The 109,269-nt window shown below is 71.7% G+C and carries 80 protein-coding genes, 2 tRNA genes and 10 pseudogenes; 48 read left to right on the top strand and 44 right to left on the bottom strand.

Features of this window, described 5'->3' with window-relative positions:
- Positions 1 to 64 precede the first annotated feature (64 nt).
- Entirely contained in the window at positions 65 to 604 is a 540-nt protein-coding gene (locus tag R2S09_RS27745; RefSeq protein WP_306188981.1) for a DUF309 domain-containing protein, read from the bottom strand.
- Positions 605 to 705: 101 nt separating this feature from the next.
- On the opposite strand from R2S09_RS27745, the gene R2S09_RS27740 reads away from it, so the two are divergent.
- Positions 706 to 779, top strand: a tRNA-Pro gene (locus R2S09_RS27740).
- An 84-nt stretch (positions 780 to 863) separates the two neighbouring features.
- Here R2S09_RS27740 and R2S09_RS27735 read toward each other — a convergent pair.
- The 6 genes from R2S09_RS27735 to R2S09_RS27710 all read right to left on the bottom strand — a co-directional run bounded on the left by R2S09_RS27735 (position 864) and on the right by R2S09_RS27710 (position 8,215).
- A complete protein-coding gene (locus tag R2S09_RS27735; RefSeq protein ID WP_316743958.1) occupies positions 864 to 1,904 on the bottom strand; it encodes an MASE1 domain-containing protein in 1,041 nt (346 codons plus the stop codon).
- A gap of 149 nt (positions 1,905 to 2,053) precedes the next feature.
- The gene (locus tag R2S09_RS27730) at positions 2,054 to 3,388 is read right to left on the bottom strand and encodes a PP2C family protein-serine/threonine phosphatase (protein WP_399144807.1); all 1,335 of its coding nucleotides are present in this window, start codon (positions 3,386 to 3,388) and stop codon (positions 2,054 to 2,056) included.
- 235 nt (positions 3,389 to 3,623) lie between these two features.
- Positions 3,624 to 4,409: a GntR family transcriptional regulator gene (locus tag R2S09_RS27725; RefSeq protein WP_316743955.1), complete on the bottom strand. Its 786-nt coding sequence runs from the start codon at positions 4,407 to 4,409 to the stop codon at positions 3,624 to 3,626.
- Positions 4,410 to 4,465: 56 nt separating this feature from the next.
- A complete protein-coding gene (gene iolD, locus R2S09_RS27720) occupies positions 4,466 to 6,337 on the bottom strand; it encodes a 3D-(3,5/4)-trihydroxycyclohexane-1,2-dione acylhydrolase (decyclizing) (RefSeq protein WP_316743954.1) in 1,872 nt (623 codons plus the stop codon).
- Positions 6,337 to 7,242, bottom strand: a complete 906-nt coding sequence (iolB, locus tag R2S09_RS27715) for a 5-deoxy-glucuronate isomerase (protein WP_316743952.1) — start codon at positions 7,240 to 7,242, stop codon at positions 6,337 to 6,339. The genes iolD and iolB overlap by 1 nt, the downstream gene beginning before the upstream one ends.
- A 94-nt stretch (positions 7,243 to 7,336) precedes the next feature.
- On the bottom strand, positions 7,337 to 8,215 hold the full coding sequence (locus R2S09_RS27710; RefSeq protein WP_316743950.1) for a deoxyribose-phosphate aldolase: 879 nt from the start codon (positions 8,213 to 8,215) through the stop codon (positions 7,337 to 7,339).
- A 488-nt stretch (positions 8,216 to 8,703) separates the two neighbouring features.
- Between R2S09_RS27710 and R2S09_RS27705 the strand changes: the two genes are divergently transcribed.
- The 6 genes from R2S09_RS27705 to R2S09_RS27680 all read left to right on the top strand — a co-directional run bounded on the left by R2S09_RS27705 (position 8,704) and on the right by R2S09_RS27680 (position 15,129).
- Positions 8,704 to 9,717, top strand: a complete 1,014-nt coding sequence (locus tag R2S09_RS27705; protein ID WP_316743949.1) for a sugar ABC transporter substrate-binding protein — start codon at positions 8,704 to 8,706, stop codon at positions 9,715 to 9,717.
- Positions 9,717 to 10,793, top strand: a complete 1,077-nt coding sequence (locus R2S09_RS27700) for an ABC transporter permease (RefSeq protein WP_306189055.1) — start codon at positions 9,717 to 9,719, stop codon at positions 10,791 to 10,793. Before R2S09_RS27705 ends, R2S09_RS27700 begins: the two co-directional genes overlap by 1 nt.
- A gap of 5 nt (positions 10,794 to 10,798) precedes the next feature.
- Positions 10,799 to 11,713, top strand: coding sequence for an ATP-binding cassette domain-containing protein (locus tag R2S09_RS27695; RefSeq protein ID WP_316743948.1), 915 nt, complete (start codon positions 10,799 to 10,801; stop codon positions 11,711 to 11,713).
- Between the two features lies 1 nt (position 11,714).
- Positions 11,715 to 12,617 carry a sugar phosphate isomerase/epimerase gene (locus tag R2S09_RS27690; protein ID WP_316743946.1) on the top strand — a complete coding sequence of 301 codons (903 nt, stop codon included), beginning with the start codon at positions 11,715 to 11,717 and terminating at the stop codon, positions 12,615 to 12,617.
- A 212-nt stretch (positions 12,618 to 12,829) separates the two neighbouring features.
- Positions 12,830 to 13,435 (top strand): GPP34 family phosphoprotein, encoded by a 606-nt coding sequence (locus tag R2S09_RS27685; RefSeq protein WP_316743945.1) that lies wholly within the window; start codon positions 12,830 to 12,832, stop codon positions 13,433 to 13,435.
- Between the two features lie 395 nt (positions 13,436 to 13,830).
- Positions 13,831 to 15,129, top strand: a complete 1,299-nt coding sequence (locus R2S09_RS27680; RefSeq protein WP_316743943.1) for a serine hydrolase domain-containing protein — start codon at positions 13,831 to 13,833, stop codon at positions 15,127 to 15,129.
- 6 nt (positions 15,130 to 15,135) lie between these two features.
- On the opposite strand, the gene R2S09_RS27675 is transcribed toward R2S09_RS27680, so the two are convergent.
- The 3 genes from R2S09_RS27675 to R2S09_RS27665 all read right to left on the bottom strand — a co-directional run bounded on the left by R2S09_RS27675 (position 15,136) and on the right by R2S09_RS27665 (position 18,195).
- Complete coding sequence (locus tag R2S09_RS27675; protein ID WP_306188963.1) at positions 15,136 to 16,140, bottom strand: Gfo/Idh/MocA family oxidoreductase; 1,005 nt, start codon at positions 16,138 to 16,140, stop codon at positions 15,136 to 15,138.
- 69 nt (positions 16,141 to 16,209) lie between these two features.
- Positions 16,210 to 16,995: an SDR family oxidoreductase gene (locus R2S09_RS27670; RefSeq protein WP_306188961.1), complete on the bottom strand. Its 786-nt coding sequence runs from the start codon at positions 16,993 to 16,995 to the stop codon at positions 16,210 to 16,212.
- 9 nt (positions 16,996 to 17,004) lie between these two features.
- Positions 17,005 to 18,195: a phytanoyl-CoA dioxygenase family protein gene (locus tag R2S09_RS27665; RefSeq protein ID WP_316743940.1), complete on the bottom strand. Its 1,191-nt coding sequence runs from the start codon at positions 18,193 to 18,195 to the stop codon at positions 17,005 to 17,007.
- Positions 18,196 to 18,311: 116 nt separating this feature from the next.
- Between R2S09_RS27665 and R2S09_RS27660 the strand changes: the two genes are divergently transcribed.
- On the top strand, positions 18,312 to 19,361 hold the full coding sequence (locus R2S09_RS27660) for a LacI family DNA-binding transcriptional regulator (protein ID WP_316743938.1): 1,050 nt from the start codon (positions 18,312 to 18,314) through the stop codon (positions 19,359 to 19,361).
- An 81-nt stretch (positions 19,362 to 19,442) separates the two neighbouring features.
- Positions 19,443 to 19,955: a hypothetical protein gene (locus tag R2S09_RS27655; RefSeq protein WP_316743936.1), complete on the top strand. Its 513-nt coding sequence runs from the start codon at positions 19,443 to 19,445 to the stop codon at positions 19,953 to 19,955.
- 52 nt (positions 19,956 to 20,007) lie between these two features.
- Here the strand turns inward: R2S09_RS27655 and R2S09_RS27650 are convergent, their stop codons facing one another.
- Both R2S09_RS27650 and R2S09_RS27645 read right to left on the bottom strand, forming a co-directional pair.
- Positions 20,008 to 20,817 (bottom strand): DUF2690 domain-containing protein, encoded by an 810-nt coding sequence (locus R2S09_RS27650; RefSeq protein ID WP_316743934.1) that lies wholly within the window; start codon positions 20,815 to 20,817, stop codon positions 20,008 to 20,010.
- Between the two features lie 235 nt (positions 20,818 to 21,052).
- Entirely contained in the window at positions 21,053 to 21,499 is a 447-nt protein-coding gene (locus R2S09_RS27645) for an SH3 domain-containing protein (protein ID WP_316743933.1), read from the bottom strand.
- Between the two features lie 238 nt (positions 21,500 to 21,737).
- Here R2S09_RS27645 and R2S09_RS27640 point away from each other — a divergent pair, with 238 nt between their 5' ends.
- Together R2S09_RS27640 and R2S09_RS27635 are read left to right on the top strand one after the other, a co-directional pair.
- A complete protein-coding gene (locus tag R2S09_RS27640) occupies positions 21,738 to 22,268 on the top strand; it encodes a MarR family transcriptional regulator (protein WP_316743932.1) in 531 nt (176 codons plus the stop codon).
- Positions 22,269 to 22,369: 101 nt separating this feature from the next.
- Positions 22,370 to 22,443, top strand: a tRNA-Pro gene (locus tag R2S09_RS27635).
- Here R2S09_RS27635 and R2S09_RS27630 read toward each other — a convergent pair.
- Both R2S09_RS27630 and R2S09_RS27625 read right to left on the bottom strand, forming a co-directional pair.
- Positions 22,409 to 22,687, bottom strand: coding sequence for an alpha/beta fold hydrolase (locus R2S09_RS27630; RefSeq protein WP_399144805.1), 279 nt, complete (start codon positions 22,685 to 22,687; stop codon positions 22,409 to 22,411). The two genes, R2S09_RS27635 and R2S09_RS27630, sit on opposite strands and share 35 nt — an antisense overlap.
- A 97-nt stretch (positions 22,688 to 22,784) precedes the next feature.
- The gene (locus R2S09_RS27625) at positions 22,785 to 22,970 is read right to left on the bottom strand and encodes a hypothetical protein (RefSeq protein ID WP_316743929.1); all 186 of its coding nucleotides are present in this window, start codon (positions 22,968 to 22,970) and stop codon (positions 22,785 to 22,787) included.
- A 401-nt stretch (positions 22,971 to 23,371) separates the two neighbouring features.
- Between R2S09_RS27625 and R2S09_RS27620 the strand changes: the two genes are divergently transcribed.
- Positions 23,372 to 24,187: an alpha/beta hydrolase gene (locus R2S09_RS27620; RefSeq protein WP_316743927.1), complete on the top strand. Its 816-nt coding sequence runs from the start codon at positions 23,372 to 23,374 to the stop codon at positions 24,185 to 24,187.
- Positions 24,188 to 24,206: 19 nt separating this feature from the next.
- Here R2S09_RS27620 and R2S09_RS27615 read toward each other — a convergent pair whose 3' ends face one another.
- The gene (locus R2S09_RS27615) at positions 24,207 to 26,981 is read right to left on the bottom strand and encodes an AAA family ATPase (RefSeq protein ID WP_316743925.1); all 2,775 of its coding nucleotides are present in this window, start codon (positions 26,979 to 26,981) and stop codon (positions 24,207 to 24,209) included.
- Between the two features lie 226 nt (positions 26,982 to 27,207).
- Entirely contained in the window at positions 27,208 to 27,696 is a 489-nt protein-coding gene (locus R2S09_RS27610; RefSeq protein ID WP_306189054.1) for a TetR/AcrR family transcriptional regulator, read from the bottom strand.
- 197 nt (positions 27,697 to 27,893) lie between these two features.
- On the opposite strand from R2S09_RS27610, the gene R2S09_RS27605 reads away from it, so the two are divergent.
- A complete protein-coding gene (locus R2S09_RS27605; RefSeq protein ID WP_316743923.1) occupies positions 27,894 to 29,456 on the top strand; it encodes an MDR family MFS transporter in 1,563 nt (520 codons plus the stop codon).
- Between the two features lie 154 nt (positions 29,457 to 29,610).
- On the opposite strand, the gene R2S09_RS27600 is transcribed toward R2S09_RS27605, so the two are convergent.
- Positions 29,611 to 30,489: a helix-turn-helix domain-containing protein gene (locus R2S09_RS27600; RefSeq protein ID WP_306188938.1), complete on the bottom strand. Its 879-nt coding sequence runs from the start codon at positions 30,487 to 30,489 to the stop codon at positions 29,611 to 29,613.
- 248 nt (positions 30,490 to 30,737) lie between these two features.
- Between R2S09_RS27600 and R2S09_RS27595 the strand changes: the two genes are divergently transcribed.
- Positions 30,738 to 32,180, top strand: coding sequence for an aldehyde dehydrogenase (locus R2S09_RS27595; protein WP_316743921.1), 1,443 nt, complete (start codon positions 30,738 to 30,740; stop codon positions 32,178 to 32,180).
- Positions 32,181 to 32,561: 381 nt separating this feature from the next.
- Here the strand turns inward: R2S09_RS27595 and R2S09_RS27590 are convergent.
- The 3 genes and pseudogenes from R2S09_RS27590 to abc-f all read right to left on the bottom strand — a co-directional run bounded on the left by R2S09_RS27590 (position 32,562) and on the right by abc-f (position 36,457).
- Positions 32,562 to 33,067 (bottom strand): annotated as a pseudogene (locus tag R2S09_RS27590) (CGNR zinc finger domain-containing protein).
- 71 nt (positions 33,068 to 33,138) lie between these two features.
- Positions 33,139 to 34,746 (bottom strand): ABC-F family ATP-binding cassette domain-containing protein, encoded by a 1,608-nt coding sequence (locus tag R2S09_RS27585; RefSeq protein WP_316743971.1) that lies wholly within the window; start codon positions 34,744 to 34,746, stop codon positions 33,139 to 33,141.
- A 76-nt stretch (positions 34,747 to 34,822) separates the two neighbouring features.
- A complete protein-coding gene (abc-f, locus tag R2S09_RS27580; RefSeq protein WP_316743920.1) occupies positions 34,823 to 36,457 on the bottom strand; it encodes a ribosomal protection-like ABC-F family protein in 1,635 nt (544 codons plus the stop codon).
- A gap of 230 nt (positions 36,458 to 36,687) precedes the next feature.
- Between abc-f and R2S09_RS27575 the strand changes: the two are divergent.
- From R2S09_RS27575 to R2S09_RS27560, 4 genes and pseudogenes are all read left to right on the top strand, one after another.
- Positions 36,688 to 36,831 (top strand): annotated as a pseudogene (locus R2S09_RS27575) (formate dehydrogenase); the annotation flags it as partial.
- A 170-nt stretch (positions 36,832 to 37,001) separates the two neighbouring features.
- Complete coding sequence (locus R2S09_RS27570; RefSeq protein WP_316743918.1) at positions 37,002 to 38,498, top strand: tannase/feruloyl esterase family alpha/beta hydrolase; 1,497 nt, start codon at positions 37,002 to 37,004, stop codon at positions 38,496 to 38,498.
- A gap of 44 nt (positions 38,499 to 38,542) precedes the next feature.
- On the top strand, positions 38,543 to 39,136 hold the full coding sequence (locus tag R2S09_RS27565; protein WP_316743917.1) for a DUF308 domain-containing protein: 594 nt from the start codon (positions 38,543 to 38,545) through the stop codon (positions 39,134 to 39,136).
- A 295-nt stretch (positions 39,137 to 39,431) separates the two neighbouring features.
- A pseudogene (locus R2S09_RS27560) lies at positions 39,432 to 40,271 on the top strand (alpha/beta hydrolase); the annotation flags it as partial.
- A gap of 298 nt (positions 40,272 to 40,569) precedes the next feature.
- On the opposite strand, the gene R2S09_RS27555 reads toward R2S09_RS27560, so the two are convergent.
- Positions 40,570 to 43,134 carry a CHAT domain-containing protein gene (locus tag R2S09_RS27555; RefSeq protein WP_316743969.1) on the bottom strand — a complete coding sequence of 855 codons (2,565 nt, stop codon included), beginning with the start codon at positions 43,132 to 43,134 and terminating at the stop codon, positions 40,570 to 40,572.
- Positions 43,135 to 43,298: 164 nt separating this feature from the next.
- Here R2S09_RS27555 and R2S09_RS27550 point away from each other — a divergent pair, with 164 nt between their 5' ends.
- The 3 genes from R2S09_RS27550 to R2S09_RS27540 are packed head-to-tail and all read left to right on the top strand — an operon-like array spanning position 43,299 to position 45,852.
- Entirely contained in the window at positions 43,299 to 44,735 is a 1,437-nt protein-coding gene (locus tag R2S09_RS27550) for a S8/S53 family peptidase (protein ID WP_316743915.1), read from the top strand.
- The gene (locus R2S09_RS27545; protein ID WP_078916997.1) at positions 44,732 to 45,370 is read left to right on the top strand and encodes an RNA polymerase sigma factor; all 639 of its coding nucleotides are present in this window, start codon (positions 44,732 to 44,734) and stop codon (positions 45,368 to 45,370) included. The genes R2S09_RS27550 and R2S09_RS27545 overlap by 4 nt, the downstream gene beginning before the upstream one ends.
- 20 nt (positions 45,371 to 45,390) lie before the next feature.
- The gene (locus R2S09_RS27540) at positions 45,391 to 45,852 is read left to right on the top strand and encodes a hypothetical protein (RefSeq protein WP_306189051.1); all 462 of its coding nucleotides are present in this window, start codon (positions 45,391 to 45,393) and stop codon (positions 45,850 to 45,852) included.
- 21 nt (positions 45,853 to 45,873) lie between these two features.
- Here the strand turns inward: R2S09_RS27540 and R2S09_RS27535 are convergent, their stop codons facing one another.
- The 6 genes from R2S09_RS27535 to R2S09_RS27510 all read right to left on the bottom strand — a co-directional run bounded on the left by R2S09_RS27535 (position 45,874) and on the right by R2S09_RS27510 (position 55,224).
- Positions 45,874 to 47,151, bottom strand: a complete 1,278-nt coding sequence (locus tag R2S09_RS27535; protein WP_316743912.1) for a cytochrome P450 — start codon at positions 47,149 to 47,151, stop codon at positions 45,874 to 45,876.
- Positions 47,152 to 47,208: 57 nt separating this feature from the next.
- Positions 47,209 to 48,015 (bottom strand): N-formylglutamate amidohydrolase, encoded by an 807-nt coding sequence (locus tag R2S09_RS27530; RefSeq protein WP_316743910.1) that lies wholly within the window; start codon positions 48,013 to 48,015, stop codon positions 47,209 to 47,211.
- A gap of 704 nt (positions 48,016 to 48,719) precedes the next feature.
- Positions 48,720 to 50,939 (bottom strand): NADP-dependent isocitrate dehydrogenase, encoded by a 2,220-nt coding sequence (locus R2S09_RS27525; protein ID WP_316743908.1) that lies wholly within the window; start codon positions 50,937 to 50,939, stop codon positions 48,720 to 48,722.
- 419 nt (positions 50,940 to 51,358) lie between these two features.
- Positions 51,359 to 52,450 (bottom strand): mechanosensitive ion channel family protein, encoded by a 1,092-nt coding sequence (locus R2S09_RS27520; RefSeq protein ID WP_316743906.1) that lies wholly within the window; start codon positions 52,448 to 52,450, stop codon positions 51,359 to 51,361.
- A gap of 199 nt (positions 52,451 to 52,649) precedes the next feature.
- Positions 52,650 to 54,179: an amino acid permease gene (locus R2S09_RS27515; RefSeq protein WP_316743904.1), complete on the bottom strand. Its 1,530-nt coding sequence runs from the start codon at positions 54,177 to 54,179 to the stop codon at positions 52,650 to 52,652.
- A gap of 37 nt (positions 54,180 to 54,216) precedes the next feature.
- Positions 54,217 to 55,224: a hypothetical protein gene (locus R2S09_RS27510; protein ID WP_316743903.1), complete on the bottom strand. Its 1,008-nt coding sequence runs from the start codon at positions 55,222 to 55,224 to the stop codon at positions 54,217 to 54,219.
- Between the two features lie 389 nt (positions 55,225 to 55,613).
- On the opposite strand from R2S09_RS27510, the gene R2S09_RS27505 reads away from it, so the two are divergent.
- The 3 genes from R2S09_RS27505 to R2S09_RS27495 are packed head-to-tail and all read left to right on the top strand — an operon-like array spanning position 55,614 to position 59,708.
- The gene (locus R2S09_RS27505; RefSeq protein WP_316743901.1) at positions 55,614 to 57,044 is read left to right on the top strand and encodes an FGGY family carbohydrate kinase; all 1,431 of its coding nucleotides are present in this window, start codon (positions 55,614 to 55,616) and stop codon (positions 57,042 to 57,044) included.
- Positions 57,041 to 58,444 (top strand): FAD-dependent oxidoreductase, encoded by a 1,404-nt coding sequence (locus R2S09_RS27500; RefSeq protein WP_316743899.1) that lies wholly within the window; start codon positions 57,041 to 57,043, stop codon positions 58,442 to 58,444. Before R2S09_RS27505 ends, R2S09_RS27500 begins: the two co-directional genes overlap by 4 nt.
- Before the next feature lie 25 nt (positions 58,445 to 58,469).
- A complete protein-coding gene (locus R2S09_RS27495) occupies positions 58,470 to 59,708 on the top strand; it encodes an FAD-dependent oxidoreductase (protein ID WP_316743898.1) in 1,239 nt (412 codons plus the stop codon).
- A gap of 19 nt (positions 59,709 to 59,727) precedes the next feature.
- On the opposite strand, the gene R2S09_RS27490 is transcribed toward R2S09_RS27495, so the two are convergent.
- The gene (locus tag R2S09_RS27490; RefSeq protein ID WP_316743897.1) at positions 59,728 to 60,492 is read right to left on the bottom strand and encodes a crotonase/enoyl-CoA hydratase family protein; all 765 of its coding nucleotides are present in this window, start codon (positions 60,490 to 60,492) and stop codon (positions 59,728 to 59,730) included.
- A 503-nt stretch (positions 60,493 to 60,995) separates the two neighbouring features.
- Between R2S09_RS27490 and R2S09_RS27485 the strand changes: the two genes are divergently transcribed.
- Positions 60,996 to 62,906, top strand: a complete 1,911-nt coding sequence (locus tag R2S09_RS27485) for an ABC transporter ATP-binding protein (RefSeq protein WP_306189050.1) — start codon at positions 60,996 to 60,998, stop codon at positions 62,904 to 62,906.
- Positions 62,907 to 62,942: 36 nt separating this feature from the next.
- Here R2S09_RS27485 and R2S09_RS27480 read toward each other — a convergent pair whose 3' ends face one another.
- The 3 genes from R2S09_RS27480 to R2S09_RS27470 all read right to left on the bottom strand — a co-directional run bounded on the left by R2S09_RS27480 (position 62,943) and on the right by R2S09_RS27470 (position 67,003).
- The gene (locus R2S09_RS27480; RefSeq protein ID WP_316743966.1) at positions 62,943 to 64,244 is read right to left on the bottom strand and encodes a phosphatase PAP2 family protein; all 1,302 of its coding nucleotides are present in this window, start codon (positions 64,242 to 64,244) and stop codon (positions 62,943 to 62,945) included.
- A 274-nt stretch (positions 64,245 to 64,518) separates the two neighbouring features.
- Positions 64,519 to 65,790, bottom strand: a complete 1,272-nt coding sequence (locus tag R2S09_RS27475) for a MalY/PatB family protein (protein ID WP_316743895.1) — start codon at positions 65,788 to 65,790, stop codon at positions 64,519 to 64,521.
- Between the two features lie 61 nt (positions 65,791 to 65,851).
- Complete coding sequence (locus R2S09_RS27470) at positions 65,852 to 67,003, bottom strand: YeiH family protein (protein WP_306188908.1); 1,152 nt, start codon at positions 67,001 to 67,003, stop codon at positions 65,852 to 65,854.
- Positions 67,004 to 67,074: 71 nt separating this feature from the next.
- On the opposite strand from R2S09_RS27470, the gene R2S09_RS27465 reads away from it, so the two are divergent.
- The 6 genes and pseudogenes from R2S09_RS27465 (at position 67,075) to putP (ending at position 76,195) form a co-directional block, all read left to right on the top strand.
- Positions 67,075 to 68,064 carry a LysR family transcriptional regulator gene (locus R2S09_RS27465; RefSeq protein ID WP_399144784.1) on the top strand — a complete coding sequence of 330 codons (990 nt, stop codon included), beginning with the start codon at positions 67,075 to 67,077 and terminating at the stop codon, positions 68,062 to 68,064.
- A 112-nt stretch (positions 68,065 to 68,176) separates the two neighbouring features.
- A pseudogene (locus tag R2S09_RS27460) lies at positions 68,177 to 68,509 on the top strand (zinc ribbon domain-containing protein); the annotation flags it as partial.
- Positions 68,510 to 68,833: 324 nt separating this feature from the next.
- Positions 68,834 to 69,202 (top strand): protease inhibitor I42 family protein, encoded by a 369-nt coding sequence (locus tag R2S09_RS27455; protein ID WP_306188904.1) that lies wholly within the window; start codon positions 68,834 to 68,836, stop codon positions 69,200 to 69,202.
- 57 nt (positions 69,203 to 69,259) lie between these two features.
- Positions 69,260 to 69,685 carry a hypothetical protein gene (locus R2S09_RS27450; protein ID WP_306188902.1) on the top strand — a complete coding sequence of 142 codons (426 nt, stop codon included), beginning with the start codon at positions 69,260 to 69,262 and terminating at the stop codon, positions 69,683 to 69,685.
- 361 nt (positions 69,686 to 70,046) lie between these two features.
- The gene (locus tag R2S09_RS27445; RefSeq protein ID WP_316743892.1) at positions 70,047 to 72,434 is read left to right on the top strand and encodes a SpoIIE family protein phosphatase; all 2,388 of its coding nucleotides are present in this window, start codon (positions 70,047 to 70,049) and stop codon (positions 72,432 to 72,434) included.
- Positions 72,435 to 72,610: 176 nt separating this feature from the next.
- Entirely contained in the window at positions 72,611 to 76,195 is a 3,585-nt protein-coding gene (gene putP, locus R2S09_RS27440; protein WP_316743890.1) for a sodium/proline symporter PutP, read from the top strand.
- Between the two features lie 166 nt (positions 76,196 to 76,361).
- On the opposite strand, the gene R2S09_RS27435 is transcribed toward putP, so the two are convergent.
- From R2S09_RS27435 to R2S09_RS27420, 4 genes are all read right to left on the bottom strand, one after another.
- Positions 76,362 to 76,799, bottom strand: a complete 438-nt coding sequence (locus R2S09_RS27435) for a glutaredoxin domain-containing protein (RefSeq protein WP_316743889.1) — start codon at positions 76,797 to 76,799, stop codon at positions 76,362 to 76,364.
- Positions 76,800 to 76,810: 11 nt separating this feature from the next.
- The gene (locus R2S09_RS27430; RefSeq protein WP_316743887.1) at positions 76,811 to 77,098 is read right to left on the bottom strand and encodes a hypothetical protein; all 288 of its coding nucleotides are present in this window, start codon (positions 77,096 to 77,098) and stop codon (positions 76,811 to 76,813) included.
- Between the two features lie 11 nt (positions 77,099 to 77,109).
- Positions 77,110 to 78,249, bottom strand: coding sequence for an ABC transporter substrate-binding protein (locus R2S09_RS27425; protein ID WP_372337716.1), 1,140 nt, complete (start codon positions 78,247 to 78,249; stop codon positions 77,110 to 77,112).
- A 300-nt stretch (positions 78,250 to 78,549) separates the two neighbouring features.
- Complete coding sequence (locus R2S09_RS27420; protein ID WP_316743965.1) at positions 78,550 to 81,216, bottom strand: SpoIIE family protein phosphatase; 2,667 nt, start codon at positions 81,214 to 81,216, stop codon at positions 78,550 to 78,552.
- A gap of 971 nt (positions 81,217 to 82,187) precedes the next feature.
- Between R2S09_RS27420 and R2S09_RS27415 the strand changes: the two genes are divergently transcribed.
- Positions 82,188 to 82,937 (top strand): phosphate-starvation-inducible PsiE family protein, encoded by a 750-nt coding sequence (locus R2S09_RS27415; protein ID WP_316743885.1) that lies wholly within the window; start codon positions 82,188 to 82,190, stop codon positions 82,935 to 82,937.
- Here the strand turns inward: R2S09_RS27415 and R2S09_RS27410 are convergent.
- From R2S09_RS27410 to R2S09_RS27400, 3 genes and pseudogenes are all read right to left on the bottom strand, one after another.
- Complete coding sequence (locus tag R2S09_RS27410) at positions 82,911 to 85,085, bottom strand: FUSC family protein (RefSeq protein ID WP_316743963.1); 2,175 nt, start codon at positions 85,083 to 85,085, stop codon at positions 82,911 to 82,913. The two genes, R2S09_RS27415 and R2S09_RS27410, sit on opposite strands and share 27 nt — an antisense overlap.
- Positions 85,086 to 85,401: 316 nt before the next feature.
- Positions 85,402 to 86,577 carry a glutathione-independent formaldehyde dehydrogenase gene (locus tag R2S09_RS27405; RefSeq protein ID WP_316743883.1) on the bottom strand — a complete coding sequence of 392 codons (1,176 nt, stop codon included), beginning with the start codon at positions 86,575 to 86,577 and terminating at the stop codon, positions 85,402 to 85,404.
- Between the two features lie 324 nt (positions 86,578 to 86,901).
- Positions 86,902 to 87,117 (bottom strand): annotated as a pseudogene (locus tag R2S09_RS27400) (hypothetical protein); the annotation flags it as partial.
- A gap of 34 nt (positions 87,118 to 87,151) precedes the next feature.
- Between R2S09_RS27400 and R2S09_RS27395 the strand changes: the two are divergent.
- Positions 87,152 to 87,259 (top strand): annotated as a pseudogene (locus tag R2S09_RS27395) (IS5/IS1182 family transposase); the annotation flags it as partial.
- A gap of 1 nt (position 87,260) precedes the next feature.
- Positions 87,261 to 88,342: pseudogene (locus R2S09_RS27390) on the top strand (ABC transporter); the annotation flags it as partial.
- A gap of 25 nt (positions 88,343 to 88,367) precedes the next feature.
- Here R2S09_RS27390 and R2S09_RS27385 read toward each other — a convergent pair.
- Positions 88,368 to 88,934 (bottom strand): type 1 glutamine amidotransferase domain-containing protein, encoded by a 567-nt coding sequence (locus tag R2S09_RS27385; protein ID WP_306188889.1) that lies wholly within the window; start codon positions 88,932 to 88,934, stop codon positions 88,368 to 88,370.
- 406 nt (positions 88,935 to 89,340) lie between these two features.
- Positions 89,341 to 89,790 (bottom strand): DUF1931 family protein, encoded by a 450-nt coding sequence (locus R2S09_RS27380; protein ID WP_306188887.1) that lies wholly within the window; start codon positions 89,788 to 89,790, stop codon positions 89,341 to 89,343.
- A gap of 319 nt (positions 89,791 to 90,109) precedes the next feature.
- On the opposite strand from R2S09_RS27380, the pseudogene R2S09_RS27375 reads away from it, so the two are divergent.
- A pseudogene (locus R2S09_RS27375) lies at positions 90,110 to 90,440 on the top strand (transposase); the annotation flags it as partial.
- 65 nt (positions 90,441 to 90,505) lie between these two features.
- Here the strand turns inward: R2S09_RS27375 and R2S09_RS27370 are convergent.
- Both R2S09_RS27370 and R2S09_RS27365 read right to left on the bottom strand, forming a co-directional pair.
- Positions 90,506 to 91,350, bottom strand: a pseudogene (locus R2S09_RS27370) (aldo/keto reductase).
- Between the two features lie 102 nt (positions 91,351 to 91,452).
- Positions 91,453 to 92,640: an MFS transporter gene (locus tag R2S09_RS27365; RefSeq protein WP_316743879.1), complete on the bottom strand. Its 1,188-nt coding sequence runs from the start codon at positions 92,638 to 92,640 to the stop codon at positions 91,453 to 91,455.
- A gap of 266 nt (positions 92,641 to 92,906) precedes the next feature.
- Between R2S09_RS27365 and R2S09_RS27360 the strand changes: the two genes are divergently transcribed.
- Entirely contained in the window at positions 92,907 to 93,797 is an 891-nt protein-coding gene (locus R2S09_RS27360; RefSeq protein ID WP_316743878.1) for a LysR family transcriptional regulator, read from the top strand.
- A gap of 330 nt (positions 93,798 to 94,127) precedes the next feature.
- Here R2S09_RS27360 and R2S09_RS27355 read toward each other — a convergent pair whose 3' ends face one another.
- Positions 94,128 to 95,909 (bottom strand): helix-turn-helix domain-containing protein, encoded by a 1,782-nt coding sequence (locus tag R2S09_RS27355; protein WP_316743876.1) that lies wholly within the window; start codon positions 95,907 to 95,909, stop codon positions 94,128 to 94,130.
- Between the two features lie 279 nt (positions 95,910 to 96,188).
- Between R2S09_RS27355 and dnaK the strand changes: the two genes are divergently transcribed.
- From dnaK to R2S09_RS27305, 10 genes are all read left to right on the top strand, one after another.
- A complete protein-coding gene (gene dnaK, locus R2S09_RS27350; RefSeq protein WP_316743874.1) occupies positions 96,189 to 98,087 on the top strand; it encodes a molecular chaperone DnaK in 1,899 nt (632 codons plus the stop codon).
- 8 nt (positions 98,088 to 98,095) lie between these two features.
- A complete protein-coding gene (grpE, locus tag R2S09_RS27345) occupies positions 98,096 to 98,704 on the top strand; it encodes a nucleotide exchange factor GrpE (RefSeq protein ID WP_306188881.1) in 609 nt (202 codons plus the stop codon).
- Positions 98,705 to 98,710: 6 nt separating this feature from the next.
- Positions 98,711 to 99,664 carry a J domain-containing protein gene (locus R2S09_RS27340; RefSeq protein ID WP_316743872.1) on the top strand — a complete coding sequence of 318 codons (954 nt, stop codon included), beginning with the start codon at positions 98,711 to 98,713 and terminating at the stop codon, positions 99,662 to 99,664.
- Positions 99,661 to 100,068 (top strand): chaperone modulator CbpM, encoded by a 408-nt coding sequence (locus R2S09_RS27335; protein WP_306188878.1) that lies wholly within the window; start codon positions 99,661 to 99,663, stop codon positions 100,066 to 100,068. The genes R2S09_RS27340 and R2S09_RS27335 overlap by 4 nt, the downstream gene beginning before the upstream one ends.
- Complete coding sequence (clpB, locus tag R2S09_RS27330) at positions 100,059 to 102,698, top strand: ATP-dependent chaperone ClpB (RefSeq protein WP_316743870.1); 2,640 nt, start codon at positions 100,059 to 100,061, stop codon at positions 102,696 to 102,698. Before R2S09_RS27335 ends, clpB begins: the two co-directional genes overlap by 10 nt.
- A complete protein-coding gene (trxA, locus tag R2S09_RS27325; protein ID WP_306188875.1) occupies positions 102,695 to 103,141 on the top strand; it encodes a thioredoxin in 447 nt (148 codons plus the stop codon). The genes clpB and trxA overlap by 4 nt, the downstream gene beginning before the upstream one ends.
- Before the next feature lie 5 nt (positions 103,142 to 103,146).
- Positions 103,147 to 103,410, top strand: a complete 264-nt coding sequence (locus R2S09_RS27320) for a UBP-type zinc finger domain-containing protein (RefSeq protein ID WP_306188873.1) — start codon at positions 103,147 to 103,149, stop codon at positions 103,408 to 103,410.
- Positions 103,410 to 105,224, top strand: coding sequence for an FAD-dependent oxidoreductase (locus tag R2S09_RS27315; protein WP_316743866.1), 1,815 nt, complete (start codon positions 103,410 to 103,412; stop codon positions 105,222 to 105,224). Before R2S09_RS27320 ends, R2S09_RS27315 begins: the two co-directional genes overlap by 1 nt.
- 48 nt (positions 105,225 to 105,272) lie before the next feature.
- Positions 105,273 to 105,773: an Hsp20/alpha crystallin family protein gene (locus R2S09_RS27310; RefSeq protein ID WP_306188870.1), complete on the top strand. Its 501-nt coding sequence runs from the start codon at positions 105,273 to 105,275 to the stop codon at positions 105,771 to 105,773.
- 580 nt (positions 105,774 to 106,353) lie between these two features.
- Positions 106,354 to 106,746, top strand: a complete 393-nt coding sequence (locus tag R2S09_RS27305) for a DUF2267 domain-containing protein (protein ID WP_306188868.1) — start codon at positions 106,354 to 106,356, stop codon at positions 106,744 to 106,746.
- 811 nt (positions 106,747 to 107,557) lie between these two features.
- On the opposite strand, the pseudogene R2S09_RS27300 reads toward R2S09_RS27305, so the two are convergent.
- Positions 107,558 to 107,768: pseudogene (locus R2S09_RS27300) on the bottom strand (SpoIIE family protein phosphatase); the annotation flags it as partial.
- Positions 107,769 to 108,202: 434 nt separating this feature from the next.
- Between R2S09_RS27300 and R2S09_RS27295 the strand changes: the two are divergent.
- Positions 108,203 to 108,529, top strand: coding sequence for a transposase (locus R2S09_RS27295; RefSeq protein ID WP_316743863.1), 327 nt, complete (start codon positions 108,203 to 108,205; stop codon positions 108,527 to 108,529).
- Between the two features lie 5 nt (positions 108,530 to 108,534).
- Positions 108,535 to 109,269, top strand: a 735-nt coding sequence (locus tag R2S09_RS27290) for an IS3 family transposase (protein WP_316743961.1), incomplete at its 3' end; no start/stop codon positions are given.

Raw genomic sequence — 109,269 nt, 5'->3', positions numbered from 1 at the left:
ACGCGTGCAGCGGTGCCGCACCCAGCGCTACGGCGCCCGGCGCCGGCGCACCTCGCCCCCTCGCTCAGGCCCCGCCGCGCAGCCGAGGTGCGTGCCGCGCCGCGTCCACGGTCCCCGCCGACCCGCTCTCCACGGCGTTCTCCACGGCGTCCGCCAACTCCCGTGCCCAGCCGGCGAGCCCGGCCGCGTCCATGCCGTGGGGTTCGCGCACGCCGGTGCCCGTCACCCACTCCTCCACCGCGCCGGCCCCGCGCCGCAGCAGCCGGGCGCCGCCGGTGGCATTGCCGCGGGCGGCGTGAGTGAGCCCGACCGCCAGCTGGGCCAGCCCCCGCCACAGGGCGCGCTCCTCCTCGGGTCCGGACTTCCAGGCGTCCTCGAAGACCTCGTGCGCGTGGAACGGCTTGCCCTCGTCCAGCAGCGCCTGCGCCTCGGCGACCGTCTCCTCCGGAGTGCGCACGACTCCCTCGGGCTGCCGCGGCACGCCGCCGGCGCCGTAGGGCAGGGGCCGTCCCAGCCCGTCCCGCGGCCGGGCGTTGCGTGCCCGCCCCGCACTGTCCCGGTCCCGCGCGTCGGCGGTCCGGCCGGAGGAGGAGGTGTCGCTCATACGCCGATTCTCCCCCGAACCCGTGCCCTCTTCGGCACGGCCCCCGACGTGCGGTAAAGTGACGTTCGCGCGATCACGCGGGTCACCGTGGGTCAGCGCGACGGGACGTGGCGCAGCTTGGTAGCGCACTTGACTGGGGGTCAAGGGGTCGCAGGTTCAAATCCTGTCGTCCCGACTCGCGAGAGTCGCGTCTCAGGGTCGTTTCGGAGTCATCCGGGACGGCCCTTTCGCATGTCGGCGAGCGGGCGGCCTGATCCGGTCACGCCCGTCCCGGAGCCCGTCCGGGATGTGCTTCCTTCGCGTCCTTCGCGCCCTCCCCGTCCTCGCCCTCGCCGTCGGGGAACGTGGGCCTGTGGTCGCCGGTCGCGATCTTGGCCGCCATCTCGGCGAGCTGCCCGCAGGCTCGCGCGATCTCGCGCTGGGCCTGGTTCCGCTCGCCGACGACCGTGCCGAGCAGCAGTGCGGTCAGCGCGGTGGAGCCGTTGAACGCCTGTAGCGCGATCATGTCGGTGAGCAGGTCGTGACCGGCGAACGGGCCTGATCTCTCGGTAGCGGCGACGATCGCGAAGGTGGACACGGCCAGCGCGCAGGGCGCGGTCCCGGCCAGCTGGAAGCGGAAGGCGGCCCAGATCAGCAGCGGGAAGCCGAGGAACAACAGCGGCGTGTTGCCGGCCTCGAGGAAACCGACGCCGATCGTGGCCGCCAGAAGCAGCAGCGCCTCCCCCCACCGGGACGGCGGCACGCCCCTCGGCAGGCGTGCCGAGCGGAGCACGAGCAGGACCGGCGTGACCACCAGCACGCCCATCGCGTCGCCGGTCCACCAGACCGACCACGTCGGCCAGAAGTCGGCGGTGCTCAGCACACCGGCCAGGGCCAGGGCCCCGCTGCCCGTGGTCGCGCTGACCAGCATCCCGGTGAACGCACCGAGGAAGATCAGTGCCAGCGCGTCCCACAGCCGGTCCAGCTCCGCCCGGAACCCCGTACGGCGGAGCAGCGCATAGGAGCAGAGGGGCGCCAGGGTGTTTCCCGCCGTGATCGCGAGCACGGCCGGGAGCGACGGTCCCAGCGAGACGTTGACCAGGAACGCGCCCAGCGCGATCCCGGGCCAGACCCGCGGGCCGCGCAGGAGCAGGCTCGCCAGTGCGATGCCGCTGGGCGGCCACAGCGGGGTGACCTGGCCCCGCACCAGCTGCTGGAGCAGTCCCAGCTTGGCCGAACCGAGATACAGCGCGGCGACGGCACAGATCTCCAGGACGGTCATGCCACCGCGCCGGAGCTGTTCACGCCGCGCGACAGACATCGGGCGACCTCCGTGTCACATCGCCCCGTGACCCATCATCCGCCGGATCCCCTGGATCCTCCACGGCACCGTCGCGCATCGAGCGCCGGACCGGCACCCGCGCGGAGGGGGCTCCGGCCCGGCGTCGGCAGGGAGCCAGGGGCCGGTGCTCAGGCGTGCGGGGTGCGCAGGGCGAGGATGGCCATGTCGTCGTGACCGTCGCTGGGGTGGTGATCGGCCAGAACCCGCACGAGGTCCGTGAGGGGCAGGGCGGCGTGCGCCACGGCGAGATCGGCGAGCTCCTCCAGACTCCTGTCGATGGGGTGGCCGGGATTCTCGATCAGCCCGTCGGTGAAGAAGACCACGGTGGCGTCCGGAGGCAGGAAGCGGGAGTGGTCCGGGCGGGGCAGTCCGGTGTCGACGCCGAGCGGCAGTCCGGGCTCGCCGAGCAGGTAGACCGCTCGGCGTTCGGGGGTGAGCAGCAGGGGCGGGACGTGACCGGCGGTGCTCCAGCAGAGCCGCCACCCCGGTCCCTCCGGCTCGATGCGGGCCAGGGCGGTGGTCGTGACGCGGTTGTTCGCGATGGTCTCCAGGCTCCGGTCGAGCTGGGTGAGGACCGCGCCGGGCGGCCGGCTCCGGTCGAGCACCAGAGCGCGCAGCATGTTGCGGGTGGCGGCCATGGCGGCCGCGGCCTGAAGGTCGTGGCCGACCACGTCGCCGATGACGACCACCACCACGTTGCCCGGCAGGGGAATGGCGTCGTACCAGTCCCCGCCGAGCTGACTGGGCTCGGCGGCGGGCCGGTAGATGGCCGCGGCGGTGAAGGGCCACAGGTCGGGCAGTGTGGGCAGCAGCAGTCGCTGGAACTGCTCGGCTCCGACGCGGATCCGCTCGAACAGGCGAACGCGCTCGATCGCGATGCCGGCGGCGCCGGCCAGGGCGATGACCACGTTCTCGTCGTGCAGGTCGAACGGCTGCCCGTCGTCCCGCTCGGAGAGGTAGAGGTCGCCGTAGATCTCGCCGCGGACGCTGATCGCGACGCCGAGCAGAGTGTGCAGACGCGGGTGGCCCGTCGGGAACCCGGCGGAGGACGGATGGGCCCGGATGTCGGCGAGCCGCAGGGGCTGGGGGCAGCGGATCAGATGCCCGAGGACACCCAGTCCACGAGGCAGTCCCACCCCGGCCAGGGCATCGCGTTCCTGCTCGGACAGACCGGCCGTGACGAACTCCTCCAGGCGTTCGCCGGACTCGTCGAGGACGCCCAGGGCGCCGTAGCGGGCGCCGACCAGGTCCATGGCGGTGGTCACGATACGGTGCAGCACCGCGGGCAGCTCCACCTCGCGGCTGATGGCCACCACCGCCTCCAGCAGGCCCTGCAGCCGGTCCATGGAGGACAGCAGGGCGCGCAGCTGCTCGTCGATCCGGCCCAGCTCGGAACGCAGTCGCAGGTGCAGGTCGGGCACGTGCGCAGGCCTCGGCCGTCGCCCTTCCTTTCCGGCCACCATCACGAGCGCCCGGTGTCCGGTTGCGCGCGGTGCGACCGAGTCGGCGTGACCGGCCACGTCGCCGGGTCCGCTCTCCGGTCACGAGGGCTCCGCCCGCCCTCACATGAGCGGTACATCGCAACCTCCTACGCCCCTAGCGGCTGCCCTCTCTTCGATTGTGGCATCGGCGCCCGTCTCCGCAGCCGGCGCCCGTCTCCGCAGCCCGGATGTCCCGCCGTGACGGCGCGGTCCGTGCTCAGGGCCGTACCAGCAGCCGGAAGTCGAAGGCGTAGCACGAGGCCCGGTACACGTGGGTGCCGTACTCGACGGGTCGGCCGGTGTCGGCGTAGGCCGTGCGGCGCATGGTGAGCAGGGCCGCGCCCTCCTGCTCGTCCAGGCGGGCGGCCTCCTCGGGGGTGGCCGCGCGGGCGCCGACGGTCTGGCGGGCGCTGTGCAGGGTGATGCCCGCCGCGCGCATCATGCGGTACAGGCCCGTCGACTCCAGCCGGGCGGTGTCGAGTTCGAGCAGGTCCGGGGGCAGGAAGTTGCACAGGAACGCCACCGGCCGGCCGTACGTGAACCGCAGCCGCTCCAGCACCGCGACCTCGCCGCCCTCGGGCAGGCCGAGGGCGGCGGCGACGTCGGCACCGGCGGGCACCGACTCGTTGCGCAGCACCCGTGTCGTGGGAACCTGCCCGGCCGTCTCCAGGTCGTCGTAGAGGCTGCTGAGTTCCAGGGGGCGCTTGACCTGGCTGTGCACCACCTGGGTGCCCACACCGCGCCGCCGGACCAGCAGGCCCTTGTCGACCAGGGACTGGATGGCCTGGCGGACCGTGGGGCGGGACAGGCCGAGCCGCGCGGACAGGTCGACCTCGTTGCCCAGGAGGTTCCCCGGAGTCAGGGTCCCCCGCTCGATCGCCGCCTCCAGCTGCTGGGCGAACTGGTGGTACAGCGGCACCGGACTGGACCGGTCCAGGACGAAGTCCAGGTCATCGAGCGTGGAGCCGGTCGCGCCACGGCCACGGTCACCGGTCGTCGCCACGGTGGCACCCCCTTCGGGTCGGGTCGGCGTCGGATCGGCCTGTGGCCGTCGCTCCGTCACAGGTGGCGGCGGCGCCGCGCCGCCTCGCGGTCGTAGCGTTCGCGGGCCAGGACGGCGGGCTCGCGGCCGGCCACCTCGGCCACCGGCACGTCCCACCAGGCCTCGGCCGGAGGCGCGGTCGGGGCCGGGTCGGTCTCGACGTACACGCAGGTCGGGCGGTCGGAGGCGCGGGCCGCGCGCAGTGCCTCGCGCAGCTCGCCGACCGTCTTGGCGCGCAGCACGTCCATGCCGAGGCTGCCGGCGTTGGCGGCGAGGTCGACCGGGAGCGGGGCGCCGGTGAAGGAGCCGTCGGCGGCGCGGTGGCGGTAGGCGGTGCCGAAGCGTTCGGCGCCCACCGACTCCGACAGGCCGCCGATCGAGGCGTATCCGTGGTTCTGGACCAGGACCACGTTGACCGGCAGGCCCTCCTGGACGGCGGTGACGATCTCCGTCGGCATCATCAGATACGTGCCGTCGCCGACAAGCGCCCACACCGGTGTGTCCGGCGCGGCCTGCTGCACGCCGACGGCGGCGGGGATCTCGTAGCCCATGCAGGAGTAGCCGTACTCCAGGTGGTACTGGCGCGGGGAGCGGGCCCGCCACAGTTTGTGCAGGTCGCCCGGGAGCGAACCGGCCGCGTTGATCACCACGTCCTCGTCGCCGACCACCGTGTCCAGCGCGCCCAGCACCTGGGTCTGGGTCGGTACGGCGCTGTCGTCGTCCGAGCGGAGCGCCGCCTCCACCACCCGCCCCCAGCGCTCCTTCCCCGCGCGGTACTCGGCCTCGTAGGCGGCGTCGACGCGGTGCCCGGCGAGCGCCTCGGTGAGCGCGGTCAGGCCCGCGCGGGCGTCGCAGACGAGTGTGGTGGCCGCCAGCTTGTGGGCGTCGAACGCGGTGATGTTGAGGTTGACGAAGCGGACGCCGGGGTTCTGGAAGAGGGTGCCGGAGGCGGTGGTGAAGTCGGTGTGCCGGGTGCCGACGCCGACGACCAGGTCGGCGGTGCGCGCGAGGTGGTCGGCCACCGCGGTGCCGGTGTGCCCGATGCCGCCGGCGTCGGCCGGATGGTCGTGGCGCAGCGAGCCCTTGCCGGCCTGGGTGGAGGCGACCGGGATGCCGGTGGCGTCCGCCAGCGCCCTCAGCGCGTCCTCGGCCGCGCTGTGGTGGACGCCGCCCCCGGCGACGATCAGCGGGCGGGACGCGGACCTGATCGCGTCCGCCGCGGCGGCGAGTTCGGCCGGGTCGGGAGCGGGCCGCCGTACCCGCCACACCCGCTCGGCGAAGAACTCCCCGGGCCAGTCGAAGGCCTCCGCCTGCACGTCCTGCGGAAGCGCGAGCGTGACCGCGCCCGTCTCGGCGGGGTCGGTGAGGACCCGCATCGCGTTCAGCGCGGAGGCGATCAAGGCCTCCGGCCGGGTGATCCGGTCGAAGTAGCGGGACACCGGGCGCAGGGTGTCGTTGACCGACACGTCCGCCTCGACGGGGTGCTCCAGCTGCTGGAGCAGCGGGTCGGCGGGGTGCGCGGCGAAGTAGTCGCCGGGCAGCAGCAGCACCGGCAGGCGGTTGATCGTGGCCAGCGCGGCGCCCGTGACGAGGTTGGTGGCACCGGGGCCGATGGACGTGGTGACCGCCTGCGTGGACAGCCGGCCCCGGTGACGGGCGTATCCGACCGCCGCGTGCACCATCGCCTGCTCGTTGCGGCCCTGGTGGTACGGCATGACGTCCGCGTGTTCGACCAGTGCCTGGCCGATGCCCGCCACGTTGCCGTGGCCGAAGATGCCCCAGGTGCCGGCGATCAGCCGCTGTCGTACCCCGTCCCGCTCGGTGTACTGGACGGCGAGGAACCGCACCAGGGCCTGGGCGGTCGTCAGACGGTGGGTGGGGGTGCTCATCAGGACCTCTCCGGTGCCGTGTAGAGGGGGAGACGGGGGTCGACGGGCTGCTCGGGCCAGGTGGAGCGGATCCAGGCGTGGTCCGGGTGGTCGCGGATCAGCCAGGCGCGTTCGTCGTCGGGGCCCGCCATGACGTTGAGGTAGTACATGTGGTGGCCGGGCACGGCCATGGACGGCCCGTGCCAGCCGTCGGGGATCAGAACGGCGTCGCCGTCGCGCACCTCGGCCAGGACGTCCGTGTCGTGGCCCGGACCGGACGGCGAGACCCGCTGGTAGCCGAGGCCGGGCGTGGTGCCGTGGGCGGCGAACTCGAAGTAGTAGATCTCCTCCAGGACCGACTCCTCGCCCGGCCGGTGCTCGTCGTGTTTGTGCGGCGGGAAGGAGGACCAGTTGCCGCCGGGGGTGATCACCTCCACGGCGATCAGCCGGTCGCAGTCGAAGACCCCGGCGGCCGCGAAGTTGTTGACCTGCCGGGAGCAGTTGCCGGTGCCGCGCAGCTCCACCGGCACCCCGGAGGCCGGTGCGTGGCGGGCGGGCAGGCGGCGGGTGCAGTGGGCGCCGGTCAGCGCGAACCGTCCGCCGCCGGCGGAGGTGACGGTCGTACGGGCGTCCCGCGGGACGTAGGCGAAGTCGCTGACGCCGCTGAACACATCGGCGCGGCCGGTGAGTTCGAACGTGTCGTGGCCGATGTCGTCGGCGCAGTCGACCGTGCAGCCGCCGCTCAGCGGCAGCACGATCCACTCGCTCTCGCCGGTGTCGAAGGTGTGCGAGCCGCCGGGTGCGAGCTCCAGGACACGCAGGCCGGAGTATCCCCAGCCGGCGGACTCGGGGGTGACGTGGACGGCGTAGGGGCCGTCGGCGGCCTTGCCCGCGGGGAGGTGGTGGGGGCTGGTCGGGCTGGTCATGCGGTGCGTTGCCTCCTTGTCACGACGGGACCGGCGGGGGCTCGGTCACGACGGTGCCGGTCACGGCTCGCCACGGGCTCGCGACGGGCTTCGGTCACAGCAGGCCCACCGCCGTGTCGACCGCGTCCTCCACCCTGCCGTCCGCCGGGTACAGAAGGGAGCGGCCGACGACCATGCCCTGCACGGTGGGCAGCCTCAGGGCCTTGCGCCAGCGCTCGTAGGCGCCCTCCTGGTCGTCGCCGACCTCCCCGCCGAGCAGTACGGCGGGCAGTGTCGAGGTCTGTAGGACCTCGGCCATGTCGTCCGGGTCCTCGGTGACCGGCAGCTTCAGCCAGGTGTAGGCGGAGGTGCCGCCCAGGCCCGAGGCGATGGCGATGGAGCGGGTGACGGCCTCGGCCGACAGGTCGTTGCGGACCCTGCCGCCGGCGCGCCGGGAGATGAACGGCTCGACGAACACCGGAAGGCGCAGCCCGGCCATCTCGTCGATGACGCGGGCCGTGGACTCCAGGGTGGCCAGCGAGCCGGGATCGTCGTAGTCGATGCGCAGCAGCAGTTTGCCCGCGTCGAAGCGGAGCCGCGCGATGTCGCGGGGGCGGTGGCCGGTGAAGCGGTCGTCCATCTCGAAGGACGCGCCCGCCAGGCCGCCGCGGTTCATGGAGCCCATGACCACCTTGTTGTCGAGCACCCCGAGGAGCAGCAGGTCCTCCAGTATGTCGGCGGTGGCGAGCACCCCGTCGACGCCGGGCCGGGACAGTGCCACGCACAGGCGCCGGAGCAGATCGGCGCGGTTGGCCATGGCGAGCCGGCGGTCGCCCACGGCGAGCGCGCCGCGCGCGGGATGGTCGGCGGCCACGATCATCAGCCGCCCGCTGTCGCCGAACAGCGGTCGCCGCACCCGGCGGGCGGCGGCCTCGGCGACGGCCTCGGGGTGCCGGGCTCTGACCGCGGTGAGGTCGGGGATGCTGACGCTCAAGTGATGGCTCCGTTCAGGATGTGGCTCGCGCGGGAGGCCGTCGGCGCCGGGCAGGGCGGCAGGGCGCCGCACCGACCGGGCGGACGTCTCCGCCCCCGACAGGGGTACGCCGGAGCGTGGCGGGTAGAGATCGACTTCGATGCGGCCGATCGTGATCGGTTACGGGGACGGGGCGGGCGGGGCGGACGCGACCGGCTCCGGGTCCCGGGGCCTGCCGCCTCCCAGGTGTAGGACCCGCGGGGCCTCACTGTCAATAGTTTGTACTTACATTCGGACCTGAGCGTGAAAGGATGTCTTGACAAAGTTATTGACAGAGGGCGCGGCAGGGGATTGGATCCCGTCCCAACACACCAGCCGAACAGCCGGCCGGCCGTGCCGCCCAGGCGGCAGGCGCTCGGCCACATTCCGGAACCGGTCCCCCCGGCTCCGGTGCCCCGGATCCTCCCGATCCCCCCTTTCCCCTCGTCGCACAGTGAGGTGCCGGAAAGATGGACCGCTCTTCTCGCTCCCGCAGACTCCTCCCCGTCGTGGCCGTCGCCGCGGCGGCGGCCCTGACCCTCGCCGGCTGCTCCAGCGGCTCGGGCGGAAAGAAGGCCACGGAGGGCGGGGGCGCCGCCTCCGCGGGCAAGGCCACCACGCCCCGGATGACGGTCGCGCTGGTCACGCACCAGGCGCCCGGCGACACGTTCTGGGACATCGTCCGCAAGGGCGCGGAGGCCGCCGCCGCCAAGGACAACATCAAGCTCGTCTACTCCGCCGACCCCAACGCCGGCAACCAGGCCAACTACGTACAGAACGCCATCGACCAGAAGGTCGACGGCATCGCGGTCACCCTCGCCAAGCCGGACGCGCTCAAGAGCGTCGTCGGCAAGGCGGTCGGCGCCGGCATACCCGTGGTCGGCCTCAACTCGGGCCTGAGCGACTGGAAGAAGCTCGGGCTGATGGAGTTCTTCGGGCAGGACGAGACCGTGGCGGGCGAGGCGTTCGGCAACAAGCTGAACGAGGTCGGCGCCAAGAAGGCCGTCTGCGTGATCCAGGAGCAGGGCAACATCGGACTGACCCAGCGCTGCGACGGCGTGAAGAAGACGTTCAAGGGCACCACCGAGATCCTGTACGTCAACGGCACCGACATGCCGTCCGTGAAGTCCACCATCACCGCCAAGCTGAAGCAGGACAGGGGCATCGACTACGTCGTCACCCTGGGCGCCCCGTTCGCCCTGACCGCGGTGCAGTCGGTGGGCGACGCGGGCAGCAAGGCGAAGATCGCGACCTTCGACCTCAACAAGGAACTGACCGGCGCCATCAAGAAGGGCGACATCCAGTTCGCCGTCGACCAGCAGCCCTACCTCCAGGGCTACCTCGCGGTCGACTCCCTGTGGCTGTACAAGAACAACGGCAACTACAGCGGCGGCGGTGTGCAGCCGGTGCTGACCGGCCCCGCCTTCGTCGACAAGGCCAACGTCGACAAGGTCGCCGAGTTCGCCGCGAAGGGCACCAGGTGATCGACATGTCCCAGCAGGCCGTGCCGGCGGTGGGCACACCGCCGGCTCCCGGCGGCAAGCAGACCGACGGCCGTACGGTCCGGCGCTCACCGGTCCTGCGGCTGCTGGCCCGCCCCGAGGTCGGTGTCTTCCTCGGCGCCGTCGCCGTCCTCGTCTTCTTCCTGGCCGCCGCGCCCTCGGTCCGCCAGGGCGGTTCGATGGCGACGATCCTCTACCAGTCGTCCACCATCGGCATCATGGCCCTGCCCGTGGCCCTGCTGATGATCGGCGGCGAGTTCGACCTGTCCGCGGGTGTCGCCGTGATCACCTCGGCGCTGACCGCGAGCATGCTCAGCTACCAGCTCACCATGAACGTGTGGACCGGCGTGATCGTCGCCCTCGTCCTCTCCCTGGCCATCGGCGCGTTCAACGGCTGGATGCTGGTGAAGACCGGGCTGCCGAGCTTCCTGGTCACCCTCGGCACCTTCCTGATCCTCCAGGGCGTCAACCTGGCCGTCACCAAACTGGTCACCGGGAACGTGGCCACCGACGACATCAGCGACATGGACGGCTTCGGCCAGGCCAAGGCCGTCTTCGCCTCCTCCTTCGACGTCGGCGGGGTCCAGGTGAAGATCACCGTGGTGTGGTGGCTGGTCTTCGCGGCGCTCGCCACCTGGGTGCTGCTGCGCACCAAGTACGGCAACTGGATCTTCGCCGTCGGCGGCAACAAGGACAGCGCCCGAGCCGTCGGCGTCCCGGTGACGTTCACCAAGATCTCGCTGTTCATGCTGGTCGGCTTCGGGGCCTGGTTCGTCGGCATGCACCAGCTGTTCTCCTTCAACACCGTGCAGTCGGGCGAGGGTGTCGGAAACGAACTGATCTACATCGCCGCCGCGGTGATCGGCGGCTGCCTGCTGACCGGCGGCTACGGCTCGGCGATCGGCCCGGTCTTCGGCGCGTTCATGTTCGGCATGGTCAACCAGGGCATCGTCTACGCCGGCTGGAACCCCGACTGGTTCAAGGCCTTCCTCGGCGTGATGCTGCTCGGCGCCGTACTGATCAATCTGTGGGTCCGGCGCACGGCGACCCGGAGGTGACCGACATGACCACCGACAAGACAACAGCCACCCACGGAGCCGTCCTGAAGGACACCCCGCCCGAGGGCGGCGGGCCCCTGGCCGAACTCCGGGGCGCCGGCAAGTCCTACGGCAACATCCGCGCCCTGCACGGCGTCGACCTCGCCGTCCACTCCGGCCGGGTGACCTGTGTGCTCGGCGACAACGGTGCCGGCAAGTCCACCCTGATCAAGATCATCTCCGGACTGCACCAGCACACCGAGGGAGAGTTCCTGGTCGACGGGGAGCCGGTGCGCTTCACCACCCCCCGCGAGGCCCTCGCCAGGGGCATCGCCGCCGTCTACCAGGACCTGGCGACCGTCCCGCTCATGCCGGTATGGCGCAACTTCTTCCTCGGCTCGGAACTCACCAAGGGCCCCTGGCCGGTCCGCCGCCTGGACATCGCCCGCATGAAGCAGACCGCCGACGAGGAACTGCGCGCCATGGGCATCGTCCTGGACGACCTGGAGCAGCCCATCGGCACCCTCTCCGGCGGCCAGCGCCAGTGCGTGGCCATCGCCCGCGCCGTCCACTTCGGCGCCCGCGTCCTCATCCTCGACGAGCCCACCGCCGCCCTCGGCGTCAAGCAGTCCGGCGTGGTCCTGAAGTACATCGCCGCCGCCCGCGACCGCGGCCTCGGCGTCATCTTCATCACCCACAACCCCCACCACGCCTACATGGTCGGCGACCACTTCAGCGTGCTGCGCCTGGGCACCCTGGAGATGTCCGCCGCACGCAGCGAGGTGAGCCTGGAGGAGCTGACCAACCACATGGCCGGCGGCGCCGAACTCGCCGCCCTCAAGCACGAACTGTCCCAGGTCCGCGGCGTCGACGTCGAGGAACTGCCCGAGGCGGACGACCTCTCCGCACCTCTGCCGGCCACCTCCGAAGGGAACTCCTGACATGGCTCCCGCGCTGGACCGCATCCGCGTCGGCTCGGCCCCCGACTCCTGGGGCGTCTGGTTCCCCGACGACCCCCGGCAGGTGCCCTGGCAGCGCTTCCTCGACGAGGTCGCCGAGGCCGGCTACCCCTGGATCGAACTCGGCCCCTACGGCTATCTGCCCACCGACCCCGCCCGGCTCACCGACGAACTGGCCCGGCGCGAGCTGAAGGTCTCGGCGGGCACGGTCTTCACCGGCCTGCACCGCGGCCCGTCGGTGTGGGAGTCGACGTGGGAGCACGTCGGCCAGGTCGCCGCCCTCACCCAGGCCATGGGCGCGCGTCATCTCGTCGTCATCCCCTCCTTCTGGCGGGACGACAAGACCGCCGAGATCCTGGAGCCGCCCGAGCTGACGGGCGAGCAGTGGGCCCACCTGACCAAGGGCATGGAACGCCTCGGCCACGAGGTCAAGGAGACGTACGGCCTGGACATCGTCGTCCATCCGCACGCCGACACCCACATCGACACCGAGGCGCACGTCGAACGCTTCCTGGACTCCACCGATTCCGACCTGGTCAACCTGTGCCTGGACACCGGGCACTACGCCTACTGCGGCGGCGACAGCGTCAAGCTGATCGAGACCTACGGCGAACGGATCGGCTATCTGCACCTCAAGCAGGTCGACCCGGAGATCCTGGCCGACGTGGTGGCGGGCGGGGTGCCGTTCGGACCGGCGGTCCAGCGCGGCGTGATGTGCGAACCGCCCTCCGGTGTACCGGAGCTGGAGCCGGTGCTGGTGGCCGCGCAGCGCCTCGGCGTCGAGCTGTTCGCGATCGTCGAACAGGACATGTACCCCTGCCCTCCCGACAAACCCCTCCCCATCGCCACCCGTACCCGCCGCTTCCTGAGGTCCTGCGGCGCGTGACCCTCCGGGGCGGAGGCGGACACAGGACCGTCGTCCGCGGCCCCGTCGCCCGTCCTCCGTCGTCCGTCCTCCGTCGTCCCAGGGGGTCCGCGCATCGTCGTGCGAGGCACCGCCCGGCTACAGTCGGGCCGGTACGGCAAGCCGAGCGTCACCGTCCGCACCGGTGGTCCGGGGACGTGGCGGCGGGTACGCCCTCCGACGAGGAGAGCCTCATGAGCACAGCGCGTGACCTGATGATCGTGGCCCTGGGCCTGACACCCAGCCGGCCACTGCGGCGCGGCGACCTCTCGCTCGCGCTGGCCGGGGCCGAGGCGTACGACCTGCTTCGCGCCGAGGCGATCGCCCTGGACGGCGAGCGCATGGTGCCGCGTCCGGTGCCGGACCTCGAGGACCCCCTGCTGGACGAGGCCGCCTCCGCGCTGGTGTACGAGGCCCCGCACGAGTCCCTGGAGGACTGGCTCTGGCGGCGCGGGCGGGACCTGGCGGCGGCGTACCTGACGGCGCTGGAGCGGGAGGGACAGGTCTCGTGGGAGCGGCACCGCTGGCTGCCGTTCCGCGGTGGCCGCGGCGTGCTCGGCGACACCGAGGCACGACGGCGGGCGATGTACCGCTGGGCGGCGGACGAGCCGGTGCTGCTCGCTCTGGCCGTGGCCGTCGGGATCCGCGACGAGCCGGCGCCGGCCGAGCCGGGCGTCACCGACGAGGCGGCCCTCGGCGTGCTCGCCGCCGTGCACGACGCGGTGATGGAGCTGGAGGCCGTGCGCCGGCGGCGCGCCATCGAGGAGGCCGCGTTCGCGAACGTCTGGCGGGGCGCCTAGAAGACGCCCAGGGGTGTCGTCACATTCCCGTCGTCCGCCCGAAGGGCCGGCCCGGCGACGTCCGGAGCCACATGGCGGTCCGGCAACGCCGGTGGGCGTCACCCCGCGCCGTCAAGGCAGTGGGGGAGCGCGTGCCAGGCGTCGCCAGGCAGGCGGGAACGTGACGGCAGGGCCCATGGGGCCGGAGCCCGACAGGCGGTGGGGCAGGGCCGCTCCTATGCTGAGCACGTCGGGTCGGGTGCCGAGGACATCGGGACGAGAGATCCGTGAGAGAGCGGATGCTCCACCCGCGTCATGGCCCCTCCCGCCGGCGTCCGCCGCGGAAGGACGCCCTCCGCAGCCCCGCGCCCGTCCCCGACGACGCGGGTGACGTCTCACGCCCTCGGAGTCGGCCCATGACACTCGCGTGCACCCGAGGACTGCGCCGCGGTGCCGTCACCGCGACCGCCGTGGGGATGCTCGCCGCACCGCTCGCCGGCCCCGCCGCGGGAACCACGGCCGTCGCCTCCTCCGCCCCCGCCTCCGCGGTCTCCGGCGTGCCGGGCACGGTCACCGCCGCCTCGACGGCGGATCCGTCCCCGCCCTCCCCGTCGGCCTCCTCCGGCGTGCGCCCCCTGACCCCCGACGTGGTCCGGCAGGTCGACCAGGCCGTCCGCCGCGTCATGCACCAGGCCGGCGTGCCCGGCGTGATCGTGGGGCTGTGGACGCCCGGCCAGGGCCGGTACGTGAAGTCCTTCGGCGTCGCCGACAAGAGCACCGGCCGCAGGATGTCCGCCGACCTGTACATGCGCATCGGCAGCGAGACCAAGACGTTCACCGTGACCGCCCTGCTGCGCCTCGTCGACCGGCACGAGGTGAGCCTGGACGACCCCATCGGCAAGTACGTCGACGGCGTGCCGGGCGGCGACAAGATCACCCTGCGCGAGCTGGCCGGCATGCGCAGCGGGCTGTTCAACTACTCGGACGACGAGGACTTCTTCAAGGCGCTCACCGCCGACCCGCGGCGCGCCTTCACCCCGCGGCAGCTGCTGGCGTACGCCTTCAGACATCCCGCGCTCTTCCCGCCGGGCCGGAGGTTCGACTACTCCAACACCAACCTGATCCTGCTCGGCCTGGTGATAGAGAAGGTCAGCGGCCGGCCGCTCGCCGACTACATCCGCGCCGCCGTCCTGGAACCGGTCGGCCTCGACCACACCTTCTTCCCGAGCGGCGCCGAGTTCCCGCGGCCGCACGCGCAGGGCTACACGATCCAGACCGCGACCGGGCAGGTGGAGGACGCGGCCGACTGGAACCCGTCCTGGGGCTGGGCGGCCGGAGCGATGATCTCCGACCTCGACGACCTGCGCGTCTGGGCCCGTACCGTGGCCACCGGCATGCTGCCCGACGGCCGCGTCCTGATCAGCCCCGCCACCCAGAAGCAGCGGCTCACCACACCGCCGTCCGCGATCCCCGGCGCCGGCTACGGCCTGGGCATCTTCGACGTCCACGGCTGGCTCGGCCACAACGGCTCCCTGCCCGGCTACGAGTCCCTCTCCGTCTACCTGCCCGCTGCCCGCACCACCCTCGTGGTCCTGCTCAACACCGACATCGACCACAAGGGCAGCGAGCCCAGCACGCTCTTCGGCGAGGCGATCACGAAGATCGTCACGCCGGGGCACGTCTTCGACCTGCCGGCACGGCCCGCCGCCCGGTGAGGCGCGTCAGACGGTGCGGACCTCCTCGATCCGCACCGGGCGGTGCTCGTGCAGCGACAGGGTGCACGCCTCCGCGATCCACCCCGCCTCCAGCGCGTCCGCGACCGTGCACGGCGACGGCACACGCCCGGCCACGACCTCGGTGAACGCGGCGAGTTCGGCCCGGTAGGCGGCGGCGAAGCGGTCCATGAAGAAGTCGTGCGGGGTGCCGGCCGGGAAGGTCACCCCCGGTTCGAGGGACCGCAGCGGCAGCTTGTCGTCCAGGCCCACCGCGACGGAGTCGGCGAAGCCGTGCAGCTCCATGCGTACGTCGTGACCCCGGGCGTTGTGCCGGCTGTTGGAGACCACCGCGATCGTGCCGTCGTCCAGGGTGAGGACCGCCCCGGTGGTGTCCGCGTCGCCCGCCTCCTTGATGTACTGCGCGCCCCGGTTGCCCCCGACGGCGTACACCTCGGTCACCTCCCGGCCGGTCACCCAGCGGATGATGTCGAAGTCGTGCACCGAGCAGTCACGGAAGATGCCCCCGGAGGCGGCGACGTACGCGGCGGGCGGCGGCGCCGGGTCCAGGGTGGTGGACCGTACGGTGTGCAGCTTGCCCAGCTCACCGCGGTGCACGGCGGCGCGGGCGGCCATGAAGCCGGCGTCGAAACGGCGGTTGAAGCCGATCTGCACGGGCACGTCGCCGGCCTCGACGGCCTTGAGCACCTCGACGCCCTCCGCCATGGTGCGCGCCACGGGCTTCTCGCAGAAGACCGGGACGCCGGCCTCGACCGCGGCGCGGATCAGCGCCGGGTGCGCGTCGGTCGCGGCGGCCACCACGACGCCGTCCACCCCGGCGGCCAGGACCGCCTCGGGCGAGGCCGCGACCTCGGCCCCGAACCGTTCCGCGGCGGCCCGGGCGGCCTCCGCCACCGGGTCGGCGACGACGAGCGACTCGACGGCGTCGAGTCCGGACAGGGTCTCGGCGTGGAAGGCGCCGATGCGGCCGAGGCCGAGGATTGCGATGCGCATGACGGGTGCGGCTCCTAGGGTGCGGTGGTGCTGTGCGGTGGTGCGGCGCGGTGGTGCCGGAAGAGACGGCTAGCCGAGGCCGCCGAGGACGTTCTGGTCCCAGTCGATCACCGATCCGGTGACCACTCCGGACCGGTCGGACAGCAGGAAGACGACGAAGTCGGCGATCTCGTCGGGCTGGCCGAGCCTGCCCATCGGCAGCCCCGCCGCGGCCTCCTCCCGCCAGTCGTCGCCGGCGCCGTGGAAGGCGCGCTGGGTGGCGTCCTCGCCCTCGGTGGCGGTCCAGCCGATGTTCACGCCGTTGATCCGGACCCGGTCGAAGCGGTGCGCGTGCGCGGCGTTGCGGGTGAGTCCGACCAGCCCGGCCTTGGCGGCCACGTACGGGGCGAGGAAGGGCTGACCGCCGTGCGCCGAGGACGTGATGATGTTGACGATGGTGCCGGGGGCCTTGCGCGCCACCATGTCGGCCACCGCCGCCTGCATCGCGAAGAACGGTCCCTTCAGATTGACCGCGATGTGCGCGTCGAACAGTTCGGGGGTGGTGTCCAGCAGCGTGCCGCGAGAGGTCAGCCCGGCGGAGTTCACCAGGCAGTCGATCCGGCCGTAGTCGTCGACCACCTCGGCCACGGAGCCCTTGGCCTGCTCCGCGTCCGCGAGATCGGCCTGGACGAACATCGCCCGGCCGCCGGCCGCCGTGAGCTCCGCCACCAGTGCCTCACCCGGCTCCGTGCGCCGCCCCGTCACGGCCACCACGGCGCCCTCGCGCACGGCGGCCCGCGCGATCGCGGCGCCCACGCCCTGGGTGCCGCCGTTGACCAGGACCACCTTGCCGTCGAGAAGTCCCGTGCGTTCCATGAACCCTCCTCAGCTGCTGCGGCGCTCGGCGGCGGCCCGGAGCTCGTCCCGCAGGGCGCCCGGGGTCCACTCCTCCCGCACCGCCCGCCGGACGAGGTCCGCCTGCGAGGGCGGGGCCAGACCCTCGACCGGCGGGTCGCTGTCCAGGTTGGTGGGGAACGGGTAGCCCTCGGCGCTCGCGGCGATCACGTGCTCCAGCCAGTCCTCGCCCACGCCCTCCGCCTTGCGCTTGAGCAGCACCGGGAAGACCGCGTTCACCACCGCCTCCCGGTCCACCGTCTCCATCGCGCGGCCGAAGGCGGAGGAGACCTGGAGCAGGTTGGCCATGCGCCGGATGTCCGGGGACCGGTTCGCCCCGGCGGCGTGGAACAGCGCCGGGTTGAAGAAGACGGCGTCGCCCTTGGCCAGCGGCAGCTGCACGTGGCGCTCCGCGAAGTACGCCTGGAACGCGGGCAGCCGCCAGGCCAGGTAGCCGGGCTCGTACCGCTGCGAGTACGGCAGGAACAATGTCGGACCGGACTCGACCGGCATGTCGCCGTGCGCGACCGCGCCCTGCAGCGTCAGCACGGGGGACAGACGGTGGACGTGCGCGGGGTAGCCGGCGGCGGCCTCGCCGGTGAGGAAGCCGAGGTGGTAGTCGCGGTGCACGGTCTGGGCCGCACCGCCCGGATTGACCACGTTGACCTGGGAGGTGACCTGGTAGCCGGGGCCGAGCCAGGCCCGCGAGACAAGGGCCAGGACGTCGTTGGCGTAGTAGTCGGCGAAGCTCTCCGGGTCGTACCGGGCCGCCTTCTCCAGGGCGTTCCACACCCGGTCGTTGGCGCCCGGCCTGGCGAAGTGGTCCCCGGCGCTCTTGCCCGCTGCGCGCTGCCCGGCGATCAGCGCGTCGAAGACCGCCGTGGTCCGGTCCACCACCGCCGGGTCGGGGAAGGCGCCCCGGACGACCAGGACGCCGGGTCCCTCGTCGAGGGCGTGGACCAGTTCGGCCCGCACGGCGGCCCGGTCCCCGGCCGCGACGAGCCGCTCACGGTCGTAGACGAGGACGCCCTGCTCGACGGCCGAGGCGTGCGGATGGCCCGCGAGGTCGGTGGTGCGCTCGACGAGCGCCCGGAAGGCGTCGAGGTCGCAGTCCCGCTCGGTGAGCCAGGTACGGCGGCGCGGGGCGCCCCGCGGGGAGCCGTGCGGCGAGGGAGAGGACATCGTCGTCCTTTCGGTGACGGGGGCGACGCGGCCCTGTCATTCTTGTCAGTACAAACCCCTCGAACAACCATCAGCGGGCCATCAAAAACCCCTCAGACCGCGCGAGGAGCCGCCCTGTGGGCCATCCCTTCCCGATCCGCGAGATCGCACGTCAGGCCGGGCTCAGCGAGGCCACCGTCGACCGCGTGCTCAACGGCAGGGGAGGAGTGCGCGAGAGCACCGCGCGGGAGGTGCGGCGGGCGATCGCCGACCTGGACCGGCAGCGCACCCAGGTGCGGCTGGTCGGCCGGACGTTCATGGTGGACATCGTGATGCAGGCGCCCGAGCGGTTCACCACCGCCGTCCGGGCCGCCCTGGAGGCCGAACTGCCGTCCCTGCACCCGGCCGTGGTCCGCTCGCGTTTCCACTTCCGTGAGACCGGCCCGGTGCGGGAGCTGGCCGGCACGCTGGACCGGATCGCGCGGCGCGGCTCGCAGGGCGTGATCCTCAAGGCTCCGGACGTCCCCGAGGTCACCGCGGCCGCCGGCCGGCTGACGGCGGCCGGGATCCCGGTCGTCACGCTGGTCACCGATCTGCCCGGCACCGCCCGGCTCGCCTACGTCGGCAGCGACAACCGGGCGGCGGGCGCCACCGCCGCGTACCTGATGGCCCAGTGGCTCGGCGACCGGCCCGGCAATGTGCTCACCTCGCTCAGCAGCGGCTTCTTCCGCAATGAGGAGGAGCGCGAGATGGGTTTCCGCAGCGCCATGCGGGCCGCCCGGCCGCGCCGCACCCTGGTGGAGATCGCCGAGGGCCAGGGCCTGGACGCCACGCAGTACGACCTCGTCCGGGCCGCCCTGGAACGCGACCCGGAGATCCGCGCGGTCTACTCGATCGGCGGCGGGAACATCGCCACCCTGCGGGCGTTCCAGGACCTGGGCCGCGAGTGCGCGGTGTTCATCGCCCACGACCTCGACCAGGACAACACCCGTCTGCTGCGCGAGCACCGCCTGTCCGCCGTGCTCCACCACGATCTGCGCCAGGACATGCGGGAGGCGTGCCGGCTGGTGATGCGCGCCCACGGCGCCCTGCCGCCCGCCGGTCCGGCCCTGCCCTCCGCGATCCAGGTGGTGACCCCGTACAACATGCCGCCGCAGACCCGCCCGGACGGCGGCCACGGGGCGTAGGCGGTCGCGAGGTGGCGAGGGCCGACGGCTCGGGTGATCGTTGAGAAGACCGTCTCCGTACGCCCGGGAAGAGAGCAGCCCATGGCGGACCCCCCGGCGGCCGTCCCCGAGCGGTCCGCGCACGACACCCGCTCCCTTCTGCTCTTCGGCGGGGTCTACGGTGCCGTCGTGGCCTGCGCCATGGTCGCCGCGCTCACCGTGGCCGGGCACAACTCGGCGGCCAGCCGCCGTTACGACTCCGCCTGGCTGCTGGTGACCGCGTTCGCCTCCGCGCTGGCGCACGGCTATGCCCACTACATCGCCGAGCGCGGCCCGCACCGGCGCGGCGAGGCGCTGCGTGCCCTGGCGGCCGAGTGGCCGCTGGTCGCCGCCACGCTGCCCAGCGCGCTGATTTTCGCGGGCGCGGGCTGGGGCTGGTGGCCCGCGGACGGCGTGGAGTACCCGGCGTTCTCCTTCAACATCGCCCTGTTGTTCACCCTGGGCCTGGTCTCGGCCAGGTGGGCGGGGCGCAGATGGCCGATGGCGCTGCTCACCGGGATGGCCGACGCCGTGTTCGGGCTGATCGTGGTCGTGGCCAACGCGCTCATCAAGTGACGTCTTCGTCGGCATCGCGGCCCCGCGCTCGCCCGAACGGTCTTCAGCCGTTTCAGGGCCGGCTGCCCGCGTCGGCGTCCAGACCCGTGCACGCCACCTTCCCGTTCACCTCGGCGCACGCCTCCACCCCGCTCGGTGAGGTGACGGCGAGCATCGGGCTCGTGTCGCCCCGGGTGTCGTCGGCGGAGTACGTGGCCGACAGCACGTCCCGGCCCGTCCGCACGGAGACCTCGCGGGCCACCGCGCCCCGCACCCGCACCTGGGACCAGGCGGTGCCGCAGGAGGGGGACCAGCGCAGCCGGACGGTGTACGCCGCGTCGCTCACGGCGCTCTTGGTCTGCGCGTCCCCGGCGCACGCCGAGGCACCGGGCAACTCGCCCTGGCAGGAACGGCCCTGGCAGCGCTCGGAGACCGGCACGACCCGCGTGCCGGGTGCGGTGCCGCGCGAGGAGGTGGCGAGGGCCGTGGCCACGGCCGCGACGGCGGTCAGCAGGGTCAGTGCCTGGAGCAGGGCGGCCCGCCTCCGGCGCGCACGGAACCGGCCCGCGGACTCGGACTCGGACTGCGAGCCGGACGCCGGCTCGGAGCCCGTGGGCGTGGCGGGTGCGGGTGGTGCCTCTCCTGCCGCCTCCCACAGCGCCAGGGCCGGTGCCGGGTCGGCGCCCGCCAGCCGGGCCAGTGCCTCCACGGCCGAGCGGGGCGGGTGTTTGGCCCCGGTCAGGTAGCGGTGCCAGGCGGACTTGCTGTACGGAGTGCGCGTGGCGAGAGCGGCCAGGCTCAGGCCTGTACGGTCCCTCAACTCGCGCAGGGTCGCCGCCAGCGGCCCGATCGACGGTGCCGCTTCCTGGGCCTGCCGCATCATGCTGCTCCCGACTCGACTTCCGCTATGGGCGTTTCGCCCCCAGTTGTCGGGATGGATTCCCGGGTTCGGGCCACCGCCACACATCCGGGAGGTATGAGGAAGGTGAGCCGGCGGCGACTTCGGCTGCGGCTTCGGCTGTGGCGTGGCGCGGGACACGCCGGGGCCCGTTCCGCCGGCACGCGGTGCGGCGGAGCGGGCCTCGTCCGTCAGGGTGTACGGGGTCGTCGAGGAGACGTCAGCACCAGGGGACGGCGCCGCGGACGCGCAGGTAGCGCGCCGAGACGTAGCCCCGCACATGCGCGAGGCGGTACCACTGGTGGGTGCCGCGCACCCAGGACCCGTACGTCCGGCACTTCAGCGCGACCAGCCGGCCCGTGTGCCGCACGCCGATCACCCGGTACCCGGTGCCGGGGCCGGAGCGGACGTTCAGCGGGAGGCGGTGTGTGGTCACCCGGCCGACGGGGTGGCTCGAACGGTTGTGTGTGGCATGGTGGTTGACGTGGTGCCAGTGTCGTACGTGCCGCGCCGGGGCGGGCAGCAGCGAAGGGAGCAGGTGCCGCTCGGCCACTGCCGCGGCGGGGCGCGCGTCGGGCGCGGCCGGGGCGGCATCGGCGGCCGTGGGCACGAGCGCGAGCATCGCGACCGTGGCCAGCAGGCCGCCGGTGAGGGTCCGTCGGATCATGGAAACCTCCGGGCTGTCGTTCCGGTGACCACATGGCGTGATCACATGCCGCCCAGCGTTTCCGTCGCGGCCGCCGGCGATGCCGTCCCCGTGTCCCTGGGACGGCGGGGACGTCCCAGGGGACCGGTGCTGCGGCCATGCCCCGCGTCGCCTGCGGCGAGCCGGCGAGGAAAGGGTCGCGGCAGTGAACGCCCCAGCAAACTACTTGAGTAAGTCAACGATATGATAGCCTGCGGGCATGCCCGCCCCATCGTCGCCCACCGGACCCGCCATCTCGCCCGAGGTGGCCGAGATCGAGCGCGCCCTGACGCGCATCACCTATCTGAGCACACGGGCCCGGCAGCACGAGCGGCTGATGGGGCTGGCCGGCGTGCCCCTGGACCGCGCCGCCGTGGCGCTGCTGCGCCAGATCGCCGACTCCGAGCCGCTGCGGCCGGGCGAGCTGGCCAACCGCCTGGGCGTGGAGGCCTCCCATGTGACGCGCGCCGTCCAGCAGCTGGAGAAGTCCGGCCATGTGACCCGCGTCCCCGATCCGGACGACCGCCGTGCCCAGCGCATCCGGCTGACCGAGCCGGGCCGGGAGGCCGTCGCCCGCATCCGCGAGGCCGGCGCCCGCGGTATGCAGCTCGCCCTGACCGGCTGGTCCGCCGAAGAGCTCCACCAGTTGGCGACGCTTTTCCATCGCATGGTGGACGACTTCCTCGCGTACGCGAACGACATGGACGCCGCGCAGGACACCACGGACACGGCACGGCGCCGCACCGGCTGAGCGCGCTGCCGTCCCGCCCGACGGGGGCCGACCGCCAGGGGCCGCTCACGTACGGTAGGGTTTACCCGGGCGTTGAGGCGGAGCACCGCACAGGCGCCCGACGGGACGTGGCGCAGCTTGGTAGCGCACTTGACTGGGGGTCAAGGGGTCGCAGGTTCAAATCCTGTCGTCCCGACGGTGTGGAGGGTCTTCGCAAGCGGCAGCCTGTGAGGGCCCTTCTTCCGTGCGGGCCGTTTCCGTCGGCACCGCAGGACGAAGTCACGGACCGCGGCCGCGCACAGTTCGGCTCCTCGATGTGCCCATGTGCCCATGTGTCCGCTGTGCTCCAGCACCAGCAGTTGGGAGTCGGGGAGCAGCTCGTCCAGTTCGTAAGCCCAGCGCGGCCCGCAGATCACGTCGTGCCGGCCGACGACGACCAGAGCCGACGGCTCCAGTTCCTTCAGCGCGGCACGATCGTCGATGGCATCAGGTACGAGGTCCTCGTCCAGGCCGGAGATGTACGTGGCCCGGATCGAGTCACGGAACGGGGCCAGCCGCTCCTCGTCGCCCCCGGAAGTCCGCGAAGTAGGACGGCCGTACGCCCCGCACGACAGCCGAGGCCTGCTCGTCGCCGTCGCCGGACATGTCGGCCATGGCGCCGAACGCGGCCGACACCCCGGGCAGTCCGGGGTGGCCCGCGTGCTTCGCGGCGAACGCCTCCACCGTGCGGCTCGCCTCCGCCGCGTGCTCGGCCCGGTGACGGGCGCCCCTTCGCAGACCACGAGGCCCGCCACCTGCTGAAGGCGGTGCGGGGCGTGACAGGCGGCCACGAACGCGCCGTGCGGATGCCCGAGTCATACATGAGTCACTTGACCGACCGGCCTCACCGACTTCGACGACGAACGCCGTGCGAGGTCCCCCCGGCCGGTCCTCCCGGCGGACCGCCGTCCACCGGAAGGCGACCTGTCCGGGGCAGCCGGCCCCGAGTTGCCCGCGCCTGGCAGGCGTCGTGGGCCAGGAACATTAAGTCATTCGACTGTCGTCCCGGACCTGCGGCTGAACGATGCTGAAACGGTCGCCCGCGTGCCGGTGCCGGGTTGCCGTCGTGCTCGGAGGTAGCAGCCGTGAACCGTACCCCCGTCGTCTTCATCCATGGCGCGTGGCTGCACGCGCTTTCCTGGGAGCCGTGGGCGGAGCGTTTCGCGAGCCGGGGCTTTCTCGCCTTCGCACCGGGCTGGCCGGGGGAGCCGCTCACCGTGGGCGAGATGCGGACGTGGGAGATGCGGAAGGTCTCCGAGAAGCTCGCCGGCATCGGCCTGGACACGCTCACGGACCACTACGCCAAAATCGTGGACTCGTTCGATATCGCGCCGGTGATCGTCGGCCACTCGGTCGGCGGTCTCATCGCGCAGCATCTCATCGGCGCCAATATCGGCCAGGCCGCGGTGGCCATCGCCCCCGCCCCGGTCAGTGACATCGCGCTGCCCGCCCCGCCGGCCGGGCCGTGGATCGCCGACCAGGCCGATGGCACCCATCCGTTGGTGTCCCTGTCCTCGGAGCAGTTCCACCGCTTCTTCGCGAACATGGTCACCGCGGAGGAGTCGGACCGGCTCTTCGATCGCTATGCGGTGCCGACGCCGCGCCGGCTGCTCGCCGACCTCGGATGCGCGGGCTCGGCGCGCAGCCCACGCACCGTGGCGGATGTCGGCAACGCGGATCGCGGCCCCCTCCTGCTGATCTCGGGACAGGAGGATCTGCTGGTGCCCGACGCCGGCACACGCGCGGCGTACAAGCAGTACGGAGACTCCCTGGCCGTGACCGAGCTGAAGCAGTTCGCGGACCGCGCGCACTCACTGATCATCGACAGCGGGTGGAGATTCGTCGCGGACTACGTGCTCGGCTGGCTCGACGAACGCGGTCTCCGGGCCCATCTCACGTAGGCGGACGCAAGCCCGCGGGTCACGCGTTCTGGTCGCCGGGGATCCTGTCCAGCGCGTCGCGCAGGGCGGCGCGGGAGGTGATGCCCAGTTTCGGGAAGACCCGGTACAGGTGTGAACTGACCGTGCGCGGAGACAGGTGCATGCGTTCGCCGATCTCCTTGTTGGTGAGACCGCCGGCCGCGAGGTCGGCGATGCGGCGTTCCTGCCAGGTGAGTTCGGAGAGCGGGGCGCTGGTGCGGGTGGTCAGGCCCGAGACGCGGAGTTCGGCGTGGGCGCGTTCGGCCCAGGTGGCCGCGCCGATGCGTTGGAACGTCCGGGCGGCGAGGGTGAGGCGGTGGCGGGCTGCTTTGCGTCCGTGGGTGTGGCGTTGGCGGATGCCGTGGGCGAGTTGGATGCGGGCGAGTTCGAAGGGGAAGTGGTGGGCGGCGGGGTGGGTTTCGGCCCGGTGGTAGTGGGTGTCGGCCTGGACGGGGTCGGTGGTGGTCATGGCGAGGGCGCCGTGGGTGATGAGGGCGAGGCGGGGGGAGAGGTGGGGAAGGCCGGTCCGTTGGGCGGCGAGGGCGTGTTGGCGGGCTTGTTCGGTACGACCGGTGTGCAGGGCCGCTTCCACGAGGTCGAGGAGGGTGCGGGGGGCTTGGTGTGCGTAGGGGGTGAAGGTGCCCGGGGGCGTGATGCCGATGGCGTGGAGGTAGGCGGCTTCGTAGTCGCCTTCGGCCAGCGCGGCGGTGGTGCCGGTGGCGTCGGTGATCTGGGTGAGGAAGCCGACGCCGCGAGGGCGGGCCCAGGCGTCGACCGTGGCCTGCAACTCCCGCGCCCGCTCGACCTGGCCGCGCAGCGCGGCCACCAGACCCAGCTGTGCCTGTGCGTGAAAGACGAAGAGGGTGTGCTCGTGCGTCGTCGCCAGCTCCAGGCAACGCTGCCCGGTGCGCTCGGCCTCGTCCCATTCACCGACCGAAATCTGGTCCATCATGATCATGTGCATCATGGACATCGCGTTGCTCAGGGCACCCGTCTCGGCCTCGCGGTCGACGGTGCGCTGCAGATGTGGCCGGTACTGGCTGAGCATGTCCACGTGGTAGGCGGCGACGGACAGCTTGGCGACATCCCAGGGTTCGAGGCCGGGGAGAGCGGAGAAGGCGCGTTCCACTCGCTCCCGTGCACCGGCACCGCGGCGCACCACGTCGCCCCACGTGTCCTGATAGATGCGCGAACGTGAGGACACCGCGTCGCCCAGCGAGTCCAGGAGGTCATGAGTCTGCTCCCATCCGTCCGCGTCACCCGCGTACAGATTGATGGCCAGCAGCAGGTCGACCAGGCGGGTGAGTACCTCGTCCCGATCCCGCACGCCCTCGCCGCGCATGCCCTCGATCGTCGCGAAGACCTGGTGCCGTGAGGACCGTACGTCCCCGTCCTCCCGCACGGCGGCGAGGGACGCGACATAGCCCGACACGACCTCCGAGGCCGGGGAGTCGCTGTTACCGGACCCGGTGTCCGAGCGGACCAACTGCCGGGCCTGGTCCAGCTGGCCGGCCTGCACGGCGAGATGTGCCGCGCTGCCCAGCCGCCTGGACCGTTCCTCGCGGCTCTCGCTGAGCTCCGCGGCACGGGTCAGCCAGGCCATGGCCGCCACCGTGCCGCCCCGCCGTGTGGCGGAGTCCGCGGCTGTCTCCAGCGCGGCCGCCACCTGCTCGTCGGGGTCGACCGTCGACGCCGCCAGGTGTCTGGCCCGCCGCTCGACGTCGTCGTGGTGCATCTGGGCCAGGGCCGCGTGCGCCGCGCGCCGCTCGTTGGGGGTGGCCACTTGGACGACCGTCGAGCGCACCAGGGGGTGTCGGAAGACGAAGGCGCCGCTGAGCGGGTCGATGTCCAGTAGACCGCAGGCCGCCGCCTCCTCGGCGTCGCGCAGGCGGTAGCACGTGCTCCGGGTGCGGTCGGCCGCCGTGCCCGATCCGACGCCGTCCAGGGCACCGCGCAGCAGTTCGGCACGCACTGGCGCCGGGAGAGACTTGATGCGCGCGCCGTACACCTGCTGCAGGCGCAGGGGCAGCGGTATGCCGGTGTACCCGAACAGTTCCTCGGGAGTGCGTCCCGACCGGCCGCCGCGCACGTGGGGCGGCAGTTCCAGCAGTGCCAACGGATTGCCCTGGGCCTCGTCCAGCACCAGACGGCGGGTCCAGGCATCGAGCTCGGGATGGTGCGCGTCCAGGAGGTGTTCGGAGGCCTTCTCCGACAGCGCGGCCACCGCCAGTTCGGGCAGCGCAGCCGTGTCGAAGCCGGAGGAGACCTCGGAGCGCAGGCCGACGACGAGCTTCACCGAGCTGCCGGTCAGCCGACGCCCCACGAAACCGCACACCTCGGTACTGGAGGTGTCGAGCCACTGGCCGTCGTCGAGCACCAGCAGGAGGGGCTGCTGCGAGGCCGCCAGGGCGAGCAGGTCGAGGACGGCGATCCCGAGCGTCATGACCGAGGGAGGACTGCCCTCGCCCGTGCCGAAGACGACGTCGAAGACCCCCCGATGTGCGGCGTCCAGCCGGTCCATGGAGGTGAGCAGCGGATACAGGAACTGATGCAGACCGGCGAACGGCAGTTCCGACTCGGCCTCGACGCCGGCCGCCCTGATCACCCGGTGGTTCTCGGCCGTCGCGAGTTCGACGACGTGGTCCAGCAGGGCACTCTTGCCCACCCCCGCGTCACCGCGCAGGACGAGCGCCCGGCCCTCGGGAGCTGCCACGAACGCCGACAGCACCTCCCGTTCGCCGTCACGTCCGACCAAGGCCCCGACCACTGACTCCACCGTCCCCCACTCCCTCTCCCGATGAACCAGCCGGCCCGAACGCGCGCGCGTTCGGGCGCAGGGCGCCAAACACATGTGTGAGGGTACGTCTTCGTCCCTCCCTGCCGTGCGAACGCAGGTACCCCGCACACCCGCACCGCGCGCAGAGCTGACGGCACGCCCTCGCACCTACGGCCCTCGCAAACACCTGAAGGGAAGGGAGCTGTTTCCGAGGGCCGTAGGTGTCTCAGCGCGCTCCGAGGCCGTTCAGCAGGGTGTCGACGACCACGTCCGCGGCCTGCCCGGGGCTCAACTCGGGCAGCTGCCGCGACACCAGGTGCATGAGCTGCGGCAGCAGTGCGCCGGCCCACCCGTCCGGGAGACCAAGGCGCAGGAGGCCCTCGTCGGTGGCGCGCCGCAGGAAGGCGTCGACCTCATGCACAGACGCGTCGCGGCGTGCGTGGACGCTGTCGTCGGCGAGCATGCGGGCGAGGTCGACGGGCCAGGTGCGGTTGACGGCGATGATGTTCTCGACGTAGCGGTGCAGGGCGACGGCGACAGGTGCTTCGCGCAGACGTGCGTCTTCGATGGCCTGCTCGATGGCCGTCAGGCGCGATTCGTAGATGGCCGCGAGGAGGTCTTCGCGGGAGGCGAAGCGCCGGTAGACGGTGCGCCGGTCGACACCTGCCGCGGCGGCGATGCTCGCGATGCTGGCGCTCGGGTCGGCGGCGAGCATACGTGCCCCGGTGGTCAGGACGGCTTCCAGATTACGTGCTGCGTCGGCTCTCACCGGCCCGAGTCTAGTGCCGAATGTGATGCCTGAGACATCTACCGCCTCACATGTGTAGAAGCTCGGTACCTAAGTGCTACAGTCAAGTGACAGATAAGGCGACTCCGGCACCCACAGATTCCACCTTCAGAAAGGCACCTTCCATGTCGAAGGCATCCGAGTCCTCATCACCCAGGGCAGGCGGTGTGGCCGCCGCCATGAGTGCGCTGATCCTGGCGGTCCTGCTCGCGGCCCTGGACCAGACGATCGTGTCCACCGCTCTGCCCCGCATGGCGCAGGACCTGAACGGGTTCGACGACATCGCGTGGGTCAGCGCCGCATACCTGCTCGCCTCGACGGCGGTCACCCCGCTGTGGGGCAAGCTCGGCGACATGTTCGGCCGCAAGCGCCTGTACCTGGCCTCGACCTCGATCTTCCTGATCGCCTCGGTGGTTTGCGGCCTGGCGCAGAACCTGCCCGAGCTGATCGGCGCCCGTGTGCTCCAGGGCGTCGGAGGCGGTGGCATGATCGTGCTGACCTTCGCCCTCGTCGGCGACATCGTCGCCCCGAGCGGACGCGGCCGCTACCAGGGCATGTTCGGATCGGTCTACGGCGTCGCCAGCATCGTCGGCCCCCTGCTGGGCGGCGTCTTCACCGACCAGCTGTCGTGGCGGTGGGCGTTCCTGGTCAACCTGCCCGTCGGTATCGTCGCCATGACCATCGCCGCCTGGGCGCTGCCTGCGGCCACCCGGGGCGCCAAGGCTCGCATCGACTATGCCGGCGCCACTCTCCTGGCCGCCATCGCCACCGGTCTGGTGCTCGTCACCTCCTTCGGTGAGCGGTGGGGCTGGGGCTCGCCCGCCATCGTCGGTCTGATCGTCGCCACCGTCGCACTGGCGCTGCTGCTGGTGCCCGTGGAGCGCCGCGCCGCCGCCCCGGTCCTGCCGCCGGTCATGCTCGCCTCCCGGACCGTGGTCTTCTCCTCGCTGATCGGCTTCTTCGCCAACGCGGCGATGTTCGCCGTACTGGTCTACCTGCCGACCTACCTGCAGATCGTCCACGGCGTCTCGGCCACCCTCTCCGGCATCCACATGCTGCCCCTGGTCGCCGGTCTGGTCATCAGCCAGTCCCTGGCCGGACGCTGGGCCGCACACGTCGAGCGGCTGCGGACGATCCTGCTGGCCGGTCTTCTCGCCAACCTCGCCGGGCTGCTTCTGCTGGGCACCATCGGCGCGGCCACCGACACCCTCGTCCTGAGCGTCTACTTCCTGATCACCGGCGTCGGCATCGGCATGATCCCGATGGTCGTACTGACCACCGTCCAGAACAGCGTGCCCGCCACCGATCTCGGTGCCGCAAGCGCCGTGGTCACCTTCGCCCGCTCCATCGGGGCGGCCTTCGGAGTCGCCGTCTTCGGCGCCCTCCTCAGCACCGGCTTCGCCGAGCGCACCCACGGTCTGCCGACCGCCGACGGCTTCGACGCGGCCCGCCCCGACACCATCGGCCGACTGCCCGCCGCCCTGCGCGACACCGTTCTGGACGCCTTCGCTCGGGCCACGGCCACTGGCTACCTCTGGATCGCCCCCACCCTCGCGGTCGGCATCCTCCTCGCACTCCTCCTCGGGCCGGCCCGCAAGAGCGGTGCGGCAGGCCGCAAGAGCGAGGGGGCGACGCCCACCCTCGGGTCCGCGGTCGCCGACGCCAAGGACTCCGTCCCCGCCGCCTGACCCACCGGACTCCACGCCCTCGACCGGCCGACGCCCTCACCGGGTGCCGGCCGGCGGGCGAGCGAGGGATGCGGCGGAGGAACCCGGCGAGGATCTCCGGCGTCCCCTCCGGCTCTCACATCTGCCCTGCCCGGGACATGGCAGCCCACGGCCGCTATGCGGTCCTGCCCCTCGTCGGGTCAGGCCCCGCCGGCTCCGTCCTCCAGGAGGTGAGGATGCACAGGGCGTCGTGGGAAGGGCTGCCGGGGTCGGCGGTCAGGACCATCACGCGTTGACCGGAGCCGTCGGACGCGGCCCAAGTGTCGCAGTCAAGGGTGAGGTCGCCGACCAGCTGATGGTGGTAGCGCTTGGTGCCGTAACTGGCGCTGCTGACGCGGTGTTCGGCCCACCAGGTGCGGAAGTCGGTGTCCTGGACGGTCAGTTCGCCGACGAGACGGGCGAGGTCCGGATCGTCGGTGTCGGACGCGGCCTCCATGCGCAGCGCGGCGACCGCGTTCCGGGCATCATGCGCCCACTCCCGGTGCCTGCCGCGGATCGCGGGGTCGGTGAACATCAGGCGCAGATAGTTGCGCCGGCCCGCCGGGACGGCGGCGAAGTCGGTGTACAGGGCCGTGGCGGCGGCGTTCCAGGCGAGGATGTCCAGGCGTTCCCCGAGAACGAGGGCAGGGGCGTGGGGGAGCTGGTCGAGCAGGCGGCGCATGGCGGGACGTACCCGCTGGGCGGGGCGGCGACGGCGCGGACGTGCGTCGGAGCGGCCGGCGAGTTCGCACAGGTAGCGCTGCTGGTCCTCGTCCAGGCGCAGGGCACGGGCCAGGGTGGTGAGGACGGGAGCGGAGGCGCGGACGCGGCCCTGTTCGAGGCGGGTGTAGTAGTCCACGCTGATCGCGGCGAGCCGTGCGACCTCCTCACGACGCAGTCCCGCGACCCGGCGGGCCGAGTGCGGCTCCGGGAGTCCGCATGCGCGCGGGTCCAACTGCGCCCGACGGGCTCTGAGGAACGCGCCGAGCGCACTGGGATCGGAGGGCGAGGTCATGGTGTCCGATCTCCTCCATGTCGCACACGTGACCCGCGGCAGGTACGTGTGACGTGTGACGGTGTGCGGGAAGGCCGGGCGGCGGGCTCTCTTGTCCCACCGCCCTTCGAGGCGAGTCAGCGGACGGTGGCGTGGGCGGCCCGCTCGCCTACGCGCCACTCGTGCCACGTTCATGTGCATGTAGCAAATAAAAGTGCTACATTAAAGTGACATTTATAGGATCGACGACACTGCACGGGAGAACACGCGTGATCACCTACGACCGGCTCTTCATCGGAGGCTCCTGGGTCGAGCCGAGCAACCCGCAGCTACTGGACATCGCCTCGCCACACGACCGGTCGGTGGTCGGCCGCGCCGCGCAGGCCCGGCCGACGGACATCGACCGCGCGGTCGCCGCGGCGCGGGCGTCCTTCGAGGCGGGCGAGTGGCGCCTGACCCCGCCGGCGGAGCGGATCGCGGTCCTGCGGCGGTTCAACGCCCTTCGCGAGCAGAACGCGGAGAAGATCGCGCGTCTGATCTCGCTGGAGAACGGCTCGGCCGGATGGTTCACCCGGGCCGGCCAGCCCGGCCTGACCCGACAGGCGAACGCCTACCTGAAGGCGGCGGAGGAGTTCGCCTGGGAAGAGCGGCTCGTCCCCTCCGACCCGGCATCCCCGGTGCGTAGCGTGGTGCGCCGCGAGGCGGTCGGCGTCGTCGCCGCCGTGATCCCCTGGAACTCGCCCTTCTCCTCGGCCACGTCGAAGATCATCCCGTCCCTGGTCGCCGGTAACTCCGTAGTTCTGAAGGTGTCCCCGGAGAACTCGCTGAGCATGGGCTTCCTGGCCGAGCTGCTGGAGCGGGTGGGACTGCCCGAGGGCGTGATCAGCGTCCTGCCCGCGGACCGCGAGACCAGCGAGTACCTCGTCTCGCACAGGGACGTCGACAAGATCGCCTTCACCGGCTCGACGCGCGCGGGCCGCCGCATCGCCTCGATCGCGGGTGAGCAACTCAAGCGGGTCAGCCTGGAACTGGGCGGCAAGTCCGCCGCCATCATCCTTGCCGACGCCGACATCGAGAAGGCCGTCGCGGGCCTGAAGTTCTCCTCCCTGCTCAACAATGGCGAGTCGTGCATCGCGCAGACCCGGATCCTGGCCCCGCGCAGCCGGTACGAGGAGGTCGTGGCCGCCCTGGAGGACCTGGTCGGATCGCTGAAGGTCGGCGACCCGAACGACCCCGACACCTTCATCGGCCCGATGATCCGCCCCGACCAGCAGGAGCGGGTGCGCGACTACATCCAGCTCGGCATCGACGAGGGCGCCCGCCTGGTCACCGGCGGACCGCACATCCCGAAGGGGCTGGAGAAGGGCAACTACGTCACGCCCACCGTCTTCGCCGACGTCGACAACTCCATGCGTATCGCTCAGGAGGAGATCTTCGGCCCGGTCCTGGTGGTCATCGCCTACGACGACGAGGACGATGCCGTCCGCATCGCCAACGACTCGGAATACGGCCTCTCCGGCGGCGTCTGGTCGTCCGACGAGGAACACGCCCTGGCCGTCGCCCGCCGCGTCCGCACCGGCACCGTCACCGTCAACGGCGCCTCCGTCGCCTTCGACGGCCCGTTCGGCGGCTTCAAGGCCAGCGGCATCGGCCGTGAGTACGGCGCGGTCGGGCTCGGCACCTACACCGAATACAAGACGATCACCGTCTGACCGTCGTACGAGACAGGACACCAGGTGATCCGGCGCCGCCCTCAGCTGCTCCAACAGCCGCACCACCCGGCGGAAATCACGAAGCCGCGACGGGAGACGCCCCGTCAGCCCCTGCCGTCGTCGACGGTTCTCCTCCAAGCCGGACGTAGCCTGTGCCGCGTACCGCGACCGGAGCGAGGCGGCTGATCGGCTGGTCACGACCGTTCACTCCCTCGACATGGATGATGTTGCGCTTGGCACCAACGTCGAGCGCACTCGCACGGGTCCCCGTCGGTTCACACATGCCGCCACATGTGCGTCGGTCGTACGGGCCGTGCCCAGCGCACCTACGCTCGCGGTTCGGGGCCGGGCTCGACGCCCGGTTCCCCGGCGCGCGCCCGGTCAGGACGGCGTCGGCGGCACGGACGAGGTGTTCGTCGTCGCCGCGGCGGGAGCCGACTTCGTGAGGGCGCGGTGCGCTGCTGCGGCCTTGATCCTGTTGCCGCAGGACTCCATGCCGCACCCTGACGCCGCATGCCCCGGGAGCGGTCGATGCGGACCCGGGTGCACTCGAGATGGCCGCACTCCTTCAGCAGGGGCATGTCCGGGCCGCTGAGCAGCTCCACCGCCTCCCGCACGACCGCCGACGCTTGCTCGGGCGTCGCCTCGGTGAGCCGCCCGGTCAGGGTGAGCTGGGGCGTCACGGGGGCCTTGCGTGCGGCGGCGTCGACCAGGTCGAGCGCCTTCTGGTCGGACCCCTCACCGAGGCGACGGTCGGTCACGAGCCGGCAGACGGCCTCGCGGACCGCCATCGCCTCCTGGACGTCGTCCTCCCGGCCCGGAGTGACCGTGTCCACCAGCCCGGACTCCAGGTACCAGGCGTTCAACGGCTCCGGCGTCACGAACATCTGGAACCGGGTCGAGCGCCGGGCGCGGAGGGTGGCCGCCAAGCCGAGGGCCGGGCCGGGTGACAGGAACGTCACGGTTCCAGGCGGTGTTCGCGGCCCTGCCACCGTCGGCGCAGCCACCGGTCGTGGCTGGCCACGACGACCGCGCCGGGGCCGGGCCCCAGCGCGGCCTCCAGTTCGTCGCACAGGGCGGGGGAGAGGTGGTTGGTGGGCTCGTCGAGCAGGAGGAGGTGCGGTGGCCGGGCCACCAGGAGGGCCAGGGCCAGTCGCCTGCGTTGCCCCACCGACAGCTGCCCGACGGGCTTGTCCAGGTCCGCCTCGTGCAGCAGGCCGAGCGAATCCAGGGGCACCTTTTCCGCCTGCTGCACGCCAAGCGCCAGCTCGTAGGTGTCCCGGACCGTGCGGTCGTACCGCTCGAACACGGTGTCCTGGGTGAGCAGGCCCACCGTCAGCCGGCGCCGCCGGACCACCTCGCCCTCGGCCGGCAGACGTCCGGCGAGTACTGCGAGCAGCGTCGACTTGCCCGCCCCGTTGCCGCCCGTGACCAGCAGCCGGTCGGTCGGCGACACCTCCAGGCCGTCCAGTGCGAGTCGGCCGGGCACTCGCACCTTGCTCAGTGACACGAGCGGTTGCGGGCCCTCCTGACCGCGCGCGGCCGGCGCTCCGGCCGCGAACCGCAGCGGGCGGGGCGGCTCGGCGACCCGGGTGCGCTCCAGCTCCTCCAGCCTCCGGGTGGCGTTGCGGACCCGGCGGGAGATCTGGCTCTGCACCCGGCCCGCCCGGTGGCCGTAGCCCATCTTCTCGTTGTCGGTGCGGCCCCGGTCCGGCGCGACCCGGTGCGCGGTCACGCCCGCGGACTCCCGCAGCGCCTCCAGTTCCTCCTGCTCCTCGGCGTACCGCCGCTCCCAGCGCTCGCGTTGGGCGCGCTTTTCCGCGAGGTAGGCGCTGTAGCAGCCGCCGTAGCGGACCGGGCCGTCCACCGCCGGGTCGAGGTCGATCAGGTCGGTGCAGACGGCGTCGAGGAACGCCCGGTCGTGGCTGGCGACGACGACCGTGCCGGGCAGGCCGCGGATCTGCTCCTCCAGGAAGGCGGCGGCGCCGTCGTCGAGGTGGTTGGTCGGCTCGTCGAGGAGCAGAGCCGACGGGCGGCGTACGAGGAGGGCGGCCAGGGCGAGCCGGCCGCGCCGGCCGCCGGAGAGCGAGCCGAGGGTGCGGTCGTGGCCGAACGCGGCCAGGCCCAGGCCGTCCAGGACCAGGGCGGCCCGGCGGTCGGCGTCCCAGGACTCCCGGTGCTGGGCCTGTTCCAGGCGCCTGCCGTATGCGTCGAGGAGGTCAGGGTCTTCCGGGGTCCGGGCCAGCTCTTCGCCGAGCCGGTCCAGTTCGGTGAGGTCCTCGCGGGCCTCGCGCAGCGCCTCGTCCAGCACCGCGGCGATCGTGGCCTCGGCGTCGTACGGCATCTCCTGGTGGAGGAAGCCCAGGTCGGCAGGGCGGGTGACGCTGCCCGCGTCGGGTTCGTCGACACCCGCGAGGACGCGCAGCAGGGTGGACTTGCCGACGCCGTTCTCCCCGATCAGGCCGATGCGGTGGCCGGGGGAGACGGTCAGGGAGATGCCGTCGAGGACGCGGCGGCCGCCCAGGTTGCGGACGAGGTCGTGGGCGATCAGTGCGGACACAGGTATCCCCTCACGGGTGAGCGGTGGGCGGCCCGCCGGGCGCGCGGCGCCTCGGACGCGGGCCATGGCACACGTCACCGGCTCACATCTCGTGCGCCCCTGTTTCCTTGAGCGTGCCGTCGGCCAGCCGCAGCCGGCGGTTCACACCGATCTCGGCGAGGAACCGTTCGTCGTGGCTGACCACCATGAAGGCGCCCCGGTAGGAGTTGAGCGCGCTCTCCAGCTGGCCCGCGCTGACCAGGTCGAGGTTGTTGGTGGGCTCGTCGAGCAGCAGCAGGTGCGGGGCCGGTTCGGCGCACAGGACGCAGGCCAGCGTGGCGCGCAGGCGTTCGCCACCGGACAGGACGCCGACCGGGAGGTGGGCGCGGGCGCCCCGGAAGAGGAAGCGGGCGAGCAGGTTCATGCGCTCCGCCTCGGGCCGCTCCGGGGCGAACTCGGCGAAGTTCTGGGCGACCGTGCGGTCCAGGTCAAGCAGGTCCAGGCGCTGGGAGAGGTAGGCGATCCGGCCGTCGTTGCGCTTGATCTCGCCGCTGTCCGGGGCGAGATCACCGGTGACCAGCCGCATCAGGGTGGTCTTTCCGGCGCCGTTGGGGCCGATGAGGGCGATGCGCTCGGGGCCGCGGACGGTCAGGTCGACGCCGCCAGGGGCGAACACGTCACGGTCGCCGAGGCGGACCTGCATGCCTTCGCCGAGGAAGAGGTTGCGGCCTGCGGGCACCTGGGTGTCGGGCAGTTCCAGGGTGAGGCGCTGCTCGTCGCGCAGGGCGCGTCCGGCTTCGTCGAGGCGGGCCTTGGCCTCGCTGACCCGGGAGGCGTGCATGGTGCCGGACTTGCCCGCGGCCTCCTGGGCGCCGCGCTTCATGTTGCCGGCGAAGATCTTGGGCAGACCGGCGTTCTTGAGGTTCTTGGAGGCGTTGCTCATCCGGCGCTCGGCGCGTTCGCGGGCCTGCTGCATCTCGCGCTTCTCGCGCTTGAGCTCCTGCTCGGCGTTGCGGACGTTCTTCTCGGCGACCTCCTGCTCGGCGCGCACGGCCTCCTCGTACTCGGTGAAGTTGCCGCCGTACAGGCGCAGTTCATCGCTGCCGAGTTCGGCGATGCGTTCCACGCGGTCGAGCAGGGCGCGGTCGTGGCTGACCAGGAGCAGGGTGCCGTTGAAGTCCTCCAGGACGTCGTAGAGCTTGTGACGGGCCTGGAGGTCGAGGTTGTTGGTGGGCTCGTCGAGGAGGAGGACGTCGGGGCGCTTGAGGAGCTGCGCGGCGAGGCCGAGGGAGACGACCTGGCCGCCGCTGAGCGTGCTCAGGCTGCGGTCCAGCGTGAGGTCGGCCAGGCCCAGGCGGTCGAGCTGGGCGCGGGTGCGCTCCTCGATGTCCCAGTCGTCGCCGATGGTGGTGAAGTGTTCCTCGGCGACGTCCCCGGACTCCACGGCGTCCAGGGCACGGATCACCGCGGCGACGCCGAGCACCTCGGCGACCGTGAGACCGTCGGTCAGGGGGAGGCTCTGCGGGAGGTGGCCGAGCGTGCCGCCGACGGACACCGAGCCGGTGGCGGGCTTGAGTTCACCGGCGATCAGCTTGAGCAGGGTGGACTTGCCGGAGCCGTTGGGGGCGACGAGGCCGGTGCGGCCGCTGGTCACGGTGAAGGACAGGTCCCGGAAGACAGGTGTGTCGTCGGGCCAGGCGAAGGAGACGTTCGAGCAGACGATCGCGGCGTCGGACATGGAGGCGACCTCGAAGGAACGAGGGCAGAGCTCTGGACCTCTGCCCTGGCAGACGTGGGAAAAGGGGTACGACGAAGACGGGCCACCTCGGCAGCGCTCCTGAGCGCCGGCCGGGGGCCGTCAGATCCGGATCTCACCCGGAGATGTCGTCTTCACCCACCACGTCTGTGACTCCTCGATCAACGGCCAACGTCGGTCCCCAGCCTAACAGCCGTGTCCCACTCGGACCGATGGTGTGGTTCTTCGAGGACCCCGAGGCGCGGCTGGGGATGCGCACCGGGTATGTCAGCCGGTCGTGGGCGGAGCGGTGTCACGCGCGGTGGCTGGGCGAGGAGCGCAAGAGTGACGGGCCGGCCGACCGTCGAATGACCTAACACGCCCCGCACACCGGCCGGCCGGGGGCCCGGGGCGAGGACAGTCAACTGACTGTCGTCGGGACCAGCGGCGTACGGACAGGGTGAGCCGTGCACATATGCCGGCGCTTCACACGCGCACCTGCTTCCTTCACCTGCTTCCCTCACCCACTTCCCTGGATGGACAAGCAATGAGACGACTTCTGACCGTCCTCGCGGCCGGTGTGCCGCTGGCCGCGGCGGTATGCCTGCCGAGCGCCTCGGCGGAGACCCGCGACGACTCCACCGCCACGGCGTTCACCTGCTCGGCACCTTCGGTGAAGGCCCCGGCCGGAACCGCGGTGGAGTCCGTGACGGCGACCGCCCAGGCCGGCGGCACCATCATCGGTACCGGTGTCCTCCAGGGGTCGGTCTCCGACGTCCCGGCTTTCTGCGAGGTGACCGTCACGCTCACGCACCCGGGCGCCGACGACCACGCCAAGGTTCGGACCTGGCTGCCCGCCGACGGCTGGAACGGTCGCTTCCAGGGGCTCGGGGGCGCCGCCTACCTGGCCGGCGACAACGACGTGGGCCTGGGCACCGCGGTCAAGAACGGCTACGCCGCCGTCACCACCGACGCTGGTGTGGGCGACGCCGTCGACACCAGCTGGGCGCTGAACAGCGAGGGCCAGGTCGACACCGCGCTGCTGAAGAACTTCGCCTCCCGCTCCCAGCACGAGGCGGCGGTCGTGGGCAAGGAGGTCGTCGACGGGGTGTACGGAAAGGGTCCCGCGTACTCCTACTTCAACGGCTGCTCCACCGGCGGACGCCAGGGCTACATGGAGGCTCAGCGCTACCCCGACGACTACGACGGCATCCTCGCCGACGCACCCGCCGTGAACTGGGACGAGTTCGAGGTCGCCACGCTGTGGCCCCAGGTGGTCATGAACAACGAGAAGACCCACCCGTCCCGGTGCGACTTCGACCCGCGCCGGCTGATCGGCACCAAGGTCGTGTGCGAGGGCAAGGAGCTCACCGTCACGGCGGCCGACGCGGCCGTGGTGCGCAAGATCTGGGACGGCCCGCGCACCGCCTCGGGCAAGAAGCTCTGGTACGGCGTCCCGGTCGGCGCCGACCTCAGCGCGCTGGCCGGAGCCGACCCGTTCCCGGTGCCGGCCGCCTGGGTCAGGCTCTGGGTGGCGAAGGACCCCTCCCTGGACCTCTCGACGATCACCTACAGCCGGTTCGCGCAGCTGTTCAAGCAGTCCCAGGCCGAGTACGACAAGGTCATCGGCACGGACGACCCGGACCTGTCGGGCTTCCGCGACTCCGGCGGCAAGCTGCTGACCTGGCACGGCGACGCCGACCAGTACATCCCCACCCAGGGCACCGTGCAGTACCGCGACAAGGTCGAACGGGAGCTCGGCGGCGCCAGGAAGGTCGATGACTTCTACCGCCTCTTCCTCGCCCCGGGCACGGTTCACTGCGGCCTCAACAAGGGTGACGGCACGACCGACGACCTCGGCGCCCTGACCGCCTGGGTCGAGCACGGCAAGGCGCCCAAGACGCTGCCCGCCGTCCTGATCGACGTCTCCGGCCGGAACGTCACCCGCGACCTGTGCAGGTACCCGCAGGTGTCCCGCTACACCGGCCACGGCGACCCGGCGCTCGCCTCCAGCTTCCGCTGCGTCTCCCCGACCCGGCACTGACCGGGCCGACGGCGCCTCCCTGACCCGAGAAAGGCCGAACCATCATGAGCACGCAGACATCGCCGCCGGCGAACCAGGCGGCGGCCACCGGCGAACGAGACTCCCTGCTGCGGCTGTACCTGAGCCGCGGAGTCCTGGCCGTGGCCTGGGCCCTGGCGTTCGCCGGAGCCCACGAGGACCTCGACGCCGTCGCGATCACGCTGCTGGTCGTCTACCCGCTGATCGATGCGGTGTCTTCACTGATCGACCACCGGGCCACCCCGAACGGCGCCGAGCGCCGGGTCACCGCGTTCAACGGCGTGCTCAGCACGCTGGCCGCCCTCGCGATCGGCATCGCCGGAGCCCGTGACGAGGCAGCGGTGCTCCATGTGTTCGGAGCCTGGGCGATCGTCTCCGGTGCCGCCCAGGTGATCGTCGGACTGCGGCGGCGCGGCCCCGAGCTGGGCAAGCAGTGGCCGACCCTGATCTCGGGCGGCCTGTCCTTCCTCGTCGGCATCACCTACAACGTCCAGGCCACGGGCGACCACCCCTCGCTCGGCGTCCTGTCGGTGTACGCCACGGGCGGCGGGGTGGGGTTCGTCCTCCAGGCCCTGCTGCTGGGCTGGAAGTCCCGCCAGCTGCGTGCACGGGCTGTGTGACCTGCTCGCGCACCGCCTTTCGACCCGCGGCCTTTCGGACCGTGGGTCGAAACATTGCCGGACCACGGCACCCCTCGCAGGCCGGTGATCGCGTCATGGCTTTCGCGCATCGGCCGGTGGTGAGCCGGCGTGGGCGCCGGCGCCGCACCCGTCCTGTGCGCCGTCGGCACGTGTGTGAGGGAGGGCAGGTTCTTTCCCGGCCAATGATTTGTCTCTCCCGCGATGGGAGCGGGTGTCGGAGTGTGGAGACACGCTCGACGTGAGCGGCTTCGACCTCTCAGAAGGAGTTGTTCTCATGGCCAGGACCTCTGTCGCTTTCGACAGCGCCGGTATCGAGATCGCGGCACACCTCTACGTACCCGACAGCGAGGTTCCGGCTCCCCGGCCGGCGCTGGTGGTCGGCCATCCCGGCACCGGGGTGAAGGAGCAGACCTCCGGCACCTACGCCCGGCTGATGGCCGAGCGCGGGTTCGTCACCCTCGCCTTCGACGCCGCCTACCAGGGCGAGTCCGGCGGTCTGCCGCGTGGCCTTGAGGACCCCGCCCAGCGGGTGGAGGACTTCAAGGCGGCCGTGTCCTGCCTGACCACGCGCGACGAGGCCGACCCCGAGCGGATCGGTCTGCTCGGCATCTGCGCCTCCGGCAGCTGCTCGCTGGCCGCCACCGGCGGTGACCACCGGGTCAGGGCCGTGGCGACCGTGTCCACCGCCGACCCCTCCCGCCAGTTCCGGCTCGGCGCGGACGGCGCCCAGGACCCGGCCGTCTTCCAGAGCCTGTTGGACGCCGCGGCCCAGGCCCGCACCAGCGCCGCTCGCGGTGAGGACCCCGGCGTCATGACCGTGTTCCCCGAGACCGCCGAACAGGCCGAGGCGCTCGGTGGACAGCACGGGCGGGAGGGCTTCGAGTACTACTGCACCACGCGCGGCGAGCACGAACGCTCCGCGAAGTACCTGGCCTGGGAGAGCATCGACAAGCTCGCCGGGTACGACGCCTTCTTCGCCGTCCCCCTCATCGCCCCCCGCCCCGTCCTCCAGGTCATCGGGGAGCACGCCGTCACGGCCTGGATGGCCGTCGAGGCCCACCAGCGGGCCACCGGCCCCAAGGAGCTCCACCGGATCAAGGGCGCCGGCCAACTTACGACAGGCATCGCCCCGCAGGGGCGCGGTGCTCGCACTTCGCTGCTACGGACGGGAGTTGGCCCGGCCCCGGCGGCCGCCGACGTCCGCTTCGAGAAGGTGACCTTCGCCCACGGGAGCGCCACAGGGTCGCCGGCATGGACCGGCTCGTCGTCCTCGACCGCGGCGAGATCGTCGAACAGGGCACGCACCAGGCGCTGCTCGCCTCGGGCGGCGCCTACGCCAAGCTGTGGCACCACCAATCGGGCGGCTTCCCCGACTCCTCGGCCGCCTGAGCCGTACGCCTTCCCTGGGACCGTCAGGCCGCGCCGAACGCCGAGAACGCCCACCCCGTGGCCTGGTGCGTCGCATCGCCCGGCAGCGCGGCCCGCGCGTCGCGCAGGGCCTCGGCCAGGGACAGGCCGGAGCCGAGCCCCTTGTGCAGGGCGAGCATCAACGGCACCACCGCCTCGTCGTTGACGGGCGCGCTGCACGCCACCACCCCGGCCGTGCCCAGCGGCAGCAGCGCGGTGACCAGGCCGAGGAGCTCGTCGGCGCCGACGGAGGCGAACCGGGCGGTGTCGCAGCAGGACAGGATGATCCGGTACGGGCTGCGGTCCAGGCGCTCGAAGTCGTGCACGATCAGCGGGCCGTCGGCCATCGTCAGCGACGAGAACAGCGGGCTGTCGGCGCGGAAGGTGCCGTGCGCGGCGATGTGCGCGAGCCCGGCGCCGTCCAGCTCCCGCAGCACCCGCGACACATGGGCGGCGTCGCCCTCCAGCACGGTCGGCGACCCGTACCGGCCGGCCAGCTCCGGCACCTCCGCGCCGCCGGTCGCCAGACCGGGGCCGCGCACCAGCACCTGCCGGGAGTCGGGCGGCGGCTCCGTCTCCCGGGCGCGCAGCCAGCTGCTCGCCGACGGCGACACGCTCAGCACCCGCTCCCGCAGCGCCGGCAGCAGCGCCCACGGCACCCGGTGCAGCGAGCCCGGCGGCACCACCACGACGGCTCCCGTGCCCAGGTGCCGGGCGGCCGGACCGAGCAGCAGCTCCTGAAGGCGCCGCCCGGCCGCCTCCACCAGTGGCAGCCGGGCCGCCGCCCCGGGATGGGCCAGCCGCCGCAGCCCCGCCTGCACATGCTCCGCCTCGACCACCGCGTCCGCGAGCCGGCCGGCCTCGAAGCGCCGTACCCGCCCCTGTCCGCACAGCAGCACATGCACCCGGCCGTCCAGCACGGCCAGTTCGACCAGCCGCGCGTCCCCGAGCCGCGCCAGCAGCCGGCCCGGCTCGAACCGGTCGCCGCCACCCGGCGCGGCACCGCGCAGATGCAGGGTGCGGGAGCGGATCTCCCGTTCCAGGCGCCGCTGTTCCCGCTCCAGCGCCGGGACCGGATGGCCGTCCTGGCGGGCCTCCTGCGCCCGGGCGGCGATCTCCCGGAACGCGGTCAGGCCACTGAGCAGCGCCGGATCGGCGGGCGGCCGGGTCGGCGGCGCGGACAGCACCGTGGCCCGCCAGCGCTCGCTCCACACCAGCAGCCGCCGGGGCTCACCCGAGGCGAGGGCCGACTCCTGGGCCAGCGCGGCCAGTTCACCGCCCTGCGCGGTGGCCCGCGCCCGCAACTCGGAGGCACCGAGCGTCATCCGGTGGTCGTCCAGCACGTCCAGGCCGCGCCGGCAGGCCTCCAGCACACCCCGGCCCGAGCCGGCCGCCCGCGCCCGCAGCGCCTGCGCGGCCCAACCGGTCATCCGCGCCAGCGGCGGCCCGCCGTGCCGGCTGCGCGCGGCGACGGCCAGATGGTGCTCCGCCTGGGCGGGCCGGCCCAGGGCCAGCGCGATCCGGCCCGCCAGCAACGACGCCTCCGGCGCGGCCGGGGAGCCGAAGGCGGCCAGCCGCTCGGCCACCGCCGCGGCGTCCGCGACCAGCCGGCCGGAGCGGCGCCCGACGGCCACCCGCGCCTCGATCAGCACCAGCCGGGCATGCGTCTCCCACCAGGCGCGCCGCTGACCGGCGAACAACCGCACGGCCTTCGTCGCCCGCGCGATCGCCGTGTGCGGGTCGTCCGCCAGCCGTGCCGCGCGCGCCGCCGCCAGCAGCAACTCGGCCTTGCGGGTCGACTGGCCGCCCAGCCGGTCGAGTTCGGCGATCGCCGTGTCCGCCTCGGCCAGTGCCTCCGGCGCCAGCCCCGCCGCCATCAGCACCTCGCAGCGCCGGATGTTCAGCATGAAGGTGGGCGTGCCGAGCTTGGCGTAGCGCTCCTCGGCCTCGTCCAGCAGCCGCAGCGCCGCCGGGATGTCGCCCCGCCGGAACGCGGCAAGGCCCCGGCTCTCCACGGCGTCGGCCTTGTCGTGCTCCTGCCCGGTGGTGTCCCACAGTGCCTCCGCCGCGGTGAAGTCGGCGTCCGCCCGCTCCACCGCACCCAGCGCCAGGTGCACGGTGGCCCGCAGCGTCAGCGCCCGCGCCGTCCAGATCACGTCGTCGGCCTGCCGCAGCACGGGCACGGCCCGCCGTACGTCCTCCAGCGCCCGACGGTGCCGGCCCAGCACCCACCACACGTACGCCCGCCGGTACAGCACCCGCGCCCGGGTGTGCCCCGTCCCGCGCGCCACGCCCTCCTCGAACGCCGCGAGCCCGTCCCGGGTGCGGCCCGCGTGCACCAGCGCGACCCCGAGCGTGGCCAGCACGTCGGCCTCCCGCTCGGCCGAGCCCGCCCGCGCCGCCAGGTCCCGGGCGCGCCGCAGATGCCGCAGGGCCGGGCGCATGTCGCCGAAGTCCCGCTGCCAGATACCGATCACCTGGTGCGCCACCGAGGCGTGCAGCGGCGGCGGACCGGCATCAAGCAGCGCCCGCGCCCGGGCCAGCGCCTCGGCCGGGTCGGCGAACACCATCGGCAGCAGTTCCGGCACCGACTCGCTTCCCGCTGTCACCCACCGGATGGTAGTGGCACCGAAGTGACGCCGGAACCGCGTCCTGGGTGTTCGACGCTGTATCAACCGAGGGCCCGGAGGCTCTGACTGTACGACCATCGCCCCAAGGGGAGGACACCCACGCCATGGCACCACAGCGATTCCACGAGCAGTTCGACCAGATCCAGCGCTCGATGCCCGACGTCCCCCTGGCGATGGGCCCGGACGACTCGGCCGAGTTCTTCTACGAGAAGGGGGTCGTCCTCGCCCGCGACGGCGAGGATGCCCGGCTGGTCGAGGACACCGTCCGCACGCACTTCACCGCGGCGCCCGACCTCAGCGCGGACCATGTGCGCCGGGCGAGCCCCGGGACCAACCGCACCGGCATCACCCGGATCCAGGTCGGCGACCCCTCGGCCGGCGACCGCGGCGGCGATCTCGCCGTCGCGCACGCCCTGCGCGCGCTGCGCGAGCCCGAGGGCCGGGCCGGCCGCCGCCTGGTCAGCCGAAACCACGTGGTGTCCATCGCGGTCAACGCCTGCCCGGGCGACGAGCCCGTGCCCGCCCCGTTCAGCCAGGGCACCAACCCCGTTCCCGCCGAGGACGTTCACGACCCGGACACCGCCGTCGGCGTCCTGGTCATCGACACCGGCCTCACCCACGACTACCGTGCGGACCCGCTGCTCGCCCACGTCACGGGCGACGGCCAGGTCCGGGAGACGGACGGCGACGGCGTCCTCCAGCAGTACGTCGGCCACGGCACGTTCATCGCCGGACTCGTCGCCGCGGTCGCGCCCAACACCGACATCACCGTCCGCAACACCCTCAACGACGCCGGCGCCATCCTGGAGTCCGACTTCGGGCACAAGCTGTTCGAGGCGGTGGACCAGCACGGCTGGCCGGACATCATCAGCCTCTCCGCCGGCAGCTCCAACGGCCGCGTCGACGGCCTGCTCGGCGTCGACGCCTTCATGCGGGAACTGCGCGCCCGCGGCACCCTGCTCGTCGCCGCCGCCGGCAACAACTCCAGCGCCACCCCGTTCTGGCCCGCCGCCTACGCCGGCCTGTCCGACGACTGGGCGGACTGCGTCCTGTCCGTCGGCGCGCTGCGCGGCGACGGAGAGTTCGGCGCCTGCTTCAGCAACCACGGCGCCTGGGTGCGGGCGTACGCCCCCGGCGAGCGGCTCACCAGCGCGCTCACCGGCTTCACGACCCCCGTGCCGTACGTCTACCAGCACTCCACGTACGACGCCTGCCGGTTCGGCTTCCAGTACGCCTGCACCTGCCAGTACCCACGCCACACCGGCCTGCTGAGCGAGACGCGGGAGAGCACCGGGGGCAAGGCGGACCAGGTGATGTTCGAGGGGTACGCGCACTGGAGCGGCACCTCCTTCGCCACCCCCGTGGCCGCCGGCCTGGTCGCCGCCCACATGACCGCGCACAAGGAGCGCGACCCGCGTGCCGCCTGCCGGCAGCTGCTGTCCGCCAACACCGAGTACGCGGAAGTGCGCGGGGCGCACGTCCCGGCGCTGCGCCCGCCCACCTGGCGCCCGGTGCCCGTCCGGCCCGCTCTGCCGGCATGAGTACCGGAACAATCCCCTCCGCGGCGTACGATGACATGCCGTACACGAGGGGTGAGTTGGTGGATCGTGCAGATGTCGGCGCGCTCGTCCAGTCCGCCGTCGACGGGGACGCGTCGGCCTGGAAGGCGCTGGTGGAGGGGCTCAGCCCGCTGGTGTGGTCGGTGGTGCGCGCGCACCGGCTCTCCGACGCCGACGGGCACGAGGTGTACCAGACCGTCTGGTTCCGCTTCGCCCAGCACCTGGGGCGGATCAGGGAACCGGACAAGGCGGGCTCCTGGCTGGCGAGCACCGCGCGCCACGAGTGCCTGAAGACGCTGCGGAGCCTGAGCCGGCTGACGGTGACCGACGATCCGCAACTGCTGGACCGGGTCAGCGAGGACGGCTCGCCGGAGCAGTCGCTGCTCGACTCCGAGGAGGCCGCCGCGCAGAGCGAGCGGATCCGCCGGCTGTGGCAGGAGTTCGAGCGACTCGGCGACCGCTGCCGCCAGTTGCTGCGGGTGCTGATGGCCTCGCCGCCCCCCAGCTACCAGGAGGTGTCCGCCGCGCTGGGCGTCGCCGTGGGCAGCATCGGACCACTGCGCCAGCGCTGTCTGCGGCGCCTGCGCGCACGACTCGACGCACGGGGGACCTCGTGAACGACGACGACCACACCCTCATGAGGGACGGCGACGACGGCGCCGGCGGGTTCGAGGAGGCGGTGCTGGAGCAGGAACTGCGGCAGGCCGCCGCCGTCCTGGACCCGGTGCCGGAAGCCCTGCGCCAACTGGCCGTCGAGGCCTACGCGCTGCACGACCTGGACGCCCGCATCGCCGAGCTGACCTTCGACTCGCTGCTCCACGCGCTGCCGGTCAGGGGCGTCACGGACGTGCCGCGGATGCTGACCTTCCAGGCCGGCGAGCTGACCGTGGACGTGGAGGTCTCCGGGGACGGCCTGATGGGACAGGTGATGCCGCCGCAGCCCGCGCGGATCGAGGTACTGAGCGGTCCAGGGGCGGGAGCCCGGCTCACGGCCGACGACCTGGGCCGCTTCACCGCCGACGCCCCGCCCACCGGCCCGTTCGCGCTGCGGCTGCGCACGGGCGGGCACGTGGTGGTCACGGAGTGGCTGCGGGCCTGAGCACCGGCGCGCCCGGGGACCTCACCAGGTGACCGGGAGGGTCTGCGGACCGCGGATCATCGTCCGGCGGCGCCAGGCGACCCGGCCCGGCGCAACCGCGAGCCGCAGGCCCGGCAGCCGGTCCAGCAGCGTGTCCACCAGCAGCTCGGTCTGCAGCCTGGCGAGGACGGCGCCCGTGCAGTAGTGCGGGCCGTTGCCGAACGCCAGATGCGGGTTGGGGTCGCGGTCGGGGTCGATCACGTCCGGGTCCGGGAAGACGTCCGGGTCCCGGTTGGCGGCCAGGTAGGAGACGTAGACGGGCTCGCCGGCGGCGATGCGCACCCCGTGCACCTCGACGTCCTCCAGCACGATCCGGGCCAGGCCGACGGTGCTGCGGTGCGGGATGTACCGCAGCAGCTCGTCCAGGACCGGGCCGCGCGCCTCGGGCCGCTGCCGCATCCGCGCCATCAGCTCCGGCCGCGTCAGCAGCAGGAACAGCATCTGGCCGCAGTTGTGGGTGACGGCCTCCCCGCCGATCTGCAGCGGACCCGCCAGGCCCACCGCCTCCTCCTCGGAGATCTCGCCCCGGCCGACCGCCGCACCGAGCAGCGACAGCACGTCCTGCGCCGTGCTGTCCCGGCGGGCGCGGACCGTGGCGGCGATCCACCCGTACATGCCCTCCTTGGCCCGGTCGGCGGCCTCGGCCCCGCCGGACGTGGAGAGGATCTGCCGGGTCCAGGTGTGCACCTGCCCCCGTTCCGCGACCGGCACCCCCATCACCTCCGCGACCACCGCGATCGGGAACGGCTCCAGCACCCGCTCGACCAGGTCCGCCGGCGGCCCGTCCCGCAGCATCACCTCCACCAGCTCGTCCAGCAGCTCCTGCGCCCGGGGCCGCAGCCGCTTCATCGCGCCGACCGTGAAGGCACCGGCGACCGGCTTGCGCAGCCGGTTGTGGTCGGGCTGGTCGGCCCAGGCCAGCGAGCCGGGGCGCGGCTTGAAGTGCGGAGCCAGCCGGGTGACCTGGCGCCGGGTGACCTCCGTGCGGCTGAACCGCGGATCGTTCGTGACCAGCTTGACGTCGTCGTAGCGGGTGGCCAGCCACGCCCAGCCCTCGCCGTGGGGCAGCCGGACACGGGTGATCGGACCCTCGCGCATCAGCTCGGCGAGCACCGGATCGAACCGTGTGCCCTCCAGGTCGAGCGCGGGCCAGTCCCGTACCGGAGGCGGTGCCGGCCGCTCGGCAGGGGGCGGCGCCGGCCGCTCCACGGGCGACGGCGTCACCGCGGCGGGCGAGGGCGTGGTGATCTCCTGCGTCATACGCCAACCCTCGCCGCGCCCCGGCCGGTTGTCGCGCCGGAGTGCTCCAGCCGGAGGTCAGCCGCCCAGGCCGTCGACGAGGGCGGCCAGCGCCTCGGCGAGCCGGCCGAGACCGGGGCCCGCGGGGCCGCCCGGCTCGCTCATGTACGTGTCCCGGCGGATCTCGACCATCAGGGCGGCGACCCGTGCGTCACGGCCGTAGAACTCCAGCGGCACATAGGTGCCGCCGAACGGGCTGTTCAGGCCCGTCTCGCCGAGGTCCCCGAAGACCTTGCGGGCCTGCCGCACCAGCTCGTCCGGCGTGTGGAAGGCGTCGGTGCCCAGGCACAGGGGCGGCCGCGGGCCCTCGCCGTGCAGCTCGTAGGGCAGGGCGGTGGCCGGGTAGGAGTGGACGTCGACGATCACGGCCCGTCCGGTGGCGGCCAGCCGGTCCGCGACGGCCTCGGTCATGGCCCGGGCGTAGGGGCGGAACCAGCGGGCGAGCAGCGGTTCCGGGTCGGTGTCCGCGGACCGCAGCACCTCGCGGTGCGTGGTGTGCGTGTACACCGCGCCCATGCCGACGGCCGTCATCTCCTCCCGCTCGTCCGGGAACCGCTCCGGGTCGACGACCAGCCGGGAGAGCCGGTTGACGAACCGCCACGGCGTGCGGGCCGAGAGCCGGGCCGCCTCCTCGGCGATCCGGTCGGTGTGGGCGTCGGTGATGTGGTCCAGCTCGCGCTCCAGCGCCGTGTCGCCGAGCACGATGCCGGCGCGGACGGCCGGCGGTATGGCCCGCGCCGCGTGCGGCACATGCAGGATGACCGGTGAGTCGGCGGCGCCGGGCAGCACCTCGAAGGACGGCTGCGCGGCAGCGGCGAAGGACATGGGGCGGCTCCGGGACGGGGGTGGGCTGAGGGGGCGAGCTGTGGAGGTGCGCCCGGGTCGGGCGCGCGGGAACGGTACCGCCGGGCGGCGCGGGGTGCGCCTGGCGGTCCGGGCAGTGGGCGGTGGGCGCGGGCGGCCGGCGGGCGACAGAGCTGATCAGGCCGGGGCCCTGGTGCGGACGGCTGGGGCGGTTCGGGGACGGGGGTGGATGGGGCGGTTGCGCCCACGTCGGGCGGGGCGGGTCCTGCCCGGCGGCGCGGTGTGCACCTGGCCGTGCGAGCGGTGGGTGGTGGGTCCGGGTGGCCGGCGGGCGACACGGCTGTTCTCGGGCCGGGGCCCTGGTGTGGACGGTTGGGGTGGCTCTGGGACGAGGGCGGGTGGGGTGGGTGCGCCCACGTCGGCGGGGAGTGTTCCGCCCGGCGGCGCGGGGCATACCTGGCCGTCCAAGCGGTGGGTGGTGCGCCCGGCCGACCGCCGGACGACAGAGCTGGTCAGGCCGGAGGCCCCGGTGCGGACGCCCCGGGGCGGCTCTGGGACGAGGGGAGGGTGCGCCCACGTCGGGTGGGGAGGGTTCCGCCCGGCGGCGTGGTGTGCGTCTGGCCGTCCGGAGGGCGCGCCCACGTCGGTGGGCGGGGACGGTGCCGCCCCGGCCGGGAGGTGCTCGGCCGGGGCGGTCAAAGGGCCCGCGGGGCGGGAGGCGGGCGTCAGCTCAGGGACGCCAGGGCCTCGTTCCAGGTGGCCGACGGGCGCATGACGGCGGCGGCCTTGGCCGGGTCGGGCTGGTAGTAGCCGCCGATGTCGGCCGGCTTGCCCTGGACGGCGATCAGCTCCTCGACGATCTTCTGCTCGTTGGCGGCGAGCGTCTCGGCGAGCGGCGCGAAGGCCTTGGCCAGGTCGGCGTCCTCGGTCTGCCGGGCCAGCTCCTGCGCCCAGTACAGGGACAGGTAGAAGTGGCTGCCGCGGTTGTCGATGCCGCCGACGCGACGGGTCGGGGACTTGTCCTCGTTGAGGAAGGTCGCCGTGGCACGGTCGAGGGCGTCGGCGAGGACCTTGGCGCGGGTGTTGCCGGTGGCTCCGGCGTACTGCTCGAGGGACGGCACCAGGGCGAAGAACTCGCCGAGGGAGTCCCAGCGCAGGTAGTTCTCCTTGACCAGCTGCTGGACGTGCTTGGGCGCGGAGCCGCCGGCGCCGGTCTCGAACAGGCCGCCGCCCGCCATCAGCGGGACGACCGACAGCATCTTGGCGCTGGTGCCCAGCTCCAGGATCGGGAAGAGGTCGGTCAGGTAGTCGCGCAGCACGTTGCCGGTGACCGAGATGGTGTCCTCGCCTCGGCGGATGCGCTCCACGGACAGCTTGGTCGCCTCGACCGGGTTCAGGATCCGGATGTCCAGGCCCTCGGTGTCGTGCTCCGGCAGGTACTGCTCGACCTTGGCGATCAGGTTGGCGTCGTGGGCGCGGCTCTCGTCGAGCCAGAAGACGGCCGGGTCGCCGGTGGCGCGGGCGCGGGTGACGGCCAGCTTCACCCAGTCCTTGATCGGGGCGTCCTTGGTCTGGCAGGCGCGGAAGATGTCACCGGCGGAGACCGTCTGCTCCAGGACGGCGTTGCCGGCCCGGTCGACCAGGCGGACGGTGCCCGTGACCGGGATCTCGAACGTCTTGTCGTGGCTGCCGTACTCCTCGGCCTTCTGCGCCATCAGGCCGACGTTCGGCACGGAGCCCATGGTCGAGGGGTCGTAGGCGCCGTGGGCGCGGCAGTCCTCGATGACGGCCTGGTAGACGCCCGCGTAGCTGGAGTCGGGCAGGACCGCGAGGGTGTCCTGCTCCTGGCCGTCCGGGCCCCACATGTGGCCGGAGGTGCGGATCATGGCCGGCATGGAGGCGTCGACGATCACGTCGGAGGGGACGTGCAGGTTGGTGATGCCCTTGTCGGAGTCGACCATCGCGAGGGCCGGGCCCTCGGCGAGCTCGGCGTCGAAGGAGGCCTTGATCTCGTCGCCGTTCGGCAGGTTCTCCAGGCCCTTGAAGATGCCGCCCAGGCCGTCGTTCGGGGTCAGGCCGGCCGAGGCGAACGTCTCGGCGTACTTCGCGAACGTCTTCGGGAAGAAGGCGCGCACCACGTGACCGAAGATGATCGGGTCGGAGACCTTCATCATCGTGGCCTTCAGGTGCACGGAGAACAGCACGCCCTCCTGCTTGGCCCGGGCGACCTGCGCGGTGAGGAACTCGCGCAGCGCGGCGACGCGCATCACGGAGGCGTCGACGACCTCACCGGCCTTGACCGGGACCGACTCGCGCAGCACCGTGGTGGAGCCGTCGTCGCCGATCAGCTCGATGCGCAGGGCGCCGTCCTCGGCGATGACGGCGGACTTCTCGGTGGAGCGGAAGTCGTCCGCACCCATGGTCGCCACATTGGTCCTGGACTCGGCGGTCCAGGCGCCCATGCGGTGCGGGTGGGTCTTGGCATAGTTCTTCACGGAGGCGGGGGCGCGGCGGTCGGAGTTGCCCTCGCGCAGGACCGGGTTCACCGCGGAGCCCTTGACCTTGTCGTAGCGGGCGCGGATCTCGCGCTCCTCTTCGGTCTTGGGGTCGTCCGAGTAGTCGGGCAGCGCGTAGCCCTGACCCTGCAGCTCGGCGATGGCGGCCCTCAGCTGCGGGATGGAGGCCGAGATGTTCGGCAGCTTGATGATGTTGGCCTCGGGCGTCCTGGCCAGCTCGCCCAGCTCGGACAGCGCGTCGGGGATCCGCTGGTCCTCGTTCAGGTACTCCGGGAACACCGCGATGATGCGCCCGGCCAGCGAGATGTCACGGGTCTCCACAGCCACACCGGCCTGCCCGGCGTAGGCCTGGACCACCGGCAGGAAGGAATACGTCGCCAGGGCCGGGGCCTCGTCAGTGTGTGTGTAGATGATGGTCGAGTCAGTCACCGGGTGCTCCGCTCCACGTCTGCAACATTGCTCGACATCAAGATATCTCGTGCTCGCCCCCGGCTCGACAGGGGCCCGAACCGGGTCCCGCCGGCGGGGCGGCCCGGTCTCCGGCCGCGCCGGCTCAGCAGCCGGCCACCTCGCGCTCGATCCAGCGGCAGAACGCGTCCCTCGCGTGGGCGTGCCCGGCCCGGCCCCCGCCCCTTGGGGATCCCGTGCCGCCCTGTCGCCGGCGGACGCGGCAGCAGGCCGCGGTCGCGTGCCGCCGACACACACCGGTGGTCGTCCCGCTACGGCGTCTGCTCGCGGTCCGCGCGGGACCACGACGGGGCCGGCCTCCGGGCGCGAGGTTCCGCGCGTGCCGTCGGAGGCCGGCGCGACCGCTCACCCCCCGCGCCACGCCGCGGCGCCCAGCGCGCCTAGCCGACGGGCGCCGCGTCCGTACCGGCCTCCTCGCCGCTTCGCTGGCGGGGAATGGCGGCCGAGCCCGACTGGATCGTCACCGTTCGCTGCGGGAAGGGGATGCCGATGCCCTCCTCGCGGTAGCGGCGGTGCAGCCGCTTGATGAACTCGTGCTTGATCCGGTACTGGTCGCTGAACTCGCCGACTCCGAGGATCACCGTGAAGTCGATGCTGGACTCACCGAACGTGTGGAAGCGCACGGCGGGCTCGTGGTCCGGGACCGCGCCGGTGATCTCCGTCATCACCTCGGCGACGACCTCGGTGGTCACCCGCTCCACGTGCTCCAGGTCACTGTCGTAGTCGACCCCTGCCTGGACCAGGATGGTCAGCTGCTGCTCGGGACGCGTGAAGTTGGTCATGTTCGTCCCCGCGAGCCGGCCGTTGGGGATGATGACCAGGTTGTTCGACAGCTGCCGGACGGTGGTCTGACGCCAGTTGATGTCCTCGACGTACCCCTCCTCCCCGCTGCTGAGCCGGATGTAGTCGCCGACCTGGACGGTCTTGGAGGCGAGGATGTGGACACCGGCGAAGAGGTTGGCGAGGGTGTCCTGCAGGGCGAGGGCGACGGCGAGACCGCCGACACCCAGGGCCGTGAGCAGTGGGGCGATGGAGACCCCCAGCGTCTGCAGCACCACCAGGAAGCCCATCGCCAGGACCAGGGCCCGGGTGATGTTGACGAAGATGGACGCCGAGCCGGCGACCCCGGAGCGGGACTGGGTGAGACTTCGCACCAGGTCGCCGACCACGCGGGCCGCGGAAGCCGTCACGACGGCGATCAGCAGCACCGTCAGCGCCTGGTTGACGTGGTGCTGCACCGCCGTCCTCAGCGGCAGCGCCGCCGCCGCGCCCGCCGCGCCGCCCGCGATGACCGCCCACGGCACCACCGTGCGCAGTGCGTCCACGATGACGTCGTCGCCGCTCCAGCGGGTCCGCTCGGCGTGTTTCGCCAGCCAGCGCAGCAGGCCGCGGGACACGAAGGCGGCCAGCAGGCCCGCGGCCACGGCGATGGCGGCGAGGATCAGGTCGTGCAGGGTCGGCTCGCGGGTCACCGGTCACCTCCGTGGAGACGTTCCGCTGCGCACGGGACAGCCGACGGCCGGATGGGGGGTGTCGTCACGTTCTCACCTGCTCGAGTGCGGGATGTGCGGACACGCCGGACCCGGTGGACGCCGGGCAGCGGCGCGACCGCTCATCCTGCCGCATCCGGCAGGGGCGTTCGAACCCGGCCCGGAGGCCGGGTCCGGTCGGTCAGACGATGCCCTCGGCCAGTTCCGCCTGGTCGCGCTCCGTGCCGTACGCGGCGGCGGTGGGCGTCCCGTACGAGCGGCGGGCGACGTACCACCACACACTGGCCAGGACCAGGACGACGGCGAGCGCCACCGACGCGTAGTTCATCGTGTCGACCGTCACCGGCGACGACTGCGGCAGGCAGAACAGCACCGTGACCAGCGCCACCCACACCACCGCCACCCAGCCGACCGGCCTGCTCCACCGGCCCAGGTGCCACGGCCCCGGCCGGAACCGGTCACCGGCGCGCAGCCGCAGCAGCACGGGAATGGCGTACGCGGGGGTGATGCCGATGACGTTGATCGCGGTGACCGCGCCGTACGCCGTCGCCGAGTACAGCGACGGCAGCGCCAGCAGACAGGCGACCGCCACCGACAGCCACACCGCCGCGACCGGCGTCTGGGTGCGGCTGCTCACCCGGCGCCACAGCGTCGAGCCGGGCAGGGCCCGGTCCCGGCTGAACGCGAACACCATGCGGCTGGCGGCGGCCACCTCGGCGTTGCCGCAGAACAACTGGGCGACGATGACGACGAGCAGCAGGGCGCTCGCGCCGTCCGCGCCGAGGCCGTCCAGCAGGATCTGGGCGGGCGGCACCCCGGTGGCGCTGTCGCGGGTGGCGTCGTAGTCCTGGATGGCGAAGGTCAGACCGGCCAGCAGCACGAAACCGGCCAGCCACGACACCCAGATGGAGCGCACGATGCCGCGCGCCGCCGACACGGAGGCGTTCGAGGTCTCCTCGGACAGATGGGCGGAGGCGTCGTAGCCGGAGAACGTGTACTGGGCGAGCAGCAGCCCGATCGCGGCCACGTACAGCGGGTTGGACCAGCCGGTGTCGTTGACGAACGTGGTGAACACGAAGGACGGCGAGCGGTGGTGGTCGGGGACGACGGCCAGCGCGCCGACGATCAGCGCGACCCCGGCGAGGTGCCACCACACGGAGACCGAGTTGAGCACGCTGACCAGGCGGACGCCGAACAGGTTCAGCACGGCGTGCAGCAGCAGGATCGCGACGAAGATCAGCATCGTTCGGCCCGGCGTCGGATGGAAGCCCCACTGGAGGTTGGCGAAGGCGCCGGTGAACAGGGCGGCACCGTAGTCGATGCCGGCGATCGCGCCGAGCAGGCCGAGGAGGTTCAGCCAGCCGGTGTACCAGCCCCAGCGGCGGCCGCCGAGCCGGTCCGCCATGTAGTACAGCGCGCCCGACGTCGGATAGGCGCTGGTGACCTCGGCCAGCGCCAGGCCCACGCACAGCACGAACAGGCCGACGCCCGCCCAGCCCCACAGCATCACCGCAGGGCCGCCGGTGCCCAGGCCGAAGCCGTACAGGGTCATGCAGCCGGACAGGATCGAGATGACCGAGAAGCTGATCGCGAAGTTGCCGAAGCCGCCCATGCGCCGGGCCAGCACCGGACGGTAGCCGAGTTCGCGCAGCCGCCGTTCCTCGTCGTGCTGTTCCGGGCCGGTCGAGGCGGGCTCCAAGGTGGGGGACATGCGGAGACCTCCGAGGGGTCGACGAAGTGGGGGGACTCTAGAAGCGGCGGCCGGGGTCGTCCCCCGCCGCCGCACGACAGCGGGCGCGGGCCTGGAGGAACACCTCCAGGGCCCGGGCCGGGTCGCCGGGACCGGTGGTGCGGTGGACCCAGGGCAGGGGAGTCCAGTAGGGGCCGAGCACGTCGAACACCCGGGCGGCGTCCCGGAACCGCAGCGCACCCCACAGGGCGTGCGCCAGGTGGTTGAGGTCCAGCGGCGACCGCTCGGCGGTGCCGCTACGGGCGAACCAGGTGTCCAGCGCCTCCCGCGCCTCACGGGTGGCGTCCTCCGCCACCCAGTGCAGATCCAGCGCGGCGTCCTGCCCGGCGCCGCGCCGGTACCGCTCCACCCGTACGTACAGCGGCAGCATGTGCAGCGCCGAACCGGGCGGCGCGGACACGGCGGCCCACTGGGCGTAACCGGCCGCCTCGGCGAGCCGGCCGGACGATCCGCGCGCGTAGAGGAACTGCAGCATGCGGTGATGGGCTTCGCGGTTGTACGGGTCCCGCTTGCCGGCCTCCGCGAGCAGCCCCCACGGACCCACCGGCAGCGTCGGTTCCGGCGCCGCCACCCGGTGCTCCTCCCAGCGCAGCTCCGTGTCCAGCTGAGCCAGCGCCAGCAGGCACACCCAGGGCACCGGGTCCGGCTCGGCGATCCGGGTGACGGTGTGGCTCGCGTCCCAGGCCTCGATCCACAGTTCGTGCGTACGGCGGTGGCCCTCGCGCCGTGCCCGCAGGGCCCGTTCGACGGCGACCCGGGCGTGCATCACCGCGGCCGGCACGCTCTCGGGCTCCTCCGCCCGCCAGGCGCGCACCACGTCGGTGCCGGCGGCCGCCGCCGCGAGCACCTGCGTGCGCGCGGTCCACTGCCACCAGGCGGTGGTCCGCTCCAGCAGGTCCCGCATCGCCATCCAGCGCCCGGTGCGCAGATCCTGCAGGGCGGCACGCAGTTCCGTGTCATGGCCGGCGGGGTCGTAGGCGGGTCGCGCCCCATCGCCGCGCGCCATCAGCCGTCCGCTCCGCGCTCAGGGCCCTTCGTGCGGCTCGTGCCGGACCGATCCGGACGTAAGACCCTGGGCCGGCTCGGGACGGCGGGGTGGAGTAACAACAGCCCTCCTCAGGGCGGGTGTCGAGGAGCGGTGCGGGTCGGCGGTCACTATAGGGGCCGCCGTTCCGGATCACCGGGGCTTTGCCGGTCCTCCGGAACTCCGTTATGCGACTGATGAGTTGACCACCGAGTAAGAACCGGTCAGGGCGGCTGGAGCCGGCGGCGGGGTGGCCGGGAGCGGTGCTCGACCGGTGCCGCGAAGCGGCCGGGTGCGCTGCTTGACTGGTCCTGCTGGCAGCGGCAGTCTGTCGTGCGGTGATCGTCGGCGGCACGGGCGGAAGGGGCACGATGACGAGTGCGGTGCTGGCCGTGGACCAGGGCACGTCCGGCACCAAGGCCCTGGTCGTCTGCCCCGAACGCGGAGTACTCGGCACCGGGTTCGCCCCCGTGCGCCCCCGCCACCTGCCCGGCGGCCTGGTCGAGGTCGACCCCGCCGAGCTGTACGCCTCGGTCCTGGACGCCGGGCGCCGCGCGCTGGCCGAGGCCGGCGAACCGGTCGCGGCGATGGGGCTCGCCAACCAGGGCGAGACCGTGCTCGCCTGGGACCCGGCGACGGGCCGGCCGCTCACCGACGCGCTGGTCTGGCAGGACCGGCGGGCGCAGCGCGTCTGCGACGAACTCACCGAGCACGCCGAGGAGTTACGGCAGCTGACCGGGCTGCCCGTCGACCCCTACTTCGCCGCGCCCAAGATGGCCTGGATCCGCCGTCACCTCACCCGCGACGGCGTGGTCACCACCTCCGACGCCTGGCTGGTCCACCGGCTCACCGGCGCCTTCGTCACCGACGCGGCGACCGCCGGACGCACCCAGCTGCTCGACCTCGACCGCGCCACGTGGTCGCCGCGCGCCCTGGACGTCCACGGCCTCGCGGACGAGAGGCTCCCCGAGGTGGTCGACAACGCCGCGCACATCGGCACGGCCACCGCCTTCGGCCCCGCCATCCCGCTCACCGGCCTGGTCGTCGACCAGCAGGCCGCCCTGCTCGCCCAGCGCGTCACCGGGCCCGGCGGCGCCAAGTGCACCTACGGCACCGGCGCGTTCCTGCTCCTCCACACCGGGGACACACCCCGGCGCGGCGCCTCCGGCCTGGTCAGCTGTGTCGCCTGGCGGCTGGCCGGGCGCACCGCCCACTGCCTGGACGGCCAGGTGTACACCGCCGCCTCCGCCGTGCGCTGGCTCACCGACCTCGGCGTCATCACCGGGGCCGCCGACCTCGACCCGGTGGGCGGCGCCGTACCCGACGCCGGCGGCGTCACCTTCGTCCCCGCGCTCGCCGGACTGGCCGCCCCCTGGTGGCGCGGCGACCTGCGCGGCTCCCTCACCGGGCTCGGCCTCGACACCGCCCCCGGGCACCTGGTCCGCGCCCTGTGCGAGGGCATCGCCGCCCAGGTCGCCGAGCTCGCCGACGCCGCCGCGGCCGACCTCGGCAGCCCCCTCGACTCCCTCCGCGTCGACGGCGGTCTGACCCGCTCCGCCCTGCTCATGCAGACCCAGGCCGACCTGCTGCAACGGTCCGTCGAGGTGTCCGCGCTGCCCGAGGCCACCGCGCTGGGCGCCGCCGCCCTGGCCCGGCTCGGCGCCGACGACCGCCTGAGCGTGGCGGACGCCCTGCCCGAGTGGAAACCGGCCGCGGTGTACGAGCCGCGTATCCCCGCCGCCGAGGCCGCCGACCGCCTGGACGCCTTCCGCACCGCCGTCACCGCCCTGCTCGCCTCATGACGGTCACCGCACAAGGGCCGCTGCCCGCGCGGCCGTACGACGTGGCGATCGTCGGCGCCGGGGTCGTCGGCTGTGCGATCGCCCGCGCGCTGGCCCGGCGCCCGGGACTGCGGGTGGCTCTCGTGGAGGCCCAGGACGACGTCGGCCAGGGCACGTCCAAGGCCAACACCGCGATCCTGCACACCGGGTTCGACGCGGTCCCCGGGTCGCTGGAGGCACGGCTGGTGCGGGAGGGCGCGCGGATGCTCGCCGCGTACGCCACCGAGTCCGGCATCCCGGTGGAACCGGTCGGCGCGCTCCTCGTCGCCTGGGACGCCGACCAGCTCGCCCAGCTGCCCCGCCTGGCCGAGAAGGCCGAGCGCAACGCCCACCAGGACACCCGCATCCTGGGTCCCGGCGAGCTGTACACGCGCGAACCGCACCTCGGCCCGGGCGCCCTCGGCGCCCTGCACGTTCCCGGCGAGAGCATCGTCTGCCCCTGGACGACCACCCTGGCGTACGCCACACAGGCGGTCCGCCACGGCGCCGACCTGCACCTCGGCTGCCCTGTCACCCGGGCGAACCGGCAGGGCGGAGAGCACCTGCTGGACACCGGCAGGGGCACCCTGCGCGCCCGCTTCCTCGTCAACGCGGCCGGACTGCACGCCGACACCGTCGACCGGCAGCTCGGCCGCCAGGACTTCACCGTCACCCCGCGCCGCGGCCAGCTCATCGTCTTCGACAAGCTCGCCCGCCCCCTGGTCCGCCACATCCTGCTGCCCGTCCCGACCGCCCTCGGCAAGGGCGTCCTCGTCGCACCCACCGTCTACGGCAACGTCCTGCTCGGCCCGACCGCCGAGGACCTGGACGACAAGCGGGCCACCGGCTCCACCGCCGAGGGCCTGTCCGCCCTGCGCGAGCAGGGCCGGCGCATCCTGCCCGAGCTGCTCGACGAAGAGGTCACCGCCGTCTACGCCGGGCTGCGCGCCGCCACCGGACACGAGGACTACAAGATCGGCGCTCACCCCGAGACGTCGTACATCACCGTCGGCGGCATCCGCTCCACCGGCCTGACCGCCTCCCTCGCCATCGCCGCCCACGTCATGGAGCTGCTGGCGGACGCCGGACTCGACCCCGGCCCCGCACGGGACCTGGAACCGGTGCGGATGCCGAACCTCGGCGAGGCCTTCCCACGCCCCTACCAGCGGGCCGACCTCATCGCCGCCGACCCGGCGTACGGCACGCTCGTCTGCCACTGCGAACGCGTCTCCCGCGGCGAGATCCGCGACGCGCTCGCCAGTACGATCCCGCCGCGCGGCCTCGACGGACTGCGCCGCCGCACCCGCGCCCGCGCCGGCCGCTGCCAGGGCTTCTACTGCGGCGCGGCGGTGCGCGCACTGTTCGAGGAGGCGACGAGGTGACCGGCGCGTCCGAGGAGGCGGCGGGATGAGCGGCGTGCGCCGTGTCGACGTGCTGGTCGTCGGGGCCGGTCCCGGCGGGCTCGCCGCCGCCGCGCGCCTGGCCGCGGCCGGCGCCGGCCGCGTCGAGGTGCTGGAGCGGGAGCCGCGGGCCGGCGGCGTGCCCCGGCACTGCGCGCACGGCGGCTTCGGGACCTGGACGCACCCGCTGACCGGACCGTCCTACGCCCGCCTCCTCGCCGAGGGCGCGGCACGCGCCGGGGCCGTCGTACGGACCGGGGTGACGGCACTCGACTGGGCCGGTCCGCTGGCCCTGACCACGGTCTCCCCGACGGGTCCGGAGACGATCGAGGCCGCGGCGGTCGTCCTGGCCACCGGCGCCCGCGAACGCCCCCGCGCCGCACGCCTGGTGCCCGGCACCCGGCCCGCCGGGGTCTGCACGACGGGCGAACTCCAGCAGGCCGTGCACCTGTACGGGCAGCACATCGGCAGCCGTGCCGTGGTGGTCGGCGCCGAGGACGTCTCCTACGCGGCCACCGCCACGGTACGAGCCGCGGGCGCCCGCGTCGTCGCCATGGTCACCGACCTGCCCCGCGCCCAGGCCGCACCCGCCCGCGCCCTGGACGCCCGGCTCCGCCACGGCGTACCGCTGCTCACCGAGACCACGGTCACCGAACTGCTGGGCCACGGACGGCTGTCCGGTGTCCGCGTACGCCACCGGGACGGCCGCTCGGCCGTGCTGCCCTGCGACACCGTCGTGTTCACCGGCGACTTCGTGCCCGATCACGAGCTGGCGCGCCGCGGTGGTCTCGCCTGCGACCCCGGCACGCGCGGACCCGCCGTGGACGGCACCCTGCGCACCTCCCGCGCGGGCGTGTTCGCCGTGGGCAGCGTGCTGCACCCGGTCGGGAGCGCCGCGACGGCGGCCCGGGAGGGCGCGCTCGCGGCCGGCGCGGTGCGCCAGTGGCTGGCCGGAGGCGACTGGCCGGGCTCCGTACCGCTGGCGGTGTCCGAACCCCTGCGCTGGATCGCGCCGCACCGCGTCACCCCGGCCGACCGGCACGGCCGCTACGTCCTGCGCACCGCCGAGCTCCTGACCCGCCCGGTGCTGCGCATCGCCCAGGACGGCCGCACCCTGGACCGCGTACGCGTGCGGCCGGTGCTGCCGTCAGCCCTCGTTCCCTACCGCACCACCCTGACCCTGACGGCACGCTGGACACATCGCGTCGACCCGGAGGGCGGCCCGGTCCACATCACCGTCGACTGAGCACGTGAGGCACGTTGTCTCACCCCTGCGGGAACGCCCCGCGCCGTCCCGCGCCCGCCGCGAACCGCGCCGCACCCTCCAGACTCTCCGCCAGCACGCCCATGCCGTGCAGGAGTTCGCCGCGCAGGGCCGCCTGCCCGTCCAGCCCCTCCTGGTCCAGCACCGAGGCCCGGTCGGAGCGCAGACACGCCTGGGGGAACCCGGCGATGGAGGCGGCCAGTTCCTCCGCCTCGGCGCGGGCCCGGCCGCTGGGGACGATCCGGTTCGCCAGCCCCATGTCGTACGCCTCGCGGGCCGGGACCGGCCGTCCGGTGAGAATCATGTCCATGGCCCGGCCGGTGCCGATCAGCCGGGGCAGCCGGACCGTACCGCCGTCGATCAGCGGCACGCCCCACCGGCGGCAGAACACCCCGAACACGGCGTCCTCCTCCGCCACCCGCAGATCGCACCACAGCGCCAGCTCCAGACCGCCTGCCACGGCGTGCCCGGCGACCGCCGCGATCACCGGCTTGGACAGCCGCATCCGGGTCGGACCCATGGGACCGTCGCCGTCCTCGGCGACCCGGTTGCCCCGTTCGGTGCCGATCGCCTTCAGGTCCGCGCCCGCGCAGAACGTGCCGCCCTCACCCCACAGCACGGCCGCCCTGGCCCTCGGATCGGCCTCGAACTCCCGGAAGGCGGAGGCGAGTTCGGCGGCCGTCGGACCGTCCACCGCGTTGCGGGCCTCGGGCCGGGACAGGACGACCGTGGTGACGTACCCCTGACGCTCGACGCGTACCGGCATGGTGAAGAGCCCCTTCTCCTCGGCTTCTCCCCGACGTCGTCCCCGACGGGAGAGGGAAGACTATCCGCCCGGGAGTTCGCACAGCCACCGGCCGGACTTGCGGCGGTCCGGCCCGACGCGACCCGTCGCGCGAGCCTCGGCCCCCACCCGTGCGGCCCTACAGGAGTGACCGAAGCAGACGCAGCAGCGACCTCCCCGGGCGTGCAGGCGTGTGACCGGGCCACGTGGACCGAGCTCTTCTTCGACCTGGTGCTCGCCTTCGCCGTCAGCCAGATCGCGCACCTGCTCGCCGGGCACCCCGACCGGCCGACCGCCTGGCTTGCGGGCGGGCCGCGTCCGTGCCTCGACCGTGGCGTTCGCGCGGGGCGCGCCGCCGCACCGGCCGCCCCGCCCGCGCGGACGTCCCCGAATCGCGCCGGCCGCGTCTGCCGCGCCGCTCGTGCCGCTCGTGCGGGGCCATTGACCTCAACGTTGGTCGAGGTCCTAGGTTTGCTCCCATGAGCATGGAGACCACCGCCTGGACGCAGCTGCACAGCGTCATGACCGCCCAGCAGGAGCGACGCCCGTTCGCCCTCGCGACGCTGCGCCGCATCGGCGCGTTCGCGCGCCCCCACCGCCGCCGTATCGCGCGGTTCGTCGCCCTCGGGGTGGTGACCGCACTGCTCGCCGTGGCGACCCCCGTGCTCGCCGGCCGCGTCGTCGACGCGATCGTGTCCGGGGCCGATGAGGGCAGAGTCGTCCGCCTGGCCCTGCTCATCGCCTTGATCGCGGTCGCCGAGGCCGCCTTCGGCATCCTCGGCCGACGCCTGTCGGCGACGCTCGGCGAAGGGCTCATCCTCGATCTGCGGACGGCCGTCTTCGACCATGTGCAGCGCATGCCGGTCGCGTTCTTCACCCGCACCCGCACCGGAGCCCTCGTGTCCCGGCTCAACAACGACGTCATCGGCGCCCAGCGCGCCTTCAGCAATACTCTGTCCGGCGTGGTGAGCAACATCGTCACTCTGCTGCTCACCCTGGTCGTGATGCTCACCCTGTCCTGGCAGATCACCCTGCTCGCCCTGGTACTGCTGCCGGTGTTCGTGGTGCCCGCCCGGCGCATGGGCAGCCGGATGGCCCGCATGCAGCGTGAGGCGGCCACGCTGAACGCGGCGATGGGCACCCGGATGACCGAGCGGTTCTCGGCCCCCGGCGCCACCCTCGTCAAGCTCTTCGGCCGCCCCGAGGAGGAGTCGGCCGAGTTCGCCGCCCGCGCCGGCCGGGTCAGGGACATCGGCGTCCGCACGGCCACGGCGCAGCAGGCGTTCATCACCGCGCTGACCCTGGTGTCCTCCCTGGCCCTCGCCCTGGTCTACGGCCTCGGCGGCTTCTTCGCCCTGCGCGGCACCCTGGAGCCGGGCGCCGTCGTCTCGCTCGCGCTGCTGCTCACGCGGCTCTACGCGCCGCTCACCGCGCTCGCCGGGGCGCGCGTGGAGGTGATGAGCGCCCTGGTCAGCTTCGAGCGGGTCTTCGAAGTCCTCGACCTGAAGCCGCTGATCGTGGAGAAGCCGGACGCCCGCGAGGTGCCGGACGGCCCGGTCGCGGTGGAGTTCGACGGCGTCCGCTTCGGCTACCCCTCGGCCGACAAGGTCTCCCTTGCCTCACTGGAGGAGGTCGCGAGCCTCGACACCCGCGGCGGCGCCGAGGTCCTGCACGGCATCTCCTTCCGCGCCGAACCCGGGCAGACCGTCGCCCTGGTCGGCTCCTCCGGCGCCGGCAAGTCCACCGTCGCGCAACTGCTGCCGCGCCTGTACGACGTCGACGAGGGTGCCGTACGCATCGGCGGCGTCGACGTACGCGATCTGAGCGCCGCCTCCCTGCGCGCCACCCTCGGCATGGTCACCCAGGACGGCCACCTCTTCCACGACTCGGTCCGCGCCAACCTGCTGCTGGCCCGGCCCGAGGCGAGTGACGAGGACCTGTGGGACGCTCTGCGCCGGGCCCGCCTCGACGATCTCGTCCGCTCCCTGCCCGACGGCCTGGACACCGTCGTCGGCGAGCGCGGCTACCGGCTCTCCGGCGGCGAACGCCAGCGCATGACCATCGCCCGGCTGCTGCTGGCCCGCCAGCGGGTCGTCATCCTCGACGAGGCCACCGCCCACCTCGACAACACCTCCGAGGCCGCCGTCCAGGAGGCCCTGACCGAGGCCCTGGTGGGCCGTACCGCGGTGGTGATCGCCCACCGGCTGTCCACGGTGCGCGCCGCGGACCTCATCCTGGTCGTCGAGGCGGGCCAGATCCTCGAACGCGGCACCCACGACGAGCTCCTGGCGGCCGGCGGCCGCTACGCGGAGCTGTACCGCACCCAGTTCGAACAGCAGCGGCGCCAAGGGCTGACCGGCGTCGCCGAGGGCGAGGCGGAGGAGGCGGTGGCGTAGGCGCGGCCCCGGGCGGTACATCGGCGCCGCCGCGACTCACACGAGGCCGGGCTGCGGTTCCGCGGACTGCGGCTCCGGTTGCGGCGTCGGTGCGGCCTTCGGGTCCCACGACTTGGTGGTCCGTACGTATGCGGAGATCACCGAGGCCGTCGCCAGGAGGAGCAGGGGTCCGGACACCCAGGGATGGTCGGCCATCCGCTCCGGCAGATAGCGGTACGACACCAGGAGCACGGTGAAGACGGCCGTGCCGTAGCCGACCAGCTGGACGCTCGACCGGTCCCAGCCGCGGGCGAACGAGCGCATCGCCGCCTCGATCGTGAGCGCGAACACCACGCCGGCGATGACGTCGGCGCCGTAGTGGTAGCCGAAGCCCAGCGTCGCGGTGACGGTGGCGGCCAGCCAGAACGTGCCGGCGAAGCGCATGGCCCGTGAGCCCTTGCGGGAGTGGACGAAGAGCGTGGTGGCCCAGGCCGTGTGCAGGCTGGGCATGCAGTTGCGCGGGGTGATCTCGTCGAACGACATCGCGTGCGGGGTGCTGATCGGCGGCACGGTGTCCGGCCACAGGTCGGCCAGTGCCCAGTGGCCGCCGCCGGTGCCGAACGCGCCGGTGCCGTAGGCGAAGACCGGTCCGACGACCGGGAAGATCATGTAGATGGCCGGCCCGAGCAGGCCGATCACCAGGAAGGTGCGCACCAGATGGTGGCCCGGGAAGCCGCGGTCGCGGGCCACGTGGCGCAGTTGGTACAGGGCGACGAGGGCCGCCGCCAGCGGGAGCTGACCGTAGACGAGGTGGAGGACCTGCGCGCCGACCGGACCGGTGGCGTCGACGAGCTGCCCGACCAGCCACGACGGGTCGCCCAGGGCGTGATCGGCGGTGGCCACGTACGGGTCGAGCACCGTCGGGCGGGTCTTCGAGGTGATCAGCAGCCAGGTGTCGCCCGTCTTGTGGCCGGCCACCAGCAGCATGCCCAGCCCGACGCCCTTCAGCAGCAGCACCCGCTCCCGGCCGGTACGGCGCGTGACGGCGATGACCGCCCAGCCGAGGACCACCCACAGCGCGCCGTTGCCGAAGCTCATGCCGGCGCCGACGGCCCACCGCACGAGCAGGAAGACCACGTCGACGCCGATCGCGACACCGGCCGAGACGAGCCGCTGCCGCCAGGTGAGCACCACCATCATCAACGCCAGGCCGGCGTACAGCAGGGGCCCCGAATGCGGTGCGAATATCACCTCTCGCGTCAGATTGGTGATCGGCCCCGGCAGGCCGTAGCGGCGTGCGGCATATTCCAGCGCGATGAGGAACCCGGCGACCGCCACACCCGCCGCCCCCCAGAGCATCACTCGCGGCCGGCCCCAGGCGGAGAGCTCAGAGCCGTTGTCTCTTCGCGAGGATATTCGTTTTTGCCTGTTTTCCAATTGTTCGACTCATTCGGTTAGGCGGCGGACAAAAGGATATGAATTATGCCGGACGACGTGATGTACCGGTGAAGAACGGGCGGTAAGCGATCATCACGGGTTCGAACATGTTAACGGTATGGTGTGCCGGTTTCACGGCTTCGGCCCCCTTGATGCCGGGAGCCGCGGCCCGGGCCTCCGACCGAGCCGCTCGCGATCAACGCACCTGGCGCGCGTGGAAGGCGGCGGCGCGTCCCATCCGGGCGACCGCCTCGGCGAGGACGGCGCGGGAGGTCGCGAAGTTCAGGCGGACGTGCCCCGCTCCTCCCGTTCCGAAGATGTGCCCGGAGGACAGGGCCACCCCGGCGTGCTCGAGGAACATCCGTGCCGGGCCGGCCAGGTCCGTGACCACCGCGAGGTCGTCGGTGCCCTCTTCCGGGGCGAGGCCGAGGGACCGGCAGTCGAGCCAGGCCAGATAGGTCCCCTCCGGCCGCGCGTAACCGACCCCGGGCAGGTGCTCGGCGACCAGCCGCCCCAGCAGGTCCCGGTTCGCGTCGAGCCCCGCCAGCAGCGCGTCGAGCCACCGGTCCCCGTGGCGGTAGGCCGCCGTGTGGGCGATCACGCCCAGATAGCTGGCGCCGTGCTGCACCTCCTCGGGCATCCGGCCCAGGTCGCCGGCCGCCTCGGGCCCCGCGAGGGCGAGCGCGGCCTTGATGCCGGCGAGGTTCCAGCCCTTGGTCGCCGACATCAGCGAGAAGGCGTCCTCGGCCCCGGGCACGCTCACATAGGGAGTGAACGTGGCGCCCGGCAGTACGAGCGGGGCATGGATCTCGTCGGCGACCACACGGACCCCGTACCGCCGGGCCAGCGCCGCCACGGCGGTGAGCTCCGCCAAGGTGTGGACCGTGCCGGTCGGGTTGTGCGGATTGCTGAGCAGATACGCGATCCCGCCCCTGCCGCTGCGCTCCCGGGCGCGCCGGAACGTCTCCTCGAGCGTTTCCAGGCTGATCCGGAGGTCCGGCCCGAGGGGCGCTTCGACGATCCGGCGGTCGTCATGGGCGACGAAGGCGTAGAAGGGCGCGTACACCGGAGAGTTGACGATCACCGGATCCCCGGGCTCGGTGACCAGCCTCAGCACCTGGACCGCACCCGTCATCACGTCCGGGACCACGGCGGTGCGGTCGATCGCCACCCCGTCCCACTTCCAGCGCCGCGCGGCGAAGCCGGCCAGCGACTCGGCGAACTCGGTACCGACGGGATATCCGGTGTCACCGGTGTCGACGGCTTCGCGCAGCGCGTCGGCGACCGCCGGTGCCAGCGGGACATCCATCTCCGCCACCCACAGGGGCAGGACGTCCGCCGGATGCGTGCGCCACTTCATGCTCCCGCGCCGCCGCAGCTGTTCCAGCGACAGTTCTTCCAGAGGGTTCGCACACTCTTCGGCCCCGGCGCCCGCGTCCGCGGAGCCGCGCCCACCCACGGCAGTCATCTTCAGCATTGGACCCCCATCCCGATCTCGACGCAAGGGTCCGGAACCGACGGTGCGACGGTCACAGGTACCGGGTCAGGAACTGCAGCGCCAGGCTGGTGGCGGACACGACCAGCCACAGGCACCCCCCGAGCAGCAGCGGTGCGGGGCCGGTCCGGCGCAGCCTGGAGGGTTCGGTGGACAGGCCGATCGCGGACAGGGCGACGGTGATGAGGAGGACGGCGAGCGTGCCGAGCGGGCCGTGGGCGGCGGACGGGACGAGACCCGCGGTGTTCGCGGCCGCCAGGGCGAGGAAGCCGGTCAGGAACCACGGCACGAGCCGGCCGACGCGCACCGGGCCGGGCAGGCTCCGCCCGGAACCTGCCGCGCCGTCGGCGGCCTGCGCGTTGTCCGTCCGTGCGCGGCGGCGGGCGAGGGCGGCGAGGCCCAGGCAGATCGGGATGATCAGCAGCGTCCGGGCCAGCTTGACCACCACCGCGTAGTCGGCCGCCGGGCCGCCGTAGGTGGTGGCGGCGGCGACCACCGACGACATGTCGTTGACCGCGGTGCCGGCGAACAGGCCGAAGGTGTGCTGGCCCATGCCCAGCAGATGCCCGAGGACGGGGAAGGTCAGCACCGCGGCGACGTTGAAGACGAAGATCGTGGAGACGGCGTAGGCCACCTCCGCCTCGGCCGCGCCGATGACCGGCGTGACCGCGGCGATCGCGGAGGCGCCGCAGATGCCGGTGCCCACGCCGATCAGGGTGCGCAGGTCACGCGCGACACCCAGGCGCCGTCCGATCCAGTACGCCGACGCCAGGCAGACCGCAAGGGTCACGATCATCACCGGCAGCGAGCCGGCACCGACCCGGAGCACCTGGCCCAGGGACAGTTGCGCGCCCAGGACCACCACCGCGGCCTGGAGAACTCCGCGCCCGGCGAAGGCGATGCCCGGCCGCATCCGATCCCCCGGCCGCACCGCGACCGCCACCAGCACCCCGAGCACGATGCCGCTCACCGGCCCGCCGACGACGGGGACCAGCCGGCCCAGTGCGGTCGCGGCCAGGGCGACGCCCACGGCCAGGGCCAGCCCGGGGAGCCGGACGGCAACGCCGGAGAGGCGGCCGGCAACACCGGGGAACCGGGCGGAGAGCGCGGCCCCGGGCCCGCGGGCGACGGCAGGGCGGGGCGGCCGGGCGGTGGTCCCTGACGGGGACAGGCTGGCGTCCTTCATGATCACCACTCTGGTCGGCGCCGTGCCGGCCCTGTACCCCCTCATCGATCACCAGCTCATAGCGCAGACGTATGACTGAGCCATACGCTGGGACTGTGACAGACTCCCCCGCGCCGGATCCCCGGACCTTTCCCCTCCCCTTGCGCACGCCCGACCTCGAGTCGCTGCGGCTCCTCGTCCTGGTGGCCGACCTGGGCAGCCTGGGGCGGGCGGCCGAGCGGCTGCGGATCTCCCAGCCGTCCGCCAGCCGCCGGCTATCCACGCTGGAACGCGGGCTGGGACTGGTGCTGGTGGACCGGACCCGCCGCGGCTCCCGGCCGACGCTGGCCGGACAGATCGTCGCCGGACACGCCCGGCGGGTCCTGGACGAGCTGGACGAGCTGCTCGCCGGGGCGGGCAGGCTGCGTGACCGGCGGGAGGCCGAACTGCGCGTCGCGGCGAGCCTGACCATCGCGGAGTACCTGCTGCCGGTCTGGATCAGCGAGCTGCGCGCCCGCCGGCCGGAGCTGTACGTCGGATTGCAGGTGACCAACAGCGAGCACGTGCCCGAGCTGGTCGAGTCCGGCGAGGCCGACATCGGGTTCATCGAGGGGCCGCGCCTGTCCCGCGTGATGTCCACCCGGCAGGTGGCCGAGGACCGGCTCGTCGTCGTGGTCGACCCCGCTCACCCGTGGGCGCGGCGCCGCGAGCCGCTGTCGGCGCGAGAACTGTCCCGTGCGCCTCTGGTCCTGCGGGAGAGCGGTTCCGGCACGCGGCAGACCCTGGACCGCGCCCTGTACCTGGCCGGCTGTGAACGGGTCCGGCCCCTGGTGGAGCTCGGCTCGACGGCCGCCGTGCGCGGCGCGGTGATCGCCGGCACCGGGCCGTCCGTCCTCAGCGAGCTGGCCGTCCGCGGGGACATCGCCGAGGGCCGGCTGATCGGCGTGGACGTCGCGGGCGTCGACCTCACGCGTGACCTGCGCGCGGTATGGCCGACCGGGCGGCGCCTGGTGGGCCCGGCGGCGGAACTGGTCACGGTGGCCCGCCGGGCAGTCGCCGCCGAACGGCCCGGCCGCGGGTAGGGTGCACGGGAGCACGGGTCCGCACTGTTGGCCTCAGCCGGGACGCTTCTGGTTCTCGATGTACTCTTTGATGATCGCCAGCGGTGCGTCGCCGCAGGACGCGGCGAAGTAGGAACTCAAGGGAGTCCGGCAGAGGGTACGGCTTCGCAAGCCCCAACGGGTCGCACTCCACTCCTGGGCCTTTGCCCACCTCGGAGACTTCATCGTCTACAAGGCCAAGCGGGCAGGCGTACCCCTGGTCTTCGTTGATCCCGCGTACACGTCGCAGACGTGCGCCGAGTGCGGCCATGTCGACAAGCGCAACCGTGTCGACCAGGGGCTTTTCATCTGCCGGGGGTGCGGGGTCGTTGCCCACGCCGACCGGAATGCTTCCCACAACATCGCCACCCGTGGCGAGACCGTGTGGAATGCGGGGCGTGAGTCACGTGTCCCTGCCATCCCATAGGGGTGTCTGGACGGAGGAGCCAACCCAGCAGCCAGTTGGGCGCTACCTCCAAGCACGGTCCTTCAGGGCCGGGTCAAGTTGACGTGTACAACCCCTGGGGCTCGACCACCTGGGTCAGCGAGGACGACTTCATCAACGGCCACATGGGCAAGGCTTCCAACAGTGATCTCCCCAATGCGTACAGCGTCTATCTTCCGCGGTAGCGGGGGCGGTGCCGCGGTCGCGGCAGCCGCGCTCCTCGCTCTCGCCACGGGCTGCGGCTCGGGCACCGGCGAACCGGCCGGCGGTTCCACGAGCACCGCGAGCCACCCGAGGAGCCGTCCGGTGAAGGACACCAGCATCACCGCCGAGCCGGGCGAGCGCTTCACGCTCACCGTGGACCAGAACGCCTCCACCCGCGAGTACTGGTACCTGGTCGCCACGAAGCCCGACAGCTCGGTCCTGGTCAGCCGCGGCCAGGACTATGCGCCGGACTCCGGTGACGAGCCGGAGCCCGGTGCCGGCGGCCGGCTCACCTTCACCTTCGAGGCCAAGGGCAAGGGGACCACCCGGTTCACGCTGCCGCACTGCACGTTCACCACGTGCCAGGGCAACACCTCCACCCGGCCCCCCGGACGACGGGACCCTCCGCCACCCCGGCCACGGGGGCGGCCACTCCCTCCCAGGTCCCCGAGCGCATCACCTGCACCGTGACCGTCGGCTGAGCCGCTGCGGACCAGTCAGATGCGACGAGACAGCCGATGCCCCGCGATGAACGACGACGCCCCCGACGACGCTCCGTACCCGCCGGACCGCACGGACGACGAGCTGGCCCGGCTCGACATCACGGTCCTGCTGCGTTACGGCCTCACCGCCGAGCCCGGCCCCCGGCGCACCGCCCTGTTCGGCGACGGTGCCGCGGCCGCAGCCACCATCCTCGACCGCCTCGGCACCGAGCCACGCTCGGTCGCCTTCCTCGCCGACACGGTGCGGGCCGGCGGACTCGCCCGCGCCGCGGAGCTGCCCGAGCCCCTGCCTCGCCGGGAGGCGGCCGTTCTCGTACGGGAGTGGCTGCGGGCCGGCACCGAACTCGTGGGCGGGATCGCCGCCGACGACACCGCGGCCACCTGGCTGCGTGCCGTCGCGACCATCATCGAACTGAGGCAGCTGGCCCGGGCGCGGGGCCGGAGCATGTGATCCGAACGGCCGATCCGAGTACGGGAACTCCGGGCCGCCGAGCGTCGTCGCGGCACCGATGCGGTAGCGAGCGCCACCGTCGCCTTCGCGGGGACGGTGACGACAGGCAGCCTCCGGTGATCCCACACCCTGACCTGAATGCGGTGCGAGGACCCCAGCGCGATCAGGCATGGACGGGGACGTTCGACCAGGGCACCGGGGGTGCAAATTGCTTAGGGTATGAGAGCAGATTGCGTTGTTTGTCCACATGGGCGAGTGTTCGGTGGCGAAAGAGCAGGCGGCCGGGTTGCCTGGCGCACTCGGAGCAGGGCAGGCCGCGGACTTGCCGTACCAGCAGTCCGCCCTGGATGCTGCCCGCGTTGTGGCTCAGGGTGCCGCCCTGCTGGCTGCTGTGCTGGCGGCGTCGGGTCTCTCCGGCTGGATCTTCGGCATCGAGATCCTCAGACGAGTGCCCGGTGGCGACGCGGCCATGAACGCGAACACGGCCGTGGCTCTGCTGTCGCTGGGTGTCTCCCTGTTTCTGGTGGCTCACGGCCGGGTCACCCCGTGGGTGACCGTCGTGGTGCGCGCGGCCGGGGCGCTGGCCCTTGTGATCGGTGGACTCACCGCCGTGGAGTACGTCACCGGGGCGGCCCTGGGCATCGATGAACTCCTCTTCAAGGACGACATCGCCCGGATGGCGTCAGAGGCGCCCGGCCGGATGGCACCGAATACAGCTGCCGCACTGATGGTGGGGGGCGTGGCAGCCCTGTGCGCGAGCGCGTCCCGTCTGCCCGCATGGACGAGCCAGGTCCCGGGCCTGGCCGTCCTCGCCCTGGGAACGCTGCGGCTTTACGGGTTCGCGTACGCCGTGCCCGAACTCGAGCGGTTCGGTGCGTACAAGGGGATGGCCTTGTACACCGGGATGGCTCTGGTGCTGCTGGGCATCGCCGCCTTCCTCGCCCGGCCGGAACGCGGTCCTGCCGGTTTGCTGATGAACGCGGGCACCACGGGAGCCCTGGGGCGCCGGCTGCTCGCCACTGTCCTGGTGGTTCCGCCGCTGCTGGGTGAGCTCGTCCTGGCCGGTGAGGAGGCGGGGTGGTTCGGAACACGGCTGGGTACCGCGCTGCTGGTGTGCGGGCACGTGGCCGTGTTCACCACGGTCGTCTTCGCGACGTTGGTCGTGGGCCGCCGTGTCGAGTTGGCACATGCGCGTGCCGAATGGCAGGTGCGGCAGAACGAACTGCTGCAGGCGTTCATGGACCACACGCCCGCCGTGGTGTTCATCAAGGACCTGGACGGCCGCTTCCTGGCGGTCAACACGACCTTCGAGAAGAGCCTGGGCCTGTCCCGCGAACGGGTGATCGGCCGGCGTGACCGGGATGTCATGCCGCCCGACCTCGCGCGTCAGGCGCGCGCCGCCGACCTCGCCATGCTCGCCGAGGGCGCTCCCACGCAGCACGAGGAGCTGATCGCCCTGCCTGGGGGGTCGCGGGACTTCCTCACCAGCCTGTTCCCGCTCAAGACTGCTTCCGGCACTCCCTACGCCGTATGCGGTGTGATCACCGACATCACCGACCGGGTCGCGGCCCAGCGCGAAGTGCGGCGGGCCGACCGGCGCTTCCTCGCGCTGCTGGAATCGGCCCCCGACGCCCTGCTGATCACGGACGGCCAAGGCGTCATCGTCATGGCCAACGCGCAGGTGCAGAAGTTGTTCGGACGTTCGCCGGCCGACCTCGTGGGCACCCCGGTCGTCGACCTGGTGCCCGCCCCGCGGCGTCGTAGGCACGGCAAGCTTCTGCGTGCCTACCTGCGCCAGGTGGATCCGAAGCCGATCGTCCTGGACGAGGGACTGTACGGGCTGCGCGGCAACGGCAGTGAGTTCCCCGTGGAAGTGAGCGTGAGCGCCCTCCAGGCGGAAGAGGAGACGCAGGTGTTCCTGACCGTGCGGGACATCACCGAACGCAGACACGCCGAGGCCGAGCGCGCCGAGCGCTACGAGGAGCACCGGCGTATCGCCTACACCCTGCAACGCAGCCTCATGGGCGAGCCTTGCTCCCTGCCGTATCTGCCCGCCGCCCACCGGTACCTGGCGTCCGTCCAGGACCCCGGAGTGGGCGGCGACTGGTTCGACATCATTCCGCTGGACGTTCACCGCACCGGCATCGTCGTGGGTGATGTGATGGGTCGCGGCCTGGAGGCGGCGGCCGTCATGGGGCAGATGCGCGCGGCCTCCCACGCACTGGCCCGCACAGACGTACCGCCGAGCCGGCTGATGACCGGGCTGGACGCGTTCGTGGCCGACCTGGCGGACCAGCTCGTGACCTGCGTCTACTTGGTGGTGGACCAGAGCACCCACGAGGTCACCGTCTGCTCGGCGGGACACCTTCCGGTGATCGCCCTGCCCCCCGAAGGGCCCGCCCGAGTGCTCCAGGCGCCGGTCGGGGTACCGCTGGGCGTCAACGATCGGTGCGGCGCAGGGGTGCCGTTCCGGCAGGCGACCCAACCGGTACCACCGGGCTCCACGTTGGCCGTCTACACCGACGGACTGGTCGAAAGGCCCGGCACCGACATCGAGACCCAGATCGACATCCTCGCGCGCACGCTCGACCTGGCGCTGAAAGGAGTACCCGCAGATCAGGAGAGCCTTGACGAGACCGCCGACCTGCTGATCAAGACTCTCCTGCCGGACACGGCCACGCACGACGATGACGTGACACTGCTCCTGATCGGGCTGCCCATGCCGAAGGGGGAAGACGTTCGTGCCTGATCGCCGCGATGGCGGTCTTCTTCGGCCTCGGCCCGACGCAGTGCCCGTGCAGGCACCGGCGCTTGCGGCACCGGCCGCCGACGACGACCGGAATCTGTACCTTTGTGCAGTAGGGATCACGACTGTCAGTCGTGCGGTTGTAGGCCCGTGCTCATGAACCTCGCAGGCGAGGCAGTATGTCCGACTTGAGTGCGCCGATCGTGGCCACGTTCCTCGTGTACGTGGCCGTCATGATCGGAACAGGTGTCTGGGCCTACCGCCGCACGCACACCTTCGCCGACTTCGCCCTGGGCGGCCGCAGACTCCCCGCGTTCGTCGCCGCACTGTCCGCAGGGGCCAGCGACATGTCCGGCTGGCTGTTCCTCGCCTTCCCCGGAGCGGTGTACGCGGCCGGTCTCGGTGGCAGCTGGATTGCGGTCGGCCTGGTGCTCGGTACGTATTTCAACTGGTTGTTCGTGGCGCCGAGGCTGCGCACCTACACCGAACGCGCCGGGAACGCGGTGAGCCTGTCGGCCTACCTGGAGGAGCGGTTCGAGGACCGCACACGGATGCTCCGGATGGTCTCGGCGGCGGTGACCCTTGTGTTCTTCACCGTGTACGTCGCCAGTGGACTGGTGGCCGGCGGGCTGCTCTTCGGGCACATCTTCGGTGCCGGGTTCAGGTTCGGGGTGGCCGTGACCGCCCTGGTGATCGTCGTCTACTCATGCCTGGGCGGCTTCCTGGCCGTGAGCCTGACGCACGTCATGCAGGCCATGCTGATGTTCCTCGCCCTGCTCGTGCTCCCCGTCGTCGGTATCGCGGCACTCGGCGGCTTCGGTGCGCTCAGTGACTCCCTCAACACCAGGACGCCGAGCCTGTTGGACATGGGTGCCAAGGTCGACTTCGTGAACGGGCGGTGGTCGGGAGGCGGTGGATCGCTCGGCGCCGTCGCGATCGCCTCGTTGCTCTCCTGGGGCCTCGGCTACTTCGGGCAGCCGCACATCCTGGCCCGCTTCATGGGCATCCGCAGCACCGATGCCGTCCCCGCGGCCCGCCGTATCGAGACCGGGTGGGTGGTCGTGGTGCTGGCCGGTGCCACGCTCGTCGGTCTGCTGGGCATCGCGCAGTTCGGCACACCGCTCCACGACCCGCAGACGGTGTACATCACTCTGAGCCGGACGCTGTTCAGTCCGTGGGGCGCCGGTCTGATGCTGATCGCGGTGCTCGCCGCGATCATCTCGACCGCGGACAGTCAGCTCCTTGTGTCGTCCGTCGCCCTCACGGAGGACTTCTACCACGCGTTCCTCAAGCGGCGCGCCCCGGACCGGGCGCTGGTGTGGATCGGGCGCGCCGCCGTCGTCGCCGTGACGCTGGTGGCCTCCCTGATCGCGCTCAGGGGCGGCGGGCTGCTGGGCATCGTGGGCTACGCCTGGGCGGGCTTCGGCGCCGCCTTCGGCCCGGTCGTCCTGCTGTCGCTCTACTGGCCCCGCATGACCTGGGCAGGGGCCATGGCCGGGATCGTGTCCGGCGCGACCACGGTGCTTCTGTGGCGTGTGATCAAACCGCTGCACGGCCCCTTCTGGTCGGGCATCTACGAGATGATTCCGGGCGTCCTGGCCGCCACGGTCGCGGCCCTGATCTTCGGCAGGTTCGTCGGCCGGCCCCCGAAACGGGCCTTCTGGCGGATGCCGGGCGGCGGTGTGAGCCAGCTGATGCTCACCCCCTTCCTCAGCCACGCACCGGTCGGCATCGCCGTCCTCGACACGGATCTGCGGTACGTCTGGGTGAACGAGCCACTGGACCGCCAGATCCCCCTCGAACGACGGCTGGGGCGGCGGATGGCGGAGATCCTGCCGCAAGCCGAGGCCGATGCCTTCGAGGAGAAGATGCGCGAAGTTCTTCGGACCGGGGCGCCGGTGATGGACTACGAGTACCGCGGTGCCGGCTACACGGTGCACGACCGAGGCCGCGCGATCTCCGCCTCCTTCTTCGCGATGAAGGACCGCCACGACCGGAACGTCGGCATCTGGTACATGATCATCGACGTCACCGAACGCTGGCGGGCCCAGGAACGCCTGGCCCTGCTCAACGACGCCGCCGCGCACATCGGCAGCACCCTGGACGTGACGCGGACCGCCCAGGAACTGGCCGACGACGCGGTGCCGGCCGTCGCCGACTTCGTCGCCGTCGACCTGCTGGACTCGGTCATGAGGGGCGAGGAACCGGCACCCGGGCCGGTCGGCATGGCGCCCGTCATCCGCCGAGCGGCCCAGCAGTCGGTCCGTGAGGGCTGCCCCGAGGCGTCACTGGCCGTGGGGGAGACAGTCCGACGTGCGTCCGCCTCGCCCGTGACCCGCTGTCTGCTGGAGAGCAGGACCCTGGTCGAACGGGTCCTGGACCCGAAAAGCAGCCCGTGGGTGACCGTCGACGAGACGCTGGGCGCTTCGTTCCTCGAGTACGACCTCCGCTCGGTCATGGTGGTCCCCGTGCGGGCGCGCGGCGTCACCCTGGGTGCGGCGACGTTCGCCCGCGCACGGCGGCTCGGCCCCTTCGAGGACGACGACGTCCGCCTCGCCGAGGAGCTCGTCTCCCGTGCGGCGGTGTGCATCGACAACGCACGCCGTTTCACCCGTGAGCGCACGGCGGCCCGTTCCATGCAGCGCTACCTGTTGCCGCAGGACCTGACGGGAGGGTCCGCTCTGGCGGTGGCCTCGTGGTACCTGCCGGCGGATGCCCCCAGCGGTGTGGGCGGCGACTGGTTCGACGTGATCCCGCTCTCCGGAGCACGGGTCGCCCTGGTCGTCGGGGACGTGGCCGGGCACGGCATCAACGCGGCGGCGACCATGGGGCGCCTGCGCGTCGCGGTACGCACGCTCGCCAACCTCGACCTCTCCCCGGACGAACTGCTGGCCCATCTGGACGATCTGGTCATCGGCCTCATGGGAGCGCACGACATCGACACACCGCCGGCGGCCGAGGGCGAGGCGACGGGCACCGCGTTCCTGGGCGCCACCTGCCTGTACGCCGTCTACGACCCGGTCAGCAGGCTGTGCACCATGGCCCGAGCCGGTCACCTCCCCCCGATGATCGTCGCTCCCGACGGCGCCGCCGACATCCTGGACCTGCCCGCCGGACCCCCGCTCGGCCTCGGCTACCTCCCCTTCGAGTCCATCGAGACCGAACTGGAGGACGGCAGCCTCATCGCCCTCTACACCGACGGTCTCATCGAGTCCGTCGACCGCGACATCGACGTCGGACTCTCCCGGCTGGGCGATGCCCTCGCGGCACCCCTGCCCACCCTGGCCGAGACCGGCCAACGAGTGATCGACAGCCTGCTGACGGGCCCGCCCGCCGACGACGCGGCCCTGCTCCTCGCCCGTACCCGTGTCCTGGCCCCGGACCGCGTCGCCTCCTGGGGCCTTCCCGCCGACCCGGCTGCCGTCGCGCACGCCCGCGACCTCGCGGCTCAGAAGCTGACGGAGTGGGGCATCCCCGATCTGACGTTCACCACGGAACTCATCGTCAGTGAACTGGTGACCAACGCGATCCGCCATGCGGCCGGACCGGTCTGCCTGCGCCTTATCCGGGACCGCGGCCTGATCTGCGAAGTCTCCGACGCCAGCAGCACCTCGCCCCGCCTGCGTCACGCGCGGACCACCGACGAGGGCGGACGGGGCCTGCTCATCGTTGCCCAAATGGCTCGCCGGTGGGGCACTCGGTACACGAAGACCGGCAAGATCATCTGGGCGGAGCAGGTCATTGCGGCTGACGCGATCGGCTAGCCGGGCGACGGCGGAGAGATGGGCAAGGGATGCGACCGGCGTGCTCGGCGTCCATGGCTGGCCTTCTGAAAATGGCACCGGGTCGGCGCGAACCCGGTCGTGTCCCGGAACCAGGTGAACGATCTTCCTGGCTCGTGGGCGGCTCTCCGGCAGGGCGACACCTTGGTCAGGGGCCGGGAGAGAGCTGTTCGCGCACCCACACGGGATCGGGGTTGGTGTGGGGCTGACCTCCCACCACGACGGTCGGCACGGTCTCGTTGCCGTCGTTGGCCGCCCGCACCGCTGCCGCCCCGGCCGGGTCCCGCCAGATGTCGACCCAGTGCAACCGGTGAGCACTGCGGCCCAACCGCATCCGCAGCCGCAGGCAGTACGCGCAGCCCGGCCGCCAGTAGACGACCGGCCGGCCGTCGACCGTGCTGCGGCGTTGTGCCTCCACCGCACTGATCGACCTCGGGAAGATCAGAGGGGAGTTCACAACGGCGAGCGTCACGCACACCAGCAGGAATACCAAGGCTGAGCCGGATTCCTTCGCGAGGACCAGCCCGGTCGCAGCGGCTGAGCCGCACAGCACGAGCGTCAGGGGCAGGATCCAAGCGCGCGTCATGGTGCCGCAGACTATCGCTGCGCAAGAAGCCGCTCGAACCAGACCCGCATCTTCAGGCGTTCAGACCAGTGATCGTCGGGCGCTTCCGAGACGAGTGGCACATGCACGGGGCCGGTCAACTCATCACGGTGTGCCGCTTGCGCAATCGTGAGGTCGGGCGGATGCACGTCACAGGTCTGCCCATGCGCCTGGCGCGCCGTCAGGAAAGTCGACAACAGGTCAGTGTGCATGAGGCCGGATGGTGTCCTGTGTTGCTGACCTGCGACCCGTCCCGGGACCTGCTGCGCGGCAATCAGCATGATCAGTACACCTAGCGGGTGACGTCCTTCGCCCAGCCGCGGGTGACCGTCTCTCTCGCCTTCTCCAGTTGCGTGTCCGTCGGGAAGTGCGGTGTTCCTTCAACCGTCGGCAGTCGTGCGGCGGCGGCCTTGTCGAGGGTGCCGTCCTGTCTCATGGCGTCGATGAGCACCGGGCGGGCATAGGCGCGCAGCCGAAGGTTCTGGCCCTCTGGGCTGAAGAGGTACTCCTGCCACAGCCGGGCAGCCGCCGGGTGCGGGGCGTTCTTGTTGATCGCCAGCGCGAAATACTGGGCGAAGCTGCCGTCGAAGGGGATCGCGACCTGCCAGTTCACACCCTTGTCGCGGAGCTGGTCGGCGTAGTGGAGGTTGATGTAGTCCCAGTTGATGCTGATGGGGGTCCGGCCGTCCTGGACCGTTGCCGTGTTGGAATTGAGGGGATTGAAGTTGCCGATCTTCCTGAGTTCGGCGAAGAAGTCGAGGCCGGGCTGAATGTCCTCGAACGACCCGTTGTTCGCCAGCGCGGCCGCGTACACGCTGTCGAAGGCGGTGGCCGACCGGGTCGGGTCGCCCTCGAGCGCGACCTCACCCCTGTAATCGGGTTTGAGCAGATCGGCGAAGGTCTCCGGACAGCGCTTGACCCGGTTGGCGTCGCAGCCGATGGAGATGTAGCCGCCGTAGTTGTTGTACCAGCGGGCCTTCGCGTCCTTCTGACTGACGGGGATCGAGTCGTAAGCGGCGACCCTGTACTGCGCGAGCAGATTCTGCTGCGCCGCCCGCCGCGCAAACGTATCGCCCACGTCGATCACGTCGGGGGCTGTGGGCCTGCTCCCTTTCTTCCTCATGGTGTCGATCTCGTCCTGGCTGTGGCCCCGCGGATCGTCGACCGTGACTTTGATGCCGTACTTCTTCTCGAAGCCGTCCATCAGGCCGCCGTAGTTGGCCCAGTCACGCGGCAGCGCGATCGCTTTGAGCGTGCCCTCCTTGTTCGCCGCGGCGATCAGCGCGCGCATGCCGCCCGCGTTCTCGGCGGACGTAGCCACGGACGGTTCCACGACTCCGGCGGTCGGTGTGTTCTCGCAAGCGCTCAGGCCCAGTGCCACGAGAGCCAAGCAACCGAGGACCGCTGCCGCTCGGGCACACGGTGTAGTCACGACTGCTCCCGGGCTCGAGGGAATGAGGTGGTCACCTCGACCGGTTGCCGGCAGCACCACTGGGTCCGGACCGCCGGGCCTTCGGCTGCGTCACCCGGGCTCCTTGGATTCACCGCGCCGACGAAGTGGTCATCGAGGCCAGGGTACCCGGCCGCCTCGCCGGCGGAATGGCGCCCGGGAAGTCTGCGACCAGCGTCCTTGCCCGGCTGCACGCGGCTTCTGTACACCCCGAGTCCCACTCGCACCCATGCCGGCAGGCAACGTGCGCGACGGATGAAGGACGGGAGGTACACGCTCACCTCACAGTGCTGTGTCGTCCCATTGGTCGAGCAGTATCTCGCCGAGTCCTTCCGCCTCCGGCGTGGCGCCGTTGTGGAGGGACCGTTCCGCCCAGATGACTTTGCCAGTGGGCGTGTAGCGGGTCCCCCAGCGTTCGGCGAACCGGGCGACCAGGAAGAGACCGCGGCCGCCTTCGTCGGTGACCTTCGCCCGGCGCAGCCGCGGCGAGGTGCTGCTGCCGTCGGAGACCTCGAAGATCAGGGTGCCCGTGGCGGGGCTGGTGGTCGGCACCGTGCGGAGCAGCCGGACGGCGATGGGCTCGGCACCGTAGCGGATGGCGTTGGTGATCAGCTCGCTGAGGATGAGTTCGGCGGTGAACCCGACCTGCTCCAGCCCCCACTCCGTCAGCCGACGAGTGCAGGCGGTGCGCACCGGGGCCACCGCTGCCGGGTCACGGGGCACGTTCCACTCGGCGACCTGCTCTGGTCCGAGCCGGCGGGTGCGGGCCACCAGCAGCGCGATGTCATCCCTGGGCCGGTCGGACAGCATGGCCTCCATCACCGCCGCGCAGGTGGCCTCGGGCGTGCGACCCGGCCCTGTCAGAGCATTGCGCAGGGCCTCCAGACCGGCGTCCAGGTCTCGGGTGCGGTCCTCGATCAGTCCGTCGGTGTACAGCACCAGCCGGGAACCCTCGGCCACGACGAGCTCGGCGGTCTCGACAGGAAGGCCGGCTCCGAGTCCCAGTAGCGGGGAGATGGGTAGCACAGGGAAGTCGACGGCCCCGTCGGGCCGGACCACCGCCAGTCCCGGATGGCCGGCGGTGGCGACAGTCAGCCGCCCGGAGGTGGGGTCGTAGACGGCGTACTGGCAGGTCGCCCCAGTGATCATCCCCTGCCCGTCCTCCGCGGCGGCGACCTCCTCGGCGTCGATCTGCGCCACCAGTTCGTCCATCTGGCCCAGCAGCTCCTCCACGGGCATGTCCAGGCTGGCGAAGTTGTGCACGGCGGTGCGTAGTCGACCCATGGTCGCCGCGGCGTGCAGACCGTGGCCGACGACATCGCCTACGACCAGTGCCACCCGGGTACCGGACAACGGGATGACGTCGAACCAGTCCCCGCCCACCCCGGCCTGGGCGGGCAGGTAGCGGTAGGCCACGTCGAGGGCGGACTGATCGGGCAGCGCGCGTGGCAGCAGACTGTGCTGCAGGGTGACGGCCATGGCGTGCTCGCGGGTGTAGCGGCGGGCGTTGTCGATGCCCATCGCCGCCCGGGCGGCCAACTCCTTGGCGAAGGACACATCCTCATCCTCGAACGAGGGGGAGCCCTTTGCGCGCCAGAAGCTCACCACTCCGAGCAGCACGCCGCGGGCTCGCAAGGGAACCACGAGCATGGAGTGGATGCCGTGATCGAGGATCCGCCGGGCGCGTTCGGGTTGCTGGGCCCGCCAGCCGTCGGAGTCGCTCAGGTCCCTGACCAGGACAGGTCGGCCCTCGGCCATCGCCGTGGAGATGGGGTGGGCCGGGGTGAACCGGATCAGCTCGCGGACGGGGTGGAGGGGATGGTCTGCGTCGAGACCGGCGACGGCGCTCCGGCGCAATTCGGTGATCCCGGCGGTCGCACCGGAGGACTCCTCGCCGCGCAGCACCGGGTCCAGCAGTTCGACGGTGACGATGTCGGCGAACCGGGGCACCGCCACCTCGGCCAGCTCCTCGGCTGTGTGCTTCACATCGAGCGTGGTGCCGATCCGCAGCCCGGCGTCGTAGAGCAACTTCAACCGTTCGCGCGCCACCTCCGCCCGGCCGGCGAGGGCCCGCAGATCGGTGGTGTCCCGGAGCGTCACCACGCTGCCGACCGGTCCGTGAGGTGCGGTGAGCCGCTTGCTGACCGCGAGCAGCCGTTCGGTCGCCAGGTACACCTCGTCGGTGGCGGGGCGGTCGGAGGAGAGTAGCCCGGCGAGGTCCTCATTGAGCCCCAGATCGGTGATGTGTCGCCGCTCCGCGTCCGCCGGCAGGCCCAGAAGCCGTCGTGCCTCGTCGTTGGCCAGCAGCAGCCGGCCGTCACCGCCGACGATCAGCACTCCTTCCCGTACTGCGTGCAGCACCGCGTCGTGGTGCTCGTACATCCTGGTCATCTCGGTGGGCCCCAGGCCATGGGTCTGCCGCCGCAGTCGTCGGCTCACCAGGCCGGACCCGCCCCCGGCGACGACAAGGGCCGTGGCGGCGCCGCCGAAGAGGACCGGCAGTTGCTGGTTCACCCTGTGCCGCACCGTCTCGACCCTGACGGGCACGGAGACGATGGCGACGACCGAGCCGTCAGGAGCCCTGACGGGAACCGCCGAGATCACGGAGAGCCCCAGTGAGCCCTTGAACGTACTCGTGAACGGCCTGCCGCTCGCCGCCGCGGCATAAGGCCCGATGATGCGTTTCCCGATCTGATGCGGGTCGCTGTGGGCGAGGGTGATTCCGTTCAGCCCGTACACGATGACGGCGTCGACGCCTGCGGCCTTCCGGGCCGCCGCGGCGTGCGGCTGCAGCACCGCGGTCGGGTGCGCGCTGTTCAGTGCCGCAACGATCCCCGGGGCGTTCGCGAAGGTCTGCGCAGCAGTGAGCGTCCGGTGGCGGGCGTCGGTCATGACATCGCGTCGGGCCTGCACCACGAGCGCGACCAGTGCGGCGGCGACGAGCAGCATCACGACCGCCAGCTGGAGCAGGAACACCTGGCCGGCGAGGCTGTGCACGCTCAGCAGCGAACCCGACCGCCCCGCCTCTCCCCTCCGACGGTGCCGACCGGGCCGATGCGTCCACAAGGACGCATCACGTCGCTCATGCCCGGATTGGCCAGAAGCATCACTCATGTTCTCCTTTCTATCGTTTCTGAGTGCCCGACCACGAAGCGACCGTGACGGAAAGCGACCGTGACGGACCGGTCCGCGCGGGAGCGAAACGAGTCCGGGCAGCAGCCCCGCGACACCGGAAATGTTCAGCGAGCCGATGAGCGGTCCAAGGTCCGTTGGCATGCGGTGGGCGGCGGCATGGTGCACGACCGATGCGGCGACGATCTTCGCCGTACCAGTGGCAGGTGGTTGAGCCGGCGAGCGTCGAGCCCACGGTCCGATACAGCGGAAGGCGCTCGACAACGGTGCGGAGCGCGCTCGCATTCGCCCCGTTCGTGGCATCGGGCACGTGACGGAGATCTCGATGCACTACCGGCGTGCTGGTTCATACCCTGATCCCGGACGTCGGTCGGGTTGAAGAGCAGGTATGTGAAGTCATCGGTCATTGACTGACACGGCGTCAGCGAAATCGGCCAGTGGCCGGCGTTAAGCCGCCTTTCTGGCCGACGCATGAGCAAGAGCGCGCCGTTGTAGGCTAAAAGAACAGCCCTTGACCTGCACAAAGCAGGCAGGGAGCGAAAATCGGGAGCACTGAATGCTGCGTACTCTGTTCAAGTCCAAGATCTAGCGTTTGGGCGTTTTTGAAGGTCAGAGCTCTGATCGCGGCGTCCGAGTCAGCAAAAGGTCAGCATTGGACCGGGCGGTGTCCCGCGTTGCCGACATGCGGCTATCAGAGGCCTGCTGTGCCGTCCGGCGCCCGTTCGGAAGGCTTGATGCGTGGCTCGACAGCTTGCCCGTGGGATGGGGTCGTTCTTCAAGGAGTGCGGTTGTTCGAGACCGTCCCGTTGCCCGACCCGTACACGATCCGGTTCCGCGCCGCTCTCGGCAGGCAGCGTGAGAAGGCCGGCTACGGCACGCAGTACGACACGATCGAGCGCCTCACGCAGATCTACGCGGAGAAAAGGAAGACGGCGCCATCGGGGTCCGCCGGTCCACCCGTTCGGCAGCACGCCGCGCCCGCGGGCCGGGGCACCCCTAGCATGCTGACTGTGCGACCCATTCTCCCGAAGATTGAGGGCGGCCGGGTACAGGGCCTCCTGCAGCTCATCGAGGACGGCATCCACCTCGTCGTCGCGGCGCTCCTCGTACTGCTCGCGGCGCTCCTGAGCATTGGGGTCATCCACGACGTCATCAGGTCGGTCCAGGGGCCGTACCGCGAGGAGACGGTCGTTCTCTCCGCCCTGGACAACAGCCTTGTGCTCTTCATCGTGGCCGAGCTGCTCCACACCGTCCGCCTCACCATCAGGAACCAGACCCTCGATGCGGAGCCTTTCCTCGTCGTCGGCCTGATTGCCGGCATCCGCAAGGTGCTCATCGTGACGGCCGAGGCGGAGAAGTCCTTCCGGTGGAACGTCGAGGGAATCGAACTGCTGATCCTGGCGGGTCTGATCCTCGTGATGGCGACAGCGGCGTACGTGTGGCGGCGCTCGACGCGGCCGGGAGACTATTTCCCGCTCCAGGGGGCGCGGCGCTCCCCGTCGCCGGCGCCGTCACCCACCTCGGTGCGCGGGTCCTGATCCGTCACCTTCCGCAGCCAGGGTCGCCCGCACCCGCTGGTCCTCGCGAGCAGAGCCGACGTCCCGTTCCAGGGGTGTGCGGCTCACGGCTGTCGCGAGGTCCTCCAAGGCACGCTTCTGCAGTTCCGCCCCGCGCCGCACCACCGGGCTCCGGTCCCCGGCGGCGCCCTCCCACGCGTGGAGCGCCTCCTCCACGCGCCCCCAGTCCGGATTCCTGTGCTCGCGCACGTCAACTGCCGCCTGCTCGGTGTCCGCCTCGAGGGCCTCGGCGAACCGCTCCGCCTCGGGGATGAAACGGCTCTCGGCCCGCGGTACACGGCTCTCCATGAGCATCGCCGCCCGGCCGAACCGCTTGAGCGCCTCCTGCGCCTCCTGCGCCTCGCGCGACGTCAGACCCCTGGGGTGGACCGGTTCCTGCCTTGCGCGGTCGTATGCCTCCTGCCAGGCTGCACGTGCCTCCCTGCTCTCCAGCAGTGCCCGGCGCATGTCGGCGTGATGCTCCCGGGTCGGTTCGGCGTAGTCGCGGAGCACCGCGGCCGCGTAGCGGCCGTTGGCGGCGAGCCAGTCCGCGAGCCGGCCCGGCAGCCGGGATGTCTCCCATGCGGGGAACACCACGTACGCCAGCATCGCCAGGGCCCCGCCGAGCAGGGTGAGCACCACCCGCTCCGGGACCGTCTGCTCCCATGCCTGGCCGCCCATGCCGAGCAGGAAGACGACGTACGCGGCGGTGAAGCACTGGGAGTAGGCGTAGCCGGTACGGTTCAGCGTGTACGACAGGCCCGCCGAGACCACCGCCAGCGCGCCGGACACATGGGCGTCCGGGCCCAGGGCCCGCACCACGCCGGTGGCGAGCGCGACCCCCGCCAGGGTCCCGGCGAGACGGGCCACCGCACGCGCGTACGTCCGGTGGAAGTCCGGCCGCATCACCATCACCGAGGCGATGGGCGCCCAGTAGCCGTGGCCCAGGGGTAGCCGGGCGGCGATCAGATAGCCGAGCGTGGCCACCGCCGCCAGGCGGACGGCGTGCCGGAACACGGGCGAGTCCGGGCGGAGCTCACGGCGTACCGCCCGGACGACGACCGGGACCAGCCGGAGCATTGTCGGGCGAACCAGGAACTCGGCGCCGGCGGGGCCGGGCGGCGTGGGCGTCCTCCCGCGCGCGCAGCCGCTCGCGGCGATCTCCAACGCCTCGCCGAGCAGTTCCACGAGCCGCTCGGCGGCTTGTCGTGCGGGGCCCTCCAGCACCTCGTGCTCCTCGTCGACGCGCAGGACGTCCGTGCTCTCGGGCCGCACCTCGGCGGGAGTGCCGCGACGGACCGAACGGGCGGCCGCGTCCAGGACGTCGGCGGCCGCGTCTAGAAACTCCCGCGCGCGGTCCCGCCCGGGTCCCTCCGCCGGGGCGCCGACGTCCGGGTCGGCGAGCGCGGCGACGACCGGCCGAATGCGCTCGGCGAGTCCCCGGGGGCCGTGGAGGACGGGGGGACGGGTGCGGGCCTGTGACGGCGTCACGGCAGCCGCGTCCCGGGCCGTCATCAACGGCTCCGGGTCGAACGGGGCGGTTGGGTCGTGCCGCAACCGGCGGGCGTAGTCCGCCACGGCGGCCAGGGCGTCGGCGAGCGCGTCACGATGCGCTCCCCAACGCCGGATCGGGAACAGCAAGATCAGAACGGCCTGCGTCACGCCCCCGAGTGCGATGACCGCGGCGTGCTCCAGGGCTCGCCCGACGCTCGTGGGCAAGGTGATGGTCACCAGCATGCTGCCCACGGTCGTCGCTGCGACGATCCCGGCGGTCGATCCGACGGCCCACGCCATTCCCGCGGCAAAGGCCCATACGGCCAGCAGCGGCAGGAACGTCACGAGTCGCCCCGCCGCCAAGTAGCCCACAAAGGTGCTGAGCGCCAGACCCGCGCCCGCGCCGAGCGCGACCACCTTGCGTGGACGCCAGCTGCGCTGGAAGGTGGCCCCACCCGCGGAGTAGGCGCCGAGGGCGGCGGACGCGGCATACGCGGGGGAGATCAGCCACAGCGCCGGCCCGATGGCGATCGCCACCCCAGCGGCCGCGCGCAGCGCGAGCAAGGGCTCCAGCCGCGTCTCCTCGATCGTGAGCCCGGATCGCACGACCTCCCCGAAGGCCCGCAGCCACGTCACGGGTATCCGCCAGGCCGGAACGCCCTGCCGGGTCGCGTCGGCCTGGTTGAGGTGCGGCAGCCGTCGGGCAAGGAAGCCTCCCACACGGTCCGCGAACTGGCTGGCGGCCGCAACCGCTGGACGGGGTGCTGCCACTGCGGACACTGCTGAGCGTCCGCCGTCCGTCCTCCGGGCCGGAGCGCGGGCAATCGCTGTTGGTTCAGGTCCGGCCGGACGGCGGCGATTGCCCCCGGACCGTCCGGCGGACGGGCAGATCGCCCCCCTGTTTCCCCCGGACCAGTCCGGGGGAAACAGGGGGCACGGCGGCCCGAGTCTCTTACCGCTTGTGGCCGTTCCCGTGTCCGTTGGGATGCAGGACCACCTTGGTCCAGCCCTCGTCACGGGCGTCGAAGTGCTCGTAGGCAGTGGGGGCCTCGTCCAGGCTGAGCTCGTGGGAGACGACGAAACTCGGCTTCGCCTTCCCGCCGGCGATCAGATCCCGCAGCGCCCGGTTGTACTTCTTCACCGGCGCCTGCCCGGTCCCCATGCGCTGGCCCTTGAACCACATCATGCCGAAGTCGATCGGGACCTTGCCCTGAGCTTCCAGCTCCCCTTGGGCCTCCGCGCCGCCGGGGTCCTGGGGCAGGAACACGCCCACCACGCCGATGTCGCCCGTGAACCTGACCGAGTCGATCAGTCCGTTGAGCGTGAGGCTGGCGTCCTCGTGTCCCTCCGGGTCGTGTGCCTGGTAGCCGACGCATTCGCAGCCGTTGTCGGCGCCCAGACCGAGGGTGGCCTCCTTGACGACCTCCGCCGGGTTCTGCTCGGCGGTGTTGATCGGGATGCCCCCGATCTCCTCCGCCTTGCGCAGCCGGTCGGGCTGGTGGTCGGCCGTCCAGACGCGGCCGGCACCCTTGAGGAGGGCGGAATAGGTCGCCATCAGCCCGACCGGACCGGCCCCGAAGACGATGGTCTGGTCGCCCGGTTTGACGTGGGCCATCTCGGTGGCGTGATAGCCGGTGGGGAAGATGTCGGCGAGCATCACGTAGTCGGCCTGCCGCTCGGCGGCGTCCTCGCCCAGACGCAGCGCGTTGAAGTCGCCGTAGGGCACGCGCAGCAGCTCCGCCTGGCCGCCCTGGTAGGGACCCATGTCGGCGAATCCGTAGGCCGCTCCCGCAAGGGCCGGTTCCGGCTGCATGGTCAGGCAGTAATTGGTCAGGCCCTGCTCGCACTGCTTGCAGAAGCCGCAGGCGATGTTGAAGGGCAGGACCACGTACTCGCCGACCTGGACCTTGCGGACGGCCGAGCCGACCTCCACCACCTGGCCCATGTTCTCGTGTCCCAGGGTGCGGCCGGACTCGAACGAGGTACGGCCCTCGTACATGTGCAGGTCCGAACCGCAGATGTTGGTGGTGGTGATCTTGACGATGATGTCGCAGGGGTGTTCGATCTTCGCGTCCGGTACGTCCTTCACTGTGACCGTCCGCGGTCCTTCGTATACCGCTGCTTTCATGATGGCTTCCCTTGATGTCGCGGCATGGCGGTGATGGAGAGGGCGCAGATGTCGCGGCATGGCGGTGATGGAGAGGGCGCAAAGAGCCTGACTCTCGCAAGGGCTGCGACGGGGCCCGCGGCTCCCGCACGCCTCTGCGGGCCGTTCAACTGGATTAGATGGAACGGTCATCTGCCGCCGGCCCGCCAGGCGGAGCTTCGGCGCTCCGGCGGCTTTGCGTCCGGGTCCCCGTCGGCCTCCGAGGCGAAACAACCACGCACCGACCGATCAGCGGAATCTCCGGGCCCGGACGACCACCAACCGACGGCACATCTCCGCCTGAGGTCACCCGCTGGCACCGTGGTCGTCCTGCAGCACGCTGCGACGTTCCTGTTCGCGCTTGGAGTAGGCGGCTGTCCGGATCGCCTCGTCGCTCTCCAGCACCGATCCCAGCGCGCCGCCCACCGTGGCGACCGAAGCGACGAACCAGGACAACGTCCAGTACTCCGAGACGTGCAGCGGCATTCGTGTCGCGGATGCGAACACCCGATCGTTGAGGAGCATCTTCAACCGCCGGGCCGGGCTGGGCATCGATGTGGAGGTCGTTCAGCGACCACGAACCAAGGGGTTCGAGCCGCTACCGAAGCGGTGGGTGATCGAGCGGATCTTCGGTTGGTTGATCCAGCACCGTCGCCCGGCACGGTGCCGGTCTTGAGCGGGTCGGGGAGTCGGCCACGAGCCAGTACCTGTTCGGGCGCGCCCAGCCGCTCGATCACCGCCCGCGCACACCGCACGGCTGGCTGCACCTGAGCGGCGTCTCCCGCCACAATCTGCACGACGTGTCCGTCGACTACCGCTCTGCGTGCTGACGGCGGTGACGGGCGTGTCCTGTTCCGGAAAGTCGACGCTGGTGACGCAGGTGCTCGCCGAGGTGGTCCGCGGCCACCTCGGACTCGTGCCCGTTGGCGGTCGACGTCCAGGACGCGTCGGGGGTCGAGTCGTTCGACCGGCTGGTCCGGGTCGACCAACGGCCCATCGGCCGAACTCCCCGGTCCGGCCTGGCCACGTACACCGGGATGTTCGACGCGGTGCGCAAGCTGTACACGGAGACGGACGAAGCCAGGGCGCGCGGCTACTCGGCCGGGTGGTTCTCCTTCAACGTGCCCGAGGTCGGTGCGAGACCTGCCAGGGCGAAGGATTCGTCGCGGTGGAACGGCTGTTCCTGCCCGGCACCTACGCGCCGTGCCCGACCTGTGAAGGCGCCCGGTACAACGCCGAAACGCCGGAAGTCACCTACTGCGGCAAGAACATCGCGGAAGTACTGGCGCTGTCCGTCGACGCCGCCGCCGAGTTCCTGTCCGCCGTCCCGGCCGCCTCCGGCAGTCTGGAGACGTTGCGCGAGGTGGGACTGGGGTACCTGCGGCTGGGCCGGCCCGCGACGGAACTCAGCGGCGGTGAGGCGCAACGCATCAAACTGGCGACCGAAATGCAGCGAGCCCGTCGTGGACACGCGTTCTACCTGCTCGACGAGCCGACGGCGGGGTTGCATCCCTCGGACGTCGCGCTGCTGCTGCGACAGTTGCACCGGCTCGTCGACGCCGGCAACACGGTCGTGCTCGTCGAGCACGACCTGGCCACGATCGCCACCGCCGACTGGGTCATCGACCTCGGTCCGGGCGGCGACGCGGGCGGGCGGATGGTCGCGGCGGGCCCGCCGGCCAAGGCGGCGAGGGCCGGCCGCAGCGGTACCGCGCCCTATCTCGCGGCCCGGCTCGCGCGCTCCTGACACCGCCTGCGACCAGGCCGCAGGGTCAGCCGGGCATAGGGTGGTGCGCCCGGGTGAACTGTTCCACGACGGCGGCGCAGAAGGCGGGCAGGTCGGCCGGGCCGCGGCTGGTGACCAGCTGTCCGTCGACGACCACCTCCTGGTCGGCGACGACCTCCGCACCGGCGTTGCGCAGGTCGGTACGGATGCTGGGCCAGGACGTCAGGCGGCGGCCGCGCACGGCGTCGGCTTCCGCCAGGGTCCACGGGCCGTGGCAGATAGATGCGACCGGTTTCCCGCTGGCCATGAAGTCCTTGACGAACTGCACCGCGTCTCGGTTCATGCGCAGCTGGTCAGGGCTCATGGTGCCGCCGGGCAGGAGCAGGGCGTGGTAGTCGTCGACGGAGGCGTCGGCGACCAGGCGGTCCACGGGGAAGGTTCCGGCCGCGTTGAGGTCGAACTGGCGGGCCTGGATCTCGCCGGGGTGGAGCGAGACGATCTCAGTCTTCGCCCCTGCGCCCTGCAGCGCACCGCGCGGTTGGTCGAGTTCCACGCGCTCGACGCCGTCGGTGGCCAGAATCCCCACCCGCATCCCGCGGAGTTCCTGCGTCATGGTACGGCTCCCTTCACGAGTCGCTCGGTTGTAGGACGCGAGCGGTTGGGACACCCGGCAGGGCCTTTCCGCATCCCCTTTTCCGGGCCTTTCGGCATGCGAATCGGGGACGTCCTTCACGCTCACGCCGCGCGATCGTCGTAGACGACAGCTTTCATGAGCCTTCCCTCGGCGTGTCAGAGCAGCGCGGGACGAGACGGACCCTCGAAATGACCTTCCGAGTCAGACGCCGTTGTGAAGGCAAGGGGATGTGATTTTCCTGGCCAGGCGACCAGCGCTGAAACCGCGATCGCGAATCCTCGAGCACCCGCGCGCGAGCCGGGCCTCGGTGAAGGCCCCGTCTCCACCTTCCGCCTCCCGTCCGGCGTCTCAGTCCAGTCCGGCGACATGCACCGGGGCGCGACTGCTACAGCAGCCGGTCGAACACCGCGGTCACGCCCTCCCAGTGACTGGTCTGCGGGTTCTTGACATCCGGATACATGATTTTGAACGTCTCGGCGAGAGCGATGCTGAGACCGCCGATGATCTCGGGGTAGCGCTCTTCGGCCTCCTGGGTGGGTGTCCTGTCGAGGGGAGGGTGCGCGGCGAGCTGTTCCAAAATCGGCTTCAGCTCGACCTCCTCGTCGAGCCGCCGGAACCGGTGGATGCTCTCCTGGAGGCCCTTGGTGATCGGTAGATCCCACGGTTCGACGGTATCCCTGCCGTTGGCCTTGGCCGACGCCTGGCCGACGACCAGGAGGTCGTAGAGCTTGGCGTCGACGAAATCGCCATATCGCTTCAGGTCGTTCCTGTCCACGTCGAGGCGTGCGGCGGCGCGGAAGAACCTCTCGAACTTCGACACACCCATCACGGTCATGCCTCTCGCCTCCTCACCGGGAACGGACGGCGCCGTTCGCTCTCGCCCGCGCCGCCATCGGCTGTTACCCGGTCGAGATTCGCAGAGCTCCCTGCTGAGCGCCTCCGCACTGCAGGCCGAAAAAGGGCGCCCCCTCTTCCCCCGGCAGAGCAGCATGAAGTGCGCAGGCATCCCTCGGCCAGACGTACCGCCGTCCGTCCGCAGGAGGCTGCACGGCGTTGCAACGCCTCGAACGAGAATTGCTGACCGGACGACACGAGCGGCTCGGGGGAGCGGGCCTGTATGAGAGGGCACTCAACCGAGACCGGAACAAGACAGTCTGCCCCTGCACGCCCTCGCCGAGGACAACCTGGCCGCGGTGAGACCCGATCTGCTGCGCTTGGTGGTGAAGACGTTCGCCGACGCACTCATGTCCGCGGAGGCCGATACCCTCGGCAATGCCGAATACGGGCAGGTCAGCGACGAACGCGTCAACCACCGCAACGGCTGTCGCCCGACGAGTGGGACACGAGGGGCGGGACGATCGAGCCGGCCATCCTCAAGCTGTGCCAGGGCAGTTACTTCCCGCACTGGCTGCTGCAGAGTCGCCAACGGGCCGAACAGGCCCTCATCTCGGTGGTCGTGCCTACCTGCTCGGCGTCAGCACGCGCGACGGGGTGCGCAGCGATCCCTCATTCCGACGACGAGCGGGGTGCGCGCCATCCTGTCAACGCCTTCAGAGCATGTCCAGGGCCGTGGGCCCGCTGGGCGGCGGGAACGCCTCGTCGAGAGCGTCGAGCGCCTCGGTAGGAAGGTGGAGGTCCACCGCGCCGCGGTTCTCCCGAACGTGGTCGGATGATCCGGAACACGGGATCGCGGCCACCCCCTGTTCCAGCACCCAGGCGAGTGCCACCTGGGCCGGCGTGGCTCCGACGGCCCGGGCCACGGCACCCAAAGCGTCGCCCTTCAGTAGCCGCCCCTGCTCGATCGGGGAGTAGGCCATGACCGTCACCCCGGCCTCGCGGCACCAGGGGAGCAGATCCCACTCGATGCCGCGCCGGGAGAGGTTGTACAGCACCTGGTCGAGGGCCGCGGCGTCGCCATTGGGGAGGGTGGTCAGTTCGGCCATGTCGGTGACGTCCAGATTGCTCACGCCCCAGTAACGGATCTTCTCCGCCTCCATCAGGTCGGTGAATCCCGCAAGGGTCTCCTCGAGTGGCCACCGTCCCCGCCAGTGCAGCAGGTAGAGGTCCAGCCGTTCCGTACGGAGCCGCCGCAGGCTGCCCTCGCAGGCGGCGACGGTGCCTTTCCTGTCGGCGTGGCCGGGCAGCACCTTGCTGACGAGGAAGACCTCCTCCCGGCGTCCCCGGAGGGCCTCCCCGACGAGCTCTTCGGCTGCCCCGTCGCCGTACATCTCCGCCGTGTCGACGACGGTCATGCCCAGATCCACGCCCAGCCGCAGCGCGGCGATCTCCTGTTCACGCCGGGCTGGTCCTCGCCCAGGTACCAGGTGCCCTGCCCGAGCGCCGCGATCTCCTCACCGGAGGGGAGCGCGATCGTCCTGGCCGATTCCGCAGACATCTCGGGCCTCCCGTCCGCCGCGGATCCGCGGCACGCGCACCCGAACCGGGTGCCCAGGTCCGCGCCTCCCGGACAACCGGTGTCGGATGCGCCGCAGGGAGGTCAGGAGGGGCGAGCGGACCGCGCCGAGAGCTCGCCGGGACCGGGTGCGCGATCCCGCAACGCGACGACCACTGACACGACGGCGCCGCAGGAGAGGACCGCCGCGAAGCCGATCATCGCGGTCTGCAGGGCGAAGTGCCGCAGGGCGATGCTGAACAGGACGGAGGGCAGGCCCATTCCCAGGTACGCGACGACGAAGAACACGGCGAGGACCCCTGCGCGTGAGGCGGGCTCGGCCACCGAACCGGCACGTTCGACGCCTCCCTTGAACAGCAGCCCGGAGCCGGCTCCCGACAGGGACACGGCGACCAGGTAGAGCCAGAGTGCCGGGTGGTAGAGGGCGACGGCGCACAGGACCAGCCCGACCGGAAAGACCACTGCCCCCACGGTCAGGAGCCGGGGCAGTGGGAGGCGGCCCAGCACCAGCTGGGCGGCCGCCGCGGCACCGAACATGAGGAAGGCCGCCAGGCCGACCACGAGGTGCGAGTCGGTGTGCAGGGTGCCGTGGAGCACGCTCGCCCCGAGGGAGGAGATCAGGCCGAGGATCGCGAAGGCGAAGGCGCCCAGCGCGCCGGCCGCTCCGAACGCCCCCCGGCCGCCGGGGCGCAGGACGAACCGGCTGGGCGGTTGGGCCGCGGGCAACTCCAGGTCCACGGTCTCCGGGGTGCACAGCACCAGCGCCAGGCACACTGCCATGGCGAGCGTGAAGATCGCCTGGGCGGTGATCAGGGGTGTGGGAAGCCACTCGGCGGCGGCTCCGGCGACCAGGGGCCCCGAGGCCAGGCCGCCGAGGTTGGCGGCGGTGGCCACGATGCCGGGCAGCACCGAACCCCTCCGGTCCGGACGGGCCTCGTGGTGGAGGTCGTGCAGGTACGTCGTCGCGGTCGAGGCCATCAGCCCCAGTCCGACACCGTTCAGGATCCTGCCCGCGATCAGCCCCGGCAGGTCCCGCCACACGATCAGTACGACCGACGCGACGATGCCGACCAGCAGCGCCGGGACGATGATGCGCCGCCGGCCGAGCCGGTCCGACAGGTGTCCCAGCCCTAGGAAGGCGGCCGCCGCGCCCACGACCATCGAGGCGTACGCCACCGTGACCGTGGTCGCGCCGAAGTGGTCCCGGGCCTCGTACAGCGGCCACAGCGGGGTGGGCGCGGTGCCGAAGGCCATCAGCACGGTGAAGGCCACCGCCACGAACCAGAAGCCGGTCGTGTGCGTGGCACGGCGCCGGGCGGGGGCGCGCGGCGGCAGGAAGTCGGGAGCGGGCGCTTGGATTCGGTGGGTCGGGTCGTCGGGAGCGTCGGCTGTGGGACGGCTCAGCGGCGTCGGAACGGCAGGCAGGGGTACCCCTCCTCGGGTGGAAGCGGATGGTGCTTTCCATCCTCCTCACCAGCCAGGATCAGCGCCAACGAATGTTTTTGCTGAGCTCCAGCAATGCCAGTGATACTTCTGGTGTGGAGCTACGTCAGCTGGAGCACTTCATCGCGGTCGCCGAGGAGCTGAGTTTCACGCGTGCCGCCCGTCGGCTGCGCGTGGTGCAGTCAGGGGTGTCCGCCGCGATCCGCTCACTGGAGCGCGAGCTCGGCTGCGCGCTGTTCGAGCGCACGTCGCAGCAGGTCCGCCTCACCGGGGCGGGCGCGGCCCTGCTGCCGGAGGCCCGGGCCACCCTGCACGCCGCCCAGGCGGCCCAGGACGCCGTGCGCGCCGCACAGGACACGCTGCGCGGCACGGTGAACGTGGGCGCCATGGCCTCGGTCGAGGTGGTGGACCTGCCTGCGCTCCTGGGGCAGCTGCACGCGCGGCATCCGGCGATCGACGTCCGGCTGCGGCTGGCGACGACCGGATCGGCGGGACTGGCGCACGCGCTGCTGAGCGGGGACCTGGACGTGGCCTTCCTGTGGCTGCCCGAGCGCAAGCCCGCCGGGATCGACGCACGGGAGCTGGCCACCGTGCCGCTCGTCCTCGTGGTGAGTGCCGTCCATCCGCTCGCGCAGCGGGGGGAGGTGGCACTTGCGGACCTCGCGGGGGAGCCCTTCGTGGACTTCCCGCCGGGCTACGGCAACCGCGAGGTGGTCGACCGGGCGTTCGCGGCGGCGGGCGTCGTACGCCGGGTGGCACTGGAAGTGCCCGACATCGACATGGGGGCGGCACTGGTCCGGCACGGTCTGGGCATCGCCTTCCTGCCGGCGTTCGCCGTTGCCCGCACCCCCGGCCTGCACGTCCTGGACGTCGACGGCACCATGCTCCGCTGGAGTATGCATCTCGGCACGTCGTCGACCCGGCGGCCCAGCTCGGCCCTGGGGGCGCTGCTCGACCTGGTCGACCGCCACGTCATCGCCCTGTGACGCCCGGGCCGCGGCCAGGACGTCACCCGTCGGTGGTGTCCGGCCGCTGCGTCGCCTCGCTCACGCCGCGACATCTGCCGGAGCATCCGCTGATGCTCCGCTGCTGTGGTCCACAGGCGGTGTGGGACACCTTCTCGGCCCCATCGAGGCTGGTGCCGACAGGTCCCGCCGATCATGGCGATGGCGGTGATGAACCGAGGCCCGTCTTCTGGGGCGATGCGACCTCGCTGGATCAATCCGAGGAAGGGCCACCCACCCCCCACAGCGCTGTAGCAGGGCAGCCCGCCCAACTGCTACTCACACCGATCGCGCAGAAGTTCCAGCGAGGCATCAGCCGGGTCCCCCCAGCACGATCTTCCACACTCGGCTCGCCACCTGGAGGTTCAGCCGGTCCTCGACGTTCGCGAGGTCGTGGCCGCTGATGTCGCGGATGCGCTGGAGCCGATAGCGCAGCGTGCTGCGGTGGATCGCGAGGGAGTCGGCGGTCTCGTCGTAGTTGCCGCCACAGTCGAAGTACCGGGACAGGGTCTCCACCATGGTCGCGTGGTGCCGGGAGTCGTAGTCGATGAGCTGCCCGAGCCACTCCTGGACGAACGTCTCCAGTTCCCGGTGCCCGCTGCCGGGTCCCAGGATGCGGTAGAGACCGAGCTCGTCGAAGAACGACGTGCCGTAGCGCTCGCGGGAGTGGCGGCGCACGTCCAGGGCACGCCGCGCCTCCTGGTAGTGGTGGGGGATGTCGTCCACGGAGTCGCAAGGGGCGCTCACCCCTATCGTCCCGGACCGTGTCCCGTTCTCTCGGGCGAGCACCTCGTACAACGCGCGAGCGTGCGGCCTGTCGCCAGTGATGAGGACGACGTGGTCGGAGCGGCGGGTCAGCAGCGAGCGCATGCCCACCGCAGCGGCCGCCCGGCCCACGGTCCGCGCGAAGGAATCGTCCGCAGCCCGGTTCGACCACTGCACCACGACGATGTAGTGGCTGCCGTGCAGGTCGTGTCCGACTGCCTCGGACCGGGCGTAGGCGCTCGGCTCGTCCGTCCCCGCCAGGAGGTCGTCGGCCAGCTCGCGGTGCAGCCTCAGCTCCACTTCGGCCAGATTGCGCAGGTGCGTCAGCTCCAGGGCGAGAGACGTGGCGGCGTGTCCAAGCGCGAGGACGGTGTGCTCGTCGGCCTCGTCCCGGGTATCGACCAGCGCCAGCACGCCCAGGATCTCGCCGTGCCTGCGGACGAGCGTGAGCAGCCGGTCCCTTATCCGCACCGGCCCGGCCTCTTTGGCGACGGCGTGCAGCATGTCGTCCTGGCGCACGGGGTCCGGTTCGGGATAGGGGACGGGGCGGCCGGGGCCGGTCCAGGACCTCAGCCGACCGAAGCGGTCCTCGACCAGCGCGGGAAGTCCTGTGAGCCCGTGCAGTGCGCGGGTGACAGCTTCCTCGCCGCCACCCGAGGCAGCGACGTCGGCCATGAGAGCGTGAACGGCTCGCTCGTAGCCCAGCTCAGCCACCACAGAGATCAGCTTCCGCTGAAGGGCTGTGCGTTCCTCCCTCAGCCGGCGCAGCTCCAGCGCGTCCTCGCGTTGGCGGCAGTGTGCGAAGGCGACTGACAGTGCAGCAGCGGTGTGCCGGACGAGCATGGCGAGCAGGGATCGCTCGGCCTTGGTGGGCTGGGAGCGGGACGTGACCACGAGGTAGCCGTGGAGTACCCCAGGTCCGCGTAGCCCCAGGGCCCGGCCCCAGGGCCTGCCGGCTACGGTCACGTTGCCGTCCTGCCCGGCCAGCTCCCGCACCCTCCGGCCCACGGCCGAGGCATGCGTTCGCCCGTTCCACGGGCTGGGGACCAGGTCGCCGCCCACCTTGAGGTATCCGGCCTCGGCGCTGTACGGTCCCGCGGCGCCTATGTGATCCATGGCCAGGCGCAGGATCTCGCCTTCGTCCGGAGCGTCGAACTGGGCGCGGGAGAGCGCGATCAGTTCGAGGAGGGCCTGGGCGGCTGGGGTGCGAGCAGGCAGGCGGGGCCGCCTGGGCGCGGCCGTGGGGTGCCGCCGGGCGCTGCCCCGCGGAAGGCTGCCCTTCCGGTCGGAGCAGCGGTGGTACAGGCTGTACGCCCGACTGCCGACCATGGGAGATCACTCCGTCCTTCGGAGGTGAGCGACTTTCGCGTACCCGGTCCCGGGCCGGCTACCCGACACGTGTGGGTTCTTTCTCTCGTACTCGTGGGGCGACCGGACCCGTGCATTCCTGACTCGCCAGGCGCAGGCGTGGAGCCACCCGGTTCGTCACCCTGGGGAGTGCTCGAGACCCTCCGTGCGCACCGGTGGGAAACCGGCGGAGTCCCACCTCTGTCCGAACGAACGTGATCCGGAGAGTCGACGCAGGCGCTGCACCGGGAGGAGTTCCTCATGGCCAAGGCAGTGGGCATCGACCTGGGCACCACCAACTCGGTGATCGCTGTGTGGGAGGGCGGCGAGGCGTCCGTCGTGCCCAACAGCGAGGGCAACCGCACGACACCGTCCGTGGTGGCCTTCACCGACACCGGGGAACGTCTGGTGGGCCAGCTGGCCCGGCGCCAGGCGATCCTCAACCCCAAGGGCACCATCTATTCGGCCAAGCGGTTCATCGGCCGGCACTTCGACGAGATCTCCGACGAGGCCAGGGCGGTGGCGTACGACGTCGTCGAGGGCGACGGCGGGGCGGCCCGCTTCAAGGTGCGCGACAAGCTGTACGCGCCTGAGGAGATCAGCGCACAGGTGCTGCGCAAACTCGCCGACGACGCGTCCAAGCAGCTGGGGGAGCGGGTCACGGAGGCGGTCATCACGGTTCCCGCCTACTTCAACGACGCCCAGCGCACTGCCACCAAGGACGCCGGACGGATCGCCGGACTGGAGGTGCTGCGGATCATCAACGAGCCGACGGCGGCCGCCCTCGCGTACGGCATGGAGAAGAAGGAGCACGAGACCGTCCTCGTCTTCGACCTGGGCGGCGGCACCTTCGACGTGAGCATCCTCGACGTCGGCGACGGCGTGGTGGAGGTGCGCTCCACCGCCGGTGACAGCCACCTCGGCGGCGACGACTTCGACCGGCGTCTGGTGGACTACCTCGCGGACGACTTCCAGAAGGAGAACGGCATCGACCTGCGCAAGGACCCGCAGGCGCTGCAACGACTGTTCGAGGCGGCGGAGAAGGCCAAGACCGAGCTCAGTTCGGTGACGCAGACGCAGGTCAGCCTGCCGTTCATCACCGCCGACGCCTCGGGCCCCAAGCACCTCACCGACTCGATCATGCGGTCCACTTTCGAGCAGATCACCGGCGACCTGGTGGAGCGTTGTCTGGGACCGGTGCAGCAGGCGATGGCCGACGCGAAGGTCGGCGAGAGCGACATCGACGAGGTCATCCTCGTCGGCGGTTCCACGCGCATTCCCGCCGTCCAGACTCTGGTCCGCCGGCTGACCGGCGGCAAGGAACCCAACATGAGCGTCAACCCCGACGAGGTCGTGGCCCTGGGCGCCGCGATCCAGGCCGGGGTGCTCAAGGGCGAGGTCAAGGACGTCCTGCTGCTCGACGTCACACCCTTGTCGCTGGGCGTGGAGACACGCGGCGGAGTGATGACGAAGATCATCGAGCGAAACACCACCATTCCGGTGCGCCGCAGCGAGACGTTCTCCACCGCCGAGGACAACCAGCCGGCCGTCGATGTGGTGGTCCTCCAGGGCGAGCGCGAGCGGGCCGCCGACAACCGGGTGCTGGGCCGGTTCCAGCTCACCGACATCCGGCCGGCGCCGCGGGGCGAACCACAGATCGAGGTCACCTTCGACATCGACGCCAACGGCATCCTCAACGTCAAGGCCCGCGACCGGGACACCGGCAAGGAACAGGGCATCACCATCAGCGAGAGCTCCAACCTGGACCGCAGTGAGGTCGAACGCATGGTCCAGGAGGCCGAGCGCAACCGAGGCCAGGACCAGGCACTCCGCGAGGCCGTCGACGCCCGCAACGAACTCGACGCCGTCGCGTACCAGGTCGAGAAGCGCCTCGCCGAACTGGGCGACGCAGCGCCCGCGCACGAGAAGGCACGTGCCGAGATGCTCGTGTCCGACGCCCGGGCGGCGGTCAAGGAAGAGGCGGGTGTGGAGCGCGTGCGGCCTCTGACCTCCGAACTCCAGCAGGTGCTCGCCGGGCTGGCGGCCCATCAGGGCGCCGCCACGGGCGGGGGTGTCGGCCAGGACGCCGCCACCGGCGGTCCCACGAGTGACGGTGGCGGTGACGATGATGTCATCGACGCCGAGTTCGACAAGGGCTGAGGCGTGCCATGCCCACCCACCCCCAGGAACCCGACCGGGCCGCGTCGGATCCGGGCGCACGGGTCCCGGAAGGCGCCGGACCTGGCCCTCGCGGGGATCTGCCCCGACCGGGCCCGCCCCGGGCCGAAGCGGCGAACGGCGAACCGGGGCCCGATGCCGCCGGCCCCGCGCCTGCCGAGGACGAGTACACGACCGCGATCCAGGAACTGGAGGACCGCTGGCGGCGGGCGCTCGCCGACCTCGACAACCTTCGCAAGCGTCACGCCAGGGAACTGGAGCACGAACGGGCGGCAGAGCGGTCCCGCACGGCGGCCGCCTTCCTGCCTGTCCTCGACAACCTCGAGCTCGCCCTGACCCATGCCGGCGCCGATCCGGGTGCGATCGTGGAGGGCGTCCGGGCCGTACGCGACCAGGCGGTGAACGTCCTCGAACTGCTCGGCTACCCGCGGCACGCGGAGAGCGGTGTCGCTTTCGACCCGGCCCGGCACGAGGTGGTCGGTGTCGTCCAGGACCCCGATGCCCCACCGGGCACGGTCGTCGAGGTGCTGCGCCCCGGCTACGGGGACGGCGAACGGCAGCTCAGGCCCGCCGCCGTGACGGTCGCGAAGCGGGAGTGACCGGTCATGGCACGGGACTTCTACGAGGTGCTGGGTGTGTCGCGGACCGCGAGCCAGGACGAGATCCAGCAGGCATATCGCAAACTCGCCCGCAGGTACCACCCAGACGTCAACAAGGACCCCGGGGCGGAGGAGCGTTTCAAGGACCTCAACGAGGCATACAGCGTCCTGTCCGACCCCAAGAGCCGGGCCCGCTACGACCGCTTCGGCGAGGACTTCCGCAAGATCCCCGAGGACTTCGACGAACGGGTCGCGGCCGGAGCGGGCGGTGGCTTCCGCGGTCGGAGGACCGCAGGCGCGGGCGGCCCTCGCGTCCGGTACACCACCGGCTTCGGCGACGACTTCGGAGCGGAGGGCATCGACATCGAGGACCTGCTCGGCTCCATGTTCGGAGCCGGCGCCACCCGAGGCGGCGTCCCCGGGGCGGACCAGGAGGCCGAGCTGCCGCTCAGCGTCGAGGAGGCGTACCGAGGCGGCCGTCGCACCGTCACACTCGCCGGCCCCACCGGGCAGCCGCGGCGGTACGAGGTCGACGTGCCGCCGGGCGTCACCGACGGGCAGCGCATCCGGCTGGCGGGTGAGGGTGGCCAGGGCAGTGGTGACGCAGCCGCGGGCGACCTGTACCTGCGAGTGCGTATCCAGCCCCACCCCCGGTTCCGGCTGGACGGCCGTGACGTGCACGTCCAGGTCCCGGTCTCCCCGTGGGAGGCGGCCCTGGGTGCGACCGTGCCGGTGCCCACGCCCGGCGGCGGCACGGCGAAGGTCACGGTGCCCGCGGGCTCGTCCAGTGGCCGGCGGCTGCGGCTGCGCGGCGAGGGCATGCCGAACCCGCGGGGCGCGAACGGCGACCTGTACGCCGAACTTCGCGTCATGGTGCCTCCCGCCCTCGGCGACCGGGAGCGCGAACTGTTCGAGGAGCTCGCCGCCACTTCCTCGTTCGACCCCAGGAGGACGCGATGAACGACCGACCCGCGGGAGCGGGAGGCAACGGCCGGGCCGGCGTGGGCGCCCGTCCGGTACGAACGGGCGCCGACATCACCGCCTCGACGGCTGTCCGGTACGCGCTCGTGCCCGTCCCCAGGCTCTCCCTGTCCGCCGTGGCCCTTCGCTCGGGCCTCCACCCCGATCTGATCCGCCGGTTCGTCGCCCTCGGCCTGGTCGACGCCGAGCGCGACTCTGCGGGGCGACTGGTGTTCGACCCCACGGCCCCGGCGGTTCTCGCCCGTATCCAGCGGCTGCGCACCGGACTCTGCCTCAACTACGCATCCATCGGCCTGGTGCTCGACCTGCTCGACCGCATCAGCCTGCTCGAAGCCGCCCTGCGCGGCCGCGGCACGAGGAGTGAAACACCCCCATGGACATGAACCGTCTCACCCAGAAGTCCCAGGAAGCCCTCCAGGAGGCCCAGAGCGCGGCCGTCGGCATGGGGCAGACCGAGGTCGACGGGGAACACCTGCTGCTCGCGCTTCTCGATCAGGAGGACGGTCTGATCCCACGGTTGCTGCAACAGGTCGGCACCGAGCCGAAGGAGCTGCGCGCGGCCGTGCGTGAGGAACTCTCCCGCCGCCCGAAGGTCACCGGTCCGGGCGCGGCACCCGGCCAGGTCTTCGTCACTCAGCGCCTGTCCCGCCTGCTCGATGCCGCCGAGCGGGAGGCCAAACGCCTCAAGGACGAGTACGTGTCCGTGGAGCACCTCCTGCTCGCCCTGGCCGAGGAGGGCTCGGCGACCGCGGCCGGACGCCTGCTCAAGGAGCACGGCGTGACCCGGGATTCGTTCCTGAGCGCGCTCACCCAGGTCCGCGGCAACCAGCGCGTCACCTCCGCCAACCCCGAAGTGGCCTATGAGGCTCTGGAGAAGTACGGCCGCGATCTCGTCCTCGAGGCTCGGTCCGGGCGGCTGGACCCGGTCATCGGCCGTGATGCGGAGATCCGCCGCGTCACCCAGATCCTCAGCCGCAAGACCAAGAACAACCCCGTCCTCATCGGCGATCCCGGCGTCGGCAAGACCGCCATCGTCGAGGGCCTGGCCCAGCGCATCGTTCGCGGCGACGTCCCCGAGGGCCTGCGCGACAAGACGGTGTTCGCTCTCGACATGGGCTCCCTGGTCGCCGGCGCCAAGTACCGCGGCGAATTCGAGGAACGCCTCAAGGCCGTGCTGTCCGAGGTGAAGGCCGCCCAGGGACGCATCCTGCTCTTCGTTGACGAACTCCACACCGTCGTAGGCGCGGGCGCCGCCGAAGGGGCCATGGACGCGGGCAACATGCTCAAGCCGATGCTCGCCCGCGGCGAACTCCACATGATCGGGGCCACCACCCTCGACGAGTACCGCAAGCACATCGAGAAGGACGCCGCCCTCGAACGCCGCTTCCAGCAGGTGCTGGTCGACGAGCCGAGCGTGGAGGACACCATCTCCATCCTGCGCGGACTGCGCGAACGCCTGGAGGTCTTCCACGGCGTGAAGATCCAGGACACCGCACTGGTCTCCGCGGCCACCCTCAGCCACCGGTACATCACCGACCGGTTCCTGCCCGACAAGGCCATCGACCTCGTCGACGAGGCGTGCGCCCGGCTGCGTACCGAGATCGATTCGATGCCCGCTGAACTGGACGAGATCACCCGCCGCGTCACCCGTCTGGAGATCGAGGAGGCGGCCCTGTCCAAGGAGACCGACGCCGCCAGCAAAACCCGCCTGGAGGAACTGCGCAAGGAGCTGGCCGACCTGCGCGGCGAGGCCGACGCCAAACACGCCCAGTGGGAGGCCGAACGGCAGGCGATCCGCCGCGTGCAGGAACTACGCCAGGAACTGGAGCAGGTCCGCCACGAGGCGGAGGAGGCCGAACGCGCCTACGACCTCAACCGCGCCGCCGAACTCCGCTACGGCCGCCTCCAGGACCTGGAGCGTCGGCTGAAGGCCGAGGAGGAGCAACTGGCCGCCAAACAAGGGAAGAACCGGCTGCTGCGCGAGGTCGTCACCGAGGAGGAGATCGCCGAGATCGTCGCCGCCTGGACCGGCATCCCCGTCGCCCGTCTCCAGGAGGGCGAACGCGAGAAGCTGCTGCGCCTCGACGAGATCCTGCGCGAGCGCGTCATCGGCCAGGACGAGGCCGTAAAACTCGTCGCCGACGCCATCATCCGCGCCCGCTCCGGCATCCGCGACCCGCGCCGCCCCATCGGCTCGTTCATCTTCCTCGGCCCCACCGGCGTCGGGAAGACCGAGCTGGCCAAGACGCTCGCGGCGGCCCTGTTCGACTCCGAGGAGAACATGGTCCGCCTCGACATGAGTGAGTACCAGGAGCGGCACACCGTCAGCCGGCTCATGGGCGCACCACCCGGATACGTCGGCTACGAGGAAGGCGGCCAGCTCACCGAGGCCGTACGCCGCAAGCCGTACTCCGTTGTGCTGTTCGACGAGATCGAGAAGGCGCACACCGATGTCTTCAACACCCTGCTGCAGATCCTCGACGACGGCCGCATCACCGATGCTCAGGGCCGCACCGTCGACTTCCGCAACACCGTGATCATCATGACGTCGAACATCGGCTCCGAGCACCTCCTCGACGGCGCCACCGCCGAGGGTGAGATCAAGCCGGACGCCCGCGCCCTGGTGATGGGCGAGCTGCGCGGGCACTTCCGCCCGGAGTTCCTCAACCGCGTCGACGACATCGTGCTGTTCAAGCCGCTCGGCGAGCGGCAGATCGAGCGGATCGTGGAGCTGCAGTTCGACGAGCTGCGCCGCCGGCTCGCCGAACGCCGCATCACCGTCGAACTCACCGAAGCGGCCCGGGAGTTGATCGCCCACCAGGGATACGACGCGGTGTACGGGGCCCGGCCGCTGCGCCGCTACATCTCCCACGAGGTCGAGACGATGGTCGGGCGCGCCCTTCTGCGCGGTGACGTCCAGGACGGCGCGACGGTCCGCGTCGACGCCGAACATGGAGAGCTGGTAGTCACCTACGACCGGCCCGAGGACGTGAAGGGAGCGCGGGCGGCATGAGCACCCTGCAGGCGACGACCGTCAGGTGCCCCAACTGCGGGCGCTCCAACCGGGTGCCCGTGGCCGCGGAGGGCCGCCCCAAGTGCGGCCACTGCAAGCAGCCCCTACCGTGGATGGTGGACGCGGGCGACGACGACTTCACCGAGGTCGCCGAGCGGGCCGACGTTCCCGTCGTGGTCGACCTGTGGGCCACCTGGTGCGGCCCCTGCCGCATGGTCAGCCCCGCACTGGAGAAGGTCGCCAACGATCTCGCCGGCCGAATCAAACTCGTCAAGGTCGACATCGACAAGAACCCGCGACTGTCGCAGCGTTTCGAGGTCCAGGCCGTACCGACACTGCTGATCCTCGACCGGGGCGAGACGGTCGCCCGGCAGGCGGGGGCGGCGCCCGCCCCCGCTCTGCGCCAGTGGGTGGAACAGTCGATCAGCGCCCGGAAAGGGTGATCGGGATGACCCTGCACGCAGACCCCCACCTCGCGCTCGTCCGGCCGGTCCAGCCGCTGACCCCAGAAGGGTGTCAGGAGTGTCTGAAGCTCGGCTCCCCGTGGGTTCACCTGAGGCTCTGCCTGACGTGCGGGCACGTCGGCTGCTGCGACTCCTCGCCGAACAAGCACGCGCGCAAGCACGCAGCTGCCGTCGCCCATCCGATCGTGCAGTCGTTCCAGCCCGGCGAGGAATGGCGCTGGTGCTACGTTCACGAGGCGTTCGTCTGATGTCCGGCGACCAGTCGCTGCCGGGCGAAGAACCGGTGCCGGAGAAAGCGGACGAGGCCGCCTTCTGGGAGACCCCGGACATCTCCGGCGCGTATCCGCGCCTCACGGAGGACCAGATAGCACGTCTGGCGGAGCAGGGACAACGCCGGAACATGGCTCCGAACGACGTGCTGCTCCGGGAGGGGGAGCGCTGCGAGACGTTCCTCGTCGTCCTCAGCGGTACCGTCGCCGTCGTCGAGGACTACGGCACTCCCGAGGAGCACGTGCTGCGCGTGCACGGCCCCGGTCGCTTCATCGGCGAACTCGGCCTGCTGTACGGACAAGTGGCCTTCTACACCGCTGTCGCCAGGGAGCCGGGCGAGGTCCTTGTGGTCTCCTTGGACCAGTTGCGCCACCTGGTGTCCCAGGACTCCACCATCGGGGACGTCGTGCTGCGCGCCTGTCTGTGCCGTCGCGCGCTGCTCGTCGGACAGGGCGCCGGCTTCCGCATCATCGGCTCACGCTACTCGCCCGACACCAGACGGCTGCGCGAGTTCGCCGTCCGCAACCGGCTGCCGCACCGCTGGATCGACCTGGAGACCGACGAGGAGGCCGAGGAGCTGCTGCGCCGCTTCGGCGTCGGCCCGGCGGAGACACCACTCGTCATCTGGCGGGACACCACCCTGTTGCGCAACCCCAGCAACGCGGAACTGGCCCGGCTCATCGGCCTGCCGTCGCTGCCCGCCGGAAACCATCACGGCGACGTCCTCATCGTAGGCTCCGGACCTGCCGGCCTCGCTGCCGCGGTGTACGCCGCCTCCGAAGGCCTGAGCACCACGGTGGTGGAGGCGATGGCCACCGGCGGCCAGGCCGGCACGTCGTCCCGCATCGAGAATCTGCTCGGCTTCCCATCCGGCATCTCCGGCGCCGAACTCACCGAACGCGCCGTGCTCCAGGCCGACAAGTTCGGCGCCAGGATCAGCCTTCCGCTGGAGGCGACCGGTCTCCATCCCAAGGACGACGACCACTACGTCGTGGCGTTCGCCGACGGCAGCGAGATCGCCGCCCGCGCCGTCGTCCTGGCCATGGGTGCCCGCTACCGCCGGCTCCAGGTGCCCGGCATCGAACGCCTGGAAGGAACGAGCGTGCACTACTCGGCGACCGTCTACGAGGCCCAGCAGTGCCGCACCGACCCGGTGGCCGTCGTCGGCGGAGGCAACTCGGCGGGCCAGGCGGTGCTGTTCCTCGCCGGATACGCGCCGAAGGTGCACCTGCTGGTCCGAGGAGCCAGCCTTGAGGCCAACATGTCCCGCTACCTGGTCGACCAGGTCGAGCGCCATCCGCGGGTGGAGGTCATGCTGCACACCGAGGTCACCGAGGTCATCGGCCAGGAAGTGCTGGAGGAGCTCGACGTGGTCGACAACCGCACGGGCGGGCACCGCCGGCTCGCGGTACGGAGCCTGTTCGTCTTCACCGGCGCCGACCCTCACACCGAGTGGCTCGCCGACATCATCGCCCTCGACTCCCGCGGCTTCGTCCTCACCGGGCCGGAGGCCCAGGAAGCCTGCGCCCACCCCGAGGTGTGGCACGGCCGCGGGCGCCCGTGCATGACCCTGGAGGCCAGCCTGCCCGGGGTCTTCGCGGTCGGGGACGTCCGCAGCGGCTCGGTGAAGCGGGTGGCCTCCGCGGCCGGTGAGGGCGCGATGGCCATCCACTTCGTGCACCGGCACCTGGGGCACTCGGCCGTTCCCGGCACCACAGGCACGTCAGCTGTCGCGGGCCACTCGGACGTCTCCCCACGCATACGTCACAAGGAGTCCGCATGGCTCGCATGACGAACGGCGGACGATGAGATCACGAGAAGGAAGAAGGAGGCGATTGCGATGGCCATGCCCGTCCGGCGCCACCGCGGTGGCGGCCTGCAGGAAAGGCCTGTCTGGGCACCCACCCCTGTCAATCCCCTGGTCGAGTTCGACGAACTGCTCAACCAGATGAGCGGCCTGCTGGAGTCGACGGTGGGCGCGGCACCCGCGGTTGCGTGGACGCCTCTCGCGGACGTGTCGGAGTCCGAGGACGCGTTCCACATAGAGATCGAACTCCCCGGTGTGAAGAGCAAGGACATTGATGTAGAGGCCAACGGTCCCGAAATCGTGGTCACCGGAGAGATCAAGGAGCGGGAACGCAAGGGTGTCCTGCGCCGCAGCACCCGCCGCGTCGGAGCCTTCGAGTACCGCTTGCGGCTGCCCGGAGAACTGGACACCCACAAGATCAAGGCTGAGATGCAGGACGGAGTGCTCAGCATCACCGTCCCCAAGACCGACGTCGCAAAGCCGCGACACGTCGAGATCACCGAGACGAGTGAAAGTACCGAGAGCAGCGGCTGAGACGCGAGCGCCGCGGTTCCGGGTACCCATCCGGCGCTGCGGCCGGGCCGGCGAGGCTTGACACCCCTCACGGCCGCGGAGACGCGCTACGTGGCTCCCCACCGTTGGTGGTTTTTCCTGCTGGTCTCGCTGATGTTCTTCGTGGCGTACGCGGGAGCGAACTACGCCCGCCTGACGGTGAGCGAGGTCCTGAAGTCGCCGACTGCACCGCCCGCCGCCGGGAGTAGGAGCCCGCCGTTACCGCCCGGGCACCGGACCGGGCAGCACCCTGTAGTCGCCGAGGACGGCCGGCACCGCGGCACGGCAAGTCGTACGTTCGCCATGGCCGAACAACGCCTCGACGACGAGATCGAACAGATAACCCACGCGATCCAAGTCCGGCCCGACGAGCGGCGACCGACTCGAACAGGCGGGGGGCGGCCGTTCCTGGGGCTCCGGGCGCTTCAGCCGTGCCCTGCGTGAGTCTCGGGCCAAGGGCCTTGCGAACGGCAGCTACGCGCCGGCGGACGGACGCGGCCGCCGCGACGGCGCACCGGGCGCCCCCCATGACAGCGGCGACCAAGGAAGAAGGAAGTCAGCTATGAAATACGATGGATTCCTCGCCCGTGTGCGCGAGCGAGGCGAATACAACGACCAGGACGAAGCCGCGGACGTCACCAACGCCGTGCTGGAAGTGCTGGCCCAACGGATCAGCCCGGGAGAGGTCAAGGACCTCGCATCCCAGCTGCCCGGCCCGCTGGGACAAGTCCTGGACCATGCCGTGCCGCAGCAGGCGCGAAGCTTCGGGATCGAAGAGTTCTACCGCCGGGTCGCCGAGCGCACCCATGCCCGACCTCGTACGGCGCAGTGGGACGCCAGCGCGGTCCTGACCACCGTCGCCGACGCTGTCACTGGCGGAGAGCTGAATCAGATCATCAGCCAGCTCCCCTCCAGTTACGCGGTCCTGTTCGGCAAGGCCGACCTCTCGGACTGAGCCCGTGAGGCGCGGTGGTTACTGAGCATGGTGATCGTCTGACAGTTCTATGGGTTGGATTTTCGTGGTTCTGCTGCCGACGTGTGAGGGGTTCGAAATGCTCTGTCCGGAACTTCCGGAAGGCCGGCCGTGGATGACGTGGCACGGAGGGGACCGCTCGCATTCCGTCGGTTCCTGTTTTTGTGACAGCAGCGCCTGGGAAGGTACGACGGACAGGTGCCAGCCATGTCCAACTTTTGCGTTCGAAGGGCCGGCTGCCAGCACCGGACCGCCGGTCGCTGTCAGCGCCGGCATCGGCCGGTCCGCCGAGCACGCCTGCGACGGCGGGCAGTGCAGGCGCTGTCGTTGTCCCGCAGAGAGCCGACCCAGCAGTCCGGCCCGATGGCTGGCTCCTCCGATGCGGCGACAACCTGCACCAGGTCATGTCAGCCAGCGAAGGGGGAACCCGGGAGTTGATTTCCGCGATGGGTACGAGCCGGGGACAGCTCCACCGCGGCGCAATTCCGCAAGAGCGCCGTGGACCGGTTTCCGCCGGACGCCATGGCGGCCGGCTGCGAGACGGTGTATCCGCGGCCGGCCACCACAGAACCCATGCCTTCGGCAACATCCACCGGTAAACAGGGCGCCGTTGCTGCCAAGGAGCTGCAGCCCGTCGCCTGGGCCCCTGCAAGCGCGGGTACGGCGCTGCAGAGGTGGGGCACCATACCCGCGCCGCTTCCCGGAGACTGAGCTCCGCTCGGCATCCACCGACGTCAGCGTCTGCGTCCTCGCAGTGCCGACGCCACGGGGCTGCACCCTCCGGCTCTTGCGGTCACGGGTCAGGGGGCTGCCACTCGAACATCAAAATCGTGGCGTCGTCGCTGACTTTGTTGTGTCGATGCTCGAGGATGGCATGGATGAGTCGGCGCAGCACTTCTGGGGCGCTTCTGCCCCGCTGCGGTCGACCGGATGATGTTGTCGGTGAAGCGTTCCAGACCGAACTCTTCGCCCGCCTCATCGCGTGACTCCACGACACCATCTGAGGGTTTGAGTCCCACGCCGTCACGCTGGTGGCGTCGCTCATCCTCGGCAAGGAGGTTTTCGGCCCGTCCGGCCCGGTGTTTCCCCCGCTCGTACCTGCGATCGGCCTGGGCACGGCGGTCATTGGGATCCTGACCGTCACGCGGCGCGCCCAACTTCTCATAACTGACGTATCGTCAAGCAAGTCAGCGTCTGATCAGCGTCAGTCCCCAGAGGGTCTTCCTGGCAGACGTCTGATCGGCAGCGTCACAACAGCCTGGTTCGCACGGAAATGCAGGCAGGGAACCCTGTCGTCTGAGTGAAGCGATGTTCCTCACAATCTTCGAGTCCGGTCCGTGCCGGCGGTAGAGTGAAGATCGCCCTTGACCTGCAGAAAGCAGGCAGGGTGAACCGTTCCGGGTTCGGTAGGGACTCGATCATTTGAGAGGATCGAGTCATGGCACGTCCTTCCCAGTACCCGCTTGAGCTGCGCCGTCGTGCGGTGCGGATGGTCGCCGAGGTGCGGCCGGAGTACGACACCGAGTGGGCCGCGATGAAAGCGGTCGCCCAGAAACTGGGCATCGGTACGACCGAGACGCTGCGGAAGTGGGTGCGGCAGGACCAGGTCGACGCCGGCGTGCGGCCCGGCGTGGCCACCGAGGAGTCGGCCGAGCTGAAGCGGTTGAAGAAGGAGAACGCAGAGCTCAAGCGGGCCAACGAGATCCTGAAGGCTGCGGCGAGTTTCTTCGCGGCCGAGCTCGACCGGCCACACACGCGCTCGTAGCGTTCATCGACGAGCACCGGGACCGCTTCGGCGGTGTCGAGCCGATCTGCCGCGTGCTGACCGAGCACGACTGCAAGATCGCCCCCTCCACCTACTACGCCCACCACAAACGCCGGACCACGCCGTCCGCCAGGACCGTGCGGGACGCCGAATTGAAGGAGCGGATCAGCAAGGTCTTCGAGGTCAACTACCGTGTCTACGGAGCGAGGAAGATCTGGCGTGAGCTGAACCGGCAGGGCCACCATGTGGCTCGCTGCACTGTCGAACGCCTGATGCGCGAGCTCGGCATCGCCGGAGCGGTCCGTGGCAAACGCGTGATCACCACGCTGCCCGGCGGGCAGGTCGAGCGGGCTCCGGACCTACTGGACCGCGACTTCGTCGCCGGCGCCCCGAACCGCTGCTGGGTCGCGGACTTCACCCACGTGAAAACCTGGGCCGGTGTCGTCTACGTCGCCTTCGTCGTGGACACTTTCTCCCGCCGGATCGTCGGCTGGTCTGCGGCCACCGTGAAGGAAACAGTCTTCGTGCTGGACGCCCTGGAGATGGCGCTGTGGCAGCGCGACCGCGACCAACACCCAGTTCAGCCAGGTGAGTTGATCCATCACTCGGACGCCGGGTCGCAGTACACGAGTTTCCGGCTCGCCGAGCATCTGGACGCTGCCAGCATCGCCGCTTCGATCGGATCGGTCGGCGACGCCTACGATAATGCCCTGATGGAGAGCACGATCGGCCTGTTCAAG

Source organism: Streptomyces sp. MK7, assembly GCF_032658145.1.
GTDB classification, from domain to species: Bacteria; Actinomycetota; Actinomycetes; order Streptomycetales; family Streptomycetaceae; genus Streptomyces; species Streptomyces spiralis.
The sequence above is the reverse complement of the archived record's forward strand: the minus strand, read 5'-3'. Positions and strand labels throughout refer to the sequence as shown.

What these genes read in the sequence shown, in the direction of transcription:
- R2S09_RS27380 (WP_306188887.1), bottom strand. Translation starts at nt 89,790, where the DNA reads ATGACCGTGATGGGTGTGTCGAAGTTCGAGAGGTTCTTCCGCGCCGCC.
- R2S09_RS27690 (WP_316743946.1), top strand. Translation starts at nt 11,715, where the DNA reads ATGGCTCCCGCGCTGGACCGCATCCGCGTCGGCTCGGCCCCCGACTCC.
- R2S09_RS27675 (WP_306188963.1), bottom strand. Translation starts at nt 16,140, where the DNA reads ATGCGCATCGCAATCCTCGGCCTCGGCCGCATCGGCGCCTTCCACGCC.
- R2S09_RS27650 (WP_316743934.1), bottom strand. Translation starts at nt 20,817, where the DNA reads ATGATGCGGCAGGCCCAGGAAGCGGCACCGTCGATCGGGCCGCTGGCG.
- trxA (WP_306188875.1), top strand. Translation starts at nt 102,695, where the DNA reads ATGAGCACCCTGCAGGCGACGACCGTCAGGTGCCCCAACTGCGGGCGC.
- R2S09_RS27735 (WP_316743958.1), bottom strand. Translation starts at nt 1,904, where the DNA reads ATGTCTGTCGCGCGGCGTGAACAGCTCCGGCGCGGTGGCATGACCGTC.
- R2S09_RS27605 (WP_316743923.1), top strand. Translation starts at nt 27,894, where the DNA reads ATGTCGAAGGCATCCGAGTCCTCATCACCCAGGGCAGGCGGTGTGGCC.
- R2S09_RS27685 (WP_316743945.1), top strand. Translation starts at nt 12,830, where the DNA reads ATGAGCACAGCGCGTGACCTGATGATCGTGGCCCTGGGCCTGACACCC.
- R2S09_RS27475 (WP_316743895.1), bottom strand. Translation starts at nt 65,790, where the DNA reads ATGACTGCCGTGGGTGGGCGCGGCTCCGCGGACGCGGGCGCCGGGGCC.
- R2S09_RS27510 (WP_316743903.1), bottom strand. Translation starts at nt 55,224, where the DNA reads ATGGCGCGCGGCGATGGGGCGCGACCCGCCTACGACCCCGCCGGCCAT.
- R2S09_RS27640 (WP_316743932.1), top strand. Translation starts at nt 21,738, where the DNA reads ATGCCCGCCCCATCGTCGCCCACCGGACCCGCCATCTCGCCCGAGGTG.
- R2S09_RS27745 (WP_306188981.1), bottom strand. Translation starts at nt 604, where the DNA reads ATGAGCGACACCTCCTCCTCCGGCCGGACCGCCGACGCGCGGGACCGG.
- R2S09_RS27545 (WP_078916997.1), top strand. Translation starts at nt 44,732, where the DNA reads ATGAGTACCGGAACAATCCCCTCCGCGGCGTACGATGACATGCCGTAC.
- clpB (WP_316743870.1), top strand. Translation starts at nt 100,059, where the DNA reads ATGGACATGAACCGTCTCACCCAGAAGTCCCAGGAAGCCCTCCAGGAG.
- R2S09_RS27420 (WP_316743965.1), bottom strand. Translation starts at nt 81,216, where the DNA reads ATGCTGCTCGTCGCCGCCGCACTGGTCGCGCTCGTGGTGCAGGCCCGA.
- R2S09_RS27670 (WP_306188961.1), bottom strand. Translation starts at nt 16,995, where the DNA reads ATGGAACGCACGGGACTTCTCGACGGCAAGGTGGTCCTGGTCAACGGC.
- R2S09_RS27435 (WP_316743889.1), bottom strand. Translation starts at nt 76,799, where the DNA reads ATGACGCGCGCTTGGATCCTGCCCCTGACGCTCGTGCTGTGCGGCTCA.
- R2S09_RS27340 (WP_316743872.1), top strand. Translation starts at nt 98,711, where the DNA reads ATGGCACGGGACTTCTACGAGGTGCTGGGTGTGTCGCGGACCGCGAGC.
- dnaK (WP_316743874.1), top strand. Translation starts at nt 96,189, where the DNA reads ATGGCCAAGGCAGTGGGCATCGACCTGGGCACCACCAACTCGGTGATC.
- R2S09_RS27355 (WP_316743876.1), bottom strand. Translation starts at nt 95,909, where the DNA reads ATGGTCGGCAGTCGGGCGTACAGCCTGTACCACCGCTGCTCCGACCGG.
- R2S09_RS27295 (WP_316743863.1), top strand. Translation starts at nt 108,203, where the DNA reads ATGGCACGTCCTTCCCAGTACCCGCTTGAGCTGCGCCGTCGTGCGGTG.
- R2S09_RS27450 (WP_306188902.1), top strand. Translation starts at nt 69,260, where the DNA reads ATGAACGACGACGCCCCCGACGACGCTCCGTACCCGCCGGACCGCACG.
- R2S09_RS27610 (WP_306189054.1), bottom strand. Translation starts at nt 27,696, where the DNA reads ATGCTCGCCGCCGACCCGAGCGCCAGCATCGCGAGCATCGCCGCCGCG.
- R2S09_RS27645 (WP_316743933.1), bottom strand. Translation starts at nt 21,499, where the DNA reads ATGATCCGACGGACCCTCACCGGCGGCCTGCTGGCCACGGTCGCGATG.
- R2S09_RS27550 (WP_316743915.1), top strand. Translation starts at nt 43,299, where the DNA reads ATGGCACCACAGCGATTCCACGAGCAGTTCGACCAGATCCAGCGCTCG.
- abc-f (WP_316743920.1), bottom strand. Translation starts at nt 36,457, where the DNA reads ATGTCCGACGCCGCGATCGTCTGCTCGAACGTCTCCTTCGCCTGGCCC.
- R2S09_RS27555 (WP_316743969.1), bottom strand. Translation starts at nt 43,134, where the DNA reads ATGGTGTTCGCCGACCCGGCCGAGGCGCTGGCCCGGGCGCGGGCGCTG.
- R2S09_RS27535 (WP_316743912.1), bottom strand. Translation starts at nt 47,151, where the DNA reads ATGACGCAGGAGATCACCACGCCCTCGCCCGCCGCGGTGACGCCGTCG.
- R2S09_RS27695 (WP_316743948.1), top strand. Translation starts at nt 10,799, where the DNA reads ATGACCACCGACAAGACAACAGCCACCCACGGAGCCGTCCTGAAGGAC.
- R2S09_RS27530 (WP_316743910.1), bottom strand. Translation starts at nt 48,015, where the DNA reads ATGTCCTTCGCCGCTGCCGCGCAGCCGTCCTTCGAGGTGCTGCCCGGC.
- R2S09_RS27515 (WP_316743904.1), bottom strand. Translation starts at nt 54,179, where the DNA reads ATGTCCCCCACCTTGGAGCCCGCCTCGACCGGCCCGGAACAGCACGAC.
- R2S09_RS27500 (WP_316743899.1), top strand. Translation starts at nt 57,041, where the DNA reads ATGACGGTCACCGCACAAGGGCCGCTGCCCGCGCGGCCGTACGACGTG.
- R2S09_RS27665 (WP_316743940.1), bottom strand. Translation starts at nt 18,195, where the DNA reads ATGTCCTCTCCCTCGCCGCACGGCTCCCCGCGGGGCGCCCCGCGCCGC.
- R2S09_RS27495 (WP_316743898.1), top strand. Translation starts at nt 58,470, where the DNA reads ATGAGCGGCGTGCGCCGTGTCGACGTGCTGGTCGTCGGGGCCGGTCCC.
- putP (WP_316743890.1), top strand. Translation starts at nt 72,611, where the DNA reads ATGTCCGACTTGAGTGCGCCGATCGTGGCCACGTTCCTCGTGTACGTG.
- R2S09_RS27490 (WP_316743897.1), bottom strand. Translation starts at nt 60,492, where the DNA reads ATGCCGGTACGCGTCGAGCGTCAGGGGTACGTCACCACGGTCGTCCTG.
- R2S09_RS27540 (WP_306189051.1), top strand. Translation starts at nt 45,391, where the DNA reads ATGAGGGACGGCGACGACGGCGCCGGCGGGTTCGAGGAGGCGGTGCTG.
- R2S09_RS27655 (WP_316743936.1), top strand. Translation starts at nt 19,443, where the DNA reads ATGGCGGACCCCCCGGCGGCCGTCCCCGAGCGGTCCGCGCACGACACC.
- R2S09_RS27570 (WP_316743918.1), top strand. Translation starts at nt 37,002, where the DNA reads ATGAGACGACTTCTGACCGTCCTCGCGGCCGGTGTGCCGCTGGCCGCG.
- R2S09_RS27335 (WP_306188878.1), top strand. Translation starts at nt 99,661, where the DNA reads ATGAACGACCGACCCGCGGGAGCGGGAGGCAACGGCCGGGCCGGCGTG.
- R2S09_RS27310 (WP_306188870.1), top strand. Translation starts at nt 105,273, where the DNA reads ATGGCCATGCCCGTCCGGCGCCACCGCGGTGGCGGCCTGCAGGAAAGG.
- R2S09_RS27405 (WP_316743883.1), bottom strand. Translation starts at nt 86,577, where the DNA reads ATGAAAGCAGCGGTATACGAAGGACCGCGGACGGTCACAGTGAAGGAC.
- R2S09_RS27485 (WP_306189050.1), top strand. Translation starts at nt 60,996, where the DNA reads ATGGAGACCACCGCCTGGACGCAGCTGCACAGCGTCATGACCGCCCAG.
- R2S09_RS27315 (WP_316743866.1), top strand. Translation starts at nt 103,410, where the DNA reads ATGTCCGGCGACCAGTCGCTGCCGGGCGAAGAACCGGTGCCGGAGAAA.
- iolB (WP_316743952.1), bottom strand. Translation starts at nt 7,242, where the DNA reads ATGACCAGCCCGACCAGCCCCCACCACCTCCCCGCGGGCAAGGCCGCC.
- R2S09_RS27385 (WP_306188889.1), bottom strand. Translation starts at nt 88,934, where the DNA reads ATGACGCAGGAACTCCGCGGGATGCGGGTGGGGATTCTGGCCACCGAC.
- R2S09_RS27480 (WP_316743966.1), bottom strand. Translation starts at nt 64,244, where the DNA reads ATGCTCTGGGGGGCGGCGGGTGTGGCGGTCGCCGGGTTCCTCATCGCG.
- R2S09_RS27730 (WP_399144807.1), bottom strand. Translation starts at nt 3,388, where the DNA reads ATGGTGGCCGGAAAGGAAGGGCGACGGCCGAGGCCTGCGCACGTGCCC.
- R2S09_RS27470 (WP_306188908.1), bottom strand. Translation starts at nt 67,003, where the DNA reads ATGAAGGACGCCAGCCTGTCCCCGTCAGGGACCACCGCCCGGCCGCCC.
- R2S09_RS27680 (WP_316743943.1), top strand. Translation starts at nt 13,831, where the DNA reads ATGACACTCGCGTGCACCCGAGGACTGCGCCGCGGTGCCGTCACCGCG.
- R2S09_RS27465 (WP_399144784.1), top strand. Translation starts at nt 67,075, where the DNA reads ATGACTGAGCCATACGCTGGGACTGTGACAGACTCCCCCGCGCCGGAT.
- R2S09_RS27705 (WP_316743949.1), top strand. Translation starts at nt 8,704, where the DNA reads ATGGACCGCTCTTCTCGCTCCCGCAGACTCCTCCCCGTCGTGGCCGTC.
- iolD (WP_316743954.1), bottom strand. Translation starts at nt 6,337, where the DNA reads ATGAGCACCCCCACCCACCGTCTGACGACCGCCCAGGCCCTGGTGCGG.
- R2S09_RS27600 (WP_306188938.1), bottom strand. Translation starts at nt 30,489, where the DNA reads ATGACCTCGCCCTCCGATCCCAGTGCGCTCGGCGCGTTCCTCAGAGCC.
- grpE (WP_306188881.1), top strand. Translation starts at nt 98,096, where the DNA reads ATGCCCACCCACCCCCAGGAACCCGACCGGGCCGCGTCGGATCCGGGC.
- R2S09_RS27565 (WP_316743917.1), top strand. Translation starts at nt 38,543, where the DNA reads ATGAGCACGCAGACATCGCCGCCGGCGAACCAGGCGGCGGCCACCGGC.
- R2S09_RS27430 (WP_316743887.1), bottom strand. Translation starts at nt 77,098, where the DNA reads ATGCTGATTGCCGCGCAGCAGGTCCCGGGACGGGTCGCAGGTCAGCAA.
- R2S09_RS27320 (WP_306188873.1), top strand. Translation starts at nt 103,147, where the DNA reads ATGACCCTGCACGCAGACCCCCACCTCGCGCTCGTCCGGCCGGTCCAG.
- R2S09_RS27305 (WP_306188868.1), top strand. Translation starts at nt 106,354, where the DNA reads ATGAAATACGATGGATTCCTCGCCCGTGTGCGCGAGCGAGGCGAATAC.
- R2S09_RS27505 (WP_316743901.1), top strand. Translation starts at nt 55,614, where the DNA reads ATGACGAGTGCGGTGCTGGCCGTGGACCAGGGCACGTCCGGCACCAAG.